This window comes from Aeromonas sp. MR19, assembly GCF_963899305.1.
Lineage (GTDB): Bacteria > Pseudomonadota > Gammaproteobacteria > Enterobacterales > Aeromonadaceae > Aeromonas > Aeromonas bestiarum.
This window is the reverse complement of the sequence record NZ_CAWQWZ010000011.1, coordinates 344658-458222: the sequence shown is the minus strand read 5'-3', so window position 1 is coordinate 458222 and position 113565 is coordinate 344658. Positions and strand designations below refer to the sequence as shown.

Here is a 113565-nt window from a genome sequence, read left to right as displayed (position 1 = left end):
GAGGCGCCCTTGTACTTGTGCAGCGCTGGCACCTGATAGACCAGATAGGCCGGGATGAGGCACCCTACCATGCCGAAGATGGGGCTGCAGATGGAGGTGAAGCTCAGCACGGGGGCGTTGAGCACGATGGCGCCCCAGGAGAGCAGCACGGTGAACAGCATGATGCCGCGACCCACCAGCCCCTTGTTGATGCGATCTTCCGGCATCATCCGGCGCAGCAGGTTCATCGCCAGCCCCTGGCAGGCTTCACGAAAGCCCAGGTAGACGCCGAAGTAGGCGGTCATCACGGCGAAGATGTTGAGGGTCAGGCTCAAGAGCTTGAGGGTCTGGCCCGGCATGCCTTGCGCCACCATGGCCAGCGCCGAGATGTTCTCTTCGGAGGCCTTGACCGCCTGCTCGTGGCCCATGGCCAGGGTGAAGGAGACGGCGTAGAAGAAGACCACCACGAACAGGATGCCGAAGGCGATGTTCATGGCGCGCATCGCCTTGAAGCGGGCCACTTCCAGCGACTTCTCCCGCGAGCGGTAGGAGATCACCATGGGGCTCAGGCTCTGGATGAAGAGGATGGAGGTGAGGGTGAAGGGCAGCATTATGATGGCGTCCTTCATCCAGTCGCCGGCCGCCGGCATGGCGGTGATGTTGGCCGCGTCCCACTTGTCGACCATCATGAGGCCGAGCACGGCCACCACACTTATCTTGGTCAGCACCATGAAGGTGGAGATCTTGAACAGCAGGTTCTCGCCGCGCGACGCCAGTGCCACTAGGCCGCAGATCAGCACCAGGCCGTAGAAGGGGTTCTCGGAGAGCAGCTGTTGGGTTACCCCGAAGCTCTGCAGGAAGGAGGCGCTGTCATTGGTGATGGCGGTGGAGTAGACGAACACCCAGATCACCAGCATCACGAAGTAGAGGGCGCCGAGCAGCATGCCCCAGTTCTTGCCGAGGTAGCCGGTGATGACGCTGGGGTAATCCTTGCATTCGGGCGAGGTGGCCAGGGTATTGATGAAGAGGCGCTGGAACATGTACATGGCCGGGTAGCCGATCACCGCCGACAGCAGGAAGACCCACAAGCCCATCAACCCCACCTGCACCGGCAAAAAGACGATCCCCGCGCCTATGGCCATGCCGATGCTCATGATGATCCAGCCCCAGTCGGTGCTGTCAAAACGAACTGCTTCTTTCCATTCCAGCGTGCCCATGGCGGGCCGGGTGAGTGTCGTGCTGTGAGCGTCCATGGTTGACCTTGTTGTTATGTGAGTGATTGTTGGCGCAAATATAGTTGAATAAAAAACCCTAAACAATGGCGGGTTTCTCTCATCGGCTCAAATCGGAATGGCGCTCACAGTTTGTGTTAATGCGGCGTTATCGCGCTAATCTGGTTTTAAATTTATAAAATAGTTGAATGAACGGCTTTAAAAGCAAATAATGTTGCATGAAACAAATTGCACAAGTGCAACATTATTTGAATGAAAGTGGAGGTCATATGAAAACCATCATCACATCAGCCGCAGCACCCGATGCCATCGGTCCCTACAGCCATGGCACCGCCTATGGCGACCTCATCTTTACCTCAGGCCAGTTGCCGGTGTGCAAGCAGCAGGGCGGCGTGGTGGAGGGGGGGATCGCAGCCCAGACCCGCCAATCGCTGGAAAACCTGAGATCCGTGCTGGAAGCGGCCGGTGGCAGCCTGGATACGGTGCTCAAGACCACCTGTTATCTGGCGGAGATCGGCGATTTTGCCCAGTTCAATGCCGTCTACAAAGACTATTTCCAGCAAGATTGCCCGGCCCGCAGCTGCTTTGCAGTGAAGGATCTGCCGATGGGCGTCAAGGTTGAAATCGAAGCGATCGCCCACATCGCCCGTTAATGCTGATAAAAAGGTCCCCGCAATGAAGCAAGCATGGCAGCAGTATCTGCAGATTATTCAACAGGTTGTCAAACCGGCGCTGGGCTGCACCGAGCCCATCGCCGCCGCTTATGCCGCCGCCGTCGCCGCTCGGCAACTGGGCTGTGAAGTCCGGCGCATCGAGGTCGCGGTGTCGGATAATCTCTACAAGAACTCCATGGGGGTCTATGTACCCGGCACCGGCAAGATAGGGCTGGCCATAGCCGCGGCCGCCGGTGCCATCGGCGGCAAGGCCGATGCCGGACTGGAGGTGCTGGCCGCCATCACCCCGGCGCAGGTTGCCCGGGCCCAGACCCTGATCGATGCCGGTGGCGTCCAGGTCAGCCGCACCGAGGCGCCCGAGTTCATCTACTGCCGCGTGAGTGTGTTCGGCGCTGATGAGAAGGGGGAGGAGCACAGCGCCGACGTGACCCTGTGCGGCGGCCATACCCGCATCGTCGAGCAGCGCCGCGACGGCGAGGTGACCTTCACCGCCGATCAGAGCCAGCGTGGGGCCACAGGCGCCATCTGTGACGGCGTCGACATCAGCATCGCCGCCATCCATGAGTTCGCTACCCAGGTGGAATTTGAGCAGATCCGCTTCATCCTCCAGGCCTCCGAGCTCAACGGCAAGCTCTCCGACGAAGGGATGAATCACCCCTATGGCCTGGAGATAGGCCGCACCATGCAAAAGAGCATCAGCGCCGGCTTCATCGGCGAGGATGTGATGAACCGCATCGTGATGCGCACCGCCGCCGCCTCCGACGCTCGCATGGGGGGCGCCAGCCTGCCGGCCATGAGCAACTTTGGCAGCGGCAACCAAGGCATAGCCGCCACCATCCCCGTGGTGGTGATCGCCGAGCGTTACGGCGCCAGCGAGGAGCAGTTGGCGCGGGCCCTCATCATGAGTCACCTGGGGGCCATCTACATCAAGTCCCACTATCCGCCCTTGTCGGCGTTCTGTGGCAACACGGTCACCAGCGCGGCGGCCGCCATGGCCATGGTCTATCTGGCGGGCGGCAGCCTGGCGCAATCCTGTCACGCCATCCAGAACGTGCTGAGCGACAGCGCCGGCATGGTGTGTGACGGGGCGAAAGCCTCCTGCGCCATGAAGGTGAGCACCTCCTCCGGCGCGGCCGTGCGCGGCTTCCTGATGGCCATCAACAGCCATTCGGTATCGGGGCAGGGGATCGTCTCGCACGATGTCGAGCAAACTATCAAAAATATCGGGCAGATGGTAAAAGACGGCATGTCTGCCACAGACACCACCATTATCGACATCATGTCTGCTTGATCACGCGACCTGGCTGCTGCCGGTGACGGGCAGCAGCACTACCATGAAGGCCCCCATGAAACTGCAAGAGTTGACCCCGACTGACTTCGAGATCCTCAAGGCGATGGAGATCATAGTGGACGGCATAGCCGCCATGTATGGCCAGCACACCGAGGTGCTGCTGCACAGCCTGGATGTGCGCAATCCTGCCATCATCAAGATTGCCAACGGCCATATCACGGGCCGCAGTGTCGGGGCCCCCATCACCAACCTGGCGATGATGAAGCTCAAGAGCGGGCAGGACATCTCCAGCCCCTACATGACCAAGTGCGCCACCGGCAAGACCTTGCGCTCCCTCACCACCGTCATTCGCAATGGCGAGGGGCAGGCCATAGGGCTGCTCTGCATCAACACCGACATGGACGCCCCGCTGCAATCCGTGCTGCGCACCATGATGCCAGAGTGCATGCAGCACCATGAGCCGAGCGGCACGCCGGAAGTGTTTGCCCGCAACATAGACGAGGCCCTCAACAGCACCATAGACACAGTCAGTGCCGAGGTGCGTGGCAACGACGCCGTGCCGCCGTCCCAGAAGACCCGGGTCATGGTCAACCAGCTGCATGATCTGGGGATCTTCGAGCTCAAAGACAGCGCCCAGATAGCCGCCCGCCAGCTCGACATCTCGGTGCACTCCATCTACCGCTATCTGCGGGAAATCAAGAAAGGCTGAGCCCGCCCAGCCTGAACGTCGTGGCAGGAACCGGGTCAGCCCTGACCCGTTTGCCCGCCCCTTGCTGCCAGCTGAGTCTCCATCGCCCCGCTCATCTGTTATCATCTGCCCTTTCGTCTATCTCAACTTGCTGGAGAAACCATGCCTCGCACCCTCTATCTGCTGCGCCACGGCCAAACCCGCTATAACGCCGAGCTGAGGCTGCAGGGGCGCTGCAACTCGGATCTGACCGCCAAGGGGGAGGCGCAAGCCACCGCCATGGGCGCTCGCCTGCGCGAGCTGCTGGATGACGCCGCACGCTGGACTATCTATGCCAGCCCGCTCGGTCGGGCGCGGCAGACGGCGCAACTGGTGTGCCAACAGCTTGGGTTCGATAGCGAGCGCATCGTCTGGGACGAGCGGCTGGTGGAGCTGGACATGGGAGAGTGGGAGAGCCGCCGGGTGCCCGAGCTGCTGGCGGCCCACCCAGATCTCGATCTGGAACAACCCGACTGGTATCTGCAAGCCCCCGAGGGCGAGAGTTTTGAGAGCATTCAACGCCGGGCCCGGAGCTGGCTGCAGGATGAGCGCATTGCAGAGCGTGCCATCGTGGTTTCCCACGGCCTGTTCGGCGCCATGCTGCGCGGCGCCTATGCCGATCTCGACTACACCACCACCTGGTCACAAGAGCTGCCGCAGGATGCCTTCTTCAAACTCAGCGGCGGCCGCATCGAGCGGATCGCCTGCTAACCCCGACGAAAACGGCTCGCCACTGGCGAGCCGTTTTATTTAACAGGAGTTAGCCAACCGCCAACTTTGCTGCTTCTTTCCACATGAAGGGAGGCATCGGAGTAGCCAACTGCCATTTGATGTTCATCGGTTGGCTGCCGCTGTGGGAGATGTACTCCACCTCGCCAAAGTTCACGAAGCCAAGGGTACGGCCAAATTCATCTTTGCTCTGCTCACGGACGAACAAAAACAAGCGCTTACCCTCCTTCTTATGCTCAATATAACTCAGGCCCTTACCACGCTCAGGGCGAGCACTGTTTTGGCTCTGCCAATGGAACAGCGACTCGTTGATGGCGTAGTCGTGATAACGAGTGGTAGGGGAGAAGTGCTGCTCCGTTTTGTTCAGAGTCACGAACAGCAACTCGATATTTTGCTCTGCGATGACATATACCCCTTCGCGAGCCGTAGGCTGTTGCTCGAAGGTAGTGGCGCCAAAGCCGACCAGTACCTGCTCTCTGGCATAACGGGCATGCAGTTGCAGCGGATTACCGGGCAAGTGAGGCATGGCTCGTTGCTCGTGCTGCACCCGGTTGATCAGCATGGGCAACAGATCTGCCAGCTCGGTCCTTAACTCTGGTTGATTGAGTCGTTTCAGGCTGTGCGCCAAGGAGCTAAAGCCTGCATTGGGACCGCTCTGTTGCCAGAAGTCGTAATGGCACATCAAGGCCATGCGTTCATCGTGCTCGGCCGTTAAGGTAAAGGCGTCTGCCACCAAGGTTTGTAAGAATTTCAAGTAATGGAGCGCATCGCAGCCCAATAGCCGGGTTTTGATGGCCCGGGTGTAGAGGGTAGATAACTTCTCATCGCTCATTTCAGAAACGGTATGGTTGCGGGCCTGTTTGACCAAGGTGCTCCAGTTGCCGCGCTTGTAGATCTCCTCGAGGCTGATATGGGGGTAAAACTTCAAAAAGTTCGCCAGCGTCAGCGGCAAATCACAATCCTGTGAAAAACGGCGGATCAGGCCCATGAGTCGCGAGGTATTGAGGGTCGCCTTCTTGATATTGCTCAGAATTAACTCTTGGGTCTGTTTTGAGAGCTCGATGCGGCAGCCCAAGGGGGCGTGAGGGAAGCCCTGTTTGATTTCGTGGCTGATCGCCTTATTGGTTTTACCCACCAGTGCCCGGAATTTCTGGGCAAAGTCATACTCAGCACGGGCATTACCGACAAAATCCAACACGGTGCAGCACTCTTTATCGTTTGCCAGTCGCAGACCCCGCCCTAATTGCTGCAAGAAGATAGTGAGGCTTTCCGTCGGTCGTAAAAACAGCAAGGTATCGACTTCCGGGATATCGACCCCTTCGTTGAAGATGTCCACCACGCAGAGAATATTGATAATCCCGGTGCGCAAATCTTGTTGTTTGCTATGCCGCTCGTCTCGGTTATCGCTGGTGAGAATGTCAGCCTTGATGCCCTTCAATAAAAATGCCTTGCGCATAAAATCGGCATGTTCACGGCTCACACAAAAGGCCAGCGCCTTGATCATGGTTATATCGGTGACGATCTCATAGAGGCTCTGGACGATTTTCTGCACCCGCTGCTGATTGTGGGTGTAGATATTGGTGAGTTCGGTGATGTCATAGCGGCCATTTTTCCAAGCGACTTGGCGCAAATCGGTATCATCGTCGATGCCAAAATATTGGAACGGACAGAGATGGCGGCGATTGATGGCCTCTGGTAGGCGGATTTCAGCGGCGATCACGCCACCAAAGTCGGCGAGAATATCACCGCCATCATGGCGCTCTGGCGTTGCGGTCAATCCCAACAGAATGTGAGGGTTAAAGGCGGCGAGCAAACCACGATAACTGGCTGCAGCAATATGATGAACCTCATCGATGACGATGTAATCGAAATATTCTGGGCTAAGACGCAAACTAGCCAGTTGGTTATTCAAGGATTGCACCGAGGCAAACAGCTGATGATAGTGGGTTGGCACAACCCCACCGACCAAGAGTTCACCAAAATGGGATTGCTTGAGCACACCGCGATAAGAGGCCAATGCTTGGCGCAAGATCTCCTCTTTGTGGGCGACAAATAGAAGCTTGGCGTCGGGTTTGGTTTTCAGAAAACGAGCAAAATCAAAGGCGGAGATGAGGGTTTTTCCTGTGCCGGTGGCCGCAACCACCAAGTTACGAAAGCGCTGGTGCAAGGAGCGCTCCATGGCCAATTGCTCAAGGATCTCCTGTTGATGGGGAAACGGCGTGATATCAAAGAAATAGGCAGGGGCATTTTTGTCGCCATCACCACGAGCCTCTTGCAGCGCATGCTGTAATTTTGTTCGGCTTTCGAGCTTGCCATCAAACAGCTCAAAATCATCGGACTCCCAATAGGTTTCAAAGGTACTCAGGGATTTCTCAATAATATGAGGGATCTCTTGCGAGGTGATTTTTAGGTTCCACTCCAAGCCACTGGTGAGGGCAGAATGAGAGAGGTTGGATGAACCTATATAGCCGGTATGAAAGCCCGTATTTCGGCAAAAGAGATAGCTCTTGGCATGCAACCGCTCGCGCTGGGTGTTGTAGCTGAGTTTGACTTCTGTGTTGGGCAGGCTGGCTAAAAATTCGACTGCCTTGGCGTCGGTTGCCCCCATATAAGAAGTGGTAATCACTTTTAATTGGCGGCCGCTACGGGTGAACTCCTCCAGCTCATGGCGAAAAATACGAATACCTGCCCATTTGATAAATGAAACCAACCAGCAGATGCTATCTGCCGATAATATTTCCCGTTTAATCTCTGATTCCATCGACAAACCCGCATTGCTGCCGCAGAAAAGCTCACTTTGCGTTAGACCTGTCAGAGGGAAAATATCTTCGGCATATTGCTTTAAATTAGCGGAGATGGGGTTATCCAACTGATAGAGAGCCGTCAGGATTTTCCCCTGACTATCGATGAGGTTCTCGCCAATAAAGTCTGGGTCTTGTGTGCGATCCTTTAACCAAAGCAATAACTGGTTAGCCAGTTCAATTTGCCGTTGCAGCTGATCCTCTCCAGTGACCGAACCCACCGCATATTCCAAAACACGGCTCAGAAATCGTGATAACCAAACTGCCGCTTCGGCCGGCTCAAGCTGGCGTTCCCCTACGTAAAAACGCTCGCGGTCGAGTCGAGATGTCAGCAGTTGAGTAATGAGCTGTTCATAAATGCCGCATTGTTGCATCGCACACTGGCCTTGAACGTTGTACATAAGGGTGGCGAGAAGAGTATCATTTTTTCCAACCAAATCAGTAAGCTGTTGTCGCCTGTTACTCGTTTGAAGATCGCTCCGGTTTTCCGTGATACAGCTCGGCAGTGGCAACCACAGGGAGGTGGTGATGGATCCGGTTTCTTATCTTTTTTCGGCCTATCTCAATCTGGTGCAGCAGCAGGTATCGGATATTTATGGCACCGAGCCCAAGTCGCTGGTGGTGGAGTATGAGGGGGAGCAGATCCCCTTTGTCTTCCAGTTCTGGCAGCTTCAGCCCAAAAGTGTCTGCCGCAGTTACGAGCAGGATGCGCGACGTTTCAGCCAGTGCACCGTCAAGGCGTCCGCCCTGTTTGGCAAGCTGTGTGACGAGTTGTCTCGCCAGGACAGTAATTGGCAGCAACCTCAGTATCGCGCTATGTACTGTGCGGCGTCAGTCAACTATCGCCCCATGATCGCCGACATTCGCGAGAGCAAACAGGATCCTGCCCGGCAGGCTGAACGCGCCTGCAATCAGGCCATTCTGGCGGCCATGGACAGTGATGATGAAACCCTGCTGGCTCAGCGTGAACAGGCTTGTAGCGCGCAGCGGTGAACACCAAGGCCTCTTTCATTCAGCCATCAGCCGTTCTAGGCCATCTTTGCGCCTTGCGGCACAGTTGCCATGTGTGCAATTGGATATGATGAGGGGGCTGGCGGGCCAGTCTGTACGGCCTGCGGCATCGACACACAGCAACCAGGAGGGGACATGATCAGCCACATCGACCATCTGGTATTGACGGTGAGCGACATAGAGCGGGCCGTCGCGTTTTACAGCTCTGTGCTCAACATGGAGGCCATCACCTTTGGCAAGGGGCGTCGGGCGCTGCGCTTTGGCAACCAGAAGATCAATCTGCAACTGCCGGGGCAGGAGCCGCGCAACCGGGCGCAGGTGGGGGCGGGGGATCTCTGCCTCATCACTCGCTGGCCGCTGGAACAGGTCATAGCCCAGCTTCACTGTCACGGAGTCGAGATAGTGGAGGGGCCGGTCACCAAGAGCGGCGCCTGCGGGCCCATCGAATCCGTCTACTGCCTGGATCCGGATCAGAACCTGGTCGAGATCAGCCGCTATCCCTGATGGCGCTGTCTGATCCCTGCCGGCGAATGCTGCGGGCCCTGCCATGGCTTGGACCCGCCAGCCCCTATCGTAATCAGCTGCCTCTGGAGGGGGGATGACGCCCCTCGGCTGACGACTCGCGCTTGACTGCCTGCCGACCGCCCTAAAAGGGCGAGTCCGGCGTATCCACTTCATCCAAAAACGCGTCTATGTCGGCCCGATAGTCGGCATCGCTGCGCTCGTTGCCGACCTGTGCCGGCTGCCCCATGGCCGCTGGCGGGAGCTGGGCTGGCGCCGTCAGCGTCTCCATCACCCGCGCCTGCAGATAGGGGTAGAAGGGGTTGGAGGAGGTGCGGGTGAGGGCGCCGGGATTGACGATCAGTACCCCGCGCTCCCCGCGCAGGGCCAGGCCGCCCAGGTTGATGCCGTACTGGTTCATCTGCTCGGGGCGGGGCGCCATGCCATAGAGGGGATCGTCCATGGGGAAGGGCAGGGCCACGTGGGAGAGGGAGTAGATCTCCTTGGGATAGTCGATGCCAAGGGGCTGGATCTGCTGCGGCCCGCCGCCCGCGGCCAGGGTGCTGGCCTGGGTCTGTGGACGAGACGTCGCCTCGTTGCCCACCACCGTCAGCCGATAGGGCTGGGGCTGGCTCGGCAGCAGGTGACTCAGGGCCAGCTCGGAGGCGCTGTTTATCAGGGGGCCGAAGACAGAGCCGCGATTGATGTCGAACAGCACCAGCTCGCTGCCGTTGGCCGGCAGGAAGTGGTAGAGATCGGCGATGATGGAGCGGGTGCTGACCGTGTAGTCCATCACAGACTGGAAGGTGAGGGCCGGGGGAAATGCCACCAGCTCGCCACTGGCTGCCAGCTGGCGCACTTGCTGCTGGATGGCGTGGGTCAGCCGGTAGGATTGGCGTGCCCCGTTGACCGGGAAGGAGTTGTATTTGAACGGATTGAACTCCGGCATGATGCCGAGCCAGGCCGCGTTGGCAAAGGCGGGCAGCAGGGCGGGCACCGCCTTCAGGCCAGCAAAGCGGGCAAAGCGGGTCACTCCTATCATGGGGGAGATGAGCACCAGCCGATCCGGCTTCGCCAAGGTGCCCGTCTTGTCTTCCAGCGCATCCAGCGCGTATTTCACCGCCAGTGCGCCGCCGTTGGAGAAGCCCACCAGATGCAGCGGCAACTTGCCCGGAGCCAGCACCCTGGCCTCGCGCACCGCCAGCCGGGTGGCTGCCAGCCAGGTTTCCCACTCCATCTTGACCAGCCCGGCGGGCACTGTGCCGTGGCCGGGAATGCGCAGGCCCAGGGCGATGAAGCCCTGCTCGCGATAGCGCTGGGCCAGGTGACGCAGGCTGTAGGGGGAGTCGGTCAGGCCGTGCAGGAACACGGCCACCCCCTTCACCTCGCCATCCGGGCGCAGCAGGTAGGATCGGTTCCAGTTATCGCGAAAATGGGCGGGATTGATGGGCGCATCCTGAAAGTAGCGATTGCCCGCCAGCTGTTGCTCCGGCGGCGTCTTGGCGACCACCTCTTGCTCCACCAGACTGAACAACTGCTGCTCGCGGGTTAGATAGGCTTGCCAGTCGCTGCTATCCAGCGCCTCGGCACTGAGTTCGGGTGGCACAAAGGTATGCCACAGTTGTAGCGGCGCCGCCTGCCAGGCGAGGTAGGCGATCACCCCCCAGCCGAGCAACAGCGCCAGCAACAGGGTCAGCAGAGAGAGGCGAAGGAGGCGACGGGTACGAGCCAGCATGAAACTGTCCTTGGCAATGAAGAGGGGGCCGGCACAGGTTGGGCCGGGCTGCCGGAATGAGCGCTGCGATTTGAATGCAGAAATATGGTCTAAAGCCTAATGGAAACAAGGTGATAAGTACAGGCGATGGCAGGTGGCAAGGCCATGAAAAACGCGGCAGCCCCTGGGCTGCCGCGCTGTGTGTTGGGCCTGGTCAGTTGAGCTGAACTAGCAGACCCCCTGCGCCAGCATGGCATCGGCCACCTTGACGAAGCCGGCGATGTTGGCGCCGCTCTCGTAGTTCACATGGCCCTCGCCATCCTGTCCGAAGCGGACACAGGTGGCGTGTATGCTGGTCATGATCTCCCTGAGGCGGGCATCCACCTCTTCCCGGCTCCAGGAGAGGCGCTGGGCATTCTGGCTCATCTCGAGGCCCGAGGTGGCCACGCCCCCCGCATTGGCCGCTTTGCCCGGGGCAAATAGCACCCGGGCCTCGTGGAATAGCTTGATGGCGGCGGCGCTGCTCGGCATGTTGGCCCCCTCGGCCACCAGCTGCACGCCGTTGGCCACCAGTTGTCTGGCGTCCTCTTCCCCCAATTCGTTCTGGGTGGCGCAGGGCAGGGCAATCTGGGTGGGCAGGTGCCAGGGCGTGCGGCCGCTCAAAAACTCGAGCCCCAGCTCGTGGGCATAATCGGCAACCCGCTTGCGCTGCTCGTTCTTGAGTGCCATCAACCTGGCCAGCTTGGCGGGGGTAAAGCCATCCGGATCATGGACTGTGCCACCGGAGTCGGAGGCGGTGATCACCCGGGCGCCGAGCGCCATCGCCTTCTCGATGGCGTATTGGGCCACGTTGCCCGAGCCAGACACCGACACCGTCATGCCCGCCAGCGACTGATCGCGATGGGCCAGCATGGCCTGGGCGAAATAGAGCAGGCCGTAGCCGGTGGCCTCGGGGCGAATGAGACTGCCACCAAAGGAGAGTCCCTTGCCGGTGAAGACGCACTCGGCGCTGTTGGTGAGCTTCTTCATCATGCCCGCCATGTAACTCACCTCGCGCCCGCCCACCCCGATATCGCCGGCCGGCACGTCTGTGTTGGCCCCCAGGTGGCGATAGAGCTCCAGCATCAGCGCCTGGCAGAAGCGCATCACCTCCCCCTCGCTCTTGCCCTTGGGATCAAAATCACTGCCGCCCTTGCCGCCGCCCATGGGCAAGGTGGTGAGGGCGTTCTTGAAGGTCTGCTCGAAGGCGAGGAATTTCAGTACCGAGAGATCCACCGAGGGATGAAAGCGCATGCCGCCCTTGAAGGGGCCTATGGCCGAGCTGTGCTGGATGCGATAGCCGCGATTGACCTGTACCCGGCCCTGGTCGTCGACCCAGCTCACCCGAAACTGGATCAGCCGCTCCGGCTCCACCAGCCGCTCCAGCAGGCCGTGCTGCAAATAGCGGGGGTGGCGTTCCACATAGGGCCAGATGGAGGCGACCACCTCGCTCACCGCCTGAATGAACTCGGGCTGGTGGGGGTTGCGGCTGGCCACCTGGGCCAGAAAATCCGTCTGGGATAGGGAATGACTCATCTGTAACTCCTGTAATGAATGATGAAATTGGCCTCTTGCCAGAGAAAAGCGCATGCCGTGCATCCAAATTTATGATTTGTGTTGGGGATGAATGCGGACAAAGATTTGGTTTTGTGTCTGGTTTGCCAACGATTGTTGTGTTGGCCGCCGAAAGTCACAGAAAACCGGGATGGCTGCAGCAAGATAATTCGCGACAACGAAAATCTTTTTATGCATTTTAAGTTAATAAATAGCAAGCTGTTATTGGTGATGTAGGGCGCAGGGGCAAGCCGGTTGCATATGGCGTGAATGTTTTCAGGATGAAAATGGGAGGCTCTTTATGCCTCGCCCTGGTCGCCATTTTTTAACCTTTCTCTTGGCCGCATCCCGGCCTTGCCGTGTTGGGCGAGGAGCAAGGCGCCAGCGGTGCGGCCGCATAATGGCATGACGCCACGCACATTTTGGGGTGGCGCGTCGCCGTGGATGGCAAGTATCCGGCGTGCTGGACGGGGCAATATGCTACTGTAGCGGCGTTTTTTGATGGTTAAGCTGGCCTTGGCCTTTTTGAAGATGGAATGGTATGCAGAACTTTGACGTAGTGAATCGGCTGATGCAGCAGACAGCCTCCCCGGCCTGGCCGGAACCGGCAACCGCGCAACTGGATGGGGCTATCGGCCTGTGGCAGGTGACTCATGCTGGCTGATGAATCCATGCGCCTGAACAAATACATCAGCGAGAGCGGCATCTGCTCGCGCCGTGAGGCCGACCGCTTCATCGAGCAGGGCCAGGTCTTTATCAATGGCAAGCGGGCCGGGATCGGCGATCAGGTGTTTGCCGGGGATCTGGTCAAGGTCAACGGTCAGGTGATCGAGGCGCGGGAAGCCGACAGCCTGGTCTTCATCGTGCTCAACAAGCCGGTGGGCATAGTCTCCACCACGGAGGCGGGCGAGAAGGACAATATCGTCGATTTCGTCAACCACAGCACCCGCGTCTTCCCTATAGGGCGGCTCGACAAGGACTCTCAGGGGCTCATCTTCCTGACCAACCACGGCGATCTGGTCAACAAGATACTGAGGGCGGGCAACGATCACGAGAAAGAGTACCTGGTGACCGTCGACAAGCCGGTGACCGACGAGTTTGTGCGTGGGATGGCGGCCGGGGTGCCTATCCTCGGCGCCGTCACCAAGAAGTGCAAGGTGAAGAAAGAGGCGCCCTTCGTGTTTCGCATCACCCTGGTGCAGGGGCTCAATCGCCAGATCCGCCGCATGTGCGAACACTTCGGCTTCGAGGTGACCAAGCTCGAGCGCATTCGCATCATGAACGTCAGCCTCAAGGGGTTGCCGGTGGGCGAGTGGCGGGATCTGACCGACGACGAGCTGATCGAGCTGTTCAAGCTGATCGAGGACTCTTCCTCCGAGGTGAAACCGGCCAAAGGCGACAAGCCCAAGGTGGCCAAAGCCGCTGTTGCACAAACCGGCAAAGCGGCGCAAGGCAAGAAGCCGCGCCGGGATGATGATCACGAGATAGGCGGTCGTCCCAATGTGCCGGGCCCGGAAGCCTTCGAGAAGAAGAGCCCGGTGGGCAAGGTCGGATCCGGTAAAGGGGCTGCCAACAAAGGCGGCGCTGGAAAAGCCGCCGCAGGCAAAGGGGCCCCCAACAAGGGCGGCAAACCGGCCGCAGCCAAACCACGCGCCGGCCAGTCTGGCCGCCAGAAGAAGGGGCGCTGAGGCGCAACCCTGAGTGGCGTCAGCCTCCCCTTGTTATCCCCAACACACCGGCCTCAGGCCGGTGTTTTGCTTTGGGCCTGACTGCTGGCCGTGGCCGCAGACGCTGGCAACCTCATCACCTTGGCATAGCTGCGCGGATCGAGGCGCAGCACCAGCAGGCTCATCAGCACCAGGCCCCCCAGCTGCCACTGCCAGGCGGCGGCGAAGTCACCGCTCAGGTGATGGAGGCGGGCGGCCACCCAGGGGCCGGTAGCCGCCAGCATGAAGCCAAATCCCTGCATCAGGGCGCTGAGGGTGCCGGCGCGGCGCGGGTCGGGCAGGTGATCCAGCGCTATCACCATAATGAGGGAGAAGCTGCCGCCGAGCCCTGCGCCGCACAGCATGCACCAGAGGATGGGGGCGGCTTGTGGGGCGAGCCAGAGGCCGCCAAATCCCGCCAGTTGCATGACAATGGCCAACCCCATCCAGGGGCGCCGGTCTGTGTTGCGTGCCGCCAGCAGCGGCAGGCCGAGGCCGCTGGCGGTCTGGGCCAGTGCCAGCCAGGCCACCAGCTCGCCTCCCTGCTGGGCGCTCCAGCCTTGCGCCATGTAGGCGGGTGCCAGCCAGGCGACGACTATGCCGTAGCCGCTGTTGATGATGCCAAAGCAGCCGATCAGCAGCCAGCTGCGGGGCAGGGCGATCAGCCGCTGCTCGCCGTGGGGAATGGCGACTGCGGTGGCGCCTGGCAGCCGTACCCGCCAGATAAGCCAGACCATGGCCAGCAGCACCGGCAGGCTCCACAGCGCCAGCGCCCGCGACCAGTCGAGGCTCGCCACCAGCTGCGGGGTGAGGCTGGCTCCCAGCGCCCCGCCTCCCATCATGCAGGCGGAGAAGATCCCCATCACCAGCGGCACCTTGTGGGCGAAGCGCTGCTTGATAAGGCCGGGCAGCACCCCTTGCACCAGTGCCGAGCCCAGGCCACAGAGCGCCGCGCTGGCGATCAGCAGGGCGCCGCTCTGGGCATCGAAGCGCATGGCATTACCCATCCCCAGCAGCAAGAGGGCGGCCCCCAGCAGTTGGCGCGGGCCTGTGAGACGACGCAGGCCAGGGGTGATCAGCACGCCGACCCCGATAAGCCAGAGCGGCAGCAGGGTGAGCCAGGCCAGGGTATCCATGCCCAGCGCCAGCGCGTCGGCAATGTCGCGGCTCAGGGGGCCAATGGCGGTGAGAAAGGGGCGCAGGTTGAGGCCAATCAGGATCACCAGCACCAGCAGGGCCAGTGCCTGCTTGCCATCGGCGGCGGCACCGGCAGGCAGGCCCTTACTCATGAGCCGGCTCCGCCTGCGGCTTGGGAGCCTCATCGCCATAGAGGCAGGCGGCGCTGATGGAGCTCGGCAGCTTGATGAGGGGCAGGGGGGGCGGCTTGAGGGGCAGTCGCAGCTTGTCATAGCTCGATGTGCTGTCAAAGCCGAAGGGGGCAGCATCCTGATTGTCGAAGGCGTAATAGACGGCGCGAATGCCGTTCATCACCAGGGCGCTCAGGCACATGGGGCAGGGGTGACCGCTGGCATAGACGATGGCCCCCGCCAGCGGCCCCACCTGGCTGGCCTGGCGCAGGGCCTCCAGTTCCGCATGGCGGGTGGGGTCACCGTCCAGATGCATGGCGTTGACGGCGCTCGCCACCAGTCGGTCATCCTGCACCAGCAGGGCGGCGAAGGGGCGGCCACCCTGCCGGCGGTTGCAAAGGGCCAGCTGCAACGCCTGCTCCAGCCACCCTTGATGGGCGGGATCCGTGAGGGCGGTCAGCGAAGGGGCAAGGCGAGTGCCGGTGGAGTCGACAGGGGTATGGGACATGAGAGAGACCTTGAGCCAATGAGGGGAGCAGACCAGCCTAGCGGGGGATCCAGTCATGGGGAAATTAAATGATAGAATGGCATTCAGTGGTTTTGTAAATGGAGTGCCCCATGCTGGATCCCCTGTTGCTACGCAGCTTCGTCGCCATCGTCGACACCGGCAGCTTCACCCGCGCCGGTGAGCGGGTGCACCTGACCCAGTCCACCATCAGCCAGCAGATGCGACGCCTCGAGCAGCAGCTCGGCTGCCCGCTGCTTGACCGCTCCGGCCGCCAGGTGGTGACCACGACGGAGGGTGAAAAGCTGTTGGGGCTGGCTCGCCGCATCCTGGCGCTGCTGATGCAGGCCGAGGAGCAGGTGACCGAAGGGAGCCTGCAACTGAGCCTGGGGGTGCCGGAGGACTTCGCCGCCGGCGCCATGGCCCCTGTGCTGGCGGCCTTTGCCCGCGACTATCCGCAGGTACGGCTGGAGGTGCACAGCGGCCTCAGCCACGAGATCTGGCAGCGGTTCGAGGCTGGCGAGCTGGACTTGGCGCTGGTCAAGCAGGCGCGGGGGCAGGGGACACCGCTCGCCAGCTGGCGTGAACCCCTGGCCTGGGTCGACAGTCGCGACTGGCCCGCCAGCGAGCGGGATCCCCTGCCGCTGGTGGTGTTCCCGAGCGAGGGGCTCTATCGGCGGCAGATCACCGAGGCGCTCGATGGACAGGGGCTGCGCTGGCGCATCGCCTATGTCAGCGCCAGCCTCGCCAGTTTGCAGGGGGCCGTGAGTGTGGGGATCGGGGTCAGTCTGTTGCCAAGACGGCTGCTGCAACCGGATCAGCGGGAGCTGAGCCACTGGCCGGCGGTGGCGCCGGTGGAGCTGGCACTGCATTTGGGGGCGGAGCGCGGCGAGCCGCTGACTCGCCTCGGTGAGGCCCTCATCAGCCTGTGCGACCAGGTGATGGGGCCCGCCTGAATGGTTAGGCTCGCCGTCGAGGGGTCAGCCTCAGGCGATGGCCTGACGCGGCAGCACGGCGAGCCAGAGTTCGACCTCGCCGCTGCCGGTCTCCGGGTCAAAGGCGGCGCCATAGCGTTCGAAATCGGGCTTGTGGGCCGACTGGTAAGCGGACTGCGCCAGCCAGTCCAGCGCCTGTTGCCAGGTATTCGGCATGGCCGAGACATGCCCCTTATGCAGGAAGACGGCATAGGTCTGGGGCTCGATGCGCATCCGCCCCAGCGTCTTGGGCAGCACCTCCAGCGCGGCGACTTCCACCGCACACATGTATTCGCATTGGGTCGCGGTCACGCCGCAGATGACGCCATAGGCATGCTCGCCCAGCTGGCCCGGCAACGGGCCCAGGGCGCTGAAGTCACGCCATTGGCCGCCGAAGTCGGCGTGGGCGAAGGCATGATGACGGCGCAGGCCGCCAAACAGCATGGGGCGGCCGGTTTCGAAACGGATAGGACCTGTCATGGTACCTCCTGTGCGGGGTGGGGCGGCAGCGCTGCCGTGCTCAGTGATCCTTGCCTTCTTTGAGCTTGCGTTGATAGTCCTCGGAGACGATGGCCAGCGCCGCCAGGGCCAGCGCCGGATCGATCCGGTTGGTCTCCAGCAGCTCGATGAGATCCACCGCGAGCTTGACCTCGGGCGGGGCATTTTCCAATGACATGACAGACTCCGTAATGGGCAAAACGCCATTATACAGAGCCGCACCCGGATAGGGATCGGCCCAGTGTCACGGGCGATCCGGCTCAGAGGTGCTGGCGCATCTCCTTGTCTATCTCCTCGCGCAGGGCCATCAGCTTCTTGGCGTACTGCTGCAACTGCCGATCGGCAGCCGAGACAGGTTGCCACTGGGGCACAGGGGTCGGTGTGCCCGTCTCGTCCATGGCCACGAAGATGATGATGCAGTGGGTGGTCTTGTGGCGCTCCCGGCTGGCCGGGTGGCGGCTGTAAACATCCACCGCCAGGTGCATGCTGGTGGTGCCTGTGTGGATCACCTGGGCGTGTACCTCCACCAGCTGGCCTATCTGGATGGGGCGCAGGAAGCGGATCCCCCCAACGTAGACGGTGACCGCATAGCCGCCGCACCAGCCGGCGGCGCAGGCGTAACCCGCCTGATCGATCCACTTCATCACCATGCCGCCGTGCACCTTGCCGCCGAAGTTGACGTCGGCGGGCTCGGCCAGGAACTGCAGGGTCAGTTCGCGGAGTGGGGTCAGGTTTTCTCCAGGGGCCGGGTTCATTGGCGGTAACTCTTGCGATAGGCATCGGCCTGCTGGCAGGGGGGCAGGCTGTTGAGATCGGGCCGCTTGTTGCCCTCCCGCTGGCCGAAGCTGGCGAACTCCTGCTGGCATTTGGCGGCCTTGCCACCGGCCTTGATGCAGGCATCGATCCGCTGTTGCTTGCCCTGTTCGACCAGCTGTTGCTGGGCTTGCTGGCAGGCGGTATCCAGTTTGGCCTGCTGGGCTTCCCTGTCTTCTACCGCGGCCAGCAGGCTGGCCGAGAGGCTGCAACCGAGCAGCAGTATGGCAATTTTCATGGCTTGTCTCCTGAAGGGGGGCGTCCCGCTATGACCAGGGCTATGCCCCCCAGAATGCCCAGTGATGACAATAACAACCGCAGTGACCAGGACTCATCCAACCAGACGAGACCGGCCAGCGCCGCGAGCAGGGGCACCAGCAACTGCACGCTGGCGGCCAAGGTGCGCCCCAGCTGGGGCAACACCTGGTACCAGAGTGAATAGCCCAGGCCGGAGGCGAGGGCCCCAGAGGCCAGGGCATAGCCGATGGCGGCCGGGCTGGCCTCAAGCTGACCCAGCAGCAGATAAAGGAGGCTGGCCGGCAGGCTGGCGCGCAGGAAGTGGCCGGCATTGGCGGCGACCGGATCGGCAAAACGCGATGCCCGCAGGGTATAGCAGGCCCAGGCGATGCCGGCCGCGATCATCAGGGCCGCGCCCAGGGGATCCGGCGCCCGGATGCCCGGCAACAGCAGCAGTACCAGCCCCGCCATGGCGAGCAGCAGACCGGCCCACTGGCGTCGTGGCAGAGACTCCCCGCGCAGCAGAGGGGGCGCCAGCATGCTGAGCTGAACGGCGGCAAACAGCAACAGGGCACCAGTGCCCGTGGTCAGGGTGAGATAGGCAAAGGAGAAGGCGGCAGCGTAGACGAGGAGGGCCAGGGCGCCGCCCCAGTCTCCCTGGCGAGGCGACGGCTGACGGGCTCGGCACAGCAGGAGCAGCACTAGGGCGCCACTGGTCAGCCGCAGCAGGGTGAACAGGGCCGGATCCATCCGTTCTTCAAACAGGGCCAGACGGCAGAGCACAGAGTTGGCGGCGAACGCCATCAGGGTCAGCAGGGTCAGCAGCAACAGGCGTGGCAGTGGCATCCATTCACCTTGAGTTCAGTGGGCGCGGCCCAGCATGGAAAATCATGCAAAGCGGAGGTCTTATGAAACAGATGCTGGAGCAATTAATGGGCGCTGGCAAGGGCTGGCTCAACGAAGGCGGCGACAGCCGCAAGTCGCAGATGAAGGGCATGGCGCAGGGCGGCCTGGCTGCCGGCGCCATGGCCTTGCTGCTTGGCAACAAGAAGGTGCGCAAGTATGGCGGCAAGGTAGCGGCGGTAGGCGGCGCGGCGGCCCTCGGCGGCCTCGCCTACAAGCTCTATCAGGATTGGCAGGCCCAGCAGAGCGGGGCCGCGCAACCTGCCCAGTCCCTCGATACCCTGCAGGGTCAGGCGCTGGATGCGCGTGCCACCCTGCTGGTGCGCGCCATGGTGGCGGCGGCCCGGGCCGACGGCCATATCGACGCCGCCGAGCGCCAGAAGATCCAGGACTACCTGACCGAGCAGGGTCAAAGCGATGCGGCGCGCTGGATTGACGCCGAGCTGGCCCGTCCCCTGGATCCGCAGGCGTTGGCCCGGGATGTGACAGACATGGAGCAGGCCACCGAGGTCTACCTCGCCTCCCTGCTCGCCATCGACGTGGACCACTTCATGGAGCGCGGCTATCTGGATGAGCTGGCGCGGGCCTTGAAACTCGATGACAACCTCAAGGGAAGTATCGAGCGGCAGGTGGCCCAGCTGGGATCCCCGAGCTGACGCCTGGGTAGCGGGAATGGCCATAACGCCCCGTCACGGGGCGTTATTGTTGCCAGCAGCGAGACCGGCCATCGGCCATGACAGGATACGATTGACCCTTTTTGTTGCCGCTGACTCCCACTATGATGGGCCTCTCGCCCATCTCAAAGAGGATGGACGACCCCAGCTGTTAGCCAACGCCAGAGCAAGGAGCACATGTTGGAGATACGCAAGGCAACCGAGCAGGATATTGACGCCATTCTCGAGCTGAATCGGCAAATCGGCTTGATCCACTTTGAACATGCCCCCGAGGTGTTCTGTCCGCCATCACCGCAGGAGCGGGATTTTCTGCTCAATGCCATCGGCAGCGAAGGGCGACTGTTTTGTGTCGCCGTGCTGGAGGCGGAAGTGGTGGGTTTTCTGACCGCCAGAATAGACATCAATGATGCCATCCCCTTTCTCAGCAAGCAGCCCATCTGCCGCATCGGCTCAGTGGTGGTTGACGAAAACCACAGATCCCGAGGCATAGGCAAGACGCTGATCGCCCATTGCGATGACTGGGGCAAGGCGCACGGTGCCCACCAGATCCGGCTGGAGGTGATGTCGTTCAACGAACGAGCCAAGGCACTCTACGAATCCCTGGGGTTCACGCGCCAGTCGGAAATTTACGCCAGATAGCCTGCTCAAGCCGGGCAAGCCAGTCGGGCCCCGTTACGGGGCCTTGTTGTTTTTGGCTGGGACGACAGCCAGTTGCTGATGGATAAGCTCGGCCAGCCGGGCGAGGGCGGCTTCCAGTTGCGGGCTCCAGGGATGGGAGCTGTTGAGGCGCAGGCAGTGGTTGTGCATCCCCTGGCTGGAGAACAGGGCCCCCGGCGCCAGCGAGAAGCCGCAACTGAGCGCCTGGACGTGCAGGGCACGGCTGTCTATGCGAGGGTCAAACTCCAGCCAGAGGAAGTGACCGCCATCGGGGGCGCTGATGCGCACCTCATCCGGGAAGAGGCGCAGCAGGGCCGCCCGCATCTGCTGCTGGCGCTGGGCCAGGGTGTGGCGCAGGCGGCGAAAGTGGGCCTCCACTCCGCCTTGGCGCAGCATCTCGGCCAGCGCCAGCTGGCTTGGCACATTGGTCGACAGGGTCGACATCAGCTGCAGTCGCTGCACCCGCTCGGCGTGGCGGCCGGCCACCACCCAGCCAACCCGAAAGCCCGGTGCCAGGCACTTTGAAAACGAGCTGCACAGCAGGCTGTCGCCACTGGTATCCCAATACTTGATGGGCCTTGGCCGCTCGCGGCCGAAGTAGACCTCTGCATAGACGTCGTCCTCCACCAGTGGCACTTCATGTGCGTTGAGCAGCGCCATCAGCGCCTGCTTGTGGCCATCCGGCATGGTGTGACCGAGCGGATGCTGGACATTGCCCATCAACCAGCACGCCTTGATGGGGCGCTGGGCCAGCGCCTCGGCCAGCAGCGCCAGATCGATACCCATCCCCGGGATCACCGGGATCTCCACCGCGTTCAGTTTCAGCCGCTCTATGGCCTGCAGGGCGCCGTAGAAGGTGGGGGACTCCACCACCACCCAGTTACCGGGCTCGGTCAGTACCTGCAGGCTGAGGGAGAGTGCCTCCATGGCCCCCGTGGTGATGATGATCTGCTGGGGGTCGACAGCCAGCCCGTCGCTGGCATAGCGCCGGGCGATGGCCCGGCGCAGCGCCTCGTTGCCGGGGGGAAGGTCGGCCACAGTGCTGAAGGGGTCGAGCCGGCGCATGCAGCTGGCCAGGGCCCGCCCGAGCTGGGGGTGGGGGAAGAGCGCGGGATCCGCCACCGCCATGCCAAGCGGCACCAGTTCCCGGGATTTGCTCGCCTGCAACACCTCGAACACCAGATCGTTGATGTCCACCGAGCCGCTGTAGTGGGCCTGTTGCGGCGCGCTGGCCCGCAGCGGGGAGGTGGCGGCCTTGACGTAGTAGCCGGACTGGGGCCGCGCCAGTATGAGGCCGCGGCTTTCGAGCAGCTGATAGGCCTGCAGCACAGTCATGGGGCTGAGGGCGTGGGTCTTGCAGCTCTGGCGAATGGAGGGAATGCGCTCCCCCGGTTGCCAGACGCCGCGCTCTATCTGCTGTTGCAGGCGGTCGGCCAGCTGACGGTAAAGGGACATGCGATAAGACAACTGTTATAGGTGTAATTCAATATAACTGCATCTGTTATAGGTGTCATGACTCATGTTGTACTTGGCAGGCGAAAACCTGTCTGTTAAATGCAACATAGAGAGTCCTGCATGATTAGCCTGGATGATGTGGTAAGCCTGTCCCGATTGCAGTTCGGGGCCACGGCCATGTTTCACTTCCTGTTTGTGCCCCTCACCCTGGGGCTGTCCTGGATCCTGGTGATCGCCGAATCCGCGTACGTGATGACCGGCAAGGTGATCTACAAGGACATCACCCGTTTCTGGGGCAAGCTGTTCGGTATCAACTTCGTGATGGGGGTGACCACGGGGATCACCCTGGAGTTTCAATTCGGCACCAACTGGGCCTACTACTCCCACTATGTCGGCGACATCTTCGGCGCCCCCCTGGCGGTGGAAGGGCTGATGGCCTTCTTCCTGGAATCCACCCTGGTGGGCCTGTTCTTCTTCGGCTGGGACAGACTCTCCCGTGGTCAGCACCTGATGGTGACCATGCTGGTGGCGCTCGGCTCCAACCTCTCCGCCCTCTGGATCCTGATCGCCAACGGCTGGATGCAGAACCCGGTCGGCGCCGAGTTCAACCCCATGACGATGCGCATGGAGCTGACCGACGTCACCGCCGTGCTGTTCAACCCTGTGGCCCAGGTCAAGTTCGTGCACACGGTGGCGGCGGGTTACGTGGCCGCCTCCCTGTTCGTGATGGGGGTGAGCAGCTGGTATCTGCTGCGCCGCATGGAGGTGCGCTTCGCCTTGCGCTCCTTCGCCATCGCCTCCGGTTTCGGGTTGGCGGCCATCCTTTCGGTCATAGTCCTCGGCGACGAGTCAGGTTATCGCACCGGTGAGGTTCAGAAGGTCAAGCTCGCCGCCATCGAGGCGGAGTGGGAGACAGAACCCGCCCCGGCGGCCTTCACCCTGTTCGGCTGGCCCGATCAGCGTGCCGAGACCACTCACGCGGCCGTCAAGATCCCCTATCTGATGGGCATCATCGCCACCCGCTCCCTGGATGAGGCGGTGACCGGCATCAAGGATCTCAAGGCCGAGCACGAGGTGCGTATCCGCAGCGGCATGCTGGCCTATGGCGCCCTGGAGGCGCTGCGCCAGGACGGTGGCAACGGCGCCGCCCGCGCCACCTTCGAGCAGCACCGCCAGGATCTCGGCTACGGCCTGCTGCTGACTCCTCATGCCAAGGACATAGCCCGGGCCGACGAGGCGGCCATCGCCAAGGCGGTGGCGGATTCAGTGCCCCAAGTGGCGCCGCTGTTCTGGAGCTTCCGGCTGATGGTGGGCATAGGGGTTGTGTTGCTCGTGCTCTTTGCCGCCTCCTTCCTGCAACTGTGCCGGGGCCGGCTGGTGCAATCGCCGCGCTTGCTGAGGGTGCTGTTCTGGAGCATACCGCTGCCCTGGATCGCCATCGAGGCGGGCTGGTTCGTGGCCGAGTTTGGCCGCCAGCCCTGGACCATCAGTGAGGTGCTGCCGGTCTCGGCCTCGGTCTCCTTGCTGCAGCCGGGCCAGATCTGGTTCAGCCTCATCTCCATCAGCCTCATCTACACCAGCCTGCTGGTGGTGGAGCTGTTCTTGTTGCGTCATGTGATCCGCAAAGGGCCCGCCAGCCTGAAGACGGGTCGTTATCAAGGTGAAGTCTTGGCAAGCGGGAGTGCGCTCTGATGGATTACGAAACCCTGAAATTGATCTGGTGGGGCCTGGTGCTGTTCATGCTCATCGGCTTCGTGGTGATGGACGGCTTCGATCTGGGGGTGGGCCTGTTGCTGCCCATCGTCGGCAAGACAGATGAGGAGCGGCGGGTGCTGCTCAACAGCGTGGGCCCGGTGTGGGAGGGTAACCAGGTGTGGCTCATTGCCGGTGCCGGCGCCCTGTTCGCCGCCTGGCCGCTGGTCTATGCCGCCGCCTTCTCGGCGCTCTACGTGCCCTTCATGTTCCTGCTGTTCGGCCTCTTCCTGCGCCCGGTCGGTTTTGACTATCGCAGCAAGCTGGAATCGGCCCAGTGGCGCCGCTGGTGGGACAGGGCCCTGGTGACGGGGGCCCTGCTGCCGACCCTGGTATTCGGCGCGACCCTCGGCTTCCTGCTGCAAGGCCTGCCGTTTCGCTTCGACTCGCATCTTCGCATCCACTACGGCGCCTTCGATTTCAACTGGCCCCTGCTGTTGACCTGCATGGGCACGGCGCTGGCCCTGCTGATGCTGCACGGCGCCAGCTTCCTGCAGTGCAAGACCCAAGGGGTGATCGCCGAGCGCTGCGCCCGTCAGAGCCTCTGGCTCGGCCCCCTGGCCAGCGGCCTGTTTGCCCTCGGCGGCGTCTGGCTCAGCCAGATGGAAGGTTACCGCTTACAGGAGATCGGCGATCTCAACGGCGCCCTCACCCCGCTGATGAAGCAGGTGGCGCTGGCACCGGACGGCTGGTTCAGCAACTTCGCGGCGCAGCCCTGGCTCTGGTGCGTACCGGCCCTGGGCCTGCTGCTGCCCATGGTGAGCAGCCTCGCCAGTGCCCGCGGCCTGCCGCGCCTGGCGATCATGGCCAGCGGCGGCGCCTGCGCCACCATGATGCTGACCATCGCCATCGCCCTGTTCCCCTTCGTGCTGCCCTCGTCCCTGGATCCGTCGAGCAGCCTGACCCTGTGGGACGGCACCTCCAGCGAGGGCACCCTGCTCATCATGCTGGGGATAGTGGGGGTGCTGATGCCCATCAACATCGGTTACACCCTCTGGGTCTATCGGGTGGTGCGCGGCAAGGTCAGTACGGATCAGGTTCGCCAGCACGGCCATAGCCTCTACTAACCGTCTTCTACTCAAGGGAGTTTCGACTATGTGGTATTTCACCTGGATTCTGGGGCTGGGCTTTGCCCTGCTGTGCGGTTTGGTCAACCTGCTCTGGCTGGAAGCGCGCTGGGCAGCCGATGAACGGGATGACTCTCAGTCCCGATCCTGATCCCCCTCGGCCGGGGGAGGCACGAGCTGCCTCGCCCCGGCCCCTTTCTCTTGTCATCCAACCGACAGGTAATCCGATATGAAACAGACACTGAAAGCGGTCACGCTGGCCATCGGCTGCGCGCTTGCCACCGCGCCGGCCTGGGCCGAGCCCGTACAACTGACGCCATTGGACAAGGCATTCACCCTGCAAGTACTCGGCAGCGGCGGCCCCATCTCCGACGATCTGCGCGCTTCCTCGAGCGAGGTGATCTGGTGGAAAGGCAAATCGCGCATCCTGATCGATGCGGGTGGCGGCGTCTATCTGCGCTTCGGCCAGGCGGGCGCCAAGCTCGAGGAGGTCGATTTCATCGGCATCACCCACTTTCACACCGACCATGTGACCGATTTGCCCGCTCTGCTCAAGGGGGCCTACTTCTTCAAGCGCAGCGATCCGCTCGACTTGGCGGGGCCGCAAGCCGGCTCGGCCTTTCCCAGCATGAGCGGTTACTTTGATGCCCTGTTCAACCCGGACAAGGGGGCCTATGCCTACCTGAGTGGCTTCAAGGATGGCAGCGATGGCCTCTTCCCCATCACCCTGCACGATGTGCCCTACCAGACACCCCAGCCCCATCAGGTCTATCAGCAGGACGGCTTGACCATCACGGCGCTCGGCATCCCCCACGGAGACGTGCCCTGTCTGGCCTATCGCATCGAGAGCGCCGAGGGGACCATCGTCATCTCGGCGGATCAGAACGGCAGCAACCCGGCCTTTGTGCCGTTTGCCAAGGGGGCCGACATCCTGGTGATGCCGCTCGCCATCCACGAAGGGGCCGACCCGGTTTCCGCCTCGCTCCATGCCAAACCGTCGGTGGTGGCCAGGATTGCTGCCGAGATAAACCCCAGGCTGCTGGTGCTGAACCACTGGATGGGGGTCGGCCTCCATCACAAGAAAGAGGCGATGGCCATCGTCAAGCAGCAGTTCCACGGCCAGGTGGTGGCCGCCCGCGATCTCTCCAGCTACCCCGTCTCATCCGTCAAGGAGTCCAACCATGAGTAATGCAAGCAACAACAAGAGCACCGGCAAACTGACTCTCTCCATCGCCATGACCGGCCTGATCGCCCTGACCCCCGGGTTGGCGCTGGCGGCCACCCCGAGCGAGGCGCCGGTGAAGGCGGCGCCGAGCGAACAGCATGGCGGCAAGTGTGCGGCTGGCAAGTGCGGCACCGAGAAGCGCTTCGAAAAGCAGGCTTTAGACAGCGATCCGCAGGGTCGGCTGGTGCGTGCCCGTGATGGCAAGTGCGGCGTGGCAGAGCAGGGGATCGATGGCGATACCTCGCGCAAGGGCAGCAAGATGACGGAGGGGGTATGCGGCCAATAAGCTCCCGCAGTCGGGGGATAGGGCTGCGTCAGGAGCATCTGGATGCGCTCTGCTCCGGCCCCATCCGCCCCGGCATCGACTTTCTCGAGCTGGCGCCGGAGAACTGGATGGCCATCGGCGGCGCCAAGCGGGCGCAGCTGCATCAGCTGGCCGAGCGTTACCCGCTGGTGGCCCACGGCCTGAGCCTCTCGCTCGGCGATTGCCAGCCGCTCAATCGCACTTTGCTTGGCCAGATCCGCACCTTTCTGGACGAGTTCGGCATCGGGCTCTACAGCGAGCACCTGAGCTTTTCCCGCGACCAGCAGGGCTATCTCTACGAGCTCTTACCGGTGCCGCGCCAGTGGGAGAACATCCCTTATCTGGCAGCGCGGATCGAGCAGGTGCAGGAGGCGCTGGCCCGCCCGCTGGTGCTGGAGAATATCTCCTACTACCACGGCTATGAGCACGAGATGCCGGAGGAGGATTTTCTCGCCGAGCTGGTGGCGTGCAGCGGTTGCGAGCTGCTGCTCGATATCAACAACGTTTTTGTGAACAGCCGCAATCACGGCTACTGCCCCAAGCGGATGATCGCCGGATTGCCGGGCAGTGCGATCCGCTACTTCCATATCGCTGGCCATCTGGAAGAGGCGGACGGCACCTTGCTCGACACGCATGGTCGCCCGGTGTGCGAGGCGGTGGTGGCGCTGGCCCGTTATACGGTGCAGACCCACGGCCTACGCCCTCTGCTGCTGGAGCGGGATCACCATCTGCCGCCGTTGCCTGAGCTGGAGGCCGAGCTGGCGCGGGTGCATGGCGCCTGTTGCGAGGCGCTCGACAGTCAGGTGCGGGAGGTGCGCTATGGATAGGCGGTTATCACTGATCACCGCGCCCGAAGTGGCCCCGCAGCGGATGCAGCAGCAGACCGCCTGGCTGGCGAGCCGGGTGCGGTTGCCGCAGGATGGCATCGCCAGCCAGTATGCCCGCAGCGTGCGCGCCAATGTGGAGTCGGTGCTGGAGAGCGCGTTTCCGCTCACCCACGGCCACTGGGAGCCGGTGGACAGATGGCAGCTGGTGGAGGGCTTTGTCGCCCACCACGGCGCCGATGCCCCCGAGTTTCACCATATTGCCACCGAGTTTGTCCGCTATGTGCAGCATCGCCACGGCGAGGGCTCCCTCAACTGGCCAAAGCAGTGGCTGGCGCTGCTGGAGTATGAGTGGGCCTGCCTGTGTGTCGAGATTGACGAAGGGGTGGTGCCGCAAGTTGTGCCGTGGGAGGAGGTGACGGCGGAGAGTCCACTTCGGCTCAATCCCACCCTGCAACTGCTTGAGCTCCCCTTTGCCATTAGCCGCAGCGGCGTGGTGCCGACCCGGCAGGGCAACCACTTCTATGGTCTGTTTCGCAGCCCGGATCATCAGGTGGTGACCCAGCGGTTGCGCGAATGGGATGTGGCGCTGATCCAGCTGTTGCAACAGCAGCCGGGGCTTAGCCGAACGGCGTTCCAGCAACAGGTTCAACAGGTTCGCAGCGATTTTGATCTGACCGAATGGGCGTGCCATTTTCACCGGCTTGGTCTGCTGACGCGGCCTGTTGGCGAGCGCCAGCCCGGCGCCCCCTTGCCCTCATTTAGCAAACACCAAGGAGAATTCCCATGAACAATACCCTGATCCAGTGGTACGAGCGGGCGGTGGCCCAGTGCAAACGGCTCGATTTTCTGGCCCTGCTGGCCATTCGCCTCTATCTGATTCCGGTCATCTATGTGGGGGCCCACTCCAAGGTGGTGGGCTTTGCCGGTACTGTCGCCTGGTTTGGCGCGCCGGCCTCGGAAGGGGGGCTCAACCTGCCGTTCCCGACCCTGCTCGCCTTTCTGGCGGCGGGTACCGAGGTGCTGGGTTGCATCTGCATCGCCCTTGGCCTCTTCACCCGCATCATGGCTATTCCCACCATCTTCCTGATGAGTGTGGCCAGCGCCATGGTGCACTGGAAGCACGGCTGGGACGCCATCGCCACCGGCAGCATGGAGGCCACCTTGCGTCTTAACGGTTTTATCGAGTGGCTGGCCGCCAACTTCCCCGGTCGCTACAACTACATCACCGAGCTGGGAGACCCCGTGATGCTCAACAACGGTATGGAGTTTGCCGCCACCTACTTCGTGATGTTGCTGGTGCTGCTGGTGTACGGCGGGGGTCGCTATGTCAGCCTCGACTACTGGCTCACGCGAGCAGTGAACCGAGGGGCCGTTCGCCCGCAGGCGGCATAACAACAAGCAAAAATAGCAGAGCGTGAAAAAACGAGCGGCATGTGCCGCTCGTTTTTATTGGGAGAAGAGAAGGGGCCTGCGGCTGGTCTGTGCCCTCAATACTGGGGGCAGGCCAGCGCCAATCTGGCCTCGCGCTTCTCGCTGACGTGGGTCAGGCCATAGGCTAGCAGCACGATCAGCGCACCTATCCAGGGAGTGTGCATCAACCCAAGGTGCTCCACCACAAAGCCACCAACGACAGAACCCAAGGCGATGCCGACGTTGAAGGCGGCGATGTTGAGGCCGGAGGCCACGTCCACGGCGTTGGGGGTATGGATCTCGGCCTGTTTCACCACCAGCACCTGCAGCCCAGGCACGTTGCCAAAGGCGAAGGCACCCCACACCAGCACGGTCAGCACCGCCAGCACCGGATGGGGCGCGGTGAAGGTGAGCATTAGCAGGATGACAGCCAATCCGGCAAACATCAGCTTCAGGGCGGGCAAGGGGCCCATCTTGTCCGCCAGCTTGCCGCCCCAGATGTTGCCGAACGCCACCGACACCCCGTACACCAGCAGGATCAGGCTGACCGCGTTGGCGCCGAAGCCACTCACCTGTTGCAAGATGGGGGCGAGGAAGGTAAACGCCGTGAAGGCGCCGCCGTACCCGAGCGCTGTCTTGGCGTAGACCAGCAGCAGCGGCTTCTTGGTCAGCACCAGCAGTTGTTCACGGATGCTGGAGGCCGCTCCCTTGGGCAGGTTGCTCGGGATCAGCAGCAGGCTACCCACCATGGCGATGAGGCCCAAGAGGCTCACCACCAGGAAGGTCTCGCGCCAGCCAAACTGTTGGCCAATCCAGGTGCCGAGCGGCACGCCGGTGACCAGAGCGACGGTCAGGCCGCTGAACATGATGGCGATGGCGCTGGCCGCCTTCTCCTTGGCCACCAGACCAGTGGCTATGGTGGAGCCCACCGAGAAGAAGACCCCGTGGGCCAGACCGGTCAGCACGCGGGCGACGATCAGGCTCTCGTAGCCGGGGGCCTGCCAGGCGAGCAGGTTGCCGGCGGTGAAGAGCGCCATCAGCCCCACCAGCAGCCACTTGCGCGGCAGCTTGCCGGTGAGGGCCGTCAGAAGCGGCGCGCCTATGGCGACGCCGAGGGCGTAGAGGCTGACCAGCAGGCCCGCCGAGGGCAGGGAGACATGAAGTTGCTCGGCTATGGTGGGAATGAGCCCCACTATCACAAATTCGGTGGTGCCGATCGCAAAGGCACTCAGGGTGAGGGCAAATAACGCCAGTGGCATACAAACTCCTTGGATAGGACTCCCGACGGGAGAATGGCGCCAGTATGCCGATGAGCTTTGTTGGCAAAAATGACGATGACATCAAATTACTTTTGCTTAATCAGCAGCAATGGCGCCGTGGCATGGGGTGATGGAGACAAGAGGGGTCATGCAGGGGAGTAGAGAGTAGCGAGAATAAATAGCGTGCGAAGCGCGCGCAACCAGACAATGGACAACAGAAGGTGGCGGGAAGATGCCAGCTGCACAGGCGGCAGTGGCATGTGGTATTGGAGACAAAAAAGCGGGAGGCACTGTGCCTCCCGCTTGGGGTCGAAGAGATGTCCCGAACTGTTGTTCTCCCTTCTCCCCTGGCGGGAGAAGGGCCGGGGATGAGGGGGATCAGTCCCAGGCCGGTGCGAAGTCCGGGTTGGCGCAGCGCTCGCCCCGCTCCAGGGTGGCGATCTGGGCCATCTCGTCGGGGCTGAGCTGCACCTTGAGGGCGGCCAGGTTGGCGGCCTGGTTCTCCCGCTTGGTAGAGCTCGGGATCACCGTCATGCCCTGGGCCAGCAGCCAGGCCAGCGACACCTGGGCCGCCGAGACGCCGTGGCGCTTGCCGATCTCCATCAGCAGTGGCTCGCTCAGCACCTTGCCATAGGCGAGCGGCATATAGGCGGTGATGGCGATGCCCTGATCCTGGCAGAACTCCACCACCTTGCGGTTTTGCAGCAGCGGATGGATCTCCACCTGCTGGTGGGCGATGGCACCCGGCCCCAGGATCTCGACGGCTTCTTTAAGCTGGGCGACCGTGAAGTTGGAGACCCCGATCTCGCGGGTCAGACCCCGGGCTTTGGCCTCGGCCAACTGCTCCAGATAGACCGCCATCGGCACCTCATCTTTGGGGGAGGGCCAGTGAATGAGCGCCAGATCCAGATAATCGGTGCGCAGTTTCGCCAAGCTGGTCTTGAGGCTGGGGATCAGCTTGCCCGGGCCAAACTCGCTGGTCCACACCTTGGTGGTCAGGTAGATCTCGTTGCGGGGGACAGCCGTGCTGGCCAGCACCTCGCCCACTTCGCTTTCGTTGTCGTAAATCTGGGCGGTATCGATATGGCGATAGCCGAGCGCCAGGCCGGTATTCAGGGTTGCAAGCAGGGGCTCACCTTTCAGGCGAAAGGTGCCCAGACCCATGGCGGGCATTTTCATCATCTATTTCCTCAAATGGGGTGGTTGGCCCTTGCCCAGAGCAAGGGTGTTGGCTCGGTGCACAGGCCGTGGCGGCGTTGCAAGTTGGCAGCGCCATCGTCAACGAGTCTCGGGCTACTCAGGCCGGGAGTCGGCGGTAATTGCGAATATGGCTGCTGGCAAACCAGGGCTCGGCCCTGGCGACAAACGCGAGGAAGTGAGCTTGCTGTTGGTGGGCTTTGAGCGCGGCTTCGCTCTCCCACTCCTCGTGCAGCATCCAGCCATGGGGGTTGTCCAGGCTCTGGTGCAACTGGTAACGCAGGCAGCCGGCCTCCTGCAGGGTGGCCGCTATCAGCGGCTCAAGGGCGGCCCGAAACTGGGCGGAAAATTCGGGTTTGGCTTCAAGTTGGGCAATCACAATCACGGGTGATGACATCTGAACCTCCTTGCGAAAACGAAGGTCAGTATGCCTGCCGCAGGGGGAGGGAAATAGGGCAACAGCCGCAAAACAGTATTGAGGAGAGCGCAGCAATCCTGTGGCAAGAGTGCCGCAATAAATGGGCCGGTGCGAGGTGGGGGTGAGGAGGTCAGGGAGGCGAATGGAGCAGGGAGCGCCGGGGCACCCCCTTGCCATCAGGTATTGGCGGGCTCCGACCAGACCGCGAACTCATTACCGCTGGGCTCGACGAAGTGGAAACGGCGGCCACCGGGGAAGTCGAACAGGGGTCGTACTATGGTGCCCCCGGCGCAGGCCACCTTGGTCTGGGTCGCCACGATATCAGCACTGTAGAACACCAGCAGGGCGCCACCTTGAGCCGTGCTGCTGCACAGATCCGCCTTATAGAAACCGCCGTCCAGCCCCTCATCGGCAAAGGCGCAGTAGTCGGGGCCATAATCGACAAACTGCCAGCCGAAGGCGGCCTGAAAGAAGGCCTTGGTGGCCGCGAGATCCCGCGCCGCAAACTCCACATAGTTCAGTTTTTCATGGGCTTTCATGCTGTTTTGCTCCCTGCGTGTCCATCTTGTGTCAAGAAGAGGCTGATTAAAGAGTGCCTGGTTAACAATACCCCATCAAATCATTTCCCTGAAATTGTGGCGCTGGCAAAACGGAAGGCTATTTGAACTCTTCGCCGTGGTTTTCCAGTCGCTCCAGTCCGCACTGCTGGCACACCACATAGCGGTCGAGCAGCTCAAGTGCGGCTATGCCATGACCGCCGACACCGGAGAAAAATCCGTTGAGAAACGCCCTGAACTGGCCGCGGCGGGTCTTGGGATAAGGGGAGGGCTTCTGTTTTATCCGCTCGCTGTGCTCTGTATCCATTCCACAGCGGGGGCAACACTGTCTGGTCATTCGTTGCACTCCTCTTTGTGGTTTGAAACCGTGGGCCTCGACCCGTTTATCGACGGTTTAGAACAGGGCTGCCATGATGAACGGTTTCAGAATGTTGGCGCCCCCAGTGCTGATGGGAATGTAAAAAATGAGTGGGACAGGATCCTTGCTGCGTCTGTAGGTGTGCCAACTTCTGTTGTGATGACGCAGAACCCGGTAGATGATCAGCAGGCCACCGAAGAAAAGGGTTAGCGCAAAGGTGACGACAAAATCCAGCAAAATCAGAGCTCCATTTAGGCAAGAACCGTTTTTTATAGGTGCAGCAGCATTATGTCCAGAGCCATATGGGTGGACTTGTCCCTTTGCCACTACTCATGCCTGCAAATGTTACTCCTTGCCCAGCTGCTCCCATGGGGTCAATTTCAGTTGCTTGCAGCGAAACCAGAACCAGCTCGCCATGGTGAGGCCAAAGAAACTGACAAACAGGGCCGTTTGATACAGAGCCGCTGCCGGCGATATTCCCGTCCCGCGCCAGCTGAAAAACCACATCAACAGACCCCAGAGCAGCCCTATGCTGATGCCAAACCCGAGAACGTTGGTTAGCCAGCCCTGATAGTGAGGAGGTTTGACCGGGCAACCCAGCCTGCGCAGCAGTCTGAACAGCGGCGGATTGTAGTTGGCGTGCCATACTCCTTTGCTGGCCAGCTCCTGATGGGCGGCGGCCAGCCGCGCTTCGAATGTCATGGTTTCCTTCCTTGTCAGATTGTGGCGCCATACGATGCCGTTTTGGCTGCATTGTACCGGCAATGGGCGAGTCTGGTTTGAGCTGGCCATCACGTTATTTATCTATGCAAACAAAGATGTGGCACCAGAGCTCACTTGCCAATCCACAGCGACTGCACCTATAAAGGTCCATTACTCTTGTCTGGATAACAGCAATGAAGACCCATTCTGATGAACTGACCCTGTTTGTGGCCGTGGTGGAGGCGGGCAGTTTTCGCCAGGCGGCGGAGAACCTCGGCATGGACAACTCCGTAGTGAGCCGCGGCATCAAGCGGCTGGAGGAGAAGCTTGCGACCGTGCTGCTCAACCGCACCACCCGCCGGGTCAGCCTGACCGAGGAGGGGAGCTGGTTCTATCAGCGGGCGGTGAAGATTCTGACCGAGATGAGCGAGGCTGAGGGGCACCTGCTCAGCCGCAAGGAGCAGCCGGAGGGGATTTTGCGGGTCGATGCGGCCACTCCCTTCATCCTTCACCGGCTGGTGCCCATCATAGGCGAGTTTCGCCGCCGCTATCCCGGCATCGAGCTGCAGCTGCACAGCTCGGAGGGGTTCATCAACCTGATGGAGCGGCGGGTGGACATGGCCATCCGTATCGGCGAGCTGACCGACTCTTCCCTGCGCGCCCTGCCGCTCGGCCACTCACGGCTGCGGTTGCTGGCATCCCCTGCTTACCTGAGCGAGCGCGGCACCCCGCGCCAGCCGGCGGATCTGCTGGCGGGCCACGAGCTGCTGGGCTTTTTGCACCCCGATCACCTCAACCATTGGCCGCTGCTCAGTGCCGAGCAGGGTGATCGCTTTCCCATTACCCCGACCCTGCGCGCCAGCAGCGGCGAGACCTTGCGTCAGCTGGCGCTGGCGGGGCAGGGGATCGTCTGCCTGTCTGACTTCATGACAGGGCCGGATCGGGCCAGCGGCGCCCTGGTGGAGGTGCTGGCTCGCAGCAACAGCGGCGCCTCGCGCCCCATCAATGCGGTGTTCTACTCCGATGCCCAGCGCGACATCCGGCTGCGGGTCTGGCTCGACTTTATCAAGGAGCAGCTCGGCAGCCATACCCTGTGATGGCGGCGTTTAAGGGCCGACACTCTCCCGGCCAAAGGGGAGGGGATGTTGGCGACCAGCCATGACAACCAGGCTGCATAGGCTGGCGTCTTCCCTTGGCAACAGAAGGGGCGAGGTAGCCTCTGGCAGCTCCGACAAGCGGGAGGGAAGAAAGAGCCGGCCTCCATTCATGACAAGAGAAAGGGAGCCGACCGGCTGTCCGCCAGCGGTGGTGAATGACCACTGTGGATGCCTGGTTGAATAAAGAAGAGGCCGACATCGCTGTCGGCCTCTTTGTATTTTCATCTCGGAAAGATGTCGGTTACCCGATTAATCCTCTTCGGCCCAGCGGCGTGAACGCTCAACCGCTTTCTGCCAGCCGTGGTAGAGCTTGTTGCGCTCTTCGTGGCTCATCTGCGGGATGAATTCACGATCCACGCTGAACTTGTCTTCCAGCTCGTCCGAGCTCTTCCAGAAGCCGACCGCCAGACCGGCCAGGAAGGCGGCGCCCATGGCGGTGGTCTCGATGCGGGTCGGACGCACAACCGGGGTGTGCATCATGTCGGACTGGAACTGCATCAGGAAGTCGTTGGCTACCGCGCCACCGTCCACCTTGAGGGCGGCCAGCTTGATGCCGGAGTCCTGCTGCATGGCATCCAGCACATCGCGGCTCTGGTAGGCGATGGATTCCAGTGCGGCACGAATGATGTGGTTGCGGTTGGCGCCACGGGTCAGGCCGACCATGGTGCCGCGAGCATACGGATCCCAGTAGGGCGCGCCCAGACCGACGAAGGCCGGTACCAGGTAAACGCCGTTGGTGTCACCCACCTTGGAGGCGAAGTAGTCGGTATCGCGGGCATCGTGGATGAGCTTCAGCTCGTCACGCAGCCACTGCACTGTGGCGCCGCCCATAAAGACAGCCCCTTCCAGCGCGTAGTTCACTTCCCCTTTCGGGCCGATGGCGACTGTGGTCAGCAGGCCGTTGCTGGAGCGAACCGGCTCTGTGCCCGTGTTCATCAGCAAGAAGCAGCCGGTGCCATAGGTGTTCTTGGCCATCCCTTTTTCGAAGCAGAGCTGGCCGAACAGGGCAGACTGCTGGTCACCGGCAATGCCGGCGATGGGGATGCGGGAACCGCCGCCACGGGTGGTGTAGCCGTAGACTTCGGAAGAGGGTTTGACCTCTGGCAGCATGGACAAGGGGATGCCCAGCTCGTCCAGCATCTTCTCGTCCCACTTCAGGTCGCGGATGTTGTAGAGCATGGTACGGGAGGCGTTGGTCGGGTCGGTGACGTGCACTTCGCCATTGGTCATCTTCCACACCAGCCAGGTGTCTATGGTGCCGAACAGCAGCTCGCCGTTCATCGCCTTCTCGCGGGCTCCTTCGACGTTGTCGAGGATCCACTTCACCTTGGTGCCGGAGAAGTAGGCATCCAGCACCAGGCCGGTGTTCTCGCGCACATACTCTTCCAGGCCACGGGCCTTGAGCTCTTCACAGATGGCCGCGGTGCGGCGGCACTGCCAGACGATGGCGTTGTAGATGGGTTTGCCGGTGGCCTTTTCCCACACCACTGTGGTTTCACGCTGGTTGGTGATGCCGATGGCGGCGATCTCTTCGCTGCGCAGGCCTGTCTTGGCCAGCACTTCGGTGAAGACGGAGGACTGGGTCGCCCAGATCTCCATGGGGTCGTGCTCTACCCAGCCCGCTTTCGGGTAGTGCTGGGTGAATTCGCGCTGGGAGGTGCCGACTATGTTGGCATCCTGGTCAAACACGATGGCGCGGGAAGAGGTAGTACCCTGGTCCAGAGCGACGACATATTTTTTTTCAGCAGACATGATGTTCTCCACGTTTTTATTTTCCACGTTTTTACACGTTGGGGAGGGCCGCTCTTATGCGGCGGCCTCTTCTTTGGCGGTTTGGGCAGCTTGCTCGGTGGCGGCAACACGGTTGCCAGGCACACAGGGAGCCAACACTTTCACATACAGGGCGGTACCAAGCTGGGCACCGGCGATTGGGCCAAGGATGGGGACCCAGAAGTAGGGGTTGTCACGACCACCTGTCATGGCCACGTCACCCCAGCCTGCCAGGAAGGCAAACAGTTTGGGGCCGAAATCACGGGCCGGGTTCATGGCAAAACCGGTTAACGGGCCGAGGGAGGCGCCAATCACGGCGATCAGGATACCGATCAGCAGGGCGGCGGCGAAGCCTTTGGGGGCGCCGTTGTTGTTGTCACCCAGTGCCATGATGCCCAGCATCAAGACGGCGGTGATCACCAGCTCGACCGCGAAGGCTTGCATGTTGGAGAGCAGGGCGTTCGGGTAGGTAGAGAAGATGCCGGCGGTGCCGAGGCTCTCGACGCTGCCGCGCACCACGTTGTGGGTCACTTCCCACTGGGTGAACAGGCCGCCGTAGAGGAAGTAGACAAGGGCGGCGAAGCAGAAGGCGCCTGCGACCTGAGCGATGATGTAGGGCACCACTTTACGCTTGTCGAACCCGCAGAAGGTCATCAGCGCCAGGGTCACGGCCGGGTTCAGGTGGGCACCTGAAATACCGCCGGTCACATAGATGGCGATGGCGACACCCAGACCCCAGGTAATGGAGATTTCCCATTGTCCGAAGTTGGCACCGGCCAGCACCAGGGCGGCCACACAACCGACGCCGAAAAATATCAGCAGGCCGGTTCCGATAAACTCGGCAATGCACTCGCCAAGCAGGGTATTGGGTCTTTGTATGCTCATACCGTTATTCCTTATATCCACCCAGAGTAGGTTTGATGTTCCGTTTTGTTGTTTTTTCAGTCCCATTGTTGCGTCCGAAAACGTTTTTTCTTGTTTTTTGAGCTGGCGCAAACGTTATGCTCGTTTGCGCTCGTTATCGGACGAGAGAGAAAATAAACCTAAATCGAACATTCACCACGCCCTCCCCGCAGGAAATGTGGACAAGATCCCACTCATTGCTAAGAAAATGTGACGGAAAGCAAGTTGCAACAGTGGTTATACCACTTAGTGGGTAGCTGAAAGCCTTGCTATACAAGGGATTGCGGCTGATGAGTGACTACTCACTTGGCGCTTTCTTTTGTAATAAAACTGCAATATTTGAGCCTCCATCACAGATTAAATGTTCACATATGAGCACAATAGGCTCGCTTTCGAATCAGGACTCCTCTGGTTGGTCAGCATGGACAGGGCACCCTCAACCGCCCACAACAACAATAAGGAAGCAGAACATGCTTAGTCTCTTCAGGCCTGCACCACATATAGACAGGCTCCCGGCCGACAAGGTCGATCCCTTCTACAAACGCATGCGTTGGCAGGTGTTTTTCGGGATCTTCTTCGGTTATGCCGGTTACTACCTGGTACGGAAAAACTTCAGTCTGGCGATGCCTTATCTGATCGAACAGGGATTCTCCCGCGGCGATCTGGGCCTGGCCCTGTCCGGGGTCTCCATCGCTTATGGTCTGTCCAAGTTCCTGATGGGGAACGTGTCTGACCGCTCCAATGCGCGCTACTTCCTCTCCGCCGGCCTGCTGCTGTCGGCGGGCATCATGTTCATGATGGGGACAGTGCACTGGGCCACCTCCAGCATCGGCATCATGTTTGTGCTGTTGTTCCTGAACGGCTGGGCACAGGGCATGGGCTGGCCGCCCTGCGGTCGCACCATGGTGCACTGGTGGTCACAGAAGGAGCGTGGCGAAGTGGTCGCGGTCTGGAACGTGGCGCACAACGTCGGCGGCGGCATGATAGGTCCGCTGTTCATCCTGGGGATGGGCTGGTTCAACGACTGGCGCAGTGCCTTCTATGTGCCGGCGGCGGCGGCGGCGGCCATCGCGGTGATCGCCTTCTTCGTGATGCGCGACACCCCGCAATCCGTGGGTCTGCCTCCCATCGAAGAGCACAAGAACGACTATCCGAAGGACTATAACGAAAGCCACGAGCAGGAGTTTTCCGCCAAGGAGATCTTCGTCAAGTACGTGCTGCACAACAAGCTGCTGTGGTACATCGCCATTGCCAACGCCTTCGTTTACCTCATTCGTTACGGCGTGCTGGACTGGGCTCCGACCTACCTGAAAGAGGCCAAGGACTTCAGCGTCGACAACTCCTCCTGGGCTTACTTCCTGTACGAGTGGGCCGGTATTCCGGGCACCCTGCTGTGCGGCTGGATCTCGGACAAGATGTTCCAGGGTCGCCGTGCCCCGGCCGGTATCCTGTTCATGGTGCTGGTGACCCTGGCCGTGCTGGTTTACTGGTTCAATCCGGCTGGCAACCCGACCATCGACATGATGGCGCTGGTGGCCATCGGCTTCCTGATCTACGGTCCCGTCATGCTGATCGGTCTGTATGCGCTGGAGCTGGCACCCAAGAAGGCGGCCGGTACCGCGGCAGGCTTCACCGGGCTGTTCGGTTATCTGGGTGGCGCCGTGGCGGCCAACGCCATGCTGGGCTACACGGTTGACCACTTCGGCTGGGATGGTGGCTTCATGGTGCTGACCGCGTCTTGCGTGCTCTCCATCATCTTGCTGGCCATGACCCTCAAGCACGAGAACATTGCCGTCGCGGCCAAGAAAGCGGCTGCCGATAAGGCATAAAACGTGATCCTGCCCTTATCGATCCGAAAAGGGATCAGGTAAACTGCCAAAGGCCCCGCATCTGCCGGGGCCTTTTTTCGTCTCATCATCGGAGTTCAAGCGTGAAGCAAACCCAACGACATCTGGAGATCCTGGACGTCCTGACGCGGCAGGGCTTTGTCTCGACCGAGGATCTGGTGACCCACTTTGACGTCAGCCCCCAGACTATTCGCCGCGATCTGAATGATCTCGCCGAACAGAACAAGATCCGGCGCCATCATGGCGGTGCCTCCCTGCATTCGAGTACCGTCAATACCGCCTACAGCGCCCGTAAAGTGATGCAGCTCAAGGAGAAAGAGCGCATCGCCCGCGAAGTGGCCGCCAACATTCCCGACGGTTCATCGCTCTTCATCGACATAGGCACCACCACAGAAGCCATCGCCCGCGCCCTGCTCGATCACCGCGAGCTGCGCGTGGTCACCAACAACCTCAACGTGGCCAGCATTCTCACCGCCAAGGATGACTTCACCGTCATCATAGCCGGTGGCGAGATCCGCAACCGGGATGGCGGCATAGTGGGGGAGGCGACCCGCGACTTCATCGGCCAGTTCCGCATGGACTACGGTGTCATCGGCATCTCGGGCATCGACAACGACGGCTCTCTGCTCGATTTTGACTACCACGAGGTGAAGATTGCCCAGGCCATCATAGCCCACTCCCGTCAGGTGTTTCTGGCCGCCGATCACACCAAGTTTGGCCGCAATGCCATGGTCAATCTGGGCAACCTCAACCAGATCCACGCCCTGTTCACCGATCAGGAGCCGCCCGAGAAGCTGATGCGGCTGATGTCCCAGCACCAGATCGAGTGCCACATCTGCTGAGCCGCCGTTAACCCCTCTCTGGCATCAGGCCGCCGCACTGGCGGCCGCTTCTTTTTCGCTTTCTCCCCTCTGCCTGCACACCTGCCGCGCCCCACTGCTTAGATGTTCCCCGACATGAGCGCGTTCTCGCGCACGTTTTCGGGCCCGGCAGCCCGGTGCTGACGCCCTGATCACCGACTGGCAGCATTTTTAGCATTGCCAAAACAATCGCGATCACATTTTCTCCATAAAATGTTCGTTTATCATTTTTTCATGCTCTAATATGAGCGAAATCAAACATTGCTGTCATGGCAACACAAAATAAGAAAGAGTAGGTGAACATGAGCGAACATTATGATCTGGTCGTCGTTGGCGGCGGCATCAATGGGGTGGGCATTGCGGCTGATGCAGCGGGTCGGGGTCTGAAGGTTGCCCTGTTCGAGGCACAGGATCTCGCCTCTGCCACCTCCTCCAACTCCAGCAAGCTTATCCACGGTGGCTTGCGTTACCTCGAACATTACGAATTCCGGCTGGTGAAAGAGGCGCTGGCGGAGCGGGAAGTGCTGCTCGGCATGGCCCCCCACATCGCCCGTCCCATGCGTTTTCGGCTGCCCCACCGCCCGCACCTGCGTCCGGCCTGGATGATCCGCGCCGGTCTGTTCCTGTATGACAACCTGGCCAAGCGCGACAAGCTCAAGGGCAGTTGCGGCGTGCGCTTCCTGCCGCAAGACGGCCTCAAGAGCGGCATCAACAAGGGCTTCGAATACTCGGATGCCTGGGTCGATGACGCTCGCCTGGTGGTGCTCAATGCCATGATGGCCCGCGACAAGGGTGCCGACGTGCAGACCCGTACCCGCTGCGTCAAGGCGGTGCGCGGTTCCAAACACTGGACCCTGACCCTGGAGCGGGAAGGGGGCGAGCAGTTCACCGTCACCTGCCGCGGTCTGGTTAATGCGGCCGGCCCCTGGGTCAAGACCTTCTATGACGAGAGCCTGCACGAAAAATCTCCCCGTGGCATCCGCCTCATCAAGGGCAGCCACATCATAGTGCCGCGCATCCATGAGCGCGAAGAGGCCTATATCCTGCAAAACGAAGACAACCGCATCGTCTTCGTCATCCCCTATCAGCAGGACTACTCCCTCATCGGCACCACGGACGTGGAGCATCACGGCAGCCCGCGGGAAGCGAAGATCAGCGATGCCGAGATCAGCTACCTGTGCAAGGTGGTCAACGCCCACTTCACCCGCCAGATAGCGCCCAAAGAGGTCATCTGGACCTATGCCGGCGTGCGCCCGCTGTGCGATGACGAATCCGATTCCCCCCAGGCGGTGACCCGCGACTACACCCTGGAGCTCTCCGGCGAGTCCGACGGCGCGCCGCTCCTGTCCGTGTTTGGCGGCAAGCTCACCACCTATCGCAAGCTGGCCCAGGCCGCCTGCAACAAGCTCAAGCCCTGGTTCAGCCAGATGGGTGAGGACTGGACCGCGAGCAGCCGTCTGCCCGGTGGCGAGTTCGACTGCTCCACCACAGAGCTGGCCCGCGCCTACCTGCTCGAGTTCGACTGGCTGGATGAGCGCAACGCCCGTCGCATCGCCGAGGCCTATGGCAGTCATGCCCGCCTCTGGTTGCACGAAGAGCGCGGCCAGCACTTTGGCGCCGGCCTGTACGAATCGGAAGTGCGTTATCTGATGAGCCGCGAGTGGGCCCATTCGATGGAAGATATATTGTGGCGCCGCAGCAAGCTGGGGCTGCGTCTATCCCAGCCTGAGCAGCAGCAACTGCACGCCTGGCTGGAGCAACACCAGCACGCCCTGCCCAAGGCCAGCTGATGAAGAGGCGGGCGGCCCCTTGGTCGCCCGTCGTTAAAATGCAATAAACCTCTGTTATAACAATAACCTACACCCAATAAACAATAACAAAGAGCACCGCGCATGAAAAAACTCTCTCTCTCCCTGATCGCCCTTGGCCTGGGGGCGGCCCTCGCATTGCCCGTTCTGGCTGCCGATGAAGGTAAAATCGTGATCGCCCACCGTGGCGCCTCCGGCTACCTGCCCGAGCACACCCTGGAATCCAAGGCGCTGGCCTATGGCATGGGGGCCGACTATCTGGAGCAGGATCTGGTGATGACCAGGGATGACCAGCTGGTGGTGATGCACGATCACTTCCTCGACGGCATCACGGACGTGGCCGAGCGCTTCCCCGGCCGGGCCCGTCCGGACGGTCGCTACTATGTGGTGGACTTTACCCTGGCCGAGGTGCGCTCCCTGCGCATGACTGAGCCGTTCCAGCTGGTGGATGGCAAGCAGGTGCCCGTTTATCCGGCCCGCTTCCCGTTGTGGAAGTCCAGCTTCAAGATCCACACCTTCCAGGAAGAGATAGAGATGATCCAGGGGCTCAACAAGAGCACCGGCAAAAACATAGGTATCTACCCGGAGATCAAGGCTCCCTGGCTGTTCCGCCACGAGGGCAAGGACATCTCCAAGGCAGTGCTCAAGGTGCTGAAGGAGTACGGCTACACCAGCAAGAACGACAAGGTCTATCTGCAGTGCTTCGATGCCGACGAGCTCAAGCGCATCAACAGCGAGCTGATGCCCGCCATGGGGATGGACTTGAAACTGGTGCAGCTGATGGCCGAGACCGACTGGAACGAGACCATGGTCTATGACGCCAAGGGCAAAGCAACCCCTTACGACTATGACTGGATGTTCAAGCCGGGCGCCATGAAGACCATAGCCGGCTACGCGGAAGGGATAGGCCCCTGGAAGCCGATGATAGTCACTGAGCCGGGTACCCTGGGCAAACCAGTGTTTACCAATATGGTGAAAGAGGCCCATGCCGCCGGTCTCAAGGTGCATCCTTATACCTTCCGCCAGGATGAGGGGCAGATCCCGGCCTATGCCAAGGACTTCAGCGACCTGCTCAACATCTTCCTCTATCAGGCCGATGTGGACGGGGTGTTCAGCGACTTCCCGGACAAGGCGGTCGAAGCCATCAAGGCACACGGCAAATCATAAAAGAAGAGCAACACGGGAACGCAAGCGGGGCCAGGTGCCCCGCTTTTTTTATAAAATGGAGGCAAGCACCGGGGTGGGATTATGGTCTAGCAGCGCTGACGGCAGTATTAGGGTGTAACCATATGTTTACGATATTGTCAGGTCAGGGGCTTTTTACCCGCTACTTTCTGGCTGTTCAGGTCGCCTTTCTGGTCGTTTATCCACCGGTTAGACAGTTAACCCGCTAGTTTCACTTGATTGTTTGTTTTTCCTTGGTAAGGTGAGGGCGGTTGCGTAACAAAGTGCTGACTTGTGTAAATAAAATAATACACTCAGTGCAATTGGCTTAAATACTGTAGAGAGAATGAGAAAATGCAAAGAGACCCCCTGAACAACATCCATATCCAGTCCGAACAAGTGATGATCACGCCTGCTCAGCTCAAGGAGAAGCTACCCATCTCCGACCAGGCGCTGGCATTCGTGCAAGGGGCCCGCACTACCATAGCCGACATCATCCACCGTCGCGATCACCGCCTGCTGGTGATCTGTGGACCCTGTTCCATCCACGACATGGACGCCGCCAAAGAGTACGCAACCAGACTCAAAGCGCTGCATGATGCCTACCAGGATTCTCTCTACATTGTCATGCGGGTCTACTTTGAGAAGCCGCGCACCACGGTCGGCTGGAAAGGGTTCATCAATGACCCGAACCTGGATGGTACCTTCGATGTGGAGCTGGGGCTGCATCGCGCCCGCGAGCTGCTCTGCTGGCTGGCGGAGCTGGAGTTGCCGCTGGCGACCGAGGCGCTCGACCCCATCAGCCCGCAATACCTGGCGGAGCTCTTCTCCTGGTCGGCCATAGGTGCACGCACCACAGAATCCCAGACCCACAGGGAGATGGCGTCCGGCCTCTCCATGCCGGTGGGCTTCAAGAACGGCACAGACGGCAACCTGGGTACCGCCATCAATGCGCTGCAGGCGGCTTCCAGCCCCCACGCCTTCATGGGGATCAACCAGCAGGGCCAGGTCGCCTTGCTGCAGACCCAGGGCAACCCGGATGGCCACGTGATACTGCGCGGCGGCAAGCACCCGAACTACGACTCGGTCAATGTGTCGCTGGCGGAAGAGGCGTTGGAGAAAGCGGGCCTGCTGCCCGGCCTGGTGGTGGATTGTAGCCACGGCAACTCCAGCAAGGATCACCGCCTGCAGCCCAAGGTGGCCGACAACGTCATCCACCAGATCCAGGAGGGCAACCGCTCCATCATAGGGGTGATGCTCGAATCCAACCTGTTCGAGGGCAATCAGTCCAGCGAGCAGCCCAAGGAGCAGATGCGCTACGGCGTCTCCATCACGGATGCCTGCATCGACTGGGATAGCACAGCCAATCTGCTGGCGCGATGCCATCGCGAGCTGGCGGCGCCGCTCAGGGGCAGAACCGGGCGTTAAGCCGTGGTATCTTGTCGTAACTGATTGAACCATAGAGGTATCACCGCCCATGCAGTGATACCTTGTTGCCTCTTGAATCACAGGGCGCCGCCGCCAGCGGCGCCAGCAGGGACTGGATATGGCTGAAGAGTTGAATGCCCTCAGGGACAAGATAGATGCGGTGGACAGGCAGCTGATCGATCTGCTGGCTGCCCGTCTGGCCCTGGTGGGGGAAGTGGGTGAGGTGAAGAGCCGCCATGGCCTGCCCATCTATGCGCCGGACAGGGAGGCGAGCATGCTGGCCCGCCGCCGAGCCGAGGCCGAGCTGCTGGGGGTGCCCGGCGATCTCATCGAAGACGTGCTGCGCCGGGTGATGCGCGAATCCTACATCCTCGAATCGGCCAGCGAAAAAGAGAACCACTTCAAGTGCATGAAACCGGAGCTTGGCAAGGTGGTCATCATAGGCGGCCAGGGCCAGCTGGGCCGCTTGTTCGGCCAGATGTTCGGCCTCTCCGGCTACCGGGTCGAGACCCTGGAACAAGCCGATTGGCCAAGGGCTGACGCCATCCTGGCCGATGCGGGTCTGGTGATGGTGGCCGTGCCCATCGATATCACCTGCCAGATCATCGACCGGCTCGGCAACTTGCCCGCCGACTGTCTGCTGGTGGATGTCACCAGCGTGAAGGTGGCGCCGCTTGAGCACATGCTGGCGGTGCACAAAGGCCCGGTGTTAGGGCTGCACCCCATGTTCGGACCGGATGTGGCGAGTCTCGCCAAGCAGGTGATCGTCTGCTGTCAGGGCCGTGACGCGGCCGCCAGTCAGTGGCTGCTGGATCAGATGACCATCTGGGGCGCCCGTCTGCAACAGGTGGAAGCCAAGGCTCACGACGAGGCCATGACCCTCATCCAGGCACTGCGCCACTTCGCCACCTTCGCCTACGGCTGGCACCTGTCGCGGGAGCGGGCCAATCTGGATCGCCTGCTGAGTCTGAGCTCCCCCATCTACCGGCTGGAGCTGGCCATGGTGGGGCGGCTGTTTGCCCAGGACCCCGAGCTCTATGCCGACATCATATTGTCGTCCCCGCAGAATCTGGCGATGATCCGCCGCTACTACCAGAACTTTGGCGAGGTGCTGGGGTTGCTGGAGCAGGGGGACAGGGCCGGCTTCATCGATGCCTTCTCGCAGGTGTCCGGCTTCTTCGGCGAACATGCCGACGAGTTCCTGCGCGAGAGCCGCATGCTGCTGGCCCAGGCCAACGACCGCCGCCAGCACGGCTGATGCGATCGCACACAAGCATCATAAAAAAGGGGCCTGTTCGGCCCCTTTTCTGTCTGTGCTGTCCGGCCCGAGGTTACTCGGGCTGCGGCAGGCGCAGATCGGCGCCATCCCAACCGAGCGGCAAGGTCAGCAGTTGATCGATCAGCTCCCGGCGATCGGATTTCTCCAGATAGGCGAGGTAGAGCGGACGACTGAGCGGCTGCCCCCCCTCCACCAGATGCAGCCGTCCCTGCTCCAGGAAGGGGCTCACCATGCGCCGCGGCAGATAGGCGGCGCCACCATTGGCCAGCACGAACTGCAGCGCCATGTTGGCGGAGCTCGAGTGCAGCACAGGGGTCTTTTGCAGGCTCTGCAAGCGGCTGGGCTGCGGCTCGAAGCTGGTGCCCCAATCCAGATGAATGTGGGGCATCTGCATCAGGCTGTCGGCGTTGGCGGCGGCATCCCGGCTCACCAGTTCGAACACCAGCTCGCCTATGGGGTGCAGGGCTATCTCGTCGATCTTGGTCGGCTCGGAGAGCAGGGCGAGATCGAGGGAGCGCTCCAGCAACTGGCGGCACAGGTGCTCGCGGGAAGCCGTTTCGAGCCGCACCGCGAGGCCGGGGGCCAGCGCATAGACATGGTTGAGCCAGTCGTTGAAATCGAGCTCCCAAAACACGGCGGGCGCACCTATGGCGAGCTGCTGGCTGAAACCGGGGGAGAGGGCCACATCCTGTCTGGCGCGGCCCAGGGTGTGCAAGATGGCGTCTGCATAGGGCAGCAGACGCTCACCGGAGGCGGTCAGGCGGATGTTGTTGCGATGACGGGCAAACAGACTGACCCCGAGTTGCTGCTCGAGCTGGCGGATCCGAAAGCTCACCGCCGACTGGGTCAGGTAGAGATTCTCAGCAGCCCGGCCAAAGTGCCGGGTCTTGCTGACCTCGATAAAGGTCCGAAGCAGTTCGGTATCCATTAATCGATGGACTCGTCGCTGCCGCCACCACTGCCACCTTCAAACCCGCCGCCACCGGTTTCCTCGTTGGCGCCACCCGCGACTGTGCACAGACGATGCACGCGCTTGGGACCTATCACCTTCAGATACTTGAACCACACCTTGGCGTGGGGGTTGCTGCCGGCGGCGCCGGATTTGATCTGTTCGAGAAAGGCGCTTTCTATGTCATCGCGCGGCGTCAGGTTGCCCTGATAGAGCGCCAGCATGGCGGTGCCGTATTTTTCCAGACTGTCCGCTTCGGCCACAGTGAATTCGCCACTGCGACGCAGGCCACGGGGAAAATGTTTGAAGTCGTTGAAACGCTTGTCGGATTCGAAGCTCATAGTGCTCTTTTTCTGGTTAGTTTGACCTTTGCGGGCAAGTATCATCAGGCCGTCGCAGAGTGCAAAATCAATTTTTTCACTATATGGATAAAACTCTTTCATCGAAAGTGATTTCGCCATGATCCAGTGGGCATTCAGGGGAGACAGGAGCAAAAAAGCGAGAAAAAAAGCGGAGTTATGTCAGGTTCTGTAAAGGTTTGGCGCGCGGGGCAGACGATTTCGGGCCAAAAATAAAGCGCCATTCGGCGCTCTATTTTACATCAATCATGAACCAAAGCGGGAGGTTTGGTCTCGATGGAGACTTACTCTATCATGGCCGGCTGGGCCAGGTTGTCGGCACGCCACAGACGGTAGCGCACTTCATACTCCTGCGGGACGTAGAGCACGAACGGCAGCTTGGAGTTGTAGTTCACGAAGAAGCCCTGACCGTAGATCTGGACGAAGGTCTCTTTCTTCTGGCCATCCGGGCAGGCCATCAGGGTGCTGATGGGATCGGACACCTTGCCGAGCATCAGGTAGTTGTAGCCCCAGCCCTTGACGCTGTGCTGCTCCAGATTGCCCGCGAAGCGCGGCACATTGCAATCGACCATCATTTTCTTGCCGACCTGCAGCTCGACCATCATGTCGGCTTCGTTCTCGACTTCCGGCAGGCGGATCACGACACGTTCCTGGTTTACTTCGGCGGCCGGGAACATGCTGATATCAAATTTTTTCGGTTCGGCGGCGAAGGCATGGCCGCCCAGCAACAAGGCGCCCAGCAGGCTAAAACGCAATACGGTTTTCATCTGTACCTCATGGGGTTGGTTCAACGCCGCTAGACTAACCGCTCTGCCCGTTTCATGCCAGCGATCTGCGGTGCAAATCATGCCGGATCCGGCACAGGATGACGTGTTCTGGCTGTTTTCTGACAGGGCGCACACTCCTTGTACGCCTCACCGGCAAGGGGCTGGGGTGGCCGGAAGCGGATCCTGTTTTCAGCAGTACCCCCGGCCACCCCTGCGCACTCAGCGTACCAGGAGCAGCTGCTTGGCCCAGGCGCCAGGCGCCCGCATGCCAACGGCGCCACTGGTGATATCCAGATAGGCGACGCTCTTGCTGGCCGGCACCGGGGTCGAGGACCAGAGATAGACGTAACCGTCGTTGACCTCTTTCCCTTCCCCGGCCATGGCGCGGGGGAATATGGTTTCGTTCAGCGCAGGCTTGTAGCAGGCGGACTCCAGCACGCTGGTCAGCTCCTTGATGGTGGGCAGGCGCCAATCCCGGTAGCCGCCAAAGCCGTACAGGGCATGGCTGGGCTCGGTGCGGATCCGCTCTGCCGTCAGCAGGGCCTGCTGCCAGTAAAGCCGGGTCGGCTCGCCGCTGCAGCTCTGGTCGCGCCAGGTCTGGCCGAGCTGGCAGCGCATCCAGGTCAGGCCCGTGCTCCTGTCCGTGACTGTGCCGTTGCCGCGATCGATGAAGCGGGCGGTGGGGCTGGTTCTGGGCATGGTGTCATCGCAGATGGCGGTGGCCAGGGCGAGGGGGCTGCCGAGGGTCAGCAGCAGGGTCAACATCAATCGGTTCATCGGGTTACCTCCGCCACCAGTCGCAGTTGCAGACCGTTGGCATCATCGCTGTTTTGAACTGTGGTGGCGTAGTCGGTGCCGGCGTCATCGCCGAGGAAGATATGGGCGATGGCGCTCAGGGGGGCGCTCTCCAGCCGACGGGACGGGGTCAGGGTCTGGCTCCAGTAGTAGCCGCTGAAATCCTTGGTCGTGGTGCCGACATCGGGGAAGTAGCGCACATCCAGGGTGACCAGCTGGCCATACTGGCGGGCGAGCGAGCCGTAGTGTTGCAGGCTCATCAGCTCGCGCGAGTGGGGCATGCGCCAGCTGGTGATGCCGCACAGCTGCTGGGCGTTGAGCCACTGGCGATACTGCTCCGTGGTACAGATGGCCTCGCCTTGCGGGCAGGCGTAGTCGCGCTCCTCCTGGGTGGGGTGATAGTCGCCAAGCTCCCAGGCGAAGGTGCGGTGCAGATCGCGGGGGCTTTTCCCATCATCCTGCTTTTTCTCCCAGATGAGGCGGGTAGTGAGATCCTCCACACACTCCCAGACGGGGGCGTCATCCGGCAGGGGCTGGCCCTTGCCATCCAGCTTGCGATAGCGCAGGGGGGCCTTGTTCAGGCTGGCCTCCTGGCCCGGGTGGTCGGCGGGCTCCTCGGTGAGCAGGTAGTCGACGCCATCCGTGTAGGTAGTGACGCCGCTGCCGGTGACCAGGGGATGGGAGTATTGCTGTTGCAGCAGGCGGGAGACGCTCTCCTGCAGGCTGGTCAGCTCGCCGTGCTGGGCGAAGTGGCTGGCCAGCTCGGGCAGCAGGCTGCCGAGGGCCGGCCACACCACGGCTTGCACGAGGACGGGCGAAAGGTCCGATATTCCTGGATCGGCATCGATCACCGCCTGCAGCAGTTGCCCCAGCGCCAGGTTGAAGTCGGCCAGTTGCGACAGGGCGGCCAGCCCCTGACCCGGTTGCAGCGGTGCCAGCGCGCTCAGCATCTGGTCGAGTGCCTGTTTGGGGGGATGTCCCTCGGCGATGCGGCTTTGCAGCAGGGTGCTGAGCAGGCTGGGAGTCAGAGTCTGGCCATCCAGTCGGGCGGCCGGATGCAGCAGCGTCGGCGCCGCCGGATTGGTTGGCAGGAACAGCAGCGGACTGGTCAGCAGGGCGGGGGAGGTGCCGCTCAGCTGACGGGCACCGGCCACGCCGCTGACGCCGGGCTCCCCCTCATCACAACTGGTGTTCTGGTTGAGATTGACGCACAGGGTGCCACTTTCGGGCAGATTGACGTTCAGGGTATAGGCTGGCGCCGCCAGCGGTGCCTCATCCGAGCCACCGCCACCGCAGGCGGTGAGCAGGGGGGCCAGCAGGCAGGCCAGACGGGAATAGGTTGGGTTCATCTCTTGTCCTTGGGAAGGGGCTTTGGGCCCCTTCTTCTTATATATGGGTGGGTTACTCAGCCGCGCCTGCGAAGGCGGCGCCAGACTGCCAGCGGCAGCAGCCAGAGCAGGTTGGCGGCGCCACCGCCGCTGCTGTCGGAAACGTTGAAATGGATGATGCCGTCATCCGGCGGGGCGACCGGTTCACCACACTGGGCGCCGATGCGCTGGCTGATGCTCCAGCCATTGATGCGGCCCTGGTGCCCGGGTTTGCTGTCCACCACTTCCAGCGTCCATCTGCCGGCCAGCGGCTCTCCCAGCAAGGGGGTGAAGGGTTGCAGGGACTGCAGCTCGGTGGGGAAGAGCCCCTTCAGCCGTGGCAAGGGGCTGTAGCCCTTGTCCCAGATCTGGATGCGGGTGCCGGAGGGGGAGTTGAGCCAGATCTCCAGCTCATCCAGGGCATCGTGTTGCAGATCCAGGCTCAGTTGCAGCTGCTCACTCACCTTGGCACTGCTCTGCTCCAGCAACAGGCTGGCTTGGCTCAAGCCGCGCACCTCCTCGCTCTGGGCATCGTTGAGGAGCAGCGGCTGACCAGTGGCGCGGCTGATGATGGGCGTGCCTATGGGCAGGCTCAGTGGTTGCTGCCACTGGCGCTCGGTCGGGCTGGTCCCCGTCATGGCGAGGCTCACCGGCAGGCTCACCTCATCGCCGCAGGCCAGCGGGCTCTGGGCCAGCAGCCGCAGCGTGGTGGTGGTGCTGGCACCCACCGCCAGTGTGGTGGCTTGCCACTGATAGGGATCGGCCTGCAGCCCGGCGGGCAGGGTCAGGGTCAGCTCATTGAGGGTCACAGGCGCCGGGCCCTGGTTGGTGAGGGTCAGTTGCACGGATTGACGCTGCCCCAGCTCGATGGCGCTGCCCTCGGCCAGGGCGATATTGACCGGCGCCAGCAAGAGGCCGTGCTGGCGGAAGGCCTGCTCCAGATGGCTGGCGTAGTGACGGGCCGGGTAGAGCCGCGCCGCCGTGTCCACAGTGATGCGGGCCAGTTGCGGCATGCGAATGGCAGGGCCCAGCCCGAAGTGGGATTCGATGATGACGCGGTCAAACTCGTCCCGGGCCCCTTCGCCATGCTCGGTCACCGACGCCAGCAGGGCCTGGAACAGCGGTGTGCCCCACAACTGATCGCCGTTGCTGCCGTTGATGGTGCGGTGGGCCGGATAGCTGTAGTCCGGGTGGTAGCGGGCCCGCAGATCGTCCAGCTGGCGCGGGGTGCGGTCGGTGAAACGGGCATCCCAGTTGAACACCATGGCCGGTTCGAACTGGCGACCCGCCTCGCTGCGCTGGCGGTGGCTGGCGGCCAGGTAGTCGCTGAAACCTTCGCCGATGGCGCCCCAGTCCGCCTCGTCCCCGAGATCAGGCACTATGTGGTGTTGCACTGCGTGGCCGAACTCGTGCCAGATCACCATGGGATCCTCGGCATCGGGCACGCCGCTGCGACCCAGCTCCAGCCGGCGCTCGAACGGATCGTAGAGGGAGTTGTCCTGATAGCCGGCCTCTGTGTCTATGTCGAGGGCCCCCGGGATGAGCCCGCTAAAGCCCAGCTTCTTGAGGTGGCGCTGGGCCAAGTCCAGATGGTAATAGGCGTTGATGTCGGCGAAGCCCCGATCGTCCCGGGTCAGCCGAAACGCATGCGGGGTGTCGCCGCTGAAGGGGGCCGTATCGGGCTCCATGGCATCCACCACCCGAGCGTGAGGGCCGCTCAGCAGATAGTGGCCGCCCGCCAGGGTGACCGGCAGCGCCACCTTGTCCTGATAGGCGGCGTCCGCCAGTACCAGCTCGTCGTGCCAGACCAGGCTGGCGTCTTGCAACTGGGTGCGGGGATCCGGGTCGAACACGCGTGCTTCCACCTGGGTGTCGCCGGCGTCGGCGGTGCGGCTGGCCCGGGTGCTGGCCGCATCCATCCAGCGGCCCAGCTCTCGGCTGCCGTCGCAACTGGCGAACAGCTGCACATAGCTGGCCTTGGCGTTGCCCGCCTGGTGCTCGCGCACCCGCTGGCGCAGGGCGGGCACCAGGGTGTCGCCGTCGCGCCAGTACCAGGCCTCGACCGCGCCCAGCGTGTCGATCTCGTTGCCCGCATCGCGCAACTGGCCGAGCAAGGGATCCAGGTTGCCGCTGGCATCGCAGCCGGGCTCACTGCTCTGCAGGGGGCGGCTGTTGTGATAGAGGCGCCAGGGCTTGCCGGCCAGATCGACACTGACGGCGGCCTGGATGGTGGCCACCGGCAGGCCGTTGACCAGCTGGCGGAAGCTGTAGTGATGGCCGAGCAGGCTGGCCCTGTCGTAGTCGGGGGCGAGCGTGACGCCGAGGCGCTGTTCGAGCCACTGCTGTGGCGTCGTGGTCAGCGGTTGTTCATCGACAAACTGCAGCTCGGCCGCCAGCAGAGGCTGGGAGAGCAAGGTCGCCAGCCAGAGGGCCAGGGAAGAGGGTTTCATGGTTTACTCCAACACAAAAATGAGAAAAGGGATCACTGGCTGACACCCGCCAGGGTGAGCAGGAAGGCATACTCGCGGGCCGCCTGCTGGCGCGCCGTGCCGGCGCTGGCCTGGTGGCCGCTGTCGAGGGCCGTGCTCAGCAGATAGGGGCCCGTGCCTGTGCTGTGCTCCCGCAACCGGGCGACCCACTTGAGCGGCTCCCAGTAGGGCACCTGGCTGTCGTGCAGTCCGGCCGTCACATAGACGGGGGGATAAGGGGCCGCGTGCAGGTTGTCGTAAGGGCTCAGGCGGCGCATGGCGGCATAGTCGGCGGGGATGGCCGGGTTGCCCCACTCGGCGTACTCCTGACGGGTGAGCGGCAGTTCGGGATCGCTCATGGTGCCGATGAGATCGACGAAGGGCACCTGCAACACGGCTCCGGCGAAGCGGGTTGGTGCCTGGTTAAGGGCCGCCGCCACCAGCAGGCCACCGGCGCTGCCGCCCATGGCAAACAGCCGGGCGGGGTCGATGGCGGGATCCCGGGCCAGCGTATTGGCCACGGTCAGGAAGTCGTCCACGCTGTGCTGCTTGTGGCGACCACGCCCCGCCAGATACCACGCATCCCCCAGCATGCCGCCGCCACGCACGTGGGCGATGGCGTAGACGAAGCCGCGATCCAGCAGGCTCAGCACCTGCGGCTGGTAGTAGGGGCGCATGGGGGTACCGTAGGCGCCATAGCCGTAGAGCAGCAGCGCCTTGGGAGTGTGGATGTCCTTGCGCCATACCAGGGAGACCGGCACCTTGACACCATCCTTGCCCACTACCCAGCGGCGCTCGCTCTGGTAGGGGGAAGGGAGGACGGCCCGGGTGTCCGGCAGCCAGCGGCCGCTGGCGAGATCGAGCAGGCGCTGGTGCGGCGGCTCGGCCATGCCCTGGCGGCGGATCAGGATCTGCCCGCTGGCGGGGTCGTGGGCGCCCTGGATCCAGGCCGTGCCGGCCCCCTCGGTCAGCAGCAGACGATGGCTGAGCCGGCCGCGGCCATCCAGCACATCGAGCCAGTCATCCCCGTGATGGCGATACTGTAGCACCGTGTAGCCGGCAAACAGGCGCCACTTCTCGAGACTCTTGTCCTCGCCGGACCAGAGTGGTTGCCAGCGGCCCTCGGCCACCTGTGTCAGACTGGTCACCTGATAAAGGCCGAGGGCACCATCTTTGTTGCTCTTGATGAGCACCCGCTCCCCCTGGGTATCCAGGTAGTACTCGAGCCCGGCCTGACGGGCCTTGAGCAGAGAGGGTGTCCCCTCGTCCAGCAGGTACTGCTCCGAGCTGTCGTGGTTGTTGCTCTGCAGCAGCAGGTGGCGCCTGTCCGTGGTGCGATAGAGGCTGAGCAGCCAGGCGGGATCGGCCTCCTGGTGTACTAGCCGCTCCTTGCCATCCTGCCAGGCCCACAGCTGCCAGGGGCGCAAGGTGCGGCGCTCGTTGGCAAGGGTGTAGAGGGTCTTGCCATCCAGGCTCCAGAGCAGATCGGCGGCTCGGTGCGCCAGAGTAGCGAGAGTCTTGCCATCGGCCAGATCGAGCAAGGTGATGCGGTAGTCCCGATCGCCGCGCAGATCTTCGGCCAGCGCCAGCCAGCGCCCGTTCGGGTACAGGGCCCAGCTGGCGAGCTCGTAGTAGCCGCTGGCCGGCTGGCGGGCTGCCAGCCGTTGGCGGGGCTCAGCCTGCTCGCCGTCTCGCTGCCACAGGCTGCCGTCGGCTTCCATCCGCCACTGGCTGCCCGCCTCGCGCAGCCACTCTTGCGGCATGGACTCGCCGCGCGTTTGTGCCTGCCACTCGGCCTGCAGCGCCTGCTCCAGCGGTCGCTGCGCGGCGAGCTGCTGCTCGGTCCAGCGGTTCTGCTCGCCCAGCAGGGCCAGCAGGGCGGGATCCTGACGGCTGTCGTCGCGCCAGCCGCCATAGGGATCGAGCCGGGCCCGCTCTCCCGACATCGGCAGCGGGCGGTGAGGAATAAGCGGGGCCACGAGCGGCGCCGAGGTGGCGACGGCCTGGCTCTGGGTATCGGCAGGTGCAAGGGCGACAGGCTGGGCGGGCGCCGGATTGGCCAGCAGGCTGGCCAGCATCAGGAGTGCGTGCATCAGAGCCCCACAAAGGTGTAGCGCAGGCTGGCGCTCAGGGAGCGGCCCGTCTGGGTGTAGAGGCCCGCATCCGTGCCTGCTTCCAGCCCGGCGACGTCCTGATAGCGGGTGTAGCGGGTGTCGAGCAGGTTGTCGAGCTTGAGGTTGGCCTTGAGGGCGTCGGTGATCTGCCAGTCGGCGGTCAGGGCGAAGCTGAGCCAGCCTGCGGTTTTCAGGCACTCGCCCTGCTGCTGTGTCAGGCTGTTGCCACAGCTGGGCACCCGGCTCATGGCGGCGGCGTAGTCGGCCTGCAGCCCCAGGCTCCAGTCGTTGGCCTGATAGCTGAGGCGGGTGTTGCCCTCGAGCGGCGTGAGGTTGCGCGGCGATTCGCCCTGGCTGGTCTTGCCGTCGACCCAGCCCAGCTTGGTGGCCAGCTCCCACTGCTGGGTCAGCCAGTAGCTGGCGGCGATCTCGGCGCCCCAGGTTTCGGACTTGGCGACGTTGCGGTATTGACGCAGCATGACTCCGTCGCTCAGGCGAAAGCCCACCTGACGCCAGTCGACGAAGTTGTAGTAGCGGTTGTAGAACAGGGCCGGCTTGATGCTCCACTCATCCCCTTCGCCGCTCACCCCCCACTCGAAGCTGTGGCTGGTCTCCTCCTTGAGGTTAGGGTTGGCGATGATCTCGAACGGCGGCAGGGCAAAGTAGTGGGGAATGTTGCCGTACACCTTGTCGTAGGAGGGGGCGCTGAAGCCGTTGGCGTAGCTCAGCCAGCTGCGCCACTGCTCGTTGAAGCGGTAGCTGGTGGCCAGGCTCGGCGAAATATGCCAGCTGTGGTTGCTCTCGCCCCGGCCATCCTGCGGGCTCAGCCACTGCTGATCCATGCGCAGGGTCGGGGTGAACTGCCACTGGCCCAGGGTCGCCACGTCACCCAGCCAGATGCCGGCCCGATCGGTGCGGGCGCTGCTGAAGGGAGCGGACTGGGTGGGCTGGGGAATGCCGGCTTCCAGCATCAGTTTTTCCACCGGTCGCTCGTGCCGGGTGCGCGCCAGCTCGATGCCGTAGCTCAGCTTGTGCTCGATGGCACCGGTGACCAGATCACGGCGGATATCCAGCTCGCTGCCGATCAGGTGTTCGGTGAAGGTGGCCAGCTCCCGCTCGCTGCGATAGCGGGGGTAGCCGCTCAGCTCGTCATTTTGCAGCAGGCTGCGCTTGTTGGCGGTGTTCTTGGCGTAGTTGCCGTGCAGGTTCCAGGTAAAACGGTCGGCCAGCGGGTGGCCGAGATCCTGCGCCTCCCAGCTCAGCTTGCCGCCCTGGGAGCGCTGGGTGCCGTTCTCGCGATACTGGCGCACCTGCCACTTGCCGTCGGGCTGGGGAATTTCGCGCGGCCCCTGATCCCGCTTGGCATTGTCTTCGAAGTAGTCGAGCTCGAGGCGCAGCAGATGCTGTTCATTGAGGGTCAGGCTGGAGCTGGTGGAGGCGCTGAGGCCATCGAGATCCGCCGGGATGCGGCTCTGGTCGTAGTTGGCGGTCTCGTGTCCCTGCCAGCCGGAGAGGCGCAGCAGGTGGGCGCTCTCGCCCCAGCGGGCGGCGCCGGTGGCGCTCAGTTTCTGCTTATCGCTGCTGCCGTCGTGCAGCACCTTGCTGCTGAGGTAGGCATCCTGCCCCTGCAGGTAATCTTCCGGCTGCTTGGTGGTGATGACCACGGTGCCGCCGATGGCGTCCGAGCCGTGCAGGGCGGAGCCGGCCCCCTTGGCCACCTCGATCTGCTTGACGTCATCGAGATCGAAGCTGAAACGGCCCACCTTGTCGTTGAGGTCGTCGGCGCCGAAGCCGTCGCTGACCCTGACCCCGTCCTTGATGATCAGCACCCGGTTGCCGCCGATGCCGCGGATGCTGATGTTCTGCGGCCGGCCCGCCGAGCCGGTCACAGAGACGCCGGGCTCGTTCTTGAACACGTCTGTGAGCTCGGTGGCGATTTGGCGCTCCAAGTCCTCTTCGGTGATGACTGTGATGGAGCCGGAGATGTCGGACAGTTTCTGTTCGACCCGCTGACCCTTGACGACTATGGTCTCGCGCGCCTTGGGCTGGGTGGTGCCGGAGGTGTCTATTCCGGCGGGATCGCCGGCGGCCAGCGCTGTACCGGACAGCAGCATGGGCCAGTAGTGAAGCAGTGTTTTCATGTTGAGAATAATTATTATTTGAGCCTGAAGGCCGCGGATTATTGCAGAGAGGTACAGCCAGATCAACGATTGATAATCATTATCATTTTGTTTTTATGATCCTGATCAGACTGCATTTTTTGATGAAGGCATCAGTAGCAACACGGGCCAACGTTTGCGCCCGCAGGGCGCAAGGCGGGCTGACAGGGGATGAAACGGGGGAGGGTGGCAAGGTGTTGGCGGAGGGGACTGCAGTTCATGCCAAGGCGATATCGGCAATAAAAAAACCCGCTGCAGGAGCGGGTTTTCAAGGGGCAGGAGGCGGCTATCAGGGGGCGCGATAGAAGCGGTTCAGCTCGTTCATCACCTGGATCATGACGCCCATGTCGGGGGTGCCGTGCTTGATGGGACGGTAGCTGTTTCGCTCCAGCAGCTCGAAGTCACCCTGCTTGTTGAAGTGGGTGATGGTGTTGCCCTGATAGATGGCAAAGTCGCGCTGATCCCCCGCCAGCAGCCAGTTGCGCGGGCTGGTGTCGAACAGGTTGCGGCCTATGCTGTAGTCCCGCGGCGCATTGCGCACTCCCAGCATGCTCTGCATCAGGGTCGGCACCAGATCCAGGTGGCTGCTCACCGGGCTCGTCGGCAGGGTGTCGTTGCCGGGCCAGGCCAGCACGAACGGCACCTGCACCTGATAGGGCGAGTAGTTGGTGCCATAGCCCCAGCTGTTGTTCTGGGTCTCGTTGAACTCCTGACCGTGGTTGGAGGTGACCACGACGATGGTCTGCTCACCGAGCCCCTGCTGTTGCAGCTGGGCCAGCATCTGTTCCAGCAACTGGTCGGTATAGAAGACCGCATTCTTGTAGCGGTTCTCCAGCTTCACCAGATTCTCGGCCTGATAGGCGGTGGCCGGATTGAACTTGGTGAGCTCCGGCTGGAAGGGCCCCTTCACGTTGGCCGGCAGCTGGTAGTCACCCGGGCTCGACAGATAGACCAGCGAGAACCAGGGCCGGTCCGGCGAGCGCTTGGCGAGCCACTGCTGCCAGTCGCCGATCAGCTGGGTGTCATCGGTCTGCTCGGAGACGAACACCTGCTTGCGCAGGCCGGAGAGAATGCTCTGACGGTACTTCTGGGCATCTTCCAGCGCGCCGAACAGGCCGAACTGGTAGTCCTGGCGCAGCATCTCGTCGAACAATACCGGCGGCGTCTTGTCGTTGCGAATGTCGTCGTAATAGTGGCCGGGCAGGCCATAGAAGAGGCTGAACATCCCCATCACATCATCGTTGCCGCCACTCATGTGGTTACGGAAGTTGAGGTGCTGATCCGCATAGCGCTGCAGATTGGGCATGTTGATATTGTTGAGCATGTCGGCCCGCAGCGAGTCCACCACCACGATCAGCAGATTCTTGTGCTCGACGGGGGCATTGACGCTGAGCGGTCGCAGCGGGTAGCGCAAGCGGCTCGCGCTGTCGCCGTCCTGGGATTCGGCCTTCTTCTCGTACTGATCCAGATCCAGCCAGCCGTGCTTGGCCAGGAAGCTCTTGGCAGTCATGGGGTAGGAGAGCGGGAAGTTGGCGCGCTGCATTGTGATGGGCTGATACAGGGTGGCATCGGCCCAGCTGTTGACCACGTGGGTCAGAATGAAGCAGACCAGCAGGGCCAGCCCCACCTGATTGCCGTACTGGCGGCGTTTGCGCTTGTTGATCTTGCGCCACACATAGGCCGACAGCAGCAGTTGCAGCAGGAAGATGGTCGGCACAGCCACGAAGATGATGCTCCAGATCGAGCCCTCCTCGGTCTGGGCCTGATCCAGCAGCAGCTGCCACACCTGACCGTTCAGGTGGAACTTGAACAGCTGGAACACCTGGGTGTCGATGAGCAGCAGCACCAGCGCCAGGGTGGCTATGATGGCCGAAATGAAGCGCAGCGCCTTCTCTTTGGGCAGCACGAAGCTCAGCGGAAATACCGTCAACAGGTAGGTGACAAAGCTCAGAAACGAGAAGTGACCTATCCAGCTGATGATGAGATAGGTCACGCCGAGCGTGGTCGACGGCCAGCTGATCGCCCCCAGATAGCGGGTGGCAATCAGCATGGCCAGTATGATGTTGAAGAAGGAGAACCAATGCCCCCAGGTGATCAGGCGAGAGACATTATCACGATAGGGGTTGCCGGTTTCGACCATAGTGATCCATCTGCTTTGAGAAACGTCAAAAAAAAGCGGCGATTCAGTGTGCGTCGTGGCGATTGTCGACCGAGGAAGTCAGTGCCTGGACAAATTTTTCAGTGATCGCCTGGCGTTGTGCCGGGGCCATGCCGTTGATGATATTGGTTGTCACGTTACCCAGCACCATCAGGCTGAGGTCGACTGGCGCTTTGTGCTTCTCCAGTACAGTGATCAGGTCATTCATCAGGTCATCAAATTGCTGGTTTGTGTACTTTGATACGATGGGCATAATCTTGGGTTCATCTCGGTTCAAAGCGCCTTATAATACTTCACCCTTTCGGCTAACACTATGGCTTTGTGACATGAGTCTCGATATCGACAAGATCATTCTTCACTCCCTGCGCCAGGGCGGCGATGGTCAACCTCACGCCGACACCCGCAGCCAGACCCTGCCTGCCGATGAGGCGGTACAGGGGCTGATGGCGGAGCTGCATCGCATTTACAACGGCAAGGGTGGCAAGGGCTTCGGCTTCTTTGCCGACCCCGAAGCCGCCGTCGCCGAGCTGGCCGACGGTGAGGACGCCCCCAAGCAGCCTTCTCCCGCCTTTCGCATCGCCCTCGAGCAACTGCTCGGCGAACAGACCGAATTCGTGCCCTTTTCGGTCAACATGACCCAGCTGCTGGTGAAAAACCTGGTGGATCACGCCCTCGATGAGCAGGGGGTGCTGCTGTTTGCCAAATACAACTACGTCGGGGTCGATTACCTGATGCTTGCCCTGCTGGAAGGCAAGGAGAGCGTCACCGTCAGCGAGGCGCTGGACTTGCGCCATATCCATTATCTGGATATCGGCAAACTCAATCTGGTGGCCCGTATCGATCTGACCGAATGGAAAACCCAGCCGGATTCTCGCCGATATATCACCTTCAGCAAGGGGCGGGTCGGTCGCAAACTGGGCGACTTCTTCATGGATCTGCTGGGTGCCCGCGAGGGGATGGATGCCAAGGTGCAAAATAAGGGCTTGCTGCAGGCGGTGGACGATTATTGCGACAGCCGTCAGCTGGAGCCGGCCGAGCGAAACGACTACAAGAAGCAGGTCTTCAAATATTGCACCGAGCAGGCCAGCGCCGGTGAAGAGATCGAAATCAAGGAGCTCTCCGCCGAACTCTCTGCAAAAGAAGCGGGCGAGGGCGACCTCGATTTTTACAGCTTCATCGGCCAGGAGTATGAGCTGGAAGATCGCTTCCCCGCCGATCGCTCCACCCTGCGCGGCCTGACCAAGTTCGTCGGATCCGGCGGTGGCCTGACCCTGAGCTTCGAGCAGAAGTTGCTGAACAGCCGGGTGTTTTATGATCCCCAGACCGACACCCTGACCATTCGTGGCGTGCCGCCCAATCTCAAGGATCAGCTGCTGCGCCAGTCGTAATGTGATCTGCTTTCCACTTTTGGCAAAAAGACACCGCACTTCGCTGCGGTGTCTTTTTATTTAAGGGGGTAAGTCGCATCGAAACCAACTCGGTGCTTTGTTAACAAATTAAACAGAATAACCACCATGAAAGGGTTTTCAATGAGGTGAAAACCCTTTCATTCGTGTTTTTTTATTTCCATTTGGTAATTTAATTTCCATTTTTGGCGAGGAATATGCCAATAAATGGCGATAACCCCCTGAAATAAGAAAATGTTTTCAGAACTTTCTGGAAGAAAATACGTAATTGCATTTCAAAAATGCGAGTTGCGTCATGTGAGGCGGTGACGGCTTGGGATAATATTCATCTCGCACACAATGCTCTTACAGCGCGGAACTAATACAAGGAAAGGCTCATGAAAAAGAAATTGCTGTCATCCCTGATCGGTCTGGCTACTCTGGGCGTGGCTTGCTCTGCCACCGCCGCCATTGACGAAGGTCAACTGACCATCTGGATTAACGGTGACAAGGGATACAATGGTCTGGCTGAAGTCGGCAAGAAGTTTGAAGCCGAAACCGGCATCAAGGTGACGGTTGCTCACCCTGATCAGGTGGAAGTGAAATTCCAGCAAGCCGCTGCCACCGGCAACGGTCCGGACATCTTCTTCTGGGCTCACGACCGTTACGGTGAGTGGGTCAAGGCCGGTCTGCTGGTCCCCGTGACCCCGAATGCAGCCACCAAAGCCAAGTTTGAACAGTTCGCCTGGGATGCCATGGCAGTCGATGGCAAGACCTACGGTTACCCGGTTGCGGTGGAAGCCGTCAGCCTGATTTACAACAAGGATCTGCTGCCTGAGCCGCCGAAGACCTTCGAAGAGATCGCCAAGATTGACGAGACTCTGAAGAAGAACGGCAAGCGCGCCATCATGTGGGCCTATGACACCCCCTATTTCAGCTATCCGCTGGTGGCTGCCAACGGTGGCTACGCCTTCAAGAAAACCGCTACCGGTTATGACGTGAAAGACACCGGCGTGAACAACGCAGGCGCCAAGGCCGGTGTGGGCTACATCTCAGAGATGATCAAATCCGGTCACCTGGAAAAAGGCATCGACTACGGTGTGATGGACGCCAAGTTCAACAAGGGCGAAGTGGCCATGATGATCAACGGTCCCTGGGCCTGGAGCAACCTGGACAAGAGCGGCATCAAGTACGGCGTAGCGCCGCTGCCGACCCTGAACGGCAAGCCGGCCAAAGCCTTCGTTGGCGTATTGGGTGCCACCATCAACGCCGCCAGCCCGAACAAGGATCTGGCCATCGAGTTCCTGGAAAACTACCTGCTGACCGACGCCGGTCTGGCTCCGGTGAACGCCGACAAACCGCTGGGCGCCGTGGCACTGAAGTCCTTCCAGAAGACCCTGGAATCCGATCCGCACATCAAGGCCACCATGCAAAACGCCCAGAATGGCGAGCCTATGCCGTCCGTGCCTGAGATGAGCCGTTTCTGGTCTTCCTTCGAAACTGCCCTCAAGAACGTGACCTCCGGCCGTCAGAGCGTTGACGAAGCCCTGGATACCGCTGCCAAGCGTATCGTTCAGTAAGCATGCACTACCCGGGAGGCCGCAATGGCCTCCCACTCTCTCAAATCTCTCTTGGCGTTATAAAGGTTAATTGGCATGGAAGTAGTACCTTCTATTGAATCCTATGCCGGTCCGAAGGATAAGCACACCTGGCTTAAGTGGACCATCGCTGCTCTGGTAGCCATCCTCAACGGTTATGCGGCCGTGATGATGTACGCCAGCGGTGAGTGGGTATTCGCTCTGCTCGATCTGGTGGTGGTCTCCGTCGGTCTGTATGTCTTCATGAACAAGAAGACCTATGCCCACCGCTATATCTTCCCCGGTGTGGCTGGCATGGTTGTGTTTATCATCTTCCCTCTTGCCTACACGATCGGCATCGCCTTCACCAACTATTCGGGATCCAACTTGCTCTCCCTCGAGCAGGCGCGGGATTACCATCTGAAAAAAAGCTACAAGGTGGCGGGCGGTGAGTTCGATTTCACCCTGCTGGGTGGTGAGGACAATCAGTTTCAGCTGCTGCTGAAACAGGACGACCAATCCTTTATCAGTCAACCTGTTTCCCTGATGAACAACAAGGCGCGTGAGCTGGCGACCCGTGAGGGCCGAGTGCAAAGCACCCAGCAAGTGGTCGAACTGCAGCCCTTCACTGGCGAAGCGGCCAGCAAGGCCGCCCCGATCCGTGCCATCGTTGAGCATCGTACTCACCTGAGTGACCTGGATCTGGTCCTGCCGGATGGCGGCACCCACTTGACCCTGAGCAGCCTGCGCAAGTTTGCCGCCCAGAAGCAGCAATACACCCGTCTGATGGATGGCGCCGTGCTCAAGTCCGGCGTGGTGATCAAGGACAGCAACCTGCTGCGCGACACCCAGACCGGCGAGCTGATGCTGCCCAACGGCGACACCGGCTTCTATCAATACATCGACGAGCAGGGACAGTTTGTCGGCAAGGGCATGGCCCCCGGTTTCGTGGTGAGCGTGGGGTGGAAAAACTTCGTGCGCATCATGACAGACCCGGGTATCCAGGGTCCCTTCATGCAGATCTTCGTCTGGACCGTGATCTTCTCCGCCGGTTCAGTGGCCTTCACCCTGGCCATCGGCATGGTGATGGCGTGCCTGGTGCAGTGGGAGCAGCTCAGAGGTCGCGGTTTCTACCGGGTCATGCTGATCCTGCCCTACGCGATACCTGCTTTCATCTCCATCCTGGTGTTCAAGGGTTTGTTCAACCAGAACTTCGGCGAGATCAACCTGTTCCTGGAAGCGGCGTTCGGCATCAAGCCGGACTGGTACACCACCCCCTTCCTGGCCAAGGTGATGATCCTCATCGTCAACACCTGGCTCGGCTATCCCTACATGATGATCCTCTGCATGGGCCTGCTCAAAGCCATCCCGGAAGATCTCTATGAGGCGTCCGCCATGGACGGTGCGGGTCCGGTGCAGAACTTCTTCAAGATCACGGTTCCGCTCTTGATGAAGCCGCTCACGCCGCTGCTGATCGCATCCTTTGCCTTCAACTTCAACAACTTCGTACTCATACAGTTGTTGACCAACGGGGCACCGGACATCATAGGCGCCAGTACCCCGGCCGGGACCACGGATCTGTTGGTGAACTACACCTACCGGATCGCGTTCCAGGGCTCGGGTGGTCAGGACTACGGTCTGGCCAGTGCCATCGCCACCGCCATCTTCCTGATCGTCGGCGCGCTTGCACTGCTCAACCTGAAATTGTCCAAAGCCGACAAGCAACAGTAAGGAGGCTTCTCAATGGCTATCGTACAACCCAAATCAGTCAAATACCGGGTGTGGGCAACCCACCTGGTCATGTGGGGCTTCCTGGCGCTGATCATCTTCCCGGTGATCATGGTCATCGCCATCTCGTTTCGTAACGGCAACTTCTCAGTCGGGGAGATCATCCCCTCCAATCCGACCCTGGATCACTGGAAGCTGGCGCTCGGCATGTCCATCACCAACGCCGATGGCAGCATAACGCCGCCGCCGTTCCCCGTGCTGACCTGGCTGTGGAACTCCATCAAGATCGCGTGCATCACGGCGCTGATGATAGTGACGCTGTCGACCACCTGTGCCTATGCGTTTGCCCGCCTGCGGTTCCGTGGCAAGCAGACCATATTGCAGGGCATGCTGATCTTCCAGATGTTCCCGGCCGTGCTGGCGCTGGTGGCCATCTATGCGCTGTTCAACAAGATAGGCGACTATGTGCCCTGGCTGGGTCTCAACACCCACGGTGGCCTGATCCTGGCCTACATGGGCGGCATTGCCTTGCACGTGTGGACCATCAAGGGCTACTTCGAGACCATAGACTCTTCGCTTGAAGAAGCGGCGGCCATCGACGGTGCGACCCCCTGGCAGGCGTTCCGCCTGATCCTGTTGCCCCTGTCGGTGCCCATACTGGCGGTGGTGTTCATTCTGGCCTTCATCGGCACCATCACAGAGGTGCCCGTGGCCTCCATCCTGCTGCAGGATGTGAACAACCTGACCCTGGCGGTCGGTGCCCAGCAATACCTCTATCCGCAGAACTATCTGTGGGGCGACTTCGCCGCTGCTGCCGTGCTGTCTGGCCTGCCCATCACAGTGGTGTTCCTGATGGCGCAGCGCTGGCTGGTCGGTGGCCTCACTGCCGGTGGCGTGAAAGGTTAAGTGTGTTGCCGCATGCATCACACAGCCAGCACCAAGGTGTTCCTGCTGGTCTGTCACAGGGCTGGCTGGTCGGCGGCCTCACTGCCGGTGGCGTGAAAGGTTAAGTGTGTTGCCGCATGCGCCACACAGCCAGCACCAAGGTGTTCCTGCTGGTCTGTCGCAGGGCTGGCTGGTCGGTGGCCTCACTGCTGGTGGTGTGAAAGGTTAAGGTTTTAATGGCCGGGGGAGCTGACTTCCCCCGCCGTCACGATTTGCACAGATTTAAGAGCGGAGCTCGTCATGGCTGAAGTAGTACTCAACAACGTTCGCAAGAACTACGATCCGGCGGTCCACAAGGACACGCTGCGCAACATCAACCTGGCCATCAAGGAAGGGGAGTTCATCGTCTTCGTCGGCCCGTCCGGCTGCGGCAAGTCCACCCTGCTGCGCATGATCGCAGGGCTCGAGGACATCACCAGCGGTGAGCTGACCATAGGCGGTCGTTACATGAACGACGTGCCGCCGGTGGAGCGCAACGTGGGCATGGTGTTCCAGTCCTACGCCCTCTACCCGCACATGAACATCTACGAGAACATGGCGTTCGGCCTCAAGCTCAAGAAGATGGACAAGGAGAACATCCACAAGCGGGTGATGCGCGCCGCCGAGATCCTGGGGCTTGAGCCATTGCTGGACCGTAAGCCCAAGGCCCTCTCCGGCGGTCAGCGCCAGCGGGTGGCCATAGGTCGCTCCATAGTGCAGCAGCCCCAGGTGTTCCTGTTTGACGAACCCCTGTCGAACCTGGATGCCGCCCTGCGGGTCAAGATGCGCATCGAGATCGCCAAGCTGCACAAGGAGCTCAACTCCACCATCATCTACGTGACCCACGATCAGGTGGAGGCCATGACGCTGGCCAACCGCATCGTGGTGCTGAGCCCGCTCAAGGGCGATGCCGAGACCAATCTGGAGCAGTTCGGCACCCCGCTCGATCTCTACCACAACCCGGACAACAAGTTCGTGGCGGGCTTCATCGGCTCCCCCAAGATGAACTTCCTAGCTGGCGAGTTGCTGGAAATCGGCGAGCAGGAGTGCGTGGTCAAGCTGACTTCCGGCGATACGGTGCGGGCGCGGGTAGATGCCCGTCGCGGCGCGGTCGGTGACAAGGTGGAGCTGGGCATTCGCCCCGAGCACCTGGTGACCCTGGATCACCCCCATGCGCACAGCAAGGTGACCGGCGTCGTGCAGGTGGCCGAGCATCTGGGCGCCGAGTCTTTCGTCTATATGGATGTGGATGGCCACGACTTCACCGTCAAGGCGCACTCCGATATCGACGTGGCCACGGGTCAGGCGTACAGCGTCGGCATTCCGGCCGAAGCCTGCTACCTGTTCGATGCCAACGAACAAGCCTTCCCGCGCATGGCTCGCTATGTAAGAGCCTGATGGCGCCGAGGTTTTCCACTAAATTCAATGCCTTTTTGCCGGTCGCAAGACCGGCTTTTTATTGCCTGCCGTTCGGGGCCCGTCCGGCAGGCCTGGCTCCCTGGCCTCTGCTCAGGTCTCCAGCGCGGCCGTGATGTCGGGCACGAAGGTCTGGCTGGTCAGGGGCGGGCGCTCATAGCCCTCGGTCTTGATGGGGGGGAGTGTGATGGGCTCGTAGTGGATCGCCTCGTAGGGCACCTTGCTGAGCAGGTGAGCGACGCAGTTGAGGCGGGCCCGGCGCTTGTCGTCCGCCTCCACCACGAACCAAGGACTGTCTTGCGTGTCCGTGTAGGTGAACATGTCATCCTTGGCGCGGGAGTACTCCACCCAGCGCGAACGGGATTGCAGATCCATGGGGCTGAACTTCCAGCGCTTGATGGGGGTGTTGATGCGCTCCTTGAAGCGCTTCTCCTGCTCCTCGTCCGACACCGAGAACCAGTACTTGATCAGGGTGATCCCCGAGCGGATCAGCATGCGTTCGAACTCGGGGCAGGCGCGCAGAAACTCGCGATACTCGTTGTCGCTGCAAAAGCCCATCACCCGCTCGACCCCGGCCCGGTTGTACCAGGAGCGGTCGAACAGCACCATCTCGCCGGCGGCGGGCAGGTGGGCGGCATAGCGCTGAAAATACCACTGGGATCGCTCCCGATCCGAGGGGGCGGGCAGGGCCGTGACCCGGCAGACCCGGGGGTTGAGGGGCTCGGTGATCGCCTTGATGACGCCCCCCTTGCCGGCGGCATCGCGTCCCTCGAACAGCACCACCACTTTCAGCCCCTCCTGCTTGACCCACTCCTGCAGCTTGACCAGTTCCTCCTGCAGGTGGGCTAGGTGGTGCTCGTAGCATTTCTTGTCCAGGCGCGGGCGTTTCTTGCTCTTTTCCTTGGGCATGGCTCTCTCCTTTTTGAGTCCTTTTTGTGCGTCACCCCAGCTTGCACCAGGGAGGCGCCACTGCCAAGGCCGACGTGTTACACTGCCGCCCCGTCAACCGCTGGCAACAGAAACAGAAGAAAACATGAGGCGGTGTATGGCGCTTGTGATGGCCGCCTCATCAGCCGCTGGCAATGGAAAAAACATGAAGCCATTTATGGCGATTTGCACTGCCGTCTCATCATCAGCAGCTGGCAACAGGAGAAAACATGAAGCAATTTATGGAGATAGCGGGCCGCCAAATGGCCTATCTGGACGAGGGGCTGGGCCCGGTTCTGTTGTTTGGTCACAGCTACCTGTGGGACAGCGCCATGTGGGCGCCGCAAGTCGCCGCGCTCAAGGGCCAGTACCGCTGCATAGTGCCCGAGCTGTGGGGCCACGGTGATTCCGACCTGCTGCCGGAAGGCCCCTGCACCCTGGCGACCCTGGCGCGGGATCACCTGGCCCTGCTCGACGGCCTCGGCATCGACGAGTGCGTGCTGGTGGGTCTCTCCATCGGTGGCATGTGGGGTGTGGAGCTGGCCAGGATGGCGCCAAATCGCATCAAGGGTCTGGTGCTGATGGACAGCTTCGTCGGCCTGGAGCCGCAGATCACCTGCGAACGTTACCTCGGCATGCTGGGCATGATTGGGCAGCTCGGCACCATACCGGCCCCCATCGTCGAGCAGGTGGCGCCGCTGTTCTTTGCCAACCAGCCGGATGTGGCCCTGATGGCCGACTTCAAGGGGCGTCTCGCCGCCTGGCCAGGGGAGAAGATCGCCGCCATGGTGGCGGTGGGGCGCAGTTTCGTGACCCGGGAAGATCGCATCGACTGGCTGGAAGAGATGGCCATGCCTGCGCTGGTGATGACAGGGTGCGAAGACAAGGCACGCCCCGTGCTGGAAGGCTACCTGATGGCCGAGGTGCTGGGTTGCCCCTTCAAGGAAATCCCGGCTGCGGGTCATATCTCGTCGCTGGAAAATCCCGCCTTCGTCAATCAGGCCCTGGCGGCGTTTCTGGCCGACCTCTGATACAGCTACGGCCATGTTGCCAGACCAGGAAGGGAGCCATGGGCTCCCTTCTTGCTTGTGATGGCGGCGCGGCTTACCAGATATAGCCGATCCCGAAGCCGGCGTAGAGCTCCCCCTGGTGTTGGACCAGGGGGCTGTTGGCAACCTCCTCGTCATAGCGTTCGTAGTTGGCGGCGAACATGCCGATCCAGTTGGGAGTGAAGCGGTAGCTGGTGACTATGGCCACCATGGGTGAGAGGGTTGCCCCCGTGTCCCATGCCGGTCGCTGCGCCGTGGCCTCGCTCTCGGAAACGCCGCCGAAGTAGTAGTTCGCCAGCTTGCTGCTGCGGATCATCATCCCCATGCCGGGCATGATGAGCAGCCGGTCGCGGATGATGGGAAAGTCGGCCCACAGCAGCAGCTCCTGGCCCTGGCTGCGCCCGGTCACATCCGTGCTGAGGCGGGTGCTGAGCAGGGCGTAGGGGGTGATCAGGCTGGCTCCCATGCCCCCTTCCAGCTCCCACTTGCGTGGTTCCATACCGTTGAACTGCGCATATTCGTCGGGATCCAGGTTGCCAAAGCGCAGCCGGCCATAGCCGTAGGCGGCCAGGGTCTCATCCTTGTAGAAGTAGTAGCGGGCCCGATCGCCCAGGTACATGAACTGGTCGCCAAAGTAGATGAAGCCGGGAATGACGTAGCCTGCGGCATCTTGCGCCTGATAGCGCGCATCTCCGCCTATGACCGCCGTCCCCAGCACCAGCCCCTTGGGGACAGGACTGGTGGGGCTGTCGTGGGCGAACACGTCGAGGGAGCCCAGATCGATCTCGGCATGGGCCGCGGTACTGAGCAGTGAGAGGGCTGTGAGTGCGCTGGCAAGCCGGCGTGCGCTAGGTAGGGTCATTGTCGCTCGGGCTCCATGAACGTGAGGCATCCATCCTGGTCGGTTGGCGCTGTGAGGCTGGATATTAGCGCACTTTATCAGGGCGCTGACAGCGCCAGCTAGCAGATGTTCAAGATGACACAGGGCATGTCCGAAGAGATGCCCTGTGGGGGATGAAACGGGAGTGCGGGAAGGCGCCTCATCAGGCTCCAGGCTGGGGGGCGTCATCGCGCTTGGGCCAGGCGTTGAGCACGGCCTTGACCAGGGTGGCGAGGGGAATGGCGAAGAAGACGCCCCAGAATCCCCAGAGCCCGCCAAACACCAGCACGGCTATGATGATGGCCACCGGATGGAGGTTGAGCGCCTCGGAGAAGAGCACGGGCTCCAGCACGTTGCCGGTGAGCACCTGGATCACGGTATAGACCACCATCAGCCAGGTGAATTCCGGGGTCAACCCCCACTGGAACAGGGCCACCATGGCGACCGGTACCGTCACGGCGGCGGCCCCTATGTAGGGAATGAGCACGGAGAAGCCGACCGCCACCGCCAGCAGCACCGAATAGCGCAGCCCCAGCATGGCAAAGGCGCCGTAGCTGATGACCCCGACGATGAGGATCTCGATCACCTTGCCGCGGATGTAGTTGAGGATCTGCTCGTTCATCTCCACCCAGACCCGGTTGACCAGGGTGCGGTTGCGCGGCAGGAAGCGGCGCAGGCTGCCCATCAGCACCTGCTTGTCCTTGAGCATGAAGAACGCCATCAAGGGGACCAGTATGAGGTAGATGAGGATGGCCACCACGTTGACCAGCGAGTTCAGGGAGGCGCTCACCAGCTGTTCGCCACCGGTCAGAATGCGCTGGCGAATGTTGTCTATGATGGTCTCGACCAGGGTCACGTTGATGAGCTCGGGATACTGCTCCGGCAGGGTGCGCACATAGTCCTGGGCATGGGCCAGCATGGAGGGGGACTCCTTGGCCAGGTTGATGCCCTGGCTTACAAGCGTCGGGATCAGGCCCAGGAATGCCATGACCGTCAGGGCGATGAACAGCAGCAGGATCAGGCTGGTGCCCAGGGTGCGGGAGAGGCCGAGGCGCTTCAGCCGGCTCACCGGCCACTCCAGCAGGTAGGCCATCACCAGCGCCACCAGCAGCGGCGCCAGCAGATCGCCAAACAGCCAGAGCACGGCGAAGCAGGCCACCAGCAACAGGAAGAGGGTGACCGCATCGGGGTCGGAGAAGCGGGTCTGATACCAGCGTTTGAGCACATCTAACATGACAGCATCCTTTCGTTACCGGGGCTCATGATGGTGCTGTGCCCCGACGACCAACTGCAAAGAGAGCGTATTGTCCTGCGCCTGCTGCACCGTGAAGGGGTGACCCTGACGTTGCAGATAGGCCGGAATGTCCTGCCGGGAGCCGGCATCGGCCAGCCGAATGGTCACGGTTTGACCGCTTTTGGCCTCCCTTAGCCAGAGCTTGAGCCGGATCAGCGGCTCGGGGCAGCGCCAGGGGGTCAGATCGAGGTGTTCCATGAGGGCTCCAGCAGGCGTGAGGCGGCTATTATGGCCGTGATGAGAGCACGAAACAACGCTTGTAGCCCTTGAGGGGCAAGGGTATTCTGCCGAGGCCCCTTCTGATGGAGATAGAGATAACGTGGCACGCTTTTCCCCCCTGATGGCATCGCTTCCCCTGCTGGCTTCCCTGATGGGTGCCACCTTCCATGCCCAGGCGAACAACCAGCTTCCCGACATAGGCACCGCCGGGGTGGCCGCCCTGCCCATCGAGCAGGAGGTGCGCTATGGCAACGCCTTCATGCGTTTCGCCCGGGCCGGCCTGCCGATCATAGATGATCCCGTGCTGAGCCAGTACATAGACGATCTCGGCCAGCGGCTGCTCTCCAACGCCGATGGGGTACGCTTCCCGTTTACCTTCTTCCTCATCAATGACCCCAGCATCAACGCGGCCGCCTTCCTGGGCGGACGGGTCAAGGTGCACACAGGCCTGTTCCTCTACGCCGACAGCGAGAGCGAGCTGGCCTCGGTGCTGGCGCACGAAATCACCCACGTGACCCAGCGTCACATAGCCCGCTACATGGAAGCGCAGGCGAGCAGCTCCGCCATGACCCTGGCCGGGCTGGTGGGCTCCATCGCGCTGGCGGTGATCAACCCCACCGCCGGTATCGCCGCCCTGCAGACCACGCTCGGCCTCTCCATGCAGTCGGCCATCAACTACACCCGCGATAACGAGTACGAAGCGGACCGGATCGGCATGAAGACCCTGTATGACGCAGGCTTCGATCCCATGGGCATGGCCAACTTCTTCCAGAAACTGGCGGCCGAGTATCGTTACGCCAGCAAGCCGCCCGAGATGCTGCTGACTCACCCGCTGCCGGAGACCCGGATCTCCGAGGCCCGTGGCCGCGCCTCCAGCTATGCTCGCCGCAACCTGCCCCCCAGCCTCGACTTCTGGCTGGCCAAGGTGCGCATTCAGGTGCGCTATGGCACCGAAAGCCCGCAGGCGCTGCTCAGCTATTTCGACAACCGCCTGCAGAAAGGGGATTACCCGCTCAAGGATGCGGCCACCTACGGCAAGGCGCTGGCGCTGTTGCAGCTCAAGCGCACCGACGAGGCCGACACCCTGATGCAGGAGCTGGCGAGCCGTCACCCGGAAGATCTGTTCGTGGTGGATGCCCTCACCGACATCGATCTCGCCAAGGGGCGCAGCGCCCAGGCCATCGCCCGGCTGGAGAAGTTCCGCACCCGCATGCCGGACAACGAGGTGGTGGTGGTCAATCTCGGCAACGCCTATCTGGAAGGGGGCAACTACAAGAAGTCCATCGCCATCCTGGACCCCTATGCCCGCGAGCATGAAGAGAACAACCTGGCCTGGAGCCTGCTCTCCGATGCCTATCGCAAGGCGGGACGGATGACGGACCTGCACATGGCGCGGGCCGAGATGCTCTCCCTGCGCGGAGATTATCAGGCCGCCATCGACGAGCTGATCGTGGCCCGTGGCACCACCAGCGACAAGCTGACCCTGGCCAGGCTGGAGGCTCGCATCACTGAGCTGGAGCGGGCGAAGAAGGATCTCGACAGCCTGAAGGGGTGATGCATCAGAGGTGCGGTGAAACGGGGTGTGCCAGCAATGGGACACCCCGTTTCCTTTTCCAGCGGTACCCTGGCGTCGTGCAGGTCAATCCCGTCGTCGTGTGTGGGTGTGATGGGCCCCTTACTTGCCAAGGAGAGGGGAGGGATCACTCTAGCGAACCGCCGCAGCCTGCGCCTTGAGGGTGGCAATCTGCTGCGCATCGAGTTCGCCGACGATCGTCTGTTGCAGCTTGCCCTCTGCGTCGAGCAGATAGCTGGTGGGTAGCCCGGTCGGGTGGGGGAAAGGCAGGCTTGCCGTGTCATTGGCGATCAACAGCGGCAGGCTGATCCGGTAGCGGCTCGCCAGTGCCGCCAGCTCGGCCGGGGTGGCCGGATCATAGTGGATGGCCACAACGGCGAGGGCGCCCTCCTGCGCCAGCGCTTCCAGCAGCGGCAACTCTCGCAGGCAGGGGGCGCACCAGGGGGCGAAGTAGTTGACCAAGAGCGGCTTGCCGGCAAACTGGGCCAGTGCCACCGGCTGGCCCTGACCGTTGGTGAACTCGGGCGCCGGGGTGCAGGCGCTCAGCAGACCGGCCACAATCAGCCAACAAATTCGTTTCATTTCCTTTGCCCTGCCGCTTACTCTGACCATCCGTTTCCCCTACAATAACGCCGTTTCTTGTCCCATCTTGCGATCAATCAGGGAGTTACCATGAGCGAGACCCAAATTTACCACAATCCGCGCTGCTCAAAGAGCCGTGAAACCCTGGCCCTGCTGGAGCAGCACGGGATCGCCCCTGATGTGGTGCTCTATCTGGAGCAGGCCCCGAGCGAGGCGCAAATCCGTACCCTGCTGAGCCAGCTCGGCTTCACCGATCCGCGCCAGCTGATGCGCACCAAGGAAGAGCTCTACAAGGAGTTGGGGCTGGGCGAGGTGAGTGGCGACGCCCTTATTCGCGCCATGCACCAGCACCCCAAGCTGATCGAGCGCCCCATCGTCATCAAGGATGGTCAGGCCCGCATCGGCCGTCCGCCCGAGCAGGTGCTGGAGATCCTCAAGTGAGCATCCGCTTCGCCCGTCTGCTGACCCTGGTCGGCTTCTTTGGCCTGCTGGGCTGGGTCATCCTCTGGCATCTGTGGCTCTCGCCCCACCCTGAGCTCAACCCCTGGCTGCTGCCGGTGATCTGGACTGTGCCGCTGCTGTTCCCGCTCAAGGGCATAGTGCAGGGTAACCCCTACACCCACGCCTGGGGCAACTTCGTGCTGATGCCCTATTTCCTGCACGCCCTGACCCTGATCACCACGGACGAGGGAGAGCGTTGGCTGGCGGTGGTGGAGCTGGTGTTCACCATACTCGCCTTTGTCGGCACCATCTATTACGCCCGCCTGCGTGGCCGTGAGCTGGGGCTCAGCATCCGCAAGAAGAAGGGTGAGCCGTCACAGCAAGAGAAATAAGGCCCGCGTCAGCGCACTTTTATCTGCAAACCGGGCCCAGGGTCCGGTTTTTTTATGGATGTGCAGCCTAGCATGACGTGACCGGGGTTGACGTGACAGCGGCTGGGCCAAAAGCCTGCTGGCAACGCAGATGCCAGGTGTATCTCGCTGATCTTGCTGTAACTATGTCGACATGATCACATCTTGGCCGCAGCGAGGTGGGAGCGTGGCGGGCGGCTGACTATCCTCATTAAGCTCCCATACAGCGGTAGCCGTTAGCCTGTCGTTTTCACCAGCCTGAGTGATGCACCCTATGAAACGCCAATCCCGCCCCCTGTTCCAGAAAACCCTGTTGGCATTGACCATGGCCCTGTCGGTCAGCTCGCTGGCCGATGCCTGCACCCGCGCCGTTTATCAGGGCGACGGTGGTCTGGTGGTAACCGGCCGCACCATGGACTGGCGCGCCGCCATGCCGACCAACCTCTGGGCCTTGCCGCGTGGCATCGATCGGAGCGGGGCGGCCGGTCCGCACTCCATGAAGTGGAACGCGCGCTATGGCTCCCTGGTCGCCGCAGGTTTTGACGCGGGTACCGCCGATGGCATGAACGAAAAGGGGCTGGTGGCCAATTTGCTCTATCTGACCGAGTCCGAGTATGTGACTCCGAGCGACAAGGATCCGCGCAAGACGCTCTCCATCTCCCTCTGGGCCCAGTATGTGCTGGACAATTTTGCCACCGTCACCGAGGCGGTCGCCGCCTTGTCGAAGGACGAGTTCTATGTGGTGACCACTCTGACGCCGGATGGCAAGCCGGGCCAGCTGCACCTCTCCATCTCGGATGCCAGCGGTGACTCGGCCATTTTCCAGTACGTGGATGGCAAGTTGCAGATCCACCACGACCGCAGCTATCAGGTGATGACCAACTCCCCCGTTTTCGACAAGCAGCTGGCACTCAACGAGTACTGGGAGGAGATAGGCGGGCTCATCATGCTGCCGGGTACCAACCGTTCGGCGGATCGTTTCGCCCGGGCCTCTTTTTATATCAAGACCCTGCCCAAGACGGATCAGGCCAATGAAGCCGTTGCCGGTGTGATGAGCGTGATGCGCAACGTCTCGGTGCCCATGGGGATCAGTACACAGGATCAACCCAACATCTCCACCACCCTGTGGCGCAGCGTGTCGGATCAACAGCATCGCCGCTACTTCTTCGAGCTGACTCATTTGCCCAACACCTTCTGGGTGAGCATGGAGCAGCTGGATCTGAGTGCGGGCGCCCCGGTCAAGAAACTCCCGCTGACCGAGCGTCAACTCTATGCGGGCGAAACGGCGGACAAGTTTGTGCCGGCCAAGGCGTTCACCTTCCTGCCTGCCACGCCAGGGGCCTGATGAAGAGTTGGTAGAAGGCCCCTCACGGGGTCTTTTTTATGGCCGCACGCCGGCGTGGCCGCCAGTCTCGCGATAGTGGGCGAGCTGCTGCTCGCTAAAACTCATCAACTGGGGATAAAAGCGCAGAAATCCCTGCTCGCCATTGTGCCAGCTGGCATCGTCCAGGGTGGCGAGGGCATCGCCCAGCAAGATGGGGCGGCGCAACCGGTGACCTATGCCGTTGAGGGCGCGGCCCAGTCCCTCCCTGTGGCGATAGGAGGCGATCCAGTTTTGCTCCGCCATCCGCGTGAGCGCAACGGGCAAGCCATCCGGCAGGCGCCGATGATCCGCCAGCAGCTGCCCATAACTCTGCTGCAGAAAGCGGGGCAGGGGGTCTTCACCAAATTGTGGCCAGTGCAGGCTGAGCCAGTGGTCGTAGAGCATGTCCACCAGGATGCCGCCAAAGCGGCGCCAGGGCGCCTCGAAGCAGGCCACTGCCGCCCTGTGCTCTGGGTGGGCATCGGTGAAGGCATCGATTTTGCGGTGCAGCCAGATCCCCTCATCGAAGGCGGGGCCGAGCGTGCTTGGCAAAGGGCCCTTGACGAAATCCCCCAGCAGGTTGCCGGTGAGGGAGCTTTGGGTATGGGCGGCCAGATGCAGGTGAGCCAGATAGTTCATGACGGTGGATGTCGACCAGCAAACGGGAATTGCTGGTGAGCCTAGCCGATCCCCTCTCCCTTGCCTATGCCGAACATGGCAAACTGGCCGGCAGGCACTGCCGTTACCGAGAGGCCAATGGTGGGTAAATAGCGATTTCTCTCTTTTCCCCGCAGGGGGATAGCTTGCAAGGAGTAGCCATGATGTTGACCCTGATCGAGGGCGCCGAGATCTTCAGTCCCACCCACCTCGGCCAGCAGGATCTGCTGGTGGCCGATGGCCGCATTGCCTGGATGGGCAAGGGGTTGACGGCCCCCGCAGATTGGCCGTTGACGCGGATCGATGGTCGCAGTCGCTACCTGGTGCCCGGGCTGATGGATCCGCTGGCCCATATCACCGGGGGCGGCGGCAAGGGGGGCTTTGCCTTTCGCACGCCCGAACTCGCCGCGAGTGAGGCCCTCAAGGCGGGGGTGAGCGCCTTCATGTATACCGGCTCCTACCATCTGCCGGTCAAGACACTCACCGGCACGGTGGAGTCCGACATCATGCTCATTCCCGAAGTGCTGGGGGTGGGGGAGCTGGCCATCAGCGATCACAGATCCAGCGCCCCCACCCATGACGAGCTGGCCCGGCTGGTGAGCGAGGCGCGGGTGGCCGGGCTGCTCTCGGGCAAGAGCGGCGTCAGCTTCTTCCATCTGGGGGATGGCCGCGGGGCGCTGGCACCGCTGCGGACCCTGCGCGATGAAACCGACATTCCGCTGCGCCAGCTCTATCCCACCCACTGCAACCGCAACCCCTGGCTGTTTGCCGAGGCGATAGCCTGGGGCAAGGCGGGAGGCTGGGTCGATCTCACCACTTCCAGCTTCCCCGATCTGGTGGAGGATGGCGAACGGCTGGCCGCCGATGGATTGACCGAATTGCTGGCCGCCGGCGTGCCTGCCGATCGCATCACGTTCAGCTCAGATGCCAACGCCAGCCTGCCGCGCTTCGATGCGGAGGGGCGATTGATCGAAATGCGCTGCGGCCAGATTGCCAGCCTGTGGCAGGAGTGCGTACGCGCCTGCCAGCTCGGGGTGTCGCTCGAGGTGGCGCTGGCGGTGGTGAGTACCCATCCGGCACGAGCGCTGGGATTGGCCGCAAAGGGGAGGATCGCAGTGGGGCAGGATGCGGATCTGCTGCTGATCCATCCCCACTCTTTCGCCATCGAGCGGGTGATGAGCGGCGGTCAGTGGCGCGGATGAACGGCGGATAGCGCGAGAGTGCGGTATATCCAGATGAAGGAAGCCCGACAGCAATGTCGGGCTTCTTTGATTCTGCGGGCGGCAAGTGTGGCCTAGATCGCCAGGAATCCCAGGATCAGGATGGGGCCGAGCAGGCTCAGGATAAAGCCGGAGACGATGGCCACAGGCACCATCTGGATGCCACCGGATTTTTGAATGACCGGCAGGGTGAAGTCCAGTGCGGTGGCGCCGCCGTAGCCGATGGCGGCGGAGGGGTGGCGACGCATCAGCATGGGAATGATGAGGATGGCGATGAGCTCGCGGCCCAGATCGTTGATAAAGGCGGCTGAGCCGAGCATGGGCCCCAGCTTGTCGGCCACCAGAATGCCGGAGAGCGAATACCAGCCGAAGCTGGAGCTGAGCGCCAGGGCGTGGCTCAGCGGCATGCCCAGCAGCTGGGCCGCCACCACGCTGCCCAGCCAGCTGCTGATGATGACGGTGAAGGCGATCTTCATGCCCCAGGGGTTGAGCAGGATCTGGCGAAGCCGCATGCCGGAGTTGCGCATCTGCACCCCGATGAGCAACAGCAGCAGCATCAGGGCCCACTCGCTTAAGCGATCGATGGGCAGGGCTTGCAGATCGACCAGCAGCCCCAGCAGCACGCCCCCCAGCACCACGAAGCAGAGCTGGAGGGATTCCCACAGCAGGTGCAGCTTGCTCGGCATCTTGGCGTCGCTCGCCTCGTGGGTCGGTGGGCTGCGCTTGTCCAGCCACCAGAGCGCCAGCAGGTTGCAGAGGGTAATGGCGGCCAGCATGACACCGGCCACCTTGAAGATCACCGCCAGATTGCTGCCGAGGTTTTCCACATAGGCCAGTCCCAGCCCCATCAGAAACAGGATGAGGTAGACCATCTTGCCGAGGGACTGATTGACCAGCTTGATGAGCCGGGCGGAGGAGAGGGGGATCAGATAGCCGACGCCTAACGGCAGCAGGATCAGCAATACATTGAGCAACATCGGGGCCTCGATCACAAAAACTGATAAAAATGACACCTTATCACTACTTATTGGCTCTGTGTCACATTTCTGTGAGTTTGGATGGCTCATCCGGGGCTTTTTATCAGGTTGTTATGTTTTTGGTGCAAGCAGCTGCACTCATTTGGCTCAAAGGCCCACCTTGGTGCGGCAAGCGTGCCGCCATAAAATCACGCTCATCGCCGATTTTTCAACAAGATGCAAACATCGATGGGGTGAATAAAGTCGCTTTCGCCATCTTGCTGTCATGATGTCGGAATTTTCTTGCCACCCTTGCGATCAGGGTATAAAAAGGCGGTGTCGCTCGACGGGTCCAAACCAAGTTTTATGCAGACAAAGTGCTGAAAAATACCAGTGAGACCAATAAAAATACAGACAAAACACCAAAGACCTCTGTTCTGTATTGTTTTTTAACTATTCGAGTGATATTTTCGCTGAAGGTTGCCATCGGTTAACTTTTTGTTAAATCCATGATGGTGTGAGTCACGCCCCAGCGGCGTCTAGGGACAGACAAGGTTGTAATGGATGAGTGACGTTGCCGCACTGGAAGTTCGTGAACTGCACAAGTATTTCGGCACCCACGAAGTGCTCAAGGGCATCGATATGACAGCCCGCAAGGGGGATGTCATCTCCCTGATCGGCTCCTCCGGCTCGGGGAAGTCGACCTTTCTTCGTTGTATCAATCTGCTGGAAACACCCTCTTCCGGCACAGTTTCACTCCATGGCGAGCTTATTCGCATGAAATCCAACCGGGCCGGTGAGCGGCTGCCGGAGGACATGCGTCAGGTGGAGCGCATTCGCAGCCGGTTGGCCATGGTGTTTCAAAGTTTCAACCTCTGGTCGCACATGACCATAATGCAGAACATCATAGAGGTGCCTATCCAGGTGCTGAAAGTCCCCCGCGCCGAGGCCATCGCCAAGGCGGAACACCTGCTCAACCGGGTGGGTCTGTGGGAGCGGCGAGATTATTATCCCGGTCACCTCTCCGGCGGCCAGCAGCAGCGGGCGGCCATCGCCAGGGCGCTGGCGGTGGAGCCCGAGGTGATGCTGTTTGACGAACCCACCTCGGCGCTGGACCCCGAGCTGGTGGGGGAGGTACTCGGCCTGATGCGCGAGCTGGCCGAAGAGGGGCGCACCATGCTGGTGGTGACCCACGAGATGTCGTTTGCCCGTGATGTGTCGAACAAGGTAATGTTTCTGCATCAGGGGCGCGTGGAAGAGGAGGGCAATCCCAAGGAGATCTTCGCCCATCCCAAGTCGGAACGGTTCAAGCAATTCATCTCCTCCATCTATTGATGGGCGGGATCTGTTTTCAACAAGCTGCAACTTCAACAGTCGACGATTTTATCAAGGAGAGATACATGAACAAGCTGATGCTGGCGACTGCCATAGTCACTGCCCTGTCTTCCGGCAGCCTGATGGCCAAGGAGTGGAAAGAGGTGCGGATCGGGGTCGAGGGTGCATACCCTCCCTTCTCTTGGACCGAGCCCAGTGGCGAGGTGAAAGGCTTCGATATCGACATCGCCAACGCCCTGTGCGAAGAGATGAAGGTGAAGTGTACCCTGGTCAAGCAAGACTGGGACGGCATCATTCCGGCGCTGCTGTCGCGCAAATATGACGCCATCATAGCCACCATGGACATCACCGAAGAGCGCAAGAAGAAGGTGGACTTCACCCAGAAGTATCAGCACATTCCGGCCCGCTTCGCCGCCAAGAAGGGCACAGAGGTCAAGCTCGACAAGGCCTTCATGGACGGTAAAACCGTGGCGGTGCAACGCGCCACTTCCATGGATACCTACATCACGGACAACTTCCCGAACGCCACCATCAAGCGTTATGGCACCGCAGATGAAGCCTATCTCGATCTGAAATCTGGTCGGGTTGACTATGTGATGGCCGACTCCGCCGCCATCAGCGACGGTCTGCTGAAGAAGGAAGGGGGCGATGCCTACGAGTTCGTCGGCCCGAAACTGACCGATCCCAAGTGGTTTGGCGAGGGTGCCGGCATAGCGGTACGCAAGGCTGACAAGGATCTGAAAGAGAAATTCAACGCCGCCATCCTGGCGCTGCGCGCCAACGGCAAGTACAAGGCAATCAACGACAAGTACTTCGACTTCGACGTCTACGGCGAGTAACCCCCAGGCACGCTACACAGGGTAGCAGCCGAAGGGATTGCGGCGAATCATCACGACAGGTTGACCCTCGTCTGTAGTCATCGGGCCCGTTGTCTCTCGCAAGGGAGCGATGGGCCCGCTTAGTTGCAATGGAGCTGCATGTGTTTGGTTTGAAAGGATATTGGGACGGGCTGGCCCGCTCAATGCGTTGCAATGGAGCCGCATATGTTTGATTTGAAAGGATACGAAGCCTCCCTGCTGGAGGGCGCCTGGATCACCCTGGAGGTGGCGCTGGCCTCGCTACTGCTGGCGTTGCTGCTGGGCATGCTGGGAGCACTCGCCAAGCTCTCCCCCTACAAGTGGGCACGTGGCATCGCCACCGCCTACACCACCGTCATTCGTGGCATTCCCGATCTGGTGCTGATGATGCTGCTGTTCTTCGGCGGCCAGGTGCTGATCAACAACCTCTGCAGCTGGGTCAACGAGAGCTACAACAACTACCTGCTGGCGAGCGATCCGAACCAGGAGTGGGTCTCCCTGCTGCCTGACTACATCGACATCAGCCCGTTCGCGGCTGGTGTGGCCACCATAGGCTTCATCTTCGGCGCCTACATGACAGAGACTTTCCGCGGCGCCATTCTGGCGGTGGACAAGGGGGAGCTGGAAGCGGCTCGCGCCTTTGGCATGCGGGCGACCCAGGTGTTTGTGCGGATCCTCTTCCCCCAGATGATGCGCCACGCCCTGCCGGGCTTTGGCAACAACTGGCTGGTGCTGCTGAAAACCACGGCGCTGGTCTCCATCATCGGGCTCGATGACATGGTGCGCAAAGCATCCCTGGCGGCGGGGTCGACCCAGCAGCCCTTCACCTTCTACATGGCGGTGGCCCTGATCTTCCTGATCTTCACTGCGGTCTCCACCTCGGCACTGAAATGGGCCGAGCGTCACTACGCGATAAAGACGAGGTAAGCCATGGATTTCTCAATCATTCTCAAAGAGTGGCCCACCTACTGGGAGGGGCTCTACACCACGGTGCTGCTGGTGGCTGCCTCTCTGGTGCTCGGCCTGGCTCTGGCGGTGCCCATGGGGATACTGCGCAACAGCCGCAACTGGCTGATCAAGGGGCCGATCTGGGCCTACATCTACTTCTTCCGTGGCACCCCGCTGCTGGTGCAGCTGTTCATCATCTACTACGGCGCCGCCCAGTGGGAGTGGCTGAAAAACAGCGCCGCCTGGGAGCTGTTCGCCCAGGCCTGGTTCTGCGCCCTGCTGGCGTTCACCCTCAACACGGGGGCCTATACCGCCGAGATAGTGCGCGGCGCCGTGCTCAACATGCCCAAGGGACAGATCGAAGCGGCCAACGCCTTTGGCATGACCCGCTGGCAGACCCTGACCCGCATCATATTGCCCAACTCGTTTCGCCGTGCGCTGCCCGCCTACAGCAACGAGGTGATCTTCATGCTGCAGGGCTCGGCGGTGGCCGGCATCATCACCATAGTCGACCTGACAGGTGCGGCGCGGATCATCAATTCCCGCTACTACAGCCCGTTCGAGGCGTTTTTGACCGCAGGCCTGCTCTACATGCTGCTGACCTTCGTCATCGTCTGGCTGTTCAAGAAGTGGGAGGCCCGCTGGCACGCCCACCTGCGCCCCCGCACCGTGTAATCCCCATAAAAAAAGCCCGCAATCGCGGGCTTTTTTGTGGGTGATCGTTACTCAGCGCCCCAGGTATTCCCGATCGAAGAAGGTGTTGACCCAGTGGGGGCGATAGATGGCGAGCAGTGTCATTGTCATGCCGTTGAGCAGGGCTTCGGGGAAGAGCAGCAGCGGCCAGATGGAGAGGTAGTCGGCGCTGATGGTGTGCCACGGATAGGTGCCACTCATGCCCATCAGCAGGGCGCTGGCGATCACCTTGACCGAGATGCTCAGCGCCCCGCCGCCGAAGGCGACCACGAACAGGTAGACGAACAGGTGGCGGGGCATCCAGGCCCAGCTGGCCAGAAACAGCAGCCAAGTGGTGGCCACGGGCAGGGCGATGCCGATCAGCGCCTGCCAGCCGATGTCGGCGAGCTCGATGACATTGAAGTAGCCGAGCACCAGCAGTGTCAGGCAGGGAGCGAGCAGGGCGAGGCGCCATCCCAGCAGCAGGGTCAGGCTGGTGAGGCCGAGAAAGTGCACCTCCAGCCCCTCGTGCAGGCCGGCACGCAAGACCCAGAGTGGTACCAGGGCTATGGCGCCGCCAAGGCAGAGGTGCTGATAGAGTGGCTGGGCAAGCAGGGTTCGCAGCAGGGCGCCGCGCAGGCTGAATATAAGCAGCAATAGCCAGAGCAGGAGGGCTGCGGCTTGTCCTTCACTCATGGCATGTCCTTGTCATGTGATGGCGTACTGAGCGAGCAGGGGTGACGGATAACAATAACAAGGGCTGGCGTCTTCCCTGCCAGCCCTGCTGTAACAATCAGTATTTGACGAGCTTGTGATACTTGCTGAGGATGCTCTGAACGCGGTCCATGGTCTCCTTGCTGGGGGGCTTGATCCCGGTCAGATCATAGTTTTCACCCAGTACGTCCCACTTGTGCTTGCCCAGCTCGTGGTAGGGCAGCAGCTCCACCTTCTCGACGCAATCACCCAGTTCGGCGATGAACTGGCCCAGCCCTTCGGCGCTCTCGTCATCGTCTGACCAGGTCGGCACCACCACGTAGCGGATCCACATGGTCTTGCCCCTGGCGGCCAGGTAGCGGGCGAACTCCAGGGTGTACTTGTTGCTGACGTGGGTGAGCGGTATGTGCTTCTCGTCATTGATCTGCTTGATGTCGAGCAGCACCAGATCCGTGTTGTCGAGCACCTTGTCGAGCTGTTCGTCGTAGTGACGCACGAAGCCGTTGGTATCGAGACAGGTGTGTATGCCTTTCTCTTTGCAGGCGGCGAACAGTTCGGCGATGAAGTTTTGTTGCAACATGGCTTCGCCACCCGAGGCGGTCACGCCACCGCCGGAGGCATTCATGAAGTGACGATAGCTGGTGATGTCGCTCATCAACTCCGGCACCGTCACTTCGCGGCCACCCTGGGTGTCCCAGGTGTCCCGGTTGTGGCAGTACTTGCAGCGCATCAGGCAGCCTTGCATGAACACGATAAACCGTATCCCGGGGCCATCGACGGTGCCGCAGGTTTCAACGGAATGGATCCGGCCAATGATCCCGGACGCGCTGGTTTCAGCGACCACACCGCTGGTTTCGACAGCAGGGATCCGATTAATGACAGACATAGACAACTCCAACGATTCGAGCAGGTCGTTATTTTATTACATAAAGCCCTATAAATCCTACATGTTTAGCCCGGTTGGGGCGAACCCAGCAGGCTCTCCAGGGCCCTGACAGTGAGTGGCCGACTGGTCAGGAAGCCTTGATAATGCTGGCATCCCAGCGCTTTGAGGATGGCGAGCTGCTCCTCATCTTCCACCCCTTCGGCGGTGACGGTAAAGCGGAAAACCTTGGCCAGATCCAAGATCGCCTTGACGATGGCCTTGTCCTGTTCGCTGTGCACCAGGGTCTGAATGAAACTTCTGTCGAGCTTCACCTCGTCCGCCGGCAAGTCGCGCAGGTAGGCGAGAGACGAGTAGCCGGTGCCGAAGTCGTCGATGGAGAGCAGGATGCCGAGATCCTTGAGCTGCCGCATGCGGGCTATGCTCTCCAGCCGGTTCTCCAGCACCACGGATTCGGTCACCTCCAGCAGCAGGCGGGAGGGGGGCACGCCTGTGTCGCGCAATATGTACTCCACCTGCTGCACGAACCCCGCTGTGTGGAACTGGCGGGCGCTGACGTTGACCGACAGGTGGGGAATGGCAAAGCCGCGGTTGAGCCAGAAGCTGTACTGGGCGCAGGCGGTCTTCATCACCCAGTAGCCTATGTCCTGGATGAGGCTGGTCTCCTCGGCGATGGGGATGAAGTCTCCCGGCGGCACCATGGTGCCGTCGCTGCGCTGCCAACGCAGCAGCGCCTCTATCCCTGACAAGCTGCCGTTGTCGACCCTGTATTGCGGCTGGTAGTAAAGCTGCAGTTCGTGATTGCGCAGGGCATCGCGCAGCTGGTTGTTGAGGGCCAGCTTGTTTTTCTCCTTCTCCGCCATGGCCTCGCTGAAGAACACATAGTTGCCCTGGCCGGAGCGCTTGGCCATGTGCGTGGCGGTATCGGCCTGCTGCATCAGCACCAGATGATCCTGATCCTCGTTGGAGAAGAGGCTGATCCCCACAGAGGCGCTGCAGTGCAGCTTGTGATCCTCGATGTCGAACGGGGTGCGAAACAGCCCCATCAGCTCGCGGGCGAAGTGCTCGGCCAGGATCTTGGCGGTGACATAGCCCTGACCCAGGGCGGTGAACAGCAGGGCGAACTCGTCCCCCGAGATGCGGGCCAGCACCAGGTTGTCCTGGGGCAGCCCCTTGAGCCGCTCCACCACGGCTTGCAGCAGCAGATCACCGCAGGCGTGGCCGAGGGAGTCGTTGATCGACTTGAAGTTGTCCAGATCCACCAGCAACAGGGCGCCCCACTGGCCACTGGGTGCCTGCAGGGTGCGCTGCATGATGTCGTTGAGGCTGCGCCTGTTGTAGAGGCCGCACAGATCGTCGTAATAGGCGAGCTGCTCTATGTGGCGGGCGGCGTCCTTCTCCCGGGTGATGTCGTAGAAACTGCAGACGTAATGGCTGAGCTCGCCATGCTCGTCCTTGACGCCGCTCACCATCAGCCGCACCGGGAACAGGTGACCATCCTGGTGCAGGCAGCGCTCCTCGCCCATCCAGAATTCCTGCTCATCGACCGCCCGCCTGACATCCTCTTTCAGGTGATCGCCGTAATAGGTGGGTCTCAGCTTGACGATATGCTGGCCGATCATCTCATCATCGCCAAAGCCGGTGATGCGGCCAAAGGAGCGGTTGACCTTGAGGATGATCCCCTGGTGATCCATCACCAGCAGGCCGTCGTGGGTGTTGAAGGCCACCTCCGCCAGGCGCAGGGCATCGTCGGCGGCGAGCCGCTGCAGTTCGATGGCGGCCCGCTCGTGCTGGCTGCTGAGGGCATCGAGCAGGGGCATGGGGTCGGCCAGCGGCTCGTCGAGCAGCAGGGTGAGCTGGCCCATGGGGGCGCCGCTCGGCCCGTGCAGCGGTATGCCGACATAGGCCCTGGCGTTGAGGGCCAGCAACTGGGCCGCCTGGGGGTAGCGCAGGGGCAGGTCTTCCACATAGACAGCCTGACCGTGCTGGAACAGCTCCTGGCCGGGGCCCGGATCCATCTGTATGGGTTTGAGGACGGAGAAGGTCTCCCCCTCCAGCACGCAGCGCGGAATGATCCAGAGATCCTGGCCGCGCGGCTGGTACTCACCGATCCAGCCGATGCGGGCGCCACAGGCGGTCATGGCCCAGTGCACCAGGGCGCGGCAATAGGCGATGCCGGTCAGCAGGGTCAGCTCGGCCGGCAGGGTCAGCCCGGGGCTGAGCAGGGGCTCGGGTTCCGGCTGCCAGTGGCCGAGCAGTTGGGCGCTGTGGCGCACCAGCTGCAGCATCTCCTCGCTGAGTGGGGTGGCGTTGAGGTATTCGAGGCTCAGCACGCCTATGAGTTTTTCCTGCTCCAGCAGGGCTCCGTCGAGGCGCGAGCTTATCCCCGCGCTGGCCAGGTAATAGTGCTGGCTCAGCATGGGCTGGTGCGCGGCTTCGGAAAAGCTCAAGGACTTGCGGGTGCGCAGGGCGCGTATGTAGCGGCTGTCACCCCGGATGGCCGAGAGCCCCTCGGCGCCGAGGGCAAAGACTGGGGTCAGCTGCTCGCTGCCGAGCGAACCGTTGGCCTGATAGTGCCAAAGAATAAGGCGATCGGCCCCCAGGCTCTCCTTGAGGGCCTCCAGCATGGCGGCAAACTGCTGCTGGCTGGCCATCTGGCTCAGCCGTGGCAACTGCAACGCCAGATCGGCGATGGGCTCCTGGCGCAGGGTCTGCAGGCAGATGAGCCAGAAGGCATCCTGCTCGTGGGAGAGGGCTATGTGCCACTGTTGGCCGGCGAAGCGCAGCACCAGCTTGCCTCCCTGGCCGCTGGCAAGGGCTTGTTCTATGGGCAGGCGCAGGGCATCGGGCAACTGGGCGGGCCAGGCGCTTCTCGGTTCATCCAGCCAGTAGAGCGGGGTTTGCATCACATCGGTCAGGGCGACCAGCCGTTGGCTGCGCACATCCAGACGAAAGAACAGGGGTGTCTGGCTGGCAGGGGGAAGGTGACTGAGCGCGGTAGACGACATGAACTGGTAACATCCTGTTGAACAACTGTCGGGTGGCAAGAATACTGCAAAATCGACGCAAACAAAATTTCATTGAAATCTAAATTAGATATTACTAATGTAGTGGCAATCTGTAGTTAACCGGAGTCTTGCTGATGAAACGGATCCTGATTGTAGGCGGTGTGGCGGGCGGTGCCTCGGCGGCGGCCAGAGCCCGCCGTCTGAGCGAAACGGCCGAGATAGTGATGTTCGAGCGGGGCGAGTTTGTCAGCTTCGCCAACTGTGGTCTGCCTTATCATATCGGTGGCGACATTCAGGACCGCTCGGCCCTGCTGCTGCAGACGCCGCAGAGCTTCAAGCGCCGTTTCAACGTGGATGTGCGGGTCTTTCACGATGTGATCGACATCGACAGGGCCGGCAAGACCCTCCTGGTGCGCAACCTGCTCACCGGCGAAGAGCGGCGCGAATCTTATGATCAGCTGCTGCTGAGCCCGGGGGCGGCCCCCATTCGCCCGCCTTTCCCCGGCATCGACAGCCAAGGCGTGCATACCCTGCGCAACATTCCGGACATGGACCGCATACTGGCGGCGCTGCAGCGCGATGATCCGCGCCACGTCACAGTGGTGGGGGGCGGCTTCATCGGGCTGGAGATGATGGAGGCACTGCACCAGCGCAAGCTGGATGTCACCCTGCTGGAGCTCTCCGATCAGGTGATGGCACCGGTGGACAGAGAGATGGCCAACATGCTCCATGCCCGTATCCGCGAAGAGGGGATCGACCTGCGGCTGCGCACCGGCCTCTCGGCCATCGAGCGCCTGGACGGCCAGCCGGCGCAAACGGCCAGCACCGGCTTGCGGCTGACCCTGAGCGACGGCACCCGGCTCGATACCGGCCTGCTGATCCTGGCCATCGGCGTCAAGCCAGAAACCCTGCTTGCCGCCAAGGCGGGGCTTGAGCTGGGGCCGCGCGGCGGCATCAAGGTGGATGTCGGCATGCGCACCTCGGATCCCTTCATCTATGCGGTGGGGGATGCGGTGGAAGAGACAGATTTTGTGACTGGCGAGTCAGTGCTGATCCCGCTGGCGGGCCCCGCCAACCGGCAGGGACGCATCGCCGCCGACAACATGCTGGGCCGAGCTGAAACCTACAAGAAGACCCAGGGTACCGCCATCTGCAAGCTGTTCGACCTGGCGGTGGCCAGCACGGGTCTCAACGAGAAGCGGCTGCTGCAGCTGGGGTTGCCGTTCGAGAAGGCCTATGTGCATCCGGGCAGTCACGCCGGTTACTACCCGGGCGCCCACCCGGTCAGCCTCAAGCTGTTGTTTGCCCCCGATGGCAAGATCTACGGTGCCCAGGCCATCGGCAAGGACGGGGTCGACAAGCGCATCGACGTGCTGGCGGTGGCCCAGCGCGCCGGGCTCAGCGTGTTTGATCTGCAGGATCTGGAGCTCACCTATGCGCCGCCGTTCGGCTCGGCCAAGGACGTGATCAACATGGCGGGCTTCGTGGCGAGCAACCACTTGAAGGGGGATACCCTGCTCTGCCACGCCGCCGAGGTGCAGGCCCGTCATCCCCATCAACAGGTGCTGGATGTGCGCAATGGCCCCGAGCTCGACAAGCTGGGTCGTATCCCGGGTGCCCTGCACATCCCCCTCGATGAGCTGCGCGGCCGGCTGGATGAACTGCCCAGGGATAAAGAGCTGCTTATCAGCTGTCAGGTGGGCTTGCGCGGTCACGTGGCCTGTCGCCTGCTGAGCCAGCACGGCTTCAAGGTGAAGAACCTCTCCGGTGGCTTCAAAACCTGGCAGATGGCCACCATCGAATAGCGCTGACCCCGAGGGGGATCCGGGTCAATATCAGCCAAAAGGCCACTCGGGGGAGTGGCCTTTTTGTTTTCGTTACTTGCCTGATGAATGGCTAGTGCGGCGTGTTGCCCAGTTGCTTGCGAACATGGTGTTGCAGGATCGCCAGCATGCAGGCGCCGGAGAGGCCTATCATCAGGGCGCCGTTGACCGCCTCGAGCGGCCCGAGCAGCTTCCACTGTGCGCTCATGACGATGTCGCCATAGCCCAGGGTGGCAAAGTTGACGCCCGAGTGGTAGACGGCCTCCTGCAGCGTGTTGAACTCGCCCAGCCACAGGAACAGGGCGCCCCAGATGCCGATCTGTACCAGATTGCCCAGCATCACCAGGGTGATGATGCCAAACAGCGCCAACACCCCGGCGAGCATGCCTTCCCGCTCACTGAATCGCTTGACGTAGAAGCGGATGCACCAGACGGACATCAGGGATTGCAACAGCATGTTGGCCAGGATCACCGGGATGCCGACCAGAAAAATGGAAAACATATCAGTCTCCTATCGATGCGTCTGCCAGTGGTCGGCCGACGGGCCAGCACTGTTCGAGCAGCCAGATACACAGCCAGCCGTAACCGGCCACCAACAGATAGAGGCCGCAGCGCATCGCGGCCGCCAGCCAGACATCCTTGCCGGTGGCACTGTCCTCGATTGCCGGACCAAACAGGATCAGCGCCGTGATCCAGGCGTTGCTCCAGAAGGAGGGCGGGAAGCGACCCCGTACCAGCTGCGTCAGTCGTCGCGCCAGCCAGAGCGTCATCAGGCCCAGCATCAGTACCAGCATCAACAGGGAGGGCCAGAGGCTGAGTCCCAGCCAGAGCACAAACGCCAGCAGGGCGCCCATCAGCGTCGACAGGACCAGCTCCCGACCCGCCTGTCTGGCATTGAGCGAGCTGCTTTGCTGAGCCAGCATCATAGTCTTCATCACCGCCGGGATATAGAACGCCGGATTGCCGAGCGCCAGCAGCCACACCGGCAGCACGATCGCGACCGCCCGCAGGGCGAGGCGCTCGGGATGCTCGGGGGGGCTTGGTTTGTGAGGCTTAGCCCCCGTTGGAGTCGACTGGGGTGGAAACAGAGCATGGGCCACCCGGTTGACCAGAGTGCCTATCAGGATCCCCAGCGCCATCATCTGGGCAATGGCGATGGCCAATGCCTGCTCGATGAGGCCGGCCACCGGGATCACTGTGATGGCCATGATGAGCAGCATGGCGGCCGCTCCCTTGCCCGCCATCGCCTGCTGCATCAGACCATGGAGCAGCAGTGCGACGAGCAGCACGGCCACCAGGGCATAGTGAGTCAGCAGAGGCACCAGCAACACGCCACCGACCATCACGGTCAGCAGCAGGATCCCGCCCATCAGCCCTTTGCCAAGGCCGAGCGGCTCGCCGGGGCGGCACAGCACCACCCAGGCCATGATGACGCCGAAGTGCGGCATGGGCAGGGCCAGCCCGTAGCAGATCAGCGTCGCCAGTGCGATGCCGGTGCCAATCCGCAGTACTGCCCTGTCGGCGTTATGCATGTGACGCCTCAGTAGAGAAAGGAGCAGAGGCTCATCAGTCGGATATAGAGGGCCCCCAGCAGGTTCATCAGCCCATTCTCGCCGGCATAGACCAGTACGTCGGCCTGACCGCCAACCCGCAGACTGGCAACGGGGGGGAGATCATCGGCCCTGAAGGCGATCTTGACCGGGAAGCGCTGAGCCTGGCGCAGCCAGTCACGGTTGTTGTCCACGCTCGGCAAGGTGCCTGCCGGTTGGCTCTTGCCGTCGCCCACCCCGTAGCCGACGCTGCGCACCTCGCCTTCGAACAAACGGCCGGGCAGGCTGTCGAGCAGGATGGCGACCCTGTCACCGGCTTGAATGTGGCCGAGGTTGTTCTCCGTCATATCTGCCGACACCCAGACGTCGTGGATGGCGATCAGCGTCATGACCGAGGCGCCGGCGCCGAGGAACTGGCCCGCGTCGGTGCGAAGATCCGTGATGAGTCCGCGGCCGGGGGCCACCATCAGGGTGTTCTTGCGATCCAGCTCGGCCTTGTGCACCGCCGAGCGGGCGCTGAGCAGCTGGGAGTTGTTGTCCCCGTTCACCCCTGCGGCTTCGATGGCCCGGCGCACGTCGGCTTCGGCCGCTACCACCTGGCTCCTGGCCGTCTCGCGGCTGGCCTGGGCCACCTCGAGGCGGCGCACCGAGATGGCACCGGGATCCTCGCGATAGAGCCGCTCCTGGCGATCGGCATCCTTGGCTGCGTTGTCATAGGCCGCACGCATGGCCTGCAGGGCCGCCTCGGCGGCCTTGACCCCTTCACCGCTCGCCTTGACGCCGCTCAAGACCGTCTGGTAGTCGGAGCGGGCCTTGGCCAGCGCTATGTCATAGGGCTCGGCATCGATTTCGAACAGCGGAGCGCCGGCCTCTACGTCCTGGTTGTCGCGCACATACACCTGCTTGATCTGGCCGGCCACCTCGGCTGCGACGGGGATCACGAAGGCCTGCACGCGAGCCTGGGAGCTGTAAGGCGTCAGCCGGTCGGCCAGCAGATACCAGCCAAGCAGCAGGACGATTAACCCCAGCAGCCCTTGGGTGGCGCGGCGGCTGGCCTGACCGGGCGAGGCAGATCTGTCAGTCATGGGTGATTACCTTGATGGTCGTGGGTGGGGGCCGGGTGGCATCGAGCAGGGGAGCCCAGTCGGCGCGGGCTCTGAGCCGGGCATCGACCTCTGGGGTCACCAGGGCGCGCGATCGTCCCGGTTCCCAGCCACCGCCGAGAGCCTTGTAGAGCGTGATGAGGTCGCGCATCTGGGCACCGCGACTGTTGACCAGGCGCTCCTGCTGGTTGAACAGGGCGCGCTGGGAGTCGAGTACCCGCTGGAAGTCGGCCATCCCCTCGCGGTACTGGGTGTTGGCGATGTCCAGAGAGCGACGGGCCGCCGCCCCTGTCTGGATCAGCAGGGCGAGCTCATCCTGGTCGTTGGCATAGGCCACGGCCGCATCGTCCACCTCGCGAGCCGCCTTGAACACGGTATCGCGATAGCGTTCGTGCAACTGCTGGAAGCGAGCATCCTGCACCAGGATCTGGTTGCCGAGCCGCCCCTGATCGAGCAGGTTCCAGCTCAGTGACGGCCCTACGGCCCAGGAGAAGGTCTCGCTGCTGCCGCTTGTAGCGCTGATCCCTAGGGTGCCGAGCAGGGTGATGGCGGGGTAGAGTTCGGCCTCTGCGACCCCGATCAGCGCCGACTGGGCGGCCAGTTGCCGCTCTGCGACGCGCACGTCGGGGCGGCGGCGCAGCAAGTCTGCCGGCATCTCGGCGACCAGTGCGAGCGCACCTTGCGGGATCTTCCCGGTATGGCGGTTCATCTCCGGCAGCGGCCCCGGAGCCCTGGCAAGCAGGGTACTGAGGGTATTCTGACTCTGGCGCAGGTTGGTTTCGAGCTGCGGGATGCCGGAGAGGGTGCCGAGGTACTGGGTCTTGGCCTGCTGCACATCCAGTTCGGCGCTGTTGCCGCTTTTGAACAGCCGCTCGGTGATCTCCAGGCTGCGCTGCTGGATGCGGGCGTTCTCATGGGCTATCTGCAGGCGGGCCTCGACTGTGCGTATGCTCACATAGAGCTGGGCCACCTGGGCAATCATCAACACCTGCACATCGTCATACTGCGCCAGGGTGGCGAAGTAGTTGGCATCCGCCGACTCGACACCACGCTGGAACCTGCCCCAGAAGTCGAGTTCCCAGCCGAGGTTGAAGCCAGCGCCATAGCGACTGCCCGCGCTGCTGTGGCCGCTCTGAGTCTGGCCGGTCTGCAGCCATTCCCCCGTGCCCACAGTGGCTTGCGGGCCGAGCAGGCTCTCGGCGATGCCGAGCTGGGCCTGGGCCTCGAGGATGCGCAGGCCCGCGATCCGTACGTCCGGGTTCTTGACCAGAGCCTCCTCGACCAGCGCAGTCAGCACGGGATCATTCAGCCGCTGCCACCACTGGTGATAGTCGACGGTGCGAGCCGCTGCTGGCATCTCGTGCTGGCTGGCGTTCTGCCAGCTGGCTATCTCCTCGACTCGGGGTGTCTGATAGTCGGGGCCTAGCAGGGTACAGGCGCCGAGCAACAGGCATGCGCCCCCGGCAAGCAGGGGGCGCATGAGAGGCAGGTCGGGGGCCATAGGGTTATTGGCCCGTGCTGGCCAGACCTTCGTTGACCCAGGCCATGAAGATGCGATAGCCGATGGAGAGCAGGGTGGCCCCGATGAACATGCCGAGGATACCGCTGGTGGCCATGCCGCCCAGGGCGCCGAGCAGTACCACAGGCATGGGGGCATCGACACCACGCCCCAGTAGCAGCGGCTTGAGCACATTGTCTGCCATGCCCGCCACTATCAGCAGCACAGAGTAAATGATGTTCACTACTGTGCCGTGATCGCCCGCTGCCCACATGTAAGCGATGGCGGGGCCTGTCACCAGAATAACGGGGACCTGGGCTATGCCCAGGATGAGGGCCAGGATAAAGAAGATGCCGACAGCCGGGATCCCTGCCAAGGACATGACGATGCCTGCCAGCAGGGCCTGAATGAAGGCGACCCCGATGACCCCTTGAGCGACGGCCCGTATGGTGCTGGTGCACAGCTTGGTCAGGGCGAGTCCCTTGCGCTCATCCGTGATGCGCATGGCGATGCGGTCGGCACTGACGGCACCTGCCGTGCCCCAGGCCATCATGATGCCGGCGACGATGAAGGAGACAACGAAGCCGAGCAAGCCACCCCCCATGCTGGCCAGCATGCCGACGACTTGCTTGGCCAGATCCCCCAACTGCGGCCGGTAGCTGTTCACCAGGCTGGGCAGATCCTGCGAGGCTTTTGACCAGATGCCATGCAGCTTGGCGCCCACCAGCGGAATGCTGGCGATGTCAGCAGAAGGTGCCGGGATCACCAGAGTATTGTTGTCCATCTTGTCGACTAGGGCGCTGACGCTGTCGCCCAGCGAGCTGAGCATGGCGACGGTGGGGGCCACGATCAGCAGCACGCCAAGCAGCACCAACAGGGTCGATGCCCGCCCTTGCTTTCCCCCCAGCCGTGCGGCAAAGCGCTGGTGCAGCGGATAGAGGGTCACGGCCAGGATCAGGGCCCACAGCATCATGTTCATGAAGGGTGAAAATACGGTAAAGCAGAAAGAACCCAACCCCATGATCAGACCAAACTTGATGAACATATCCAGGAATCTGGCAACTAGTCGTTTTTCAAAAAGAGACTGGTCATTATTTTCCATTTTGACGAAACCTCATGATTAACAAAGGGGCATACTATTCGGTCGTGGCTAACGTCCAAGCCGGCAATCACATAAATATAATTGGATCTTTCATGTCGCTATATTCATGGCTGCACATCATTTCGGATGATGTTTATCGCAATGCATTGAATAAATTAGATGTTTATCAAGCTTCTTAAAGATGGATTCTCTTTGTAATTTCCATTTCGACATGTTCTAAAAACAGTTGCTGTCTGAGCGTGAACCATCGTTAACTTCAGTAAAGATGACAGTGACATTCAGTTTAGCCGGGGTTGATAGAAAGCATGTGGGTAGCGTCACACCAAGCATGGGTCTCGTAAGCTGTGCCCAATGACATGTCTGCCGGCTTGTTATTCGAACGACAACGCTATGGCCGTCTGGGATCACTGCTGAACAGTGAGGCGCTTGGCCTCCAGGAAATGAGTTTTGTGTCAAGCGAGTCGGATGTCTTATCCTGTTGCCTATCGCGCTGCTGTGGCAGCGATCCAATCCGGGATGGAACCTATGCGCCCCTTTGACCCTCGCCCTGCTGCCCACCACCTTGCTCCCCTGCGGCTTGCGCCGCGCCGGCGTCGCTGGTCTACCTTGTTGTTGAGCGGGCTGGCCGGTCTGCTCTTGGTCGGCTGCGGCCCTGACAAGCCCGCCACTCATGCCACAGCCAGTGCGCCGACTGCGCAAACCGGCGCGCAGCAGGAGGCAGGAGCACCTGGCTCAGTGGTGCAGGCCAATGCCCGCCAATATAGAGACGCACCGGCGTTGGCGCTGGTCTTCTCCGGCTCGCTGGCGCCCAGGGCGAACTGGCAGAGCTGGCTGGCGGTGAGCCAGGGGGGCAAGCAGGTGCAGGGGGAGTGGATCCTGGCCGAGGATGGCCGCACCCTCTACTTCCCGCAGGTCGCACCCGACAAAAGCTACGAGGTGACCCTCAAATCGGGCCTGGGCCCTGAGCCCCAGCGCTGGACCCTCAAGACCCGGCCGCTGGAGGCGGGGGCCTCGTTTACCGCCAGCGGCATGGTGTTGCCGCTGCGCCAGGAGCTGCGCCTGCCCATCAGCGCGGTCAACGTGGATGAGGTCAATATCGATTTCTTCCGGGTCGATGCCGGCTATCTACCGCGCTTTTTGGCTGAGTACAGACCCGGCGCCGGCATGGGCAACTGGGAGCTGGACCAGATCACCAGCCGCGCCAAACGGGTGTTCAGCGGCCGCTACGCGCTGGCGCTGGATGCCAACCGCCGTGAGACCCGCCTCATCAACGTCAAGGAGCCGCAGCTGGCCGAGGCCGGTGTCTACTTTGCCGTCATGTCCCCCCTTGGCAATTACGACTGGCGCAAGGAGACCACCTATTTCGCGGTGAGCGACATGGGGCTCAGTGCCCGCCGTTACCGGGATCAGCTGGAGGTGTTTGTCAGCTCGCTGGCGAGTGCGGATCCCCTCAAGGAGGTACAGCTCTCCCTGCTCGACGAGAAGGGCAACCGGCTGCAGGTGCAGACCAGTGACAATCAGGGCCATCGTCGCTTCGACCAGGTGCAGGGAGCCCGCCTGTTGCTGGCCGAACAGGGCAAGCATCTGGCTGTGCTGCGCCTCGATGGCGCCGCGCTGGATCTCGCCGCCTTCGATCTCGGCACCCAGCCCTGGCAGGCCCAGCAGTTGTATCTGTTCAGCGGGCGGGATCTCTATCGTCCCGGCGAGCGGCTGGACAGCGAGATCCTGCTCAAGGGGCAGGATGGCCAGCTGCTGCCGGGAATGGCGGTGGAGCTGGAGGTGAAACAGCCGGACGGCCAGCTGCTCGAACAGAAACGGCTGCTGCCGGACAGCCTGGGGGCCGCCCACTACGGTCTGCGCCTGCCGGATGACGCGCCGCTCGGGCGCTGGACCATCAGCCTGAAAACCGCCGCTGGCAGCCGCTTCGAGTGGCCCTTCCTGGTGGAGGAGTTCCTGCCGGAGCGGCTCAAGCTGCAACTTGGCAAGGGGCCGGATGGCGAATTGCTGACCCCGCAAGAGGCGCTCACCCTACCGTTGCAGGGGGATTATCTCTACGGCGCCCCCGCCAGCAACACCAAGGCGAAGGCCGACGTGAAAATAAGCCGCGCGGCCATGCCTTTCACCCAGTGGCAGGAGTTCACCCTGGGGGACGTGCTGCTCGCCGAGCAAACCAAGGAGCTGGAACCCCTCAACCTCACCCTGAATGAACAGGGGCAGGGGACCTTCTCGCTGGCAGATGAGCTGGATGGCGTGCGCGCCCTCGGACCGCTGGAGGTAGCCTATCGGGTGTCGCTCTCCGAGCCAGGCGGTCGCGCCGTCAATCGCAGTCGCACCCAGTACGGTTGGCCGGCGGGCAGCCAGTGGCCGGCCCTCAGGGCCGATTTCGTGGCGGACAGGGTGGAAGGGGGCAAGCCGCTGCCCTTCCAGATCCTCAACCTGGATGACAAGGGCCAGCCGGTGGCGGGCGAGGTGAAGGTGCGACTGGTCAACGAATACCGCGACTACTACTGGCACTACGCCGACGGCGAGGGGTGGAAGTACGAGTTCAACAGCCAGCCCTATCTGGAACAGGAGCAGATCTTGCAACTCGATGGCAAGGGGCCGACCGCCCTCAGTTTGCAACTGGCGGCGGGCTGGTATCGAGTGGAGGTGGAGAACAGTCAGGGCCATCAATCCAGCCTGAGGGTCGAGATCGGCAGTTACGCCTGGGGCGGCGGTGGTGAGCAGGCGCGGCCTGACAAGATTGCCATCAGCCTCGACAAGCGCGCCTATCAGGCCGGCGACAAGGCGAAGGTGACCCTGGTTGCCCCCCGTGCCGGCAAGGGACTGCTGCTGGTGGAAGATGGCGACGGCCTGCGCTGGTGGCAGCGTATCGAGCTGCGAGCCGAAGGCGGCGGATCGGCAGAGGCGCGCGGCGAGTTCGAGATCCCCGTGAGCCCAGAGTGGCAGCGTCATGATCTGCATATCTCAGCCCAGATCGCCGCTCCCGACAGCGAATCAAAGCCGGTGAGCCAAAAGAGCGTGCAGAGTCTACGTTCGGTCGGGCTGGTGCCGCTCACCCTGGACAGAGAAGCCCGCCGCCTGCCGCTCAGCCTGAGTGCGCCGGACAAGGCGGTGCCGCTCACCCGTTTCGAGGTAACCGCCACCTCCACTCCCAATAGTCAGGGGCGAGTGGTATTGGCGGCGGTGGATCGGGGCGTGCTCAATATCAGCGATTACCAGCCCCTCTCCCCGTTCGAGATCTTCTTTGGCCGCAAGCGCTTCGCGCAAGACTTGTTCGACAACTACGGTCAGGTGATACCGCCGCAGGATGGCAAGCTGGCCCGCCTCAACTACGGCGGCGATGCCCCGGCGCTGAAGAAGGGCGGTGCGCTGGAGAGCCGGGTCGAGATCGCCGCGCTCTGGAGCGGTGAGGTGAGTTTTGACGAGAGTGGCAAGGCGGTGATCCCGCTCGACCTGCCCAACTTCAACGGCGAGCTGGCGCTGATGGCGCTGGCCTGGAACGCGCAGCAGGTGGGGGAGGCCGAGCGCGCCGTCAAGGTGGTGGCACCGCTGGTGGCCGAGATCGGCTGGCCACGCTTTGGGGCCAGGGGGGATCAGACCCGCGCCCTGATGCAACTGCGCAACATGAGCGGCGAGGATCAGAGCCTGTCGCTGGTCTGGACCCTGACCGGCGGCTTGCAGGCGGGCGGTGAACTGCCCGAGACGTTGACGCTTAAAAACGGCGAGGAGCAGTGGCTGACCCTGCCGCTCACAGTGACCGGGGCGAGCGGGGTGGCCCGCCTGCAACTGGCGGCGAGCGGCAAGGGCTTTGCGATAAGCCGCGACTGGTCGCTACCGCTGCGCTCCCCCTGGCCTGCCCAGACGCGCCAGCGTTACCAGATGCTGACTCCAGGTCAGCAGATGAGCTTTGCCCAGAGCGAACTGGCCGGGCTGGATCCCGCCAACCTGCAGGGGCTGCTCAGCCTCTCAGGTACGCCACCCTGGGATCCGGCGGCCCAGTGGCAGGCGCTGGCCGATTATCCCTACGCCTGTCTGGAGCAGACCCTGTCCCGCGCCTGGCCTTACTTGCTGACCACGGTGGATGAGCGTGCGGTCTGGGCTAAACCTGCAGAGGGGAGCAAGCCGGTGAGCGAGGCGGATCTGCAGCGCACCCTGCTGCAGCGGCTGCAACGGTTGCAACTGCCGAGCGGCGGCTTTGGCCTGTGGGATGGTCGCTCCGACGAGGAGCAGTGGCTCACCGCCTATGCGGCCGACTACCTGCTGACCCGCAAGGAGGCCGGCGACGCCGTGCCCGAGGCCATGTTGAGTCAGGCCCTCAATCGCCTGCAGAGCTACCTCACCGACAGCCAGTACGGCGAGCGCTGGAGCAGTGCCCCCGAGCATAGCCGGTTGGCCTATCAGGCCTACAGCGCCTATGTGCTGGCGCGGGTGGGCAAGGCGCCGCTCGCCACCCTGCGCCTCATCTGGGAGCAGCAGGCGGATCACGCCCGCTCAGGCCTGCCGCTCTTGCACCTCTCGCTGGCGCTTTCGGCCATGGGGGATGAGCAGAATGCCGCCAAGGCCCTGGCTCGGGCATTGGCGACCGAGCGCGGTGAGGATTATCTGGGGGATTACGGCTCACCGTTGCGCGATGATGCCCTTGCGCTTTCGTTGCTGCGCCAGCACAAGCTGGCCGAGGATCGCTGGCCTGCGCTGAGCGCCAGGGTGGCCGATACCCTGGCTCATCGTCAGTGGCTCAGCACCCAGGAGCGCCTCGCCCTGCTGCGGCTGGCGCAAGTTGATCCCGCCGCCGACTGGCAGGCAAGGCTAGTGTCAATCAATGGCGATCATCCCGTTGCCGGTAAAAACAGCCTGCAGATCGGCGCCCCCGAGGCCCTGGCGGCCGCTGCCGTGACCAACGAGGGCAAGGGCTCCCTGTATGTGCAGCGCACCCTGGTAGGCTACCCGGAGCAGGCGCCCGCGCGCATCAGCCAGGGCATGAGCGTGACCCGCAGCTGGTTCAATGCCGATGGTAAGCCGCTCGATCCGGCCAAGGTGCGGGTCGGCGATCTGGTGGTGGTGCGGCTCAATGTGAGCAGCGAGCAGACTGTGCCCGACGCCCTGCTGGTGGAGATGCTGCCGGCGGGTTTCGAGCTGGAAAACCCGGCCCTTGGCACCAGCATCAAGCTCGAGGAGCTCAGCATAGAGGGCAAACCTGCGTGGCAGAGCGAGTGGAACGACTACCTCAAGCATCAGGAGTTTCGTGACGACCGCTACACGGCGGCGCTGGATCTGAGCGAGGGGGGCAATCAGCAGCTGGTCTACCTGATGCGGGCCGTGACCCCGGGCCGTTATCAGGTGCCGCCGACCCAGGTGGAGGATATGTACCGGCCGGAGCTGCGGGCGGTCGGGCAGGATATTCACGAGGTGATCATCTCTGAGTAACGCCCCCTTGCTGGAGACGATTCTCCCGGCCACCTTCTGGCAACGTGGCCGTTTGTGGTTGCGCCAGACTTGGCTTGTGCTGCGGCATCTGCCCCGCTGGCTGCGCCTGACGGGGCTGTTATTGGCTGGCGTGATCCTGTTGTTGCTGGTGCTGGATCGCGCCTTTCCGCCGCCACCGCTGGATCCCGCCTTTGCGCGGGTGGTGCTCGACATCAAGGGGAGGCCGCTGCGGGCCTTCGCCGATACCAGCGGGGTGTGGCGCTATCCCGTGACCCTGGAGCAGGTCTCCCCCCGCTATATAGAGGCGCTGCTGGGCTACGAGGATCGCTATTTCTGGCGCCATCCCGGGGTCAACCCTGTGGCCATGGTGCGCGGCATCGGTCAGTGGCTGCGCTATGGTCGTGCCGTCTCGGGGGGCTCGACCCTCACCATGCAGGTGGCCCGCCTCATTGAGCCCTATCACAGGAGCGTGCCCGGCAAGCTGCGCCAGATGGCGCGGGCGCTGCAACTGGAGTGGCACTATGACAAGCGCACCCTGCTTACCGTTTACCTCAATCGGGCGCCGTTTGGCGGCAACCTCGAAGGGGTGCAGGCGGCCAGCTTTGCCTATCTGGGCAAGAGTGCGGCCAAACTCACCCATGCCGAGGCCGCCCTGCTGGCGGTGCTGCCGCAGGCCCCCAGCCGTTACCGGCCGGACAGGCACCCGGATCGCGCCCGCGCCGCCCGTGACAAGGTGATGCAGCGACTGGTCAGGCAGGGGGCCTGGCCGGAGGCAGTCTGGACGGAGGGGCGCATCGAACCCGTGCTGGCGCGCGGCCACTTCACCCCCATGGAGGCACCGCTGTTTGCCCGCCTCGCCGCCGACAGCCAGCCGGGGGCCCTGGTGCACACCACCATAGACGGGGATCTGCAGCGCTGGCTTGAGGCGCGGGTGGAGAGCTATATCCGCCGTTTCCCGGAGCAGACCTCCGCCGCCCTGCTGTTGGTGGACAACAGAACCATGGCGGTGCGCGCCTACGTGGGCAGCGCCGAGTACGGCAACTTGAGGCGCCACGGTTACCTCGACATGGTGCAGGCGATCCGCTCCCCCGGCTCCACCCTCAAGCCCTTCATCTACGGTCTGGCGCTCGATGCCGGGCTGGTGCACTCCGCCTCCCTGCTCTCCGATGCCCCCAGATTGGGATCCGACTATAGGCCCGCCAACTTTACCGGCGCCTTTCAGGGGCCCGTGACCCTGACCCAGGCGCTGCAGCAATCCCTCAACGTGCCGGCCGTGCAGGTACTGGAGGCGCTGGGGCCCGCTACCCTGGTCAATCGACTGGACAACGCCGGGGTCAGGCTGGCCCTCTCCGACAGGCCCAACCCCGCCATTGCGCTGGGGGCGGCGGGCATTCGGCTGGAGCAGCTGGTGGCCCTCTACAGTGCGCTCACCCGGCAGGGACAGGTGGCGATGCCGGTCTGGCTGGCGGGACAAAAGGCGGTTTCGCGCCCCTTGCTGAGTCCGGGAGCCGCCTGGATCGTCTGGCAGATCTTGAGTGCGCAGGGGCGGGCGGATCAGCCCTTTGCCAGCGAGGCGACTGGCCGGGTCAACCGGCTGGCCTGGAAGACGGGCACCAGCTATGGCTACCGGGACAGCTGGGCGTTGGGGGTTTCCGGTCGCTGGACCATTGGTGTCTGGCTGGGGCGCCCGGACGGCACCCCCTTGCCCGGTTTTTACGGCCAGAGTGCGGCCGTGCCGCTGCTGCTCTCCGTCTATTCGCGGCTGGGTGACAACAGTCCCTTGCCGGCGCAGCCCAATACGGTGAGCGAGGCCGACATCTGCTGGCCGCTCGGGCGGCGGGTGAGTGCCACCCTGCCAGAGGCCTGCCTGCAGCAACAGAGCGCCTGGCTGCTGGACGAGCGGGATCCCCCCACCTTGCCGGACCCCATGGATTGGCCCTCACCGCTGCGCCAGGTTGCGCTGACCGAGCAGGGAACCCCCACCCTGGCGCGCTGCAGTGATGCGACCCACTCAAGCTGGCGAGCGCTCTGGCCGCTCTCGCTGGAACCCTGGCGGGCGCCGGGGGAACGGCGCACGGCGCTGCTGGCAAGCCATTGCGCGGGGGAGGGGCAGAGTGCCGAGCTGCAGGCGCCCATTCGCATCGTGGCGCTGGGGGAGGGCAACCTTATCCGCAGCCAGCGCTATCGCCTGCAACCCAGGGTGCTGGGTGGCGTGGGCAAGCCGTTCTGGTTTCTCAACGGCCAGCGGTTGCGCTGGGACGGGGATCAGGTATTGAGCGAGGCGGGACGCTACCAGCTGGTGGTGGTGGATGAGGCGGGCAACAGCGACAGAGTCGAATTTCGGCTGGAAAACCCCTCCTGAGGGGACTCTTGGTTCGCACCGACCGGGCGCCAGAATATTGACGGCGCCTCGTGTCACCAAGACGGGATCAGGCTGTGAGCCGATCCCGTTGGACCCTGTTGGCGGCCAGCTGGCTCAGGGTTTGACTTGCCCCAGCCGGGTGAAAAAGTGCTGGCTCTTGCGCTGGTGGAAATGACTCTTCTTGATGGGATGGAAGATGAGGCGGCTCTTTGGGTGGCTCGCCTTGAGCTGGTGGATCATCGCCATGGCGGGCAGGCCTGTGCTGACCAGTGTGGTGAGCGGCAGGCTTTGAGTCTCTGGCCCCAGCAGCTGATTGAGCCCTTGCTGCGCCAGCTCGAAACGGGCCAGGGCCGTTGGCTCGGCATAGCCACTGCCGATCATGGCCAGTAGGGCATCGAGGGCCTGATGAAACTCGGCCAGCTGCTGGCGAAAGCCACTGCGGGCGCGCAGGGCAATCAGCTCGGCAAACGGGATCTCGCTCAGGTGAGTGGGCACTTGCAATGGTATCTCGAGGTGGAAGCAGTCCTGGCCGCCCCGATTGTGGTAGCGGGATTCGAGCAGGTGTAGCAGCCGGTCCAGATAGTCGTGATCCGTGATGAGGGCCCCCTCATTGGCGAGTGCCCACTCACGGGCGAGGCGCATGGAGAGCAGATTGGCAAAGCGCCGCGCCATCCTGATCCCCCCCTCATCTTGCGTAGCAAAGCCGTGAGTCAGGCAAAAACCGTGCAGTCGCTCGAGACCGGCCTGGGTCGGGCAGAAGCAGTCGTGGTTGGCGCCTTGGCGCCAGCGAGTGATCAGCTCCTTGTTGCCGAACACCTTGTGGCGAGTGAAGTCAGGGGCTATTAGACCGCCGAGCTGGCTCTCCAGCTGCGGGGTTATGTCTGCAAAGAAGCCAGGTTCGGGCCGCTCTGCCAGCAGATCGGTCTGCTCTTCCAGGGTATGGAGCAGGGCGGTGAGGCCGCTCTTTTCACTGACGGTAAAGACGAAGGCGAGTCGCTCCAGATAGAGCAGGGCAAACTTGAGCCAGAGCTCGTCGCGTACCTCCATGCCGGGGTAGTAGATATAGGTCTTCATCGGATCAGTCTGTTGTCAGGGGGTTGCCAGGGTGCAGGCTTGGGAATATACGCAAGATTGCCGCCGCGTCGCAAACGTTGCGTGGGGGAATGTGAGCAAACGCGCATCCAGTAGGCGCCGGCCAGAAAGTTCTGATATAATTCGCGCCCTTAAATCAAGGCCACCCGAGTCAAAACCATGAAGTTCATTATCAAGCTGTTCCCGGAAATCACCATCAAGAGCAAGTCAGTTCGCCAGCGCTTCACCAAGATGTTGCAGGGCAACATTCGCAACGTGTTGCGCCGCTTTGACGAAGACGCCCGCGTACGGATGGATTGGGACAAGCTGGTAGTGAGCTCCCGCAACGATCAGTTCCACGCCCAGTATCTGGAGACCCTGGCCTGCATCCCGGGCATCCAGTATTTCCTCGAAGTGAAGCTGAGCAACTTTACCGACCTGCACGACATCTTCGAGCAGACCCGCGCCGTCTGGGGCGATCGTCTGAAAGGCAAGACCTTCTGCGTGCGTGCCCGCCGCGTCGGCAAGCACGACTTCAGCTCGCTGGAGCTGGAGCGTTATGTGGGCGGTGGCCTCAATCAGCACTGCGAAACCGCCGGTGTGCGTCTGAAGAAGCCCGATATCCAGGTCAATCTGGAAGTGGAAAACGACGAGCTCTACATCATCAGCGCCGTCCACCACGGCATGGGCGGCTTCCCCATGGCGACCCAGGAAGATGTGCTGAGCCTGCTCTCCGGCGGCTTTGACTCGGGCGTGGCCTCTTACCAGTTCATCAAGCGCGGTTGCCGGGTGCACTACTGCTTCTTCAATCTCGGCGGCGCCGCCCACGAGATCGGTGTCAAGCAGGTGGCCTATTACCTGTGGAACAAGTTTGGTGCCTCCCACAAGGTGCGTTTCACCGCCATCGACTTTGAACCCGTGGTGGCGGAGATCCTCGAGAAGATCGACAACGGTCAGATGGGCGTGGTGCTCAAGCGGATGATGATGCGTGCCGCCGGCCAGGTTGCCGACTACTTCCAGATCCCGGCGCTGGTGACGGGGGAGTGTGTTGGCCAGGTCTCCAGCCAGACCCTCACCAACCTCAATGTCATCGACCGGGTGACCGACAAGGTGATCCTGCGCCCGCTCATCACCTGGGACAAGCCGGACATCATCAGCGAAGCCCGCCGCATCGGCACCCTGGAGTTTGCCGAGACCATGCCGGAGTATTGCGGTGTCATCTCCAAGAAGCCGACCATCAAGGCTGTGCTGTCCAACATAGAGGCGGAAGAGGCCAACTTTGACTTCGCCATCCTGGACAAGGTGGTCTCCGAGGCCCGTTACCTCGACATCCGCCGCATCGGTGAAGAGACTGCCGCCGAGGTACAGGAGGTGGAGACCACGCAAGTGCTGGCCGCCGATGAGGTGATCCTGGATATCCGCTCCAGTGATGAGCGCGACGAGAAGCCGCTGGTGGTGGAAGGGCGCGAGGTGCAGCACCTTCCCTTCTTCAAGCTGGCCACCGCCTTTGGTGATCTGCCAAAAGAAAAGACCTACCTGCTCTACTGCGATCGCGGTGTGATGAGCAAGCTGCAGGCGCTCTATCTGAAAGAGAAGGGCTTTGACAATGTGAAGGTGTACCGCCCGTAACGGCATGCGCTTTCCATAAAAAAATCCGGCCAATGTGCCGGATTTTTTTATTTCACGCTGATTGCATCCTGACGTCGTGCGCGGCTCAGGGGCAGGGGACGGGGGTAAAGGTCGATTGCCCCTGACAGCGCCAGCCCATTTCGGCTTGCCGCATCTGCCACAGGTTGTTGCTGCGAAACAGGGTCAGGATGTAGATCATGTCGCTCTTGTTGCCATCGAGGGCCACCGAGAGCACCAGATCGTTGTCCAGCTGTTGTGCCTGGATACGACTGGGTATGTCGCTGTGGCCGACGAAACGCAGCGCCACTTCACGATAATCATTGACCCAGGTTTGCTGGGCAGTGCTTGCCTGGCGGATCTGCTGGTTGAACTGCTGTACCGGGGTAGAAGCCAGTCGTCCGAACAGTACCTGTGCATCGGCTTGCGCCGTTGCCACATTCATCAGTAACAGGGAAGTGATGAGCCCAAGTTTTTGCATGAGGGATTCCGGCTTACAACGACTGGATCCTATGACAACAGAAAAGCCTGCTTGGTTCAACGTAACGAGGCCGGGAGTGCGACATGGCGCCCCCGGCCTGGATATCAATTGCGTTGCAACGAGAAGGTGGGCAGTGACAGGTGCCAGTAGATGGCGGCAACCCGCAAACCGAACACGGCTGTCATGCAGATGAGCATGGCGGTGACCCTGTCCATATTGACCTCAAGCGCCAGGGTGTAGAGGATGCCGCCCAGGATGCAGGCGGTGGCATAGATCTCCTTTTGCAGCACCATGGGCACCTCCCGGGCCAGCACATCGCGGATCATGCCGCCAGCCACCCCTGTCATGGTTCCCATGAGCACGGCAATCAGGCCGGGGGAACCAAAGTTGAGGGCCTTCTGGGTGCCGATCACGGTGAAGAGGGCCAGCCCGAAGGCATCCGCCACCGGCAACACATACCAGGGCATGCGACGGGGCAGCTTGACCATCCACATGCCGATCAGCGCAGTGGCGATGACGACCCAGATATAGAGAGGGTCGCGAACCCAGAACACGGGGGTGGCCCCCAGGATCATGTCACGTATGGTACCGCCACCAATGGCGGTGACGGCTGCCAGCACCATGACGCCGAAGCCATCCATCCTGAGCCGCCCCGCAACCAGCACGCCCGAAAACGCGAATACCGCAGTACCAAACATGTCGCTGATGTAAACAATCTGCTCAACCAGTGTCTGCATGGAGAACAACTCACGTCCAATTGTTGATGGGGCCGCGATTTTAGGGGCTGGGCCAGCATCTGACCAATGGCTGCCTGCAAAAGTGGGAGCCAGACCAAGTTTTTGCAGGCGGGATGGGGGGGAGGCAGAGGGGACGTGGCTGCTGGCTTGAGGCGGGAGCCGCAGCTGGCAAGGGGGCTGTGCTTCTCATTGTCCTCCGCCTGTGCCTGCATCCTGCTGATAAGGGGCACTTTTTGAATTTTTTCCCTTAAGTCCTGCGAGAATGTGCCGATAAATAGGGTAAGCGGCGTTAATGCGATGAAGCGTTAAAAATAATGCTAAAGACATCGAAAAAGAGGCCGTTAAATAAGACGCATCGGACATGAAAGACAATAAAGTTCGAGCAAATTAGATAGTAAATTTAATAGCTTAGGAGAATGGTCATGGGTCTTTATATCAATACGAACGTTTCATCGCTCAACGCTCAGCGTAACCTGATGAACACCAACAAATCTCTGGATACTTCCTACACCCGCCTGGCATCTGGTCTGCGCATCAACAGCGCAAAAGATGATGCCGCCGGTCTGCAAATATCCAACCGTTTGACCTCCCAGATCAATGGTCTGGATCAAGGTAACCGCAACGCCAACGATGGTATTTCCGTTGCCCAGACCGCTGAAGGCGCCATGGATGAAGTGACCTCCATGCTGCAACGGATGCGTACCCTGGCTCAGCAATCCGCCAACGGCTCAAACAACACGGATGACCGTACCGCGTTGCAGCAAGAGTACACTCAACTGATGACTGAAATTGACCGAGTGGCCAAAGACACTACCTTTGGTGGGCAAAACCTGCTCAGTGGCGGTTACATAGGCAGCTTCCAGGTCGGTGCCGATGCCGGTCAGACCATTACGTTCCGGATGACTTCTGCGTTTACAATCTCTGGTATGGCGTCAGCAACGAAGGGTAATGCCACTGTCACCACGACCACAACGGGTGAGCCGTTTACTGTTGCGAAGAGCACAAGTGGTACCGTAACTACGACAAGTATCGGTAGTATTACGAGCGCCAAAGAGGCACAGACATCGATGGCTAATCTGGACTTTATGATTAAGGTAGTCGATAGCAAGCGTGCGGAGCTGGGTGCGGTACAGAACCGGTTCGATTCGACCATTCGCAACCAGGCGAACGTGTCCGAGAACGTCAGCGCCGCCCGCTCACGGATCCGTGATGCAGATTTCGCGACAGAAACCGCCAATCTGACCAAGCAGAACATCCTGCAACAGGCGGCATCAACCATACTGTCACAGGCAAACCAGCGCCCTCAGTCTGCTCTCTCGCTGCTGCAGGGCTAACAAAAGAAAACAGGGCGGTTGTTCAGGCCGCCCTGGTCAAGAGATGGAACAAAGGGGTGTTCGGGTTTGCACTCTGTTCTATCGGGAGAGAATCAATTCTCTATTAGTAATGCCAAGTGTTGTCCAGTTGTTCAGTTCTGTCACCCTTGGTCGTATTCTCCTGAGCATATGCTCATTTTAGGCCGGATTTTCCGGCCTCTTTTTATTGTGCCGTCAAATTGACGCCACTCCATCATAGCAAAGCACAAACCGTGCCAAAACCAACCTCTCCTATGAGCACGTCGTCATGGTGCCTGACGTCACGTGGCGAGTCTTCTGGTGCCTGCGATTTGCCGCTTGCCGGATAAAACTTGCCGCCTTCGGCAATTATTTTCCTAAAGCTTGTGTCCATGCGGCCGTTAAATAAAGTGAAGCAATCGAGGGGTGTTCGGAATCCAACGTTTGCACTACTGCGGGTGGCCTGTTCGTTCAAACAGACACCCGCCAGAAGACACAGGATTGTTCAACCTGTTCTTCTAACGGTGGGACGTCGCTTTGGCGGCGCAACCCGCAGTCGCATGTTCTTCGGGAGAATATTTTATGGCCATGTACATCAACACGAATACTTCATCACTGAACGCCCAGCGTAACCTGATGAACACCAACAAGTCCCTGGATACGTCCTATACCAGACTGGCTTCCGGTCTGCGTATCAACACCGCCAAGGATGACGCCGCCGGTCTGCAGATCTCCAACCGTTTGACTTCACAAGTTAATGGCCTGGATCAAGGTAACCGCAACGCCAACGATGGCATCTCTGTTGCTCAGACCGCTGAAGGCGCCATGGATGAAGTCACCTCCATGCTGCAGCGTATGCGTACCCTGGCCCAGCAATCGGCCAACGGTTCCAACAACACTGATGACCGTACAGCACTGCAGCAGGAGTTCGACCAGCTGACCACAGAGATCGACCGTATCTCCACCGATACTTCCTTTGGTGGTCAAAAACTGCTGGATGGCAACTACAAAGGTTCCTTCCAGGTCGGTGCCGATGCCGGTCAAACCATCACCTTCAAGATGACATCCGCTTTTACCATTAAGGGTATTGCGTCATCGACCAAGGGCAGCGCTACCGTGGCGACCAGTGCCACCGGCGAACCCTACACTGTGACCAAGGGCACCACTGCTGTGACTTCCACCAGTGTAAGCAGCATCAGTACTGCTAAGGATGCTCAGACCGCCATGGCCAACCTTGATTTCATGATCAAGGCGGTTGACAGCAAGCGGGCAGAGCTGGGGGCGGTGCAGAACCGTTTTGACTCGACCATTCGCAACCAGTCCAACGTCTCCGAGAACCTGAGTGCAGCACGCTCTCGTATTCGTGACGCAGACTTCGCGACTGAGACGGCCAACCTGACCAAGCAAAACATCCTGCAACAGGCTGCTTCCAGCATCCTGGCGCAAGCCAACCAAAGACCGCAATCTGCCCTGTCCCTGCTGGGTTAACAGACAGGCTGTGATGAGATAGAAAGAGGAGCGACGATATGGCCAATGAAATTGGAATCCCGTCATCGGTCACTCCTTCTTCTCTTCAGTCAAGTAGCAAGAGCGGCCAATCGGCCGCTCAAGTGCTATCTGGCACGACAGAAGAGCAGCGGGTGACGGCACAGGATGTGAAAAAACAGCAAGAGGTCAAAGCTGAAGAAAAAAGCAGCAAGCAGGACACCTCCGAGATTGATGTTGAAAAAGAGGTTCAAAACTTGCAAGAGTTCAGTAAGTTGCAAGGATGGACAGTCAATTTCAGTGTTGAGAAGGATCTCGAGCAGGTCGTCATCAAGGTGATGGATGCTGAAACCAAATCTATGATTCGCCAGATACCCAGTGAAGAGTTGCTGGCCATCAGCAAACGGATCAAGGATTTGCGCGAAGGCGATGTGGCCGGTGGAGGCTCGCGCGTCGGGTTGTTGCTCGATAAAGAGATCTAATACGCAAGCGTTACGAGGAGAGTGAGTATGACCACGATTACTTCTGCAGGTGCGGGTTCGGGACTCGACCTGGAGTCAGTGATTGCTGCCAGTGTCGATGCCAAGAAGGCACAGCTGCTGCAGCCTATCACCACCAAGAAGACCAACACTCAGATCACTCTCTCAGGGGTTGGGCAGCTGAAATCCGCTATTGCCTCTTTCGTGACCACGCTCAAGGCGATGTCCAAGGATGATGCCTTCAATAAGCGGGCCATCTCTATCACCCAGGACAAGGATAATCCTGTCCTCAAAATCGAGAGTAAAGCGGGAGCTTCCAACGGGCAGTACGACATTACCGTCGAAAAATTGGCAAAGACCAGTAGGTTTGAAGGTGTTTTCGACAAATCCACCGACCCTCTTATTACCCAGGATGGTGTCCTGACCTTCAAGGCCGGGGACAAGACCTTTGACGTGGACGTCAAGGCGGGGGATACGCTGCAATCCATTCGCAAGCGCATCAATAATGACGGTGACAACTTTGGCCTGAGCGTCAACATCATGAACACATCCGATGGCAAGTCCAAACTTGTCATCGACTCTGGCATCAGTGGTACAGGCAAGGATCTGCAGATTACCGGCAATACCACTGAGCTGACTAACAACCTTGTCTCCAAGCTGAGCCAAAAACAAGCTGCTCAAGATGCCCAGATCAAAGTGGATGGCAGCACGCTGACCAGTGCGACCAACACCTTCGATGGCACCATTGCCGGACTCAAGGTGACAGTGCTGAGAGAGTCCGATAAAAATGCGGACAATACGTTCAAATCTAACAAAGTGGATGTGACCACCGACAAGGGCGGCATCAAGGACATGGTCAAAAGCTTCATCGATGGCTATAACGCCTTGGTGAAGAAGAGCAGTGACCTTGGCAAACGCAACTCGATTGTGGCAGGGGTCAGTCAAAATGATGGCGGTGCCTTGGCCGGTGACGCCACGACTCGCGCCGTGGCCAACATGATGAGCGGTGCGATCACAGAGCCTTCCAATAACTCCTCCACTTTTTCGACCATCTTCCAGTTGGGTGTCAAGATGGACAACAAGGGAGTACTCTCCCTCGATAGTGAAAAATTTAATGAGGCTATCGACAAGAACTTCGACCAGGTAGTAGCCGTATTTGGTGGCAAGGATGGTGTGGCGGGCAAGTTGGCCGGGCAGCTCGAAAGTTACTCAAAAACTGGTGGATTGCTTGCCAAACGTGAAGAGAGCCTCAATTCGGATCTGCGCGATGTCAATCGCAAGCAGTCGGATGTCGCGGCCCAGCTGACCAAGTATGAAGAGACCCTGCGTGCCCGCTATGGGAGTCTGGATAGCATGCTGGCCAAGATGAACAAGTCGGCCTCATATTTGAATCTGCTCAACACCAAGAGCAGCTAATTTGTAGTCAGGATCGGTGTCTCATATGTATCGGAAAAATATCAAAGCCTATACCACCCAGAGTCTGCAATCCGAGCTGGCAGTCGCAGACCCTTATCGCGTCATCCAGCTGCTGATGCAGGGGTGTCTCGAACGTCTTGCTCAGGCGCGTGGTGCGATTGAGCGTCGTGATTTTGAGAGCAAGTCCCAATCAATTTCCAAAACCATGGCCATCATCAACGGGTTGCAGGACTCGCTGGATCTCTCCTATGGCAAGATACCAGAAGATCTCTTTGCGCTTTATGACTATATGAAGGTGCGGATGATGGATGCCAGCCGCGACATGGATATCGCCATCGTTGACGAGGTGATGGCCCTGATGTTGACCGTGAAAAGCGGGTGGGATGCGATTCCTGTTGAAGAGCGTGACAAGGCGCTGGCTCAGCAAAAAGTGGGCCGGCCGGAATGAGCCATGTCCCGTTATCCGAGCTGATTGAGCATGGCAACCAGCTGTTGGCCCTGCTGGAGCAGGGCGACATGCTTGCGGCAGACAAGCTGACGGCTCATTACTTGAGCGCGCTTGATGGTGTGTTTCAACACATTGAACTTGGAACTGCATTGAGTGTGGAACAGCAACAAGTATTGCTGCAGTTTCAAACCATCCACGACTGGGTAGAAAAAGCGAAGCATCTGACAGAACAAGAGTTACTGCAGTTTTCCAAGGCCGGTCGAGCCTCTGATCTTTACAAATTGAATGCAGGTTAGGCATATAGAATGGATTTTAATAAAAATATTACTCAGGTCGAGAATGAATTATCCCGCCTCGAACTGCAAAAAAAGCAGGAGGCCGCCATGCTGGATGTGCTGCCTGCTCGTTATGAACTCAATATGGCGGCCTTCGAAAAATACATGCCTAGCATTCATGAATTTTTCAAAGATTACCAGCCTGTCAGGCCGTTTCGCTTCTTCTGCAATGAGAATGGTATTCCCAACGTCTTATGGCTTGATGAACAAGTGTCACTCTATGGGGAAGACCCACTTGTCGAAGCACAAGCACAGATAACCGAAGTGATTGAACAGAGTGTGTTGCAATGCATCGATTTTGTTCCCCAGTGGTACATCGATGGTCAAATCCATATAAAATACAACAATGAAATATCCAATCTTAAAGACAAGGCCGCGTTGGAAGGACTTAGATTAAATAAGGTATTGAATTCAGATATTCCATTGTCACTCATGTTTGGCATTGGTCTGGGTTACCAGCTGGGTTATCTCTATGAGCGGTGCAAGATAAGGAATCTATTTGCCTTCGAGCCTGATCTCGACATGTTCTATGCTTCCCTCTACTGCTTCGACTGGCATACTTTGCTTGAGTATATGGAGCAAGAGTCACTGACTCTGCACCTGTTCATCGGTGTAGATGAACAATTGCTGGTAGCGGACATGATGGAGGCCCTCCATCGCAAGGGGGCATTCTGGTCGGCCAGTTATTTCTCGTTTTGTCATTATCATTCACCAAAATTACATGAATTGATAGATCAGGTAGAGCGCGAGTTCTATTTGCTCAAGACGGGTTGGGGATTTTTTGACGATAATATTTATGCACTTGCCCATAGCCATAATCATCTGCAGGAGGGAACGCCATTCCTCAAGCGGCAGCGTGATACATCTGCATTCAGCCAGGTCCCTGTATTTGTTGTAGGTAATGGGCCGTCTCTGGACCAGAGCATAGATTTTATCAAGCAGCACCAGCAGCAGGCCATTATCATCGCCTGTGGTACGGCCGTCAGCGCGCTTCACAAGGCAGGAGTCAAACCAGATATCTATGTGGCGGTAGAGCGAACCAAGAGTTCGGCCGATTTTCTGCGTATCCTGGATGCCGATGATTTTATCAAGGACACCGTCTTCCTGAGTGTTGATGTCATCCACCCTGAGTGCAAAGAATTCTTCCGCAAGACGGGATTGACGTTCAAACCGAACGAACCCATGTTCTCCATGCTGATCAGTGCTTTTGGTCAGGCATTTGAATATGACTCCATTGAGTTTTCCAACCCGTTTGTTGGGAATACAGGTCTCAACTACGCGGCCTTGCTGGGTTTCAAGCAGGTTTATCTGTTCGGCATCGACAATGGTTACAAGTCTGCTGGAAAACATCACTCCAGTTTGAGCCTGTATTATAACGACAAGAAAGAAGCAAAATATGACGAGAATTTGAAAGACACTTTCCCCGCACCAGGCAACTTTGGTGGCGAGGTGCGCATCAATCATTTGTTCGGGCTCGCCATCCATAATATGGAGCGGGTGCTGAATGATTATCCTGATTTGCGCTGCATCAACAGCAGCGATGGTGCCTATATAGAAGGTGCCAAACCTCAGCGTATCGAATCTCTGCAGCCATCCTGGCCTGAACTTAATAAAGTTCACTTGATGGATGAGGTGATGGAACGTTGTTTCCAACCTTTTGACATGACCAGTTTTGATTTCAATGCTGCGCTCAATGCGTCACTCTTCGAGGAGCTGATAGATAAACTTCAAGCAGACTGGCAAGTCGTGCCGTGCGAGCACAATGCCATATTAGCCCTGATGCAACGGCACCATGATTATCTCCTCTACTTGCTCATGAGTCGTGAATGCCATCTCTATCGTGTACTGATTGGTTCGATAAACTATTTCTATGCCAATATCATCAGCTTGATGATGGCATTGGTGAATGCAGAGGCTGGCGAGTTTGAAATAAAGCTGAAAGAGGCTGAAGCAATACTGGGTCACTTCTTTGATGAGAGTAAGGTCATGTATGCCGATGCATTCCAGCGGCAGGATTCTACCTACTTCGCCGGGCTTAATGTCTTCAAACATACCTGACAAGCAGGTCATGCCTTCTACTGAAAGATGCCTGTTGAGGCATAACGAGACGCCGGCTGATGCCGGCGTCTCTGTTTTCAATATCCTGATGTCATGACCAGATCTGGTTGCTACTTGGTTTGCAACTGCGCGATGGCATCGCACACCTGCTGTACGGCATTGAGTGCCCTTGGAGTGAAGCGGTGCAGCTCGTCCGAGTTGATGAGTTGCAGACGCCGGTGCTTGACCGCATCGATCATGGGCCACTGCTGCCAGTGACGCAGGACGCCGGGATCTTGACTCCCCGCCAGGATCAGTGCCGGGTTGGCCTTGATCACCTGCTCCAGGCTGACCTGGGGGTAGGGAGTGCGGGCTCCCGCCATCACATTCTCTCCGCCACACAGTTCGATGGCCTGAGCCGGCCAGGCGGAATCGCTGACGCTGGTCAGGGGGGGATCCCAGAGCTGATAAAACACCTTGATATGCTTGGGCTGGCCGTAGCGTTGTTTGATGTTGGTCAACTTGGCGAGATAGGCATCGGCCTGGGCATTGGCTGCTTGCTGCAGCTCCAGCCGTGTTCCCAGCGCGCGTATTTCCGAGGCCAGGGAGGCGAAATCCGTGGGCTCGGAGTAGAACACCGGAATACCCAGCTGCTCTATGGGAGCCAGCATGCGGGATTGGGCCGAGCGCCAGGCCACCACCAGATCCGGTTTCTGGGCCAGCAGGGCTTCCAGGTTGATGCTGCGGTAGTTGGCCACGTGCGGCCGTGTCGTCACCTCGGGTGGAAAGTCGGAGGCATCATCGGTGGCGACGATGCGATCGCCGGCACCGATGGCAAACAGCAGCTCGGTCAGATGGGGGGTGAGGCTGACGATGCGCATCGGCGCAGCCGCCAGCAGCGTCAGTGGCCAGCAGAGCAGGCAGATCAGGGCGACATGCCTAGCCATGCAGTTGCTCCAGCGCGGTGAAGAGGACGGCCAGTGCCAGCCAGCCCCAGCCAATTTGTTGCAACCGGTTGAGCAAGCGCAGTGCACTGCTGGCATCAGGGTCGCTCACCGCATCGAACACAGGGAAGCGAAACAGGGTGTCCTGGTAATAGCGTGGGCCGCCCAGCCGGATCCCCAGCGAGTGGGAAAGCAGCGTCAGCAAGGCGCCCATGGCAGGGTAGGGCCACCGTATGGCCGTGCGCAGGCGAGCCCCCAGTTGACGCAATTGGGTCAGGCACAGGGGCAGTGCCAGCAGCAGGATGGCGGGGGTACAGAGCCCCTGATAAAGCACGGCAGCGGCGCGGCCGAAGTGGCTGAATACCGCTTGCTTGGGGCTCCAGCCCTGGTTCATCAACTGAGCGAGTCGCCACAGCAGGGCACCCTGAACGCCCGCCAGTGCAAACCCGAGCAGGGGACCAGCCCACTGGCCTGTCAGTCGCAGCGCACAGGTTTCGCTGACCGCCTTGGCAACCCCCATCACGGAGAGTTTGCCGGTATCGCGCCTGAGCCAGGGGGCGGCCTGCAGCCGGGCAACCACCAGCGTCTCCTGACTTGCCAGCGAACGGGTGGCCTTGGCCAGCTCTCGCAGCGGGCGCGACTCTATCATCAGCAGCAGAAACAGCAGATCAAACAACGGCTCCGAGAGGGAAAGGTTGCGCACCGCCCAGAGTCCGGCGGCGCACGGCAGCCAGACGACCAGCAAGGCCAGCAGACCGGCCTGGAATTGCTGTCTGGGCGTGCCATCTGGCCTGTGCACCTTGTGGCCGAGGCGGGTCAGCAGGGGCACCAGGGCGGAGAGCCTGAACTGGGCAGGCCAGGGCAGTATGGCTTCCAGCAGCGC

The 113565-nt window shown here is 61.4% G+C and carries 102 protein-coding genes (2 of these 102 running past the window's edge); 51 read left to right on the top strand and 51 right to left on the bottom strand.

Features of this window, described 5'->3' with window-relative positions; genetic code table 11:
• Positions 1–1232, bottom strand: the 5' portion of a protein-coding gene (locus tag AACQ95_RS07845; RefSeq protein ID WP_043557169.1) for an amino acid permease. 64 nt of this gene lie to the left of the window's left edge; only the first 1232 of its 1296 coding nucleotides appear in the window; its start codon is at positions 1230–1232; its stop codon lies off the left edge, out of view.
• A gap of 248 nt (positions 1233–1480) precedes the next feature.
• On the opposite strand from AACQ95_RS07845, the gene AACQ95_RS07840 reads away from it, so the two are divergent.
• The 4 genes from AACQ95_RS07840 to AACQ95_RS07825 all read left to right on the top strand — a co-directional run bounded on the left by AACQ95_RS07840 (position 1481) and on the right by AACQ95_RS07825 (position 4614).
• Positions 1481–1864, top strand: coding sequence for a RidA family protein (locus AACQ95_RS07840; protein WP_043135200.1), 384 nt, complete (start codon positions 1481–1483; stop codon positions 1862–1864).
• A gap of 22 nt (positions 1865–1886) precedes the next feature.
• Positions 1887–3176, top strand: a complete 1290-nt coding sequence (locus tag AACQ95_RS07835) for an L-cysteine desulfidase family protein (RefSeq protein ID WP_043557168.1) — start codon at positions 1887–1889, stop codon at positions 3174–3176.
• 55 nt (positions 3177–3231) lie between these two features.
• Positions 3232–3885, top strand: coding sequence for a helix-turn-helix transcriptional regulator (locus AACQ95_RS07830; RefSeq protein ID WP_043557263.1), 654 nt, complete (start codon positions 3232–3234; stop codon positions 3883–3885).
• Positions 3886–4026: 141 nt separating this feature from the next.
• Entirely contained in the window at positions 4027–4614 is a 588-nt protein-coding gene (locus tag AACQ95_RS07825; protein ID WP_241278250.1) for a histidine phosphatase family protein, read from the top strand.
• 49 nt (positions 4615–4663) lie between these two features.
• Here AACQ95_RS07825 and AACQ95_RS07820 read toward each other — a convergent pair whose 3' ends face one another.
• On the bottom strand, positions 4664–7807 hold the full coding sequence (locus AACQ95_RS07820; protein WP_277604323.1) for a DUF3427 domain-containing protein: 3144 nt from the start codon (positions 7805–7807) through the stop codon (positions 4664–4666).
• A gap of 154 nt (positions 7808–7961) precedes the next feature.
• Here AACQ95_RS07820 and AACQ95_RS07815 point away from each other — a divergent pair, with 154 nt between their 5' ends.
• Positions 7962–8426, top strand: coding sequence for a hypothetical protein (locus AACQ95_RS07815; protein ID WP_241278248.1), 465 nt, complete (start codon positions 7962–7964; stop codon positions 8424–8426).
• A 153-nt stretch (positions 8427–8579) separates the two neighbouring features.
• On the top strand, positions 8580–8948 hold the full coding sequence (locus AACQ95_RS07810) for a VOC family protein (protein ID WP_043135206.1): 369 nt from the start codon (positions 8580–8582) through the stop codon (positions 8946–8948).
• A gap of 142 nt (positions 8949–9090) precedes the next feature.
• Here the strand turns inward: AACQ95_RS07810 and AACQ95_RS07805 are convergent, their stop codons facing one another.
• The gene (locus AACQ95_RS07805) at positions 9091–10680 is read right to left on the bottom strand and encodes an alpha/beta hydrolase (RefSeq protein WP_241278247.1); all 1590 of its coding nucleotides are present in this window, start codon (positions 10678–10680) and stop codon (positions 9091–9093) included.
• Positions 10681–10887: 207 nt separating this feature from the next.
• A complete protein-coding gene (gene gdhA, locus AACQ95_RS07800) occupies positions 10888–12234 on the bottom strand; it encodes an NADP-specific glutamate dehydrogenase (protein ID WP_241278246.1) in 1347 nt (448 codons plus the stop codon).
• Between the two features lie 671 nt (positions 12235–12905).
• Between gdhA and rluF the strand changes: the two genes are divergently transcribed.
• On the top strand, positions 12906–13940 hold the full coding sequence (gene rluF, locus AACQ95_RS07795; RefSeq protein ID WP_098984448.1) for a 23S rRNA pseudouridine(2604) synthase RluF: 1035 nt from the start codon (positions 12906–12908) through the stop codon (positions 13938–13940).
• A 53-nt stretch (positions 13941–13993) separates the two neighbouring features.
• On the opposite strand, the gene AACQ95_RS07790 is transcribed toward rluF, so the two are convergent.
• Positions 13994–15247 carry a cyanate transporter gene (locus AACQ95_RS07790; RefSeq protein WP_241278245.1) on the bottom strand — a complete coding sequence of 418 codons (1254 nt, stop codon included), beginning with the start codon at positions 15245–15247 and terminating at the stop codon, positions 13994–13996.
• On the bottom strand, positions 15240–15773 hold the full coding sequence (locus AACQ95_RS07785) for a nucleoside deaminase (protein ID WP_241278244.1): 534 nt from the start codon (positions 15771–15773) through the stop codon (positions 15240–15242). Before AACQ95_RS07785 ends, AACQ95_RS07790 begins: the two co-directional genes overlap by 8 nt.
• A gap of 110 nt (positions 15774–15883) precedes the next feature.
• On the opposite strand from AACQ95_RS07785, the gene AACQ95_RS07780 reads away from it, so the two are divergent.
• Positions 15884–16726 carry a LysR family transcriptional regulator gene (locus tag AACQ95_RS07780; RefSeq protein WP_241278243.1) on the top strand — a complete coding sequence of 281 codons (843 nt, stop codon included), beginning with the start codon at positions 15884–15886 and terminating at the stop codon, positions 16724–16726.
• Between the two features lie 30 nt (positions 16727–16756).
• Here the strand turns inward: AACQ95_RS07780 and AACQ95_RS07775 are convergent, their stop codons facing one another.
• From AACQ95_RS07775 to AACQ95_RS07755, 5 genes are all read right to left on the bottom strand, one after another.
• Positions 16757–17224: a GyrI-like domain-containing protein gene (locus AACQ95_RS07775; RefSeq protein ID WP_241278242.1), complete on the bottom strand. Its 468-nt coding sequence runs from the start codon at positions 17222–17224 to the stop codon at positions 16757–16759.
• A 40-nt stretch (positions 17225–17264) separates the two neighbouring features.
• Positions 17265–17420, bottom strand: coding sequence for a pleiotropic regulatory protein RsmS (gene rsmS / locus AACQ95_RS07770; protein WP_005310018.1), 156 nt, complete (start codon positions 17418–17420; stop codon positions 17265–17267).
• Positions 17421–17502: 82 nt separating this feature from the next.
• Positions 17503–17973: an acyl-CoA thioesterase gene (locus AACQ95_RS07765; protein ID WP_241278659.1), complete on the bottom strand. Its 471-nt coding sequence runs from the start codon at positions 17971–17973 to the stop codon at positions 17503–17505.
• A gap of 20 nt (positions 17974–17993) precedes the next feature.
• Positions 17994–18293, bottom strand: coding sequence for a hypothetical protein (locus AACQ95_RS07760; protein ID WP_241278241.1), 300 nt, complete (start codon positions 18291–18293; stop codon positions 17994–17996).
• Positions 18290–19138: a DMT family transporter gene (locus tag AACQ95_RS07755; RefSeq protein ID WP_241278240.1), complete on the bottom strand. Its 849-nt coding sequence runs from the start codon at positions 19136–19138 to the stop codon at positions 18290–18292. The genes AACQ95_RS07760 and AACQ95_RS07755 overlap by 4 nt, the downstream gene beginning before the upstream one ends.
• Positions 19139–19200: 62 nt before the next feature.
• Here AACQ95_RS07755 and AACQ95_RS07750 point away from each other — a divergent pair, with 62 nt between their 5' ends.
• The gene (locus AACQ95_RS07750) at positions 19201–19851 is read left to right on the top strand and encodes a tellurite resistance TerB family protein (protein ID WP_241278239.1); all 651 of its coding nucleotides are present in this window, start codon (positions 19201–19203) and stop codon (positions 19849–19851) included.
• A gap of 198 nt (positions 19852–20049) precedes the next feature.
• A complete protein-coding gene (locus AACQ95_RS07745; protein ID WP_241278658.1) occupies positions 20050–20508 on the top strand; it encodes a GNAT family N-acetyltransferase in 459 nt (152 codons plus the stop codon).
• Positions 20509–20541: 33 nt separating this feature from the next.
• On the opposite strand, the gene AACQ95_RS07740 is transcribed toward AACQ95_RS07745, so the two are convergent.
• A complete protein-coding gene (locus AACQ95_RS07740; protein ID WP_241278238.1) occupies positions 20542–21981 on the bottom strand; it encodes an aminotransferase-like domain-containing protein in 1440 nt (479 codons plus the stop codon).
• Positions 21982–22101: 120 nt separating this feature from the next.
• Between AACQ95_RS07740 and AACQ95_RS07735 the strand changes: the two genes are divergently transcribed.
• The 8 genes from AACQ95_RS07735 to AACQ95_RS07700 all read left to right on the top strand — a co-directional run bounded on the left by AACQ95_RS07735 (position 22102) and on the right by AACQ95_RS07700 (position 28548).
• On the top strand, positions 22102–23673 hold the full coding sequence (locus AACQ95_RS07735) for a cytochrome ubiquinol oxidase subunit I (RefSeq protein WP_241278237.1): 1572 nt from the start codon (positions 22102–22104) through the stop codon (positions 23671–23673).
• On the top strand, positions 23673–24800 hold the full coding sequence (gene cydB / locus AACQ95_RS07730; protein WP_241278236.1) for a cytochrome d ubiquinol oxidase subunit II: 1128 nt from the start codon (positions 23673–23675) through the stop codon (positions 24798–24800). Before AACQ95_RS07735 ends, cydB begins: the two co-directional genes overlap by 1 nt.
• 28 nt (positions 24801–24828) lie before the next feature.
• On the top strand, positions 24829–24951 hold the full coding sequence (gene cydX, locus AACQ95_RS07725) for a cytochrome bd-I oxidase subunit CydX (RefSeq protein ID WP_241278235.1): 123 nt from the start codon (positions 24829–24831) through the stop codon (positions 24949–24951).
• Between the two features lie 78 nt (positions 24952–25029).
• On the top strand, positions 25030–25989 hold the full coding sequence (locus tag AACQ95_RS07720) for an MBL fold metallo-hydrolase (RefSeq protein ID WP_241278234.1): 960 nt from the start codon (positions 25030–25032) through the stop codon (positions 25987–25989).
• On the top strand, positions 25982–26311 hold the full coding sequence (locus AACQ95_RS07715) for a hypothetical protein (protein WP_098984440.1): 330 nt from the start codon (positions 25982–25984) through the stop codon (positions 26309–26311). The genes AACQ95_RS07720 and AACQ95_RS07715 overlap by 8 nt, the downstream gene beginning before the upstream one ends.
• Entirely contained in the window at positions 26299–27156 is an 858-nt protein-coding gene (locus tag AACQ95_RS07710) for a DUF692 domain-containing protein (RefSeq protein ID WP_241278233.1), read from the top strand. The genes AACQ95_RS07715 and AACQ95_RS07710 overlap by 13 nt, the downstream gene beginning before the upstream one ends.
• Entirely contained in the window at positions 27149–27943 is a 795-nt protein-coding gene (locus tag AACQ95_RS07705) for an HvfC/BufC family peptide modification chaperone (RefSeq protein WP_241278232.1), read from the top strand. The genes AACQ95_RS07710 and AACQ95_RS07705 overlap by 8 nt, the downstream gene beginning before the upstream one ends.
• Complete coding sequence (locus AACQ95_RS07700) at positions 27940–28548, top strand: HvfX family Cu-binding RiPP maturation protein (RefSeq protein ID WP_103471863.1); 609 nt, start codon at positions 27940–27942, stop codon at positions 28546–28548. Before AACQ95_RS07705 ends, AACQ95_RS07700 begins: the two co-directional genes overlap by 4 nt.
• A 95-nt stretch (positions 28549–28643) precedes the next feature.
• On the opposite strand, the gene AACQ95_RS07695 is transcribed toward AACQ95_RS07700, so the two are convergent.
• From AACQ95_RS07695 to AACQ95_RS07665, 7 genes are all read right to left on the bottom strand, one after another.
• Entirely contained in the window at positions 28644–29825 is a 1182-nt protein-coding gene (locus AACQ95_RS07695) for an MFS transporter (protein WP_241278231.1), read from the bottom strand.
• A gap of 378 nt (positions 29826–30203) precedes the next feature.
• The gene (gene dkgB, locus AACQ95_RS07690) at positions 30204–31007 is read right to left on the bottom strand and encodes a 2,5-didehydrogluconate reductase DkgB (protein WP_241278230.1); all 804 of its coding nucleotides are present in this window, start codon (positions 31005–31007) and stop codon (positions 30204–30206) included.
• A gap of 115 nt (positions 31008–31122) precedes the next feature.
• Positions 31123–31419, bottom strand: coding sequence for a putative quinol monooxygenase (locus tag AACQ95_RS07685; RefSeq protein WP_043135238.1), 297 nt, complete (start codon positions 31417–31419; stop codon positions 31123–31125).
• Positions 31420–31616: 197 nt separating this feature from the next.
• On the bottom strand, positions 31617–31979 hold the full coding sequence (locus tag AACQ95_RS07680) for a VOC family protein (protein ID WP_241278229.1): 363 nt from the start codon (positions 31977–31979) through the stop codon (positions 31617–31619).
• Between the two features lie 118 nt (positions 31980–32097).
• On the bottom strand, positions 32098–32334 hold the full coding sequence (locus tag AACQ95_RS07675) for a hypothetical protein (RefSeq protein ID WP_241278228.1): 237 nt from the start codon (positions 32332–32334) through the stop codon (positions 32098–32100).
• A gap of 57 nt (positions 32335–32391) precedes the next feature.
• Positions 32392–32592: a hypothetical protein gene (locus AACQ95_RS07670; RefSeq protein WP_043135243.1), complete on the bottom strand. Its 201-nt coding sequence runs from the start codon at positions 32590–32592 to the stop codon at positions 32392–32394.
• 108 nt (positions 32593–32700) lie between these two features.
• Positions 32701–33057, bottom strand: a complete 357-nt coding sequence (locus tag AACQ95_RS07665) for a DUF6404 family protein (RefSeq protein WP_241278227.1) — start codon at positions 33055–33057, stop codon at positions 32701–32703.
• A 194-nt stretch (positions 33058–33251) separates the two neighbouring features.
• Here AACQ95_RS07665 and AACQ95_RS07660 point away from each other — a divergent pair, with 194 nt between their 5' ends.
• Positions 33252–34154, top strand: coding sequence for a LysR substrate-binding domain-containing protein (locus AACQ95_RS07660; RefSeq protein ID WP_043135247.1), 903 nt, complete (start codon positions 33252–33254; stop codon positions 34152–34154).
• A gap of 309 nt (positions 34155–34463) precedes the next feature.
• Here the strand turns inward: AACQ95_RS07660 and glpK are convergent, their stop codons facing one another.
• Together glpK and AACQ95_RS07650 are read right to left on the bottom strand one after the other, a co-directional pair.
• Positions 34464–35966, bottom strand: a complete 1503-nt coding sequence (gene glpK / locus AACQ95_RS07655) for a glycerol kinase GlpK (protein WP_005310059.1) — start codon at positions 35964–35966, stop codon at positions 34464–34466.
• A gap of 54 nt (positions 35967–36020) precedes the next feature.
• Positions 36021–36869: an MIP/aquaporin family protein gene (locus AACQ95_RS07650; protein ID WP_241278226.1), complete on the bottom strand. Its 849-nt coding sequence runs from the start codon at positions 36867–36869 to the stop codon at positions 36021–36023.
• Positions 36870–37357: 488 nt separating this feature from the next.
• On the opposite strand from AACQ95_RS07650, the gene glpT reads away from it, so the two are divergent.
• The 6 genes from glpT (at position 37358) to tyrA (ending at position 45252) form a co-directional block, all read left to right on the top strand.
• A complete protein-coding gene (gene glpT, locus AACQ95_RS07645; RefSeq protein ID WP_098984429.1) occupies positions 37358–38716 on the top strand; it encodes a glycerol-3-phosphate transporter in 1359 nt (452 codons plus the stop codon).
• Between the two features lie 101 nt (positions 38717–38817).
• Positions 38818–39576, top strand: a complete 759-nt coding sequence (locus AACQ95_RS07640) for a DeoR/GlpR family transcriptional regulator (protein ID WP_005310067.1) — start codon at positions 38818–38820, stop codon at positions 39574–39576.
• A 320-nt stretch (positions 39577–39896) separates the two neighbouring features.
• Complete coding sequence (glpD, locus tag AACQ95_RS07635) at positions 39897–41384, top strand: glycerol-3-phosphate dehydrogenase (RefSeq protein ID WP_098984428.1); 1488 nt, start codon at positions 39897–39899, stop codon at positions 41382–41384.
• A 102-nt stretch (positions 41385–41486) separates the two neighbouring features.
• Positions 41487–42569: a glycerophosphodiester phosphodiesterase gene (glpQ, locus tag AACQ95_RS07630; protein ID WP_098984427.1), complete on the top strand. Its 1083-nt coding sequence runs from the start codon at positions 41487–41489 to the stop codon at positions 42567–42569.
• A 351-nt stretch (positions 42570–42920) separates the two neighbouring features.
• Complete coding sequence (locus AACQ95_RS07625) at positions 42921–43994, top strand: 3-deoxy-7-phosphoheptulonate synthase (RefSeq protein ID WP_043557132.1); 1074 nt, start codon at positions 42921–42923, stop codon at positions 43992–43994.
• 118 nt (positions 43995–44112) lie between these two features.
• The gene (gene tyrA / locus AACQ95_RS07620) at positions 44113–45252 is read left to right on the top strand and encodes a bifunctional chorismate mutase/prephenate dehydrogenase (protein WP_241278225.1); all 1140 of its coding nucleotides are present in this window, start codon (positions 44113–44115) and stop codon (positions 45250–45252) included.
• A 73-nt stretch (positions 45253–45325) separates the two neighbouring features.
• On the opposite strand, the gene hdfR is transcribed toward tyrA, so the two are convergent.
• From hdfR to AACQ95_RS07570, 10 genes are all read right to left on the bottom strand, one after another.
• Positions 45326–46201 carry an HTH-type transcriptional regulator HdfR gene (hdfR, locus tag AACQ95_RS07615; protein WP_098984425.1) on the bottom strand — a complete coding sequence of 292 codons (876 nt, stop codon included), beginning with the start codon at positions 46199–46201 and terminating at the stop codon, positions 45326–45328.
• Positions 46201–46563, bottom strand: coding sequence for a DUF413 domain-containing protein (locus AACQ95_RS07610; protein ID WP_042865769.1), 363 nt, complete (start codon positions 46561–46563; stop codon positions 46201–46203). The genes hdfR and AACQ95_RS07610 overlap by 1 nt, the downstream gene beginning before the upstream one ends.
• A gap of 302 nt (positions 46564–46865) precedes the next feature.
• The gene (gene eco, locus AACQ95_RS07605; protein ID WP_043557129.1) at positions 46866–47348 is read right to left on the bottom strand and encodes a serine protease inhibitor ecotin; all 483 of its coding nucleotides are present in this window, start codon (positions 47346–47348) and stop codon (positions 46866–46868) included.
• A gap of 219 nt (positions 47349–47567) precedes the next feature.
• Positions 47568–48125, bottom strand: coding sequence for an Lcl C-terminal domain-containing protein (locus AACQ95_RS07600; RefSeq protein WP_241278224.1), 558 nt, complete (start codon positions 48123–48125; stop codon positions 47568–47570).
• Complete coding sequence (locus tag AACQ95_RS07595; RefSeq protein ID WP_241278223.1) at positions 48122–49492, bottom strand: Lcl domain-containing protein; 1371 nt, start codon at positions 49490–49492, stop codon at positions 48122–48124. The genes AACQ95_RS07600 and AACQ95_RS07595 overlap by 4 nt, the downstream gene beginning before the upstream one ends.
• A 56-nt stretch (positions 49493–49548) precedes the next feature.
• Positions 49549–51960: a proprotein convertase P-domain-containing protein gene (locus AACQ95_RS07590; protein ID WP_241278222.1), complete on the bottom strand. Its 2412-nt coding sequence runs from the start codon at positions 51958–51960 to the stop codon at positions 49549–49551.
• A 32-nt stretch (positions 51961–51992) separates the two neighbouring features.
• A complete protein-coding gene (locus tag AACQ95_RS07585) occupies positions 51993–54071 on the bottom strand; it encodes a prolyl oligopeptidase family serine peptidase (protein ID WP_241278221.1) in 2079 nt (692 codons plus the stop codon).
• The gene (locus AACQ95_RS07580) at positions 54071–56233 is read right to left on the bottom strand and encodes a TonB-dependent hemoglobin/transferrin/lactoferrin family receptor (protein WP_241278220.1); all 2163 of its coding nucleotides are present in this window, start codon (positions 56231–56233) and stop codon (positions 54071–54073) included. The genes AACQ95_RS07585 and AACQ95_RS07580 overlap by 1 nt, the downstream gene beginning before the upstream one ends.
• A 307-nt stretch (positions 56234–56540) precedes the next feature.
• Entirely contained in the window at positions 56541–58391 is a 1851-nt protein-coding gene (locus tag AACQ95_RS07575; protein ID WP_241278219.1) for a DUF3413 domain-containing protein, read from the bottom strand.
• A 43-nt stretch (positions 58392–58434) separates the two neighbouring features.
• Positions 58435–58662, bottom strand: a complete 228-nt coding sequence (locus tag AACQ95_RS07570) for a YejL family protein (protein ID WP_042034515.1) — start codon at positions 58660–58662, stop codon at positions 58435–58437.
• A gap of 73 nt (positions 58663–58735) precedes the next feature.
• Between AACQ95_RS07570 and yejK the strand changes: the two genes are divergently transcribed.
• The 5 genes from yejK (at position 58736) to AACQ95_RS07545 (ending at position 65421) form a co-directional block, all read left to right on the top strand.
• Positions 58736–59797 carry a nucleoid-associated protein YejK gene (gene yejK / locus AACQ95_RS07565; RefSeq protein WP_043136962.1) on the top strand — a complete coding sequence of 354 codons (1062 nt, stop codon included), beginning with the start codon at positions 58736–58738 and terminating at the stop codon, positions 59795–59797.
• Positions 59798–60192: 395 nt separating this feature from the next.
• Positions 60193–61374: a maltose/maltodextrin ABC transporter substrate-binding protein MalE gene (malE, locus tag AACQ95_RS07560; RefSeq protein ID WP_098984415.1), complete on the top strand. Its 1182-nt coding sequence runs from the start codon at positions 60193–60195 to the stop codon at positions 61372–61374.
• A 75-nt stretch (positions 61375–61449) separates the two neighbouring features.
• Complete coding sequence (malF, locus tag AACQ95_RS07555) at positions 61450–63102, top strand: maltose ABC transporter permease MalF (protein ID WP_241278218.1); 1653 nt, start codon at positions 61450–61452, stop codon at positions 63100–63102.
• A 12-nt stretch (positions 63103–63114) separates the two neighbouring features.
• Positions 63115–64005, top strand: coding sequence for a maltose ABC transporter permease MalG (malG, locus tag AACQ95_RS07550; RefSeq protein ID WP_043136954.1), 891 nt, complete (start codon positions 63115–63117; stop codon positions 64003–64005).
• Between the two features lie 279 nt (positions 64006–64284).
• Positions 64285–65421 carry an ABC transporter ATP-binding protein gene (locus tag AACQ95_RS07545; RefSeq protein ID WP_042865784.1) on the top strand — a complete coding sequence of 379 codons (1137 nt, stop codon included), beginning with the start codon at positions 64285–64287 and terminating at the stop codon, positions 65419–65421.
• Between the two features lie 111 nt (positions 65422–65532).
• Here AACQ95_RS07545 and ppk2 read toward each other — a convergent pair whose 3' ends face one another.
• Positions 65533–66348 carry a polyphosphate kinase 2 gene (ppk2, locus tag AACQ95_RS07540; RefSeq protein WP_043136951.1) on the bottom strand — a complete coding sequence of 272 codons (816 nt, stop codon included), beginning with the start codon at positions 66346–66348 and terminating at the stop codon, positions 65533–65535.
• Positions 66349–66596: 248 nt separating this feature from the next.
• Between ppk2 and AACQ95_RS07535 the strand changes: the two genes are divergently transcribed.
• Positions 66597–67397, top strand: coding sequence for an alpha/beta fold hydrolase (locus tag AACQ95_RS07535; protein WP_241278217.1), 801 nt, complete (start codon positions 66597–66599; stop codon positions 67395–67397).
• 73 nt (positions 67398–67470) lie between these two features.
• Here AACQ95_RS07535 and AACQ95_RS07530 read toward each other — a convergent pair whose 3' ends face one another.
• From AACQ95_RS07530 to AACQ95_RS07520, 3 genes are all read right to left on the bottom strand, one after another.
• Positions 67471–68277: a MipA/OmpV family protein gene (locus tag AACQ95_RS07530; RefSeq protein WP_241278216.1), complete on the bottom strand. Its 807-nt coding sequence runs from the start codon at positions 68275–68277 to the stop codon at positions 67471–67473.
• A 181-nt stretch (positions 68278–68458) separates the two neighbouring features.
• Positions 68459–69529 (bottom strand): AI-2E family transporter, encoded by a 1071-nt coding sequence (locus AACQ95_RS07525; RefSeq protein ID WP_241278215.1) that lies wholly within the window; start codon positions 69527–69529, stop codon positions 68459–68461.
• A gap of 15 nt (positions 69530–69544) precedes the next feature.
• Complete coding sequence (locus AACQ95_RS07520; protein ID WP_042865789.1) at positions 69545–69787, bottom strand: sulfurtransferase TusA family protein; 243 nt, start codon at positions 69785–69787, stop codon at positions 69545–69547.
• A 121-nt stretch (positions 69788–69908) separates the two neighbouring features.
• Here AACQ95_RS07520 and AACQ95_RS07515 point away from each other — a divergent pair, with 121 nt between their 5' ends.
• Complete coding sequence (locus AACQ95_RS07515; RefSeq protein ID WP_347005396.1) at positions 69909–71363, top strand: beta-barrel assembly-enhancing protease; 1455 nt, start codon at positions 69909–69911, stop codon at positions 71361–71363.
• Between the two features lie 150 nt (positions 71364–71513).
• Here the strand turns inward: AACQ95_RS07515 and AACQ95_RS07510 are convergent, their stop codons facing one another.
• Positions 71514–71993: a TlpA family protein disulfide reductase gene (locus AACQ95_RS07510; protein ID WP_241278214.1), complete on the bottom strand. Its 480-nt coding sequence runs from the start codon at positions 71991–71993 to the stop codon at positions 71514–71516.
• A gap of 60 nt (positions 71994–72053) precedes the next feature.
• Between AACQ95_RS07510 and arsC the strand changes: the two genes are divergently transcribed.
• The 3 genes from arsC (at position 72054) to AACQ95_RS07495 (ending at position 74159) form a co-directional block, all read left to right on the top strand.
• Positions 72054–72404, top strand: coding sequence for an arsenate reductase (glutaredoxin) (gene arsC / locus AACQ95_RS07505; RefSeq protein ID WP_241278213.1), 351 nt, complete (start codon positions 72054–72056; stop codon positions 72402–72404).
• Positions 72401–72796 (top strand): DUF2069 domain-containing protein, encoded by a 396-nt coding sequence (locus AACQ95_RS07500; RefSeq protein ID WP_241278212.1) that lies wholly within the window; start codon positions 72401–72403, stop codon positions 72794–72796. The genes arsC and AACQ95_RS07500 overlap by 4 nt, the downstream gene beginning before the upstream one ends.
• 292 nt (positions 72797–73088) lie before the next feature.
• Positions 73089–74159: a linear amide C-N hydrolase gene (locus tag AACQ95_RS07495; protein WP_241278211.1), complete on the top strand. Its 1071-nt coding sequence runs from the start codon at positions 73089–73091 to the stop codon at positions 74157–74159.
• 36 nt (positions 74160–74195) lie between these two features.
• Here the strand turns inward: AACQ95_RS07495 and AACQ95_RS07490 are convergent, their stop codons facing one another.
• Positions 74196–74816, bottom strand: a complete 621-nt coding sequence (locus tag AACQ95_RS07490) for an acyl carrier protein phosphodiesterase (protein ID WP_241278210.1) — start codon at positions 74814–74816, stop codon at positions 74196–74198.
• A gap of 182 nt (positions 74817–74998) precedes the next feature.
• On the opposite strand from AACQ95_RS07490, the gene AACQ95_RS07485 reads away from it, so the two are divergent.
• A complete protein-coding gene (locus AACQ95_RS07485; RefSeq protein WP_241278657.1) occupies positions 74999–76036 on the top strand; it encodes an amidohydrolase family protein in 1038 nt (345 codons plus the stop codon).
• Positions 76037–76128: 92 nt separating this feature from the next.
• On the opposite strand, the gene AACQ95_RS07480 is transcribed toward AACQ95_RS07485, so the two are convergent.
• Positions 76129–77031 (bottom strand): lysine exporter LysO family protein, encoded by a 903-nt coding sequence (locus AACQ95_RS07480; protein ID WP_241278209.1) that lies wholly within the window; start codon positions 77029–77031, stop codon positions 76129–76131.
• A 543-nt stretch (positions 77032–77574) separates the two neighbouring features.
• On the opposite strand from AACQ95_RS07480, the gene AACQ95_RS07475 reads away from it, so the two are divergent.
• The 4 genes from AACQ95_RS07475 (at position 77575) to AACQ95_RS07460 (ending at position 80825) form a co-directional block, all read left to right on the top strand.
• Positions 77575–78345, top strand: coding sequence for an ABC transporter ATP-binding protein (locus AACQ95_RS07475; RefSeq protein ID WP_043136913.1), 771 nt, complete (start codon positions 77575–77577; stop codon positions 78343–78345).
• Positions 78346–78410: 65 nt separating this feature from the next.
• Positions 78411–79184 carry an ABC transporter substrate-binding protein gene (locus tag AACQ95_RS07470; protein ID WP_043136911.1) on the top strand — a complete coding sequence of 258 codons (774 nt, stop codon included), beginning with the start codon at positions 78411–78413 and terminating at the stop codon, positions 79182–79184.
• A 204-nt stretch (positions 79185–79388) separates the two neighbouring features.
• Positions 79389–80129: an ABC transporter permease gene (locus AACQ95_RS07465; protein WP_241278208.1), complete on the top strand. Its 741-nt coding sequence runs from the start codon at positions 79389–79391 to the stop codon at positions 80127–80129.
• A 3-nt stretch (positions 80130–80132) separates the two neighbouring features.
• Positions 80133–80825 carry an ABC transporter permease gene (locus tag AACQ95_RS07460; RefSeq protein WP_042641721.1) on the top strand — a complete coding sequence of 231 codons (693 nt, stop codon included), beginning with the start codon at positions 80133–80135 and terminating at the stop codon, positions 80823–80825.
• A gap of 51 nt (positions 80826–80876) precedes the next feature.
• On the opposite strand, the gene AACQ95_RS07455 is transcribed toward AACQ95_RS07460, so the two are convergent.
• The 3 genes from AACQ95_RS07455 to AACQ95_RS07445 all read right to left on the bottom strand — a co-directional run bounded on the left by AACQ95_RS07455 (position 80877) and on the right by AACQ95_RS07445 (position 85427).
• Entirely contained in the window at positions 80877–81518 is a 642-nt protein-coding gene (locus AACQ95_RS07455; protein WP_241278207.1) for an energy-coupling factor ABC transporter permease, read from the bottom strand.
• Positions 81519–81615: 97 nt separating this feature from the next.
• Positions 81616–82422 carry a pyruvate formate lyase 1-activating protein gene (pflA, locus tag AACQ95_RS07450; protein WP_241278206.1) on the bottom strand — a complete coding sequence of 269 codons (807 nt, stop codon included), beginning with the start codon at positions 82420–82422 and terminating at the stop codon, positions 81616–81618.
• Positions 82423–82487: 65 nt separating this feature from the next.
• Complete coding sequence (locus AACQ95_RS07445) at positions 82488–85427, bottom strand: sensor domain-containing phosphodiesterase (protein WP_043557093.1); 2940 nt, start codon at positions 85425–85427, stop codon at positions 82488–82490.
• A 134-nt stretch (positions 85428–85561) separates the two neighbouring features.
• On the opposite strand from AACQ95_RS07445, the gene AACQ95_RS07440 reads away from it, so the two are divergent.
• Entirely contained in the window at positions 85562–87232 is a 1671-nt protein-coding gene (locus AACQ95_RS07440) for an FAD-dependent oxidoreductase (RefSeq protein ID WP_241278205.1), read from the top strand.
• Positions 87233–87323: 91 nt separating this feature from the next.
• Here the strand turns inward: AACQ95_RS07440 and AACQ95_RS07435 are convergent, their stop codons facing one another.
• From AACQ95_RS07435 to AACQ95_RS07415, 5 genes are read right to left on the bottom strand one after another with little or no spacing between them, the layout of a single operon-like run.
• The gene (locus AACQ95_RS07435; protein ID WP_016350335.1) at positions 87324–87752 is read right to left on the bottom strand and encodes an ion channel; all 429 of its coding nucleotides are present in this window, start codon (positions 87750–87752) and stop codon (positions 87324–87326) included.
• Position 87753: 1 nt separating this feature from the next.
• A complete protein-coding gene (locus AACQ95_RS07430; RefSeq protein ID WP_241278204.1) occupies positions 87754–88782 on the bottom strand; it encodes a hypothetical protein in 1029 nt (342 codons plus the stop codon).
• An 8-nt stretch (positions 88783–88790) separates the two neighbouring features.
• Positions 88791–89885: an HlyD family secretion protein gene (locus AACQ95_RS07425; RefSeq protein ID WP_241278203.1), complete on the bottom strand. Its 1095-nt coding sequence runs from the start codon at positions 89883–89885 to the stop codon at positions 88791–88793.
• A complete protein-coding gene (locus tag AACQ95_RS07420; protein ID WP_241278202.1) occupies positions 89878–91383 on the bottom strand; it encodes an efflux transporter outer membrane subunit in 1506 nt (501 codons plus the stop codon). Before AACQ95_RS07420 ends, AACQ95_RS07425 begins: the two co-directional genes overlap by 8 nt.
• A gap of 25 nt (positions 91384–91408) precedes the next feature.
• Positions 91409–92446: an AI-2E family transporter gene (locus AACQ95_RS07415; protein ID WP_241278201.1), complete on the bottom strand. Its 1038-nt coding sequence runs from the start codon at positions 92444–92446 to the stop codon at positions 91409–91411.
• A 582-nt stretch (positions 92447–93028) separates the two neighbouring features.
• On the opposite strand from AACQ95_RS07415, the gene AACQ95_RS07410 reads away from it, so the two are divergent.
• The gene (locus tag AACQ95_RS07410; RefSeq protein WP_241278200.1) at positions 93029–97930 is read left to right on the top strand and encodes an alpha-2-macroglobulin family protein; all 4902 of its coding nucleotides are present in this window, start codon (positions 93029–93031) and stop codon (positions 97928–97930) included.
• Positions 97931–97949: 19 nt separating this feature from the next.
• The gene (pbpC, locus tag AACQ95_RS07405; protein WP_445290531.1) at positions 97950–100292 is read left to right on the top strand and encodes a penicillin-binding protein 1C; all 2343 of its coding nucleotides are present in this window, start codon (positions 97950–97952) and stop codon (positions 100290–100292) included.
• Positions 100293–100406: 114 nt separating this feature from the next.
• Here pbpC and AACQ95_RS07400 read toward each other — a convergent pair whose 3' ends face one another.
• A complete protein-coding gene (locus tag AACQ95_RS07400) occupies positions 100407–101366 on the bottom strand; it encodes a hypothetical protein (RefSeq protein WP_241278199.1) in 960 nt (319 codons plus the stop codon).
• Between the two features lie 177 nt (positions 101367–101543).
• On the opposite strand from AACQ95_RS07400, the gene thiI reads away from it, so the two are divergent.
• Complete coding sequence (gene thiI, locus AACQ95_RS07395; protein WP_043557085.1) at positions 101544–102992, top strand: tRNA uracil 4-sulfurtransferase ThiI; 1449 nt, start codon at positions 101544–101546, stop codon at positions 102990–102992.
• 85 nt (positions 102993–103077) lie between these two features.
• Here thiI and AACQ95_RS07390 read toward each other — a convergent pair whose 3' ends face one another.
• Complete coding sequence (locus tag AACQ95_RS07390) at positions 103078–103470, bottom strand: hypothetical protein (RefSeq protein ID WP_042865809.1); 393 nt, start codon at positions 103468–103470, stop codon at positions 103078–103080.
• Positions 103471–103574: 104 nt separating this feature from the next.
• Positions 103575–104207, bottom strand: a complete 633-nt coding sequence (locus AACQ95_RS07385) for a trimeric intracellular cation channel family protein (RefSeq protein WP_241278198.1) — start codon at positions 104205–104207, stop codon at positions 103575–103577.
• A gap of 422 nt (positions 104208–104629) precedes the next feature.
• On the opposite strand from AACQ95_RS07385, the gene flaA reads away from it, so the two are divergent.
• The 7 genes from flaA to AACQ95_RS07350 all read left to right on the top strand — a co-directional run bounded on the left by flaA (position 104630) and on the right by AACQ95_RS07350 (position 111759).
• Positions 104630–105541 (top strand): flagellin N-terminal helical domain-containing protein, encoded by a 912-nt coding sequence (gene flaA, locus AACQ95_RS07380; protein WP_241278197.1) that lies wholly within the window; start codon positions 104630–104632, stop codon positions 105539–105541.
• Between the two features lie 579 nt (positions 105542–106120).
• On the top strand, positions 106121–107026 hold the full coding sequence (flaB, locus tag AACQ95_RS07375) for a flagellin N-terminal helical domain-containing protein (RefSeq protein ID WP_241278196.1): 906 nt from the start codon (positions 106121–106123) through the stop codon (positions 107024–107026).
• A 38-nt stretch (positions 107027–107064) separates the two neighbouring features.
• The gene (locus AACQ95_RS07370; RefSeq protein ID WP_098984379.1) at positions 107065–107505 is read left to right on the top strand and encodes a flagellar protein FlaG; all 441 of its coding nucleotides are present in this window, start codon (positions 107065–107067) and stop codon (positions 107503–107505) included.
• Between the two features lie 27 nt (positions 107506–107532).
• On the top strand, positions 107533–108918 hold the full coding sequence (fliD, locus tag AACQ95_RS07365; protein ID WP_241278195.1) for a flagellar filament capping protein FliD: 1386 nt from the start codon (positions 107533–107535) through the stop codon (positions 108916–108918).
• A 25-nt stretch (positions 108919–108943) separates the two neighbouring features.
• Positions 108944–109366, top strand: coding sequence for a flagellar export chaperone FliS (gene fliS / locus AACQ95_RS07360; protein WP_098984377.1), 423 nt, complete (start codon positions 108944–108946; stop codon positions 109364–109366).
• The gene (locus AACQ95_RS07355; RefSeq protein ID WP_098984376.1) at positions 109363–109662 is read left to right on the top strand and encodes a hypothetical protein; all 300 of its coding nucleotides are present in this window, start codon (positions 109363–109365) and stop codon (positions 109660–109662) included. Before fliS ends, AACQ95_RS07355 begins: the two co-directional genes overlap by 4 nt.
• A 9-nt stretch (positions 109663–109671) precedes the next feature.
• Complete coding sequence (locus AACQ95_RS07350; protein WP_241278194.1) at positions 109672–111759, top strand: motility associated factor glycosyltransferase family protein; 2088 nt, start codon at positions 109672–109674, stop codon at positions 111757–111759.
• A 110-nt stretch (positions 111760–111869) separates the two neighbouring features.
• On the opposite strand, the gene AACQ95_RS07345 is transcribed toward AACQ95_RS07350, so the two are convergent.
• Positions 111870–112685 (bottom strand): cobalamin-binding protein, encoded by an 816-nt coding sequence (locus AACQ95_RS07345; protein WP_241278193.1) that lies wholly within the window; start codon positions 112683–112685, stop codon positions 111870–111872.
• On the bottom strand, positions 112678–113565 hold the 3' portion of the coding sequence (locus tag AACQ95_RS07340) for a cobalamin biosynthesis protein CobD/CbiB (protein WP_241278192.1). The gene runs 63 nt beyond the window's last position; the window shows 888 of its 951 coding nt (coding positions 64–951); its start codon lies off the right edge, out of view; the stop codon is at positions 112678–112680. Before AACQ95_RS07340 ends, AACQ95_RS07345 begins: the two co-directional genes overlap by 8 nt.

Bases quoted from the DNA above. Each gene is read 5' to 3' on its own strand.
- AACQ95_RS07840 (WP_043135200.1), top strand. From the start codon at position 1,481: ATGAAAACCATCATCACATCAGCCGCAGCACCCGATGCCATCGGTCCC.
- AACQ95_RS07835 (WP_043557168.1), top strand. From the start codon at position 1,887: ATGAAGCAAGCATGGCAGCAGTATCTGCAGATTATTCAACAGGTTGTC.
- AACQ95_RS07830 (WP_043557263.1), top strand. From the start codon at position 3,232: ATGAAACTGCAAGAGTTGACCCCGACTGACTTCGAGATCCTCAAGGCG.
- AACQ95_RS07825 (WP_241278250.1), top strand. From the start codon at position 4,027: ATGCCTCGCACCCTCTATCTGCTGCGCCACGGCCAAACCCGCTATAAC.
- AACQ95_RS07820 (WP_277604323.1), bottom strand. From the start codon at position 7,807: ATGCAACAATGCGGCATTTATGAACAGCTCATTACTCAACTGCTGACA.
- AACQ95_RS07815 (WP_241278248.1), top strand. From the start codon at position 7,962: ATGGATCCGGTTTCTTATCTTTTTTCGGCCTATCTCAATCTGGTGCAG.
- AACQ95_RS07810 (WP_043135206.1), top strand. From the start codon at position 8,580: ATGATCAGCCACATCGACCATCTGGTATTGACGGTGAGCGACATAGAG.
- AACQ95_RS07805 (WP_241278247.1), bottom strand. From the start codon at position 10,680: ATGCTGGCTCGTACCCGTCGCCTCCTTCGCCTCTCTCTGCTGACCCTG.
- gdhA (WP_241278246.1), bottom strand. From the start codon at position 12,234: ATGAGTCATTCCCTATCCCAGACGGATTTTCTGGCCCAGGTGGCCAGC.
- rluF (WP_098984448.1), top strand. From the start codon at position 12,906: ATGCTGGCTGATGAATCCATGCGCCTGAACAAATACATCAGCGAGAGC.
- AACQ95_RS07790 (WP_241278245.1), bottom strand. From the start codon at position 15,247: ATGAGTAAGGGCCTGCCTGCCGGTGCCGCCGCCGATGGCAAGCAGGCA.
- AACQ95_RS07785 (WP_241278244.1), bottom strand. From the start codon at position 15,773: ATGTCCCATACCCCTGTCGACTCCACCGGCACTCGCCTTGCCCCTTCG.
- AACQ95_RS07780 (WP_241278243.1), top strand. From the start codon at position 15,884: ATGCTGGATCCCCTGTTGCTACGCAGCTTCGTCGCCATCGTCGACACC.
- AACQ95_RS07775 (WP_241278242.1), bottom strand. From the start codon at position 17,224: ATGACAGGTCCTATCCGTTTCGAAACCGGCCGCCCCATGCTGTTTGGC.
- rsmS (WP_005310018.1), bottom strand. From the start codon at position 17,420: ATGTCATTGGAAAATGCCCCGCCCGAGGTCAAGCTCGCGGTGGATCTC.
- AACQ95_RS07760 (WP_241278241.1), bottom strand. From the start codon at position 18,293: ATGAAAATTGCCATACTGCTGCTCGGTTGCAGCCTCTCGGCCAGCCTG.
- AACQ95_RS07755 (WP_241278240.1), bottom strand. From the start codon at position 19,138: ATGCCACTGCCACGCCTGTTGCTGCTGACCCTGCTGACCCTGATGGCG.
- AACQ95_RS07750 (WP_241278239.1), top strand. From the start codon at position 19,201: ATGAAACAGATGCTGGAGCAATTAATGGGCGCTGGCAAGGGCTGGCTC.
- AACQ95_RS07740 (WP_241278238.1), bottom strand. From the start codon at position 21,981: ATGTCCCTTTACCGTCAGCTGGCCGACCGCCTGCAACAGCAGATAGAG.
- AACQ95_RS07735 (WP_241278237.1), top strand. From the start codon at position 22,102: ATGATTAGCCTGGATGATGTGGTAAGCCTGTCCCGATTGCAGTTCGGG.
- cydB (WP_241278236.1), top strand. From the start codon at position 23,673: ATGGATTACGAAACCCTGAAATTGATCTGGTGGGGCCTGGTGCTGTTC.
- cydX (WP_241278235.1), top strand. From the start codon at position 24,829: ATGTGGTATTTCACCTGGATTCTGGGGCTGGGCTTTGCCCTGCTGTGC.
- AACQ95_RS07720 (WP_241278234.1), top strand. From the start codon at position 25,030: ATGAAACAGACACTGAAAGCGGTCACGCTGGCCATCGGCTGCGCGCTT.
- AACQ95_RS07715 (WP_098984440.1), top strand. From the start codon at position 25,982: ATGAGTAATGCAAGCAACAACAAGAGCACCGGCAAACTGACTCTCTCC.
- AACQ95_RS07710 (WP_241278233.1), top strand. From the start codon at position 26,299: ATGCGGCCAATAAGCTCCCGCAGTCGGGGGATAGGGCTGCGTCAGGAG.
- AACQ95_RS07705 (WP_241278232.1), top strand. From the start codon at position 27,149: ATGGATAGGCGGTTATCACTGATCACCGCGCCCGAAGTGGCCCCGCAG.
- AACQ95_RS07700 (WP_103471863.1), top strand. From the start codon at position 27,940: ATGAACAATACCCTGATCCAGTGGTACGAGCGGGCGGTGGCCCAGTGC.
- AACQ95_RS07695 (WP_241278231.1), bottom strand. From the start codon at position 29,825: ATGCCACTGGCGTTATTTGCCCTCACCCTGAGTGCCTTTGCGATCGGC.
- dkgB (WP_241278230.1), bottom strand. From the start codon at position 31,007: ATGATGAAAATGCCCGCCATGGGTCTGGGCACCTTTCGCCTGAAAGGT.
- AACQ95_RS07685 (WP_043135238.1), bottom strand. From the start codon at position 31,419: ATGTCATCACCCGTGATTGTGATTGCCCAACTTGAAGCCAAACCCGAA.
- AACQ95_RS07680 (WP_241278229.1), bottom strand. From the start codon at position 31,979: ATGAAAGCCCATGAAAAACTGAACTATGTGGAGTTTGCGGCGCGGGAT.
- AACQ95_RS07675 (WP_241278228.1), bottom strand. From the start codon at position 32,334: ATGACCAGACAGTGTTGCCCCCGCTGTGGAATGGATACAGAGCACAGC.
- AACQ95_RS07665 (WP_241278227.1), bottom strand. From the start codon at position 33,057: ATGACATTCGAAGCGCGGCTGGCCGCCGCCCATCAGGAGCTGGCCAGC.
- AACQ95_RS07660 (WP_043135247.1), top strand. From the start codon at position 33,252: ATGAAGACCCATTCTGATGAACTGACCCTGTTTGTGGCCGTGGTGGAG.
- glpK (WP_005310059.1), bottom strand. From the start codon at position 35,966: ATGTCTGCTGAAAAAAAATATGTCGTCGCTCTGGACCAGGGTACTACC.
- AACQ95_RS07650 (WP_241278226.1), bottom strand. From the start codon at position 36,869: ATGAGCATACAAAGACCCAATACCCTGCTTGGCGAGTGCATTGCCGAG.
- glpT (WP_098984429.1), top strand. From the start codon at position 37,358: ATGCTTAGTCTCTTCAGGCCTGCACCACATATAGACAGGCTCCCGGCC.
- glpD (WP_098984428.1), top strand. From the start codon at position 39,897: ATGAGCGAACATTATGATCTGGTCGTCGTTGGCGGCGGCATCAATGGG.
- glpQ (WP_098984427.1), top strand. From the start codon at position 41,487: ATGAAAAAACTCTCTCTCTCCCTGATCGCCCTTGGCCTGGGGGCGGCC.
- AACQ95_RS07625 (WP_043557132.1), top strand. From the start codon at position 42,921: ATGCAAAGAGACCCCCTGAACAACATCCATATCCAGTCCGAACAAGTG.
- tyrA (WP_241278225.1), top strand. From the start codon at position 44,113: ATGGCTGAAGAGTTGAATGCCCTCAGGGACAAGATAGATGCGGTGGAC.
- hdfR (WP_098984425.1), bottom strand. From the start codon at position 46,201: ATGGATACCGAACTGCTTCGGACCTTTATCGAGGTCAGCAAGACCCGG.
- AACQ95_RS07610 (WP_042865769.1), bottom strand. From the start codon at position 46,563: ATGAGCTTCGAATCCGACAAGCGTTTCAACGACTTCAAACATTTTCCC.
- eco (WP_043557129.1), bottom strand. From the start codon at position 47,348: ATGAAAACCGTATTGCGTTTTAGCCTGCTGGGCGCCTTGTTGCTGGGC.
- AACQ95_RS07600 (WP_241278224.1), bottom strand. From the start codon at position 48,125: ATGAACCGATTGATGTTGACCCTGCTGCTGACCCTCGGCAGCCCCCTC.
- AACQ95_RS07595 (WP_241278223.1), bottom strand. From the start codon at position 49,492: ATGAACCCAACCTATTCCCGTCTGGCCTGCCTGCTGGCCCCCCTGCTC.
- AACQ95_RS07590 (WP_241278222.1), bottom strand. From the start codon at position 51,960: ATGAAACCCTCTTCCCTGGCCCTCTGGCTGGCGACCTTGCTCTCCCAG.
- AACQ95_RS07585 (WP_241278221.1), bottom strand. From the start codon at position 54,071: ATGCACGCACTCCTGATGCTGGCCAGCCTGCTGGCCAATCCGGCGCCC.
- AACQ95_RS07580 (WP_241278220.1), bottom strand. From the start codon at position 56,233: ATGAAAACACTGCTTCACTACTGGCCCATGCTGCTGTCCGGTACAGCG.
- AACQ95_RS07575 (WP_241278219.1), bottom strand. From the start codon at position 58,391: ATGGTCGAAACCGGCAACCCCTATCGTGATAATGTCTCTCGCCTGATC.
- AACQ95_RS07570 (WP_042034515.1), bottom strand. From the start codon at position 58,662: ATGCCCATCGTATCAAAGTACACAAACCAGCAATTTGATGACCTGATG.
- yejK (WP_043136962.1), top strand. From the start codon at position 58,736: ATGAGTCTCGATATCGACAAGATCATTCTTCACTCCCTGCGCCAGGGC.
- malE (WP_098984415.1), top strand. From the start codon at position 60,193: ATGAAAAAGAAATTGCTGTCATCCCTGATCGGTCTGGCTACTCTGGGC.
- malF (WP_241278218.1), top strand. From the start codon at position 61,450: ATGGAAGTAGTACCTTCTATTGAATCCTATGCCGGTCCGAAGGATAAG.
- malG (WP_043136954.1), top strand. From the start codon at position 63,115: ATGGCTATCGTACAACCCAAATCAGTCAAATACCGGGTGTGGGCAACC.
- AACQ95_RS07545 (WP_042865784.1), top strand. From the start codon at position 64,285: ATGGCTGAAGTAGTACTCAACAACGTTCGCAAGAACTACGATCCGGCG.
- ppk2 (WP_043136951.1), bottom strand. From the start codon at position 66,348: ATGCCCAAGGAAAAGAGCAAGAAACGCCCGCGCCTGGACAAGAAATGC.
- AACQ95_RS07535 (WP_241278217.1), top strand. From the start codon at position 66,597: ATGAAGCAATTTATGGAGATAGCGGGCCGCCAAATGGCCTATCTGGAC.
- AACQ95_RS07530 (WP_241278216.1), bottom strand. From the start codon at position 68,277: ATGACCCTACCTAGCGCACGCCGGCTTGCCAGCGCACTCACAGCCCTC.
- AACQ95_RS07525 (WP_241278215.1), bottom strand. From the start codon at position 69,529: ATGTTAGATGTGCTCAAACGCTGGTATCAGACCCGCTTCTCCGACCCC.
- AACQ95_RS07520 (WP_042865789.1), bottom strand. From the start codon at position 69,787: ATGGAACACCTCGATCTGACCCCCTGGCGCTGCCCCGAGCCGCTGATC.
- AACQ95_RS07510 (WP_241278214.1), bottom strand. From the start codon at position 71,993: ATGGTCAGAGTAAGCGGCAGGGCAAAGGAAATGAAACGAATTTGTTGG.
- arsC (WP_241278213.1), top strand. From the start codon at position 72,054: ATGAGCGAGACCCAAATTTACCACAATCCGCGCTGCTCAAAGAGCCGT.
- AACQ95_RS07495 (WP_241278211.1), top strand. From the start codon at position 73,089: ATGAAACGCCAATCCCGCCCCCTGTTCCAGAAAACCCTGTTGGCATTG.
- AACQ95_RS07490 (WP_241278210.1), bottom strand. From the start codon at position 74,816: ATGAACTATCTGGCTCACCTGCATCTGGCCGCCCATACCCAAAGCTCC.
- AACQ95_RS07485 (WP_241278657.1), top strand. From the start codon at position 74,999: ATGTTGACCCTGATCGAGGGCGCCGAGATCTTCAGTCCCACCCACCTC.
- AACQ95_RS07480 (WP_241278209.1), bottom strand. From the start codon at position 77,031: ATGTTGCTCAATGTATTGCTGATCCTGCTGCCGTTAGGCGTCGGCTAT.
- AACQ95_RS07475 (WP_043136913.1), top strand. From the start codon at position 77,575: ATGAGTGACGTTGCCGCACTGGAAGTTCGTGAACTGCACAAGTATTTC.
- AACQ95_RS07470 (WP_043136911.1), top strand. From the start codon at position 78,411: ATGAACAAGCTGATGCTGGCGACTGCCATAGTCACTGCCCTGTCTTCC.
- AACQ95_RS07465 (WP_241278208.1), top strand. From the start codon at position 79,389: ATGTTTGATTTGAAAGGATACGAAGCCTCCCTGCTGGAGGGCGCCTGG.
- AACQ95_RS07460 (WP_042641721.1), top strand. From the start codon at position 80,133: ATGGATTTCTCAATCATTCTCAAAGAGTGGCCCACCTACTGGGAGGGG.
- AACQ95_RS07455 (WP_241278207.1), bottom strand. From the start codon at position 81,518: ATGAGTGAAGGACAAGCCGCAGCCCTCCTGCTCTGGCTATTGCTGCTT.
- pflA (WP_241278206.1), bottom strand. From the start codon at position 82,422: ATGTCTGTCATTAATCGGATCCCTGCTGTCGAAACCAGCGGTGTGGTC.
- AACQ95_RS07445 (WP_043557093.1), bottom strand. From the start codon at position 85,427: ATGTCGTCTACCGCGCTCAGTCACCTTCCCCCTGCCAGCCAGACACCC.
- AACQ95_RS07440 (WP_241278205.1), top strand. From the start codon at position 85,562: ATGAAACGGATCCTGATTGTAGGCGGTGTGGCGGGCGGTGCCTCGGCG.
- AACQ95_RS07435 (WP_016350335.1), bottom strand. From the start codon at position 87,752: ATGTTTTCCATTTTTCTGGTCGGCATCCCGGTGATCCTGGCCAACATG.
- AACQ95_RS07430 (WP_241278204.1), bottom strand. From the start codon at position 88,782: ATGCATAACGCCGACAGGGCAGTACTGCGGATTGGCACCGGCATCGCA.
- AACQ95_RS07425 (WP_241278203.1), bottom strand. From the start codon at position 89,885: ATGACTGACAGATCTGCCTCGCCCGGTCAGGCCAGCCGCCGCGCCACC.
- AACQ95_RS07420 (WP_241278202.1), bottom strand. From the start codon at position 91,383: ATGCGCCCCCTGCTTGCCGGGGGCGCATGCCTGTTGCTCGGCGCCTGT.
- AACQ95_RS07415 (WP_241278201.1), bottom strand. From the start codon at position 92,446: ATGTTCATCAAGTTTGGTCTGATCATGGGGTTGGGTTCTTTCTGCTTT.
- AACQ95_RS07410 (WP_241278200.1), top strand. From the start codon at position 93,029: ATGCGCCCCTTTGACCCTCGCCCTGCTGCCCACCACCTTGCTCCCCTG.
- AACQ95_RS07400 (WP_241278199.1), bottom strand. From the start codon at position 101,366: ATGAAGACCTATATCTACTACCCCGGCATGGAGGTACGCGACGAGCTC.
- thiI (WP_043557085.1), top strand. From the start codon at position 101,544: ATGAAGTTCATTATCAAGCTGTTCCCGGAAATCACCATCAAGAGCAAG.
- AACQ95_RS07390 (WP_042865809.1), bottom strand. From the start codon at position 103,470: ATGCAAAAACTTGGGCTCATCACTTCCCTGTTACTGATGAATGTGGCA.
- AACQ95_RS07385 (WP_241278198.1), bottom strand. From the start codon at position 104,207: ATGCAGACACTGGTTGAGCAGATTGTTTACATCAGCGACATGTTTGGT.
- flaA (WP_241278197.1), top strand. From the start codon at position 104,630: ATGGGTCTTTATATCAATACGAACGTTTCATCGCTCAACGCTCAGCGT.
- flaB (WP_241278196.1), top strand. From the start codon at position 106,121: ATGGCCATGTACATCAACACGAATACTTCATCACTGAACGCCCAGCGT.
- AACQ95_RS07370 (WP_098984379.1), top strand. From the start codon at position 107,065: ATGGCCAATGAAATTGGAATCCCGTCATCGGTCACTCCTTCTTCTCTT.
- fliD (WP_241278195.1), top strand. From the start codon at position 107,533: ATGACCACGATTACTTCTGCAGGTGCGGGTTCGGGACTCGACCTGGAG.
- fliS (WP_098984377.1), top strand. From the start codon at position 108,944: ATGTATCGGAAAAATATCAAAGCCTATACCACCCAGAGTCTGCAATCC.
- AACQ95_RS07355 (WP_098984376.1), top strand. From the start codon at position 109,363: ATGAGCCATGTCCCGTTATCCGAGCTGATTGAGCATGGCAACCAGCTG.
- AACQ95_RS07350 (WP_241278194.1), top strand. From the start codon at position 109,672: ATGGATTTTAATAAAAATATTACTCAGGTCGAGAATGAATTATCCCGC.
- AACQ95_RS07345 (WP_241278193.1), bottom strand. From the start codon at position 112,685: ATGGCTAGGCATGTCGCCCTGATCTGCCTGCTCTGCTGGCCACTGACG.